This is a genomic window from Micromonospora sp. AMSO1212t, from assembly GCF_008868145.1.
Classification (GTDB): Bacteria; Actinomycetota; Actinomycetes; order Mycobacteriales; family Micromonosporaceae; genus Micromonospora; species Micromonospora tulbaghiae.
This window is the reverse complement of the sequence record NZ_WBKS01000002.1, coordinates 57,672-170,285: the sequence shown is the minus strand read 5'-3', so window position 1 is coordinate 170,285 and position 112,614 is coordinate 57,672. Positions and strand designations below refer to the sequence as shown.

General features: G+C 73.2%; 113 protein-coding genes and 1 pseudogene (2 of these 114 running past the window's edge). 60 read left to right on the top strand and 54 right to left on the bottom strand.

Annotated features, from left to right (window positions below; all coding sequences use genetic code 11):
• From F8279_RS01315 to F8279_RS01300, 4 genes are all read right to left on the bottom strand, one after another.
• On the bottom strand, window positions 1-626 hold the 5' portion of the coding sequence (locus tag F8279_RS01315) for a class I adenylate-forming enzyme family protein (protein WP_192580595.1). Its footprint begins 988 nt before the window's first position; only the first 626 of its 1,614 coding nucleotides appear in the window; it begins with the start codon at window positions 624-626; its stop codon lies off the left edge, out of view.
• 155 nt (window positions 627-781) lie between these two features.
• Window positions 782-1,546 (bottom strand): ABC transporter permease, encoded by a 765-nt coding sequence (locus F8279_RS01310; RefSeq protein WP_091418421.1) that lies wholly within the window; start codon window positions 1,544-1,546, stop codon window positions 782-784.
• Window positions 1,547-1,569: 23 nt separating this feature from the next.
• A complete protein-coding gene (locus F8279_RS01305; protein ID WP_151498841.1) occupies window positions 1,570-2,538 on the bottom strand; it encodes an ATP-binding cassette domain-containing protein in 969 nt (322 codons plus the stop codon).
• Window positions 2,539-2,623: 85 nt separating this feature from the next.
• Window positions 2,624-3,784 (bottom strand): glycosyltransferase, encoded by a 1,161-nt coding sequence (locus F8279_RS01300; protein WP_151498840.1) that lies wholly within the window; start codon window positions 3,782-3,784, stop codon window positions 2,624-2,626.
• A 71-nt stretch (window positions 3,785-3,855) separates the two neighbouring features.
• Between F8279_RS01300 and F8279_RS01295 the strand changes: the two genes are divergently transcribed.
• Complete coding sequence (locus tag F8279_RS01295) at window positions 3,856-4,794, top strand: 3-oxoacyl-[acyl-carrier-protein] synthase III C-terminal domain-containing protein (RefSeq protein WP_151498839.1); 939 nt, start codon at window positions 3,856-3,858, stop codon at window positions 4,792-4,794.
• A gap of 20 nt (window positions 4,795-4,814) precedes the next feature.
• A complete protein-coding gene (locus F8279_RS01290) occupies window positions 4,815-5,870 on the top strand; it encodes a 2-hydroxy-acid oxidase (RefSeq protein WP_151498838.1) in 1,056 nt (351 codons plus the stop codon).
• Here the strand turns inward: F8279_RS01290 and F8279_RS01285 are convergent.
• The 6 genes from F8279_RS01285 to F8279_RS01260 form a co-directional block, all read right to left on the bottom strand.
• Window positions 5,775-6,800, bottom strand: a complete 1,026-nt coding sequence (locus tag F8279_RS01285; RefSeq protein WP_225853069.1) for an aminotransferase class I/II-fold pyridoxal phosphate-dependent enzyme — start codon at window positions 6,798-6,800, stop codon at window positions 5,775-5,777. The two genes, F8279_RS01290 and F8279_RS01285, sit on opposite strands and share 96 nt — an antisense overlap.
• Window positions 6,800-8,074, bottom strand: coding sequence for an NAD(P)/FAD-dependent oxidoreductase (locus tag F8279_RS01280; protein WP_151498836.1), 1,275 nt, complete (start codon window positions 8,072-8,074; stop codon window positions 6,800-6,802). The genes F8279_RS01285 and F8279_RS01280 overlap by 1 nt, the downstream gene beginning before the upstream one ends.
• Window positions 8,071-9,771 carry a prenyltransferase/squalene oxidase repeat-containing protein gene (locus F8279_RS01275; RefSeq protein WP_151498835.1) on the bottom strand — a complete coding sequence of 567 codons (1,701 nt, stop codon included), beginning with the start codon at window positions 9,769-9,771 and terminating at the stop codon, window positions 8,071-8,073. The genes F8279_RS01280 and F8279_RS01275 overlap by 4 nt, the downstream gene beginning before the upstream one ends.
• Window positions 9,768-10,805: a UbiA family prenyltransferase gene (locus F8279_RS01270; protein WP_091417085.1), complete on the bottom strand. Its 1,038-nt coding sequence runs from the start codon at window positions 10,803-10,805 to the stop codon at window positions 9,768-9,770. The genes F8279_RS01275 and F8279_RS01270 overlap by 4 nt, the downstream gene beginning before the upstream one ends.
• On the bottom strand, window positions 10,802-11,821 hold the full coding sequence (locus F8279_RS01265) for a polyprenyl synthetase family protein (protein WP_151498834.1): 1,020 nt from the start codon (window positions 11,819-11,821) through the stop codon (window positions 10,802-10,804). The genes F8279_RS01270 and F8279_RS01265 overlap by 4 nt, the downstream gene beginning before the upstream one ends.
• A gap of 251 nt (window positions 11,822-12,072) precedes the next feature.
• Window positions 12,073-13,098 (bottom strand): methyltransferase, encoded by a 1,026-nt coding sequence (locus tag F8279_RS01260; protein ID WP_151498833.1) that lies wholly within the window; start codon window positions 13,096-13,098, stop codon window positions 12,073-12,075.
• Between the two features lie 161 nt (window positions 13,099-13,259).
• On the opposite strand from F8279_RS01260, the gene F8279_RS01255 reads away from it, so the two are divergent.
• On the top strand, window positions 13,260-14,123 hold the full coding sequence (locus tag F8279_RS01255; RefSeq protein ID WP_151498832.1) for a TauD/TfdA family dioxygenase: 864 nt from the start codon (window positions 13,260-13,262) through the stop codon (window positions 14,121-14,123).
• A gap of 7 nt (window positions 14,124-14,130) precedes the next feature.
• Here F8279_RS01255 and F8279_RS01250 read toward each other — a convergent pair whose 3' ends face one another.
• Window positions 14,131-15,342, bottom strand: coding sequence for a cytochrome P450 (locus F8279_RS01250; RefSeq protein ID WP_091417071.1), 1,212 nt, complete (start codon window positions 15,340-15,342; stop codon window positions 14,131-14,133).
• Window positions 15,343-15,499: 157 nt separating this feature from the next.
• Between F8279_RS01250 and F8279_RS01245 the strand changes: the two genes are divergently transcribed.
• Window positions 15,500-16,663: a nucleotide disphospho-sugar-binding domain-containing protein gene (locus F8279_RS01245; RefSeq protein WP_091417069.1), complete on the top strand. Its 1,164-nt coding sequence runs from the start codon at window positions 15,500-15,502 to the stop codon at window positions 16,661-16,663.
• A 10-nt stretch (window positions 16,664-16,673) separates the two neighbouring features.
• On the top strand, window positions 16,674-17,876 hold the full coding sequence (locus F8279_RS01240) for a cytochrome P450 (protein WP_091417064.1): 1,203 nt from the start codon (window positions 16,674-16,676) through the stop codon (window positions 17,874-17,876).
• Window positions 17,877-17,879: 3 nt separating this feature from the next.
• On the opposite strand, the gene F8279_RS01235 is transcribed toward F8279_RS01240, so the two are convergent.
• Window positions 17,880-19,289 (bottom strand): condensation domain-containing protein, encoded by a 1,410-nt coding sequence (locus F8279_RS01235; RefSeq protein ID WP_151498831.1) that lies wholly within the window; start codon window positions 19,287-19,289, stop codon window positions 17,880-17,882.
• Window positions 19,290-19,354: 65 nt separating this feature from the next.
• Between F8279_RS01235 and F8279_RS01230 the strand changes: the two genes are divergently transcribed.
• From F8279_RS01230 to F8279_RS01220, 3 genes are all read left to right on the top strand, one after another.
• Window positions 19,355-20,035 carry a 4'-phosphopantetheinyl transferase superfamily protein gene (locus F8279_RS01230; protein WP_151498830.1) on the top strand — a complete coding sequence of 227 codons (681 nt, stop codon included), beginning with the start codon at window positions 19,355-19,357 and terminating at the stop codon, window positions 20,033-20,035.
• Window positions 20,036-20,121: 86 nt separating this feature from the next.
• Window positions 20,122-20,403: a phosphopantetheine-binding protein gene (locus tag F8279_RS01225; protein WP_091417054.1), complete on the top strand. Its 282-nt coding sequence runs from the start codon at window positions 20,122-20,124 to the stop codon at window positions 20,401-20,403.
• 11 nt (window positions 20,404-20,414) lie between these two features.
• The gene (locus tag F8279_RS01220; protein ID WP_151498829.1) at window positions 20,415-21,728 is read left to right on the top strand and encodes a glycosyltransferase family 2 protein; all 1,314 of its coding nucleotides are present in this window, start codon (window positions 20,415-20,417) and stop codon (window positions 21,726-21,728) included.
• 100 nt (window positions 21,729-21,828) lie between these two features.
• On the opposite strand, the gene F8279_RS01215 is transcribed toward F8279_RS01220, so the two are convergent.
• The 4 genes from F8279_RS01215 to F8279_RS01200 all read right to left on the bottom strand — a co-directional run bounded on the left by F8279_RS01215 (window position 21,829) and on the right by F8279_RS01200 (window position 25,696).
• Window positions 21,829-23,061, bottom strand: coding sequence for a beta-ketoacyl synthase (locus F8279_RS01215; RefSeq protein ID WP_208576304.1), 1,233 nt, complete (start codon window positions 23,059-23,061; stop codon window positions 21,829-21,831).
• 71 nt (window positions 23,062-23,132) lie between these two features.
• The gene (locus tag F8279_RS01210) at window positions 23,133-23,393 is read right to left on the bottom strand and encodes an acyl carrier protein (RefSeq protein ID WP_091417045.1); all 261 of its coding nucleotides are present in this window, start codon (window positions 23,391-23,393) and stop codon (window positions 23,133-23,135) included.
• A 96-nt stretch (window positions 23,394-23,489) separates the two neighbouring features.
• A complete protein-coding gene (locus tag F8279_RS01205; protein WP_225853068.1) occupies window positions 23,490-24,737 on the bottom strand; it encodes a cytochrome P450 in 1,248 nt (415 codons plus the stop codon).
• Window positions 24,734-25,696, bottom strand: a complete 963-nt coding sequence (locus F8279_RS01200; RefSeq protein ID WP_091417037.1) for a PaaX family transcriptional regulator C-terminal domain-containing protein — start codon at window positions 25,694-25,696, stop codon at window positions 24,734-24,736. The genes F8279_RS01205 and F8279_RS01200 overlap by 4 nt, the downstream gene beginning before the upstream one ends.
• A gap of 237 nt (window positions 25,697-25,933) precedes the next feature.
• On the opposite strand from F8279_RS01200, the gene F8279_RS01195 reads away from it, so the two are divergent.
• From F8279_RS01195 to F8279_RS01075, 25 genes are all read left to right on the top strand, one after another.
• Entirely contained in the window at window positions 25,934-27,301 is a 1,368-nt protein-coding gene (locus F8279_RS01195) for a PHB depolymerase family esterase (RefSeq protein WP_091417034.1), read from the top strand.
• A gap of 145 nt (window positions 27,302-27,446) precedes the next feature.
• The gene (locus tag F8279_RS01190; protein ID WP_151498828.1) at window positions 27,447-27,827 is read left to right on the top strand and encodes a helix-turn-helix transcriptional regulator; all 381 of its coding nucleotides are present in this window, start codon (window positions 27,447-27,449) and stop codon (window positions 27,825-27,827) included.
• On the top strand, window positions 27,781-28,248 hold the full coding sequence (locus F8279_RS01185; protein WP_151498827.1) for an SRPBCC domain-containing protein: 468 nt from the start codon (window positions 27,781-27,783) through the stop codon (window positions 28,246-28,248). Before F8279_RS01190 ends, F8279_RS01185 begins: the two co-directional genes overlap by 47 nt.
• Entirely contained in the window at window positions 28,241-28,666 is a 426-nt protein-coding gene (locus F8279_RS01180; protein ID WP_091417028.1) for a DUF6069 family protein, read from the top strand. Before F8279_RS01185 ends, F8279_RS01180 begins: the two co-directional genes overlap by 8 nt.
• A 133-nt stretch (window positions 28,667-28,799) precedes the next feature.
• Window positions 28,800-29,930, top strand: coding sequence for an ABC transporter permease (locus tag F8279_RS01175; RefSeq protein WP_151498826.1), 1,131 nt, complete (start codon window positions 28,800-28,802; stop codon window positions 29,928-29,930).
• The gene (locus tag F8279_RS01170; RefSeq protein ID WP_091417023.1) at window positions 29,927-30,652 is read left to right on the top strand and encodes an ABC transporter ATP-binding protein; all 726 of its coding nucleotides are present in this window, start codon (window positions 29,927-29,929) and stop codon (window positions 30,650-30,652) included. The genes F8279_RS01175 and F8279_RS01170 overlap by 4 nt, the downstream gene beginning before the upstream one ends.
• Window positions 30,653-30,712: 60 nt before the next feature.
• Entirely contained in the window at window positions 30,713-31,297 is a 585-nt protein-coding gene (locus F8279_RS01165) for a TetR/AcrR family transcriptional regulator (protein WP_091417020.1), read from the top strand.
• Window positions 31,298-31,785: 488 nt separating this feature from the next.
• Window positions 31,786-33,813: an FAD-dependent oxidoreductase gene (locus F8279_RS01160; protein ID WP_151498825.1), complete on the top strand. Its 2,028-nt coding sequence runs from the start codon at window positions 31,786-31,788 to the stop codon at window positions 33,811-33,813.
• Window positions 33,814-33,876: 63 nt separating this feature from the next.
• A complete protein-coding gene (locus F8279_RS01155) occupies window positions 33,877-34,953 on the top strand; it encodes a class I SAM-dependent methyltransferase (protein ID WP_151498824.1) in 1,077 nt (358 codons plus the stop codon).
• A complete protein-coding gene (locus F8279_RS01150) occupies window positions 34,953-35,264 on the top strand; it encodes a hypothetical protein (RefSeq protein WP_091417013.1) in 312 nt (103 codons plus the stop codon). The genes F8279_RS01155 and F8279_RS01150 overlap by 1 nt, the downstream gene beginning before the upstream one ends.
• Complete coding sequence (locus tag F8279_RS01145) at window positions 35,264-35,650, top strand: nuclear transport factor 2 family protein (RefSeq protein WP_091417010.1); 387 nt, start codon at window positions 35,264-35,266, stop codon at window positions 35,648-35,650. The genes F8279_RS01150 and F8279_RS01145 overlap by 1 nt, the downstream gene beginning before the upstream one ends.
• Window positions 35,651-35,782: 132 nt before the next feature.
• Window positions 35,783-36,895 carry an ABC transporter substrate-binding protein gene (locus tag F8279_RS01140; RefSeq protein ID WP_151498823.1) on the top strand — a complete coding sequence of 371 codons (1,113 nt, stop codon included), beginning with the start codon at window positions 35,783-35,785 and terminating at the stop codon, window positions 36,893-36,895.
• A 25-nt stretch (window positions 36,896-36,920) separates the two neighbouring features.
• Window positions 36,921-37,751, top strand: coding sequence for an ABC transporter ATP-binding protein (locus tag F8279_RS01135; RefSeq protein ID WP_175438667.1), 831 nt, complete (start codon window positions 36,921-36,923; stop codon window positions 37,749-37,751).
• Window positions 37,752-37,763: 12 nt separating this feature from the next.
• Entirely contained in the window at window positions 37,764-38,633 is an 870-nt protein-coding gene (locus F8279_RS01130; protein WP_151498822.1) for an ABC transporter permease, read from the top strand.
• A 100-nt stretch (window positions 38,634-38,733) separates the two neighbouring features.
• Window positions 38,734-39,480: an SDR family NAD(P)-dependent oxidoreductase gene (locus F8279_RS01125; RefSeq protein WP_091417002.1), complete on the top strand. Its 747-nt coding sequence runs from the start codon at window positions 38,734-38,736 to the stop codon at window positions 39,478-39,480.
• 36 nt (window positions 39,481-39,516) lie between these two features.
• Window positions 39,517-40,881: a M20/M25/M40 family metallo-hydrolase gene (locus tag F8279_RS01120; protein ID WP_151498821.1), complete on the top strand. Its 1,365-nt coding sequence runs from the start codon at window positions 39,517-39,519 to the stop codon at window positions 40,879-40,881.
• Window positions 40,878-41,705, top strand: coding sequence for an alpha/beta fold hydrolase (locus tag F8279_RS01115; RefSeq protein WP_151498820.1), 828 nt, complete (start codon window positions 40,878-40,880; stop codon window positions 41,703-41,705). Before F8279_RS01120 ends, F8279_RS01115 begins: the two co-directional genes overlap by 4 nt.
• Window positions 41,702-42,166 (top strand): Ohr family peroxiredoxin, encoded by a 465-nt coding sequence (locus F8279_RS01110; RefSeq protein ID WP_151498819.1) that lies wholly within the window; start codon window positions 41,702-41,704, stop codon window positions 42,164-42,166. The genes F8279_RS01115 and F8279_RS01110 overlap by 4 nt, the downstream gene beginning before the upstream one ends.
• Window positions 42,153-43,142, top strand: coding sequence for an EamA family transporter (locus tag F8279_RS01105; protein WP_151498818.1), 990 nt, complete (start codon window positions 42,153-42,155; stop codon window positions 43,140-43,142). The genes F8279_RS01110 and F8279_RS01105 overlap by 14 nt, the downstream gene beginning before the upstream one ends.
• 45 nt (window positions 43,143-43,187) lie before the next feature.
• On the top strand, window positions 43,188-44,045 hold the full coding sequence (locus F8279_RS01100) for an IclR family transcriptional regulator (protein ID WP_151498817.1): 858 nt from the start codon (window positions 43,188-43,190) through the stop codon (window positions 44,043-44,045).
• Window positions 44,038-45,237, top strand: coding sequence for a CaiB/BaiF CoA-transferase family protein (locus F8279_RS01095; RefSeq protein ID WP_091418413.1), 1,200 nt, complete (start codon window positions 44,038-44,040; stop codon window positions 45,235-45,237). Before F8279_RS01100 ends, F8279_RS01095 begins: the two co-directional genes overlap by 8 nt.
• A gap of 31 nt (window positions 45,238-45,268) precedes the next feature.
• A complete protein-coding gene (locus F8279_RS01090; protein ID WP_151498816.1) occupies window positions 45,269-46,108 on the top strand; it encodes a cyclase family protein in 840 nt (279 codons plus the stop codon).
• Window positions 46,101-47,507: an MmgE/PrpD family protein gene (locus F8279_RS01085; RefSeq protein ID WP_151498815.1), complete on the top strand. Its 1,407-nt coding sequence runs from the start codon at window positions 46,101-46,103 to the stop codon at window positions 47,505-47,507. The genes F8279_RS01090 and F8279_RS01085 overlap by 8 nt, the downstream gene beginning before the upstream one ends.
• A 22-nt stretch (window positions 47,508-47,529) precedes the next feature.
• Entirely contained in the window at window positions 47,530-48,993 is a 1,464-nt protein-coding gene (locus F8279_RS01080) for a dihydroorotase family protein (RefSeq protein ID WP_151498814.1), read from the top strand.
• A gap of 12 nt (window positions 48,994-49,005) precedes the next feature.
• Complete coding sequence (locus tag F8279_RS01075; RefSeq protein WP_151498813.1) at window positions 49,006-49,863, top strand: CoA ester lyase; 858 nt, start codon at window positions 49,006-49,008, stop codon at window positions 49,861-49,863.
• Between the two features lie 58 nt (window positions 49,864-49,921).
• Here F8279_RS01075 and F8279_RS01070 read toward each other — a convergent pair whose 3' ends face one another.
• From F8279_RS01070 to F8279_RS01010, 13 genes are all read right to left on the bottom strand, one after another.
• On the bottom strand, window positions 49,922-50,557 hold the full coding sequence (locus tag F8279_RS01070) for a GntR family transcriptional regulator (RefSeq protein ID WP_013286904.1): 636 nt from the start codon (window positions 50,555-50,557) through the stop codon (window positions 49,922-49,924).
• Window positions 50,558-50,586: 29 nt separating this feature from the next.
• On the bottom strand, window positions 50,587-51,336 hold the full coding sequence (locus F8279_RS01065; RefSeq protein WP_151498812.1) for an SDR family NAD(P)-dependent oxidoreductase: 750 nt from the start codon (window positions 51,334-51,336) through the stop codon (window positions 50,587-50,589).
• Entirely contained in the window at window positions 51,333-52,490 is a 1,158-nt protein-coding gene (locus tag F8279_RS01060) for a CaiB/BaiF CoA-transferase family protein (protein ID WP_151498811.1), read from the bottom strand. Before F8279_RS01060 ends, F8279_RS01065 begins: the two co-directional genes overlap by 4 nt.
• Complete coding sequence (locus tag F8279_RS01055) at window positions 52,487-53,371, bottom strand: hydroxymethylglutaryl-CoA lyase (protein ID WP_151498810.1); 885 nt, start codon at window positions 53,369-53,371, stop codon at window positions 52,487-52,489. Before F8279_RS01055 ends, F8279_RS01060 begins: the two co-directional genes overlap by 4 nt.
• On the bottom strand, window positions 53,368-53,799 hold the full coding sequence (locus tag F8279_RS01050; protein WP_091416962.1) for a heme-binding protein: 432 nt from the start codon (window positions 53,797-53,799) through the stop codon (window positions 53,368-53,370). The genes F8279_RS01055 and F8279_RS01050 overlap by 4 nt, the downstream gene beginning before the upstream one ends.
• 10 nt (window positions 53,800-53,809) lie before the next feature.
• Window positions 53,810-55,018 (bottom strand): CaiB/BaiF CoA-transferase family protein, encoded by a 1,209-nt coding sequence (locus tag F8279_RS01045; protein ID WP_151498809.1) that lies wholly within the window; start codon window positions 55,016-55,018, stop codon window positions 53,810-53,812.
• Window positions 55,015-55,314 (bottom strand): NifU family protein, encoded by a 300-nt coding sequence (locus F8279_RS01040; protein WP_052166116.1) that lies wholly within the window; start codon window positions 55,312-55,314, stop codon window positions 55,015-55,017. Before F8279_RS01040 ends, F8279_RS01045 begins: the two co-directional genes overlap by 4 nt.
• Window positions 55,304-56,344 carry an amidohydrolase family protein gene (locus F8279_RS01035; protein WP_151498808.1) on the bottom strand — a complete coding sequence of 347 codons (1,041 nt, stop codon included), beginning with the start codon at window positions 56,342-56,344 and terminating at the stop codon, window positions 55,304-55,306. The genes F8279_RS01040 and F8279_RS01035 overlap by 11 nt, the downstream gene beginning before the upstream one ends.
• Entirely contained in the window at window positions 56,341-57,438 is a 1,098-nt protein-coding gene (locus F8279_RS01030) for an ABC transporter permease (protein ID WP_151498807.1), read from the bottom strand. Before F8279_RS01030 ends, F8279_RS01035 begins: the two co-directional genes overlap by 4 nt.
• A complete protein-coding gene (locus tag F8279_RS01025) occupies window positions 57,435-58,211 on the bottom strand; it encodes an ATP-binding cassette domain-containing protein (RefSeq protein ID WP_151498806.1) in 777 nt (258 codons plus the stop codon). Before F8279_RS01025 ends, F8279_RS01030 begins: the two co-directional genes overlap by 4 nt.
• Window positions 58,208-59,416, bottom strand: a complete 1,209-nt coding sequence (locus tag F8279_RS01020) for a substrate-binding domain-containing protein (protein WP_151498805.1) — start codon at window positions 59,414-59,416, stop codon at window positions 58,208-58,210. The genes F8279_RS01025 and F8279_RS01020 overlap by 4 nt, the downstream gene beginning before the upstream one ends.
• 270 nt (window positions 59,417-59,686) lie before the next feature.
• Window positions 59,687-60,064 carry a metal-sulfur cluster assembly factor gene (locus F8279_RS01015; RefSeq protein ID WP_151498804.1) on the bottom strand — a complete coding sequence of 126 codons (378 nt, stop codon included), beginning with the start codon at window positions 60,062-60,064 and terminating at the stop codon, window positions 59,687-59,689.
• Window positions 60,061-61,170, bottom strand: a complete 1,110-nt coding sequence (locus F8279_RS01010; protein ID WP_151498803.1) for an amidohydrolase family protein — start codon at window positions 61,168-61,170, stop codon at window positions 60,061-60,063. The genes F8279_RS01015 and F8279_RS01010 overlap by 4 nt, the downstream gene beginning before the upstream one ends.
• A 337-nt stretch (window positions 61,171-61,507) precedes the next feature.
• Between F8279_RS01010 and F8279_RS01005 the strand changes: the two genes are divergently transcribed.
• The 6 genes from F8279_RS01005 to F8279_RS00980 all read left to right on the top strand — a co-directional run bounded on the left by F8279_RS01005 (window position 61,508) and on the right by F8279_RS00980 (window position 67,220).
• Window positions 61,508-62,353, top strand: coding sequence for an ATP-binding cassette domain-containing protein (locus F8279_RS01005; protein WP_091416934.1), 846 nt, complete (start codon window positions 61,508-61,510; stop codon window positions 62,351-62,353).
• Window positions 62,354-62,397: 44 nt separating this feature from the next.
• Entirely contained in the window at window positions 62,398-63,507 is a 1,110-nt protein-coding gene (locus tag F8279_RS01000; RefSeq protein ID WP_151498802.1) for a substrate-binding domain-containing protein, read from the top strand.
• A gap of 61 nt (window positions 63,508-63,568) precedes the next feature.
• Complete coding sequence (locus F8279_RS00995) at window positions 63,569-64,495, top strand: ABC transporter permease (protein WP_192580593.1); 927 nt, start codon at window positions 63,569-63,571, stop codon at window positions 64,493-64,495.
• Window positions 64,492-65,511, top strand: a complete 1,020-nt coding sequence (locus F8279_RS00990) for an ABC transporter permease (protein WP_151498800.1) — start codon at window positions 64,492-64,494, stop codon at window positions 65,509-65,511. Before F8279_RS00995 ends, F8279_RS00990 begins: the two co-directional genes overlap by 4 nt.
• Window positions 65,512-65,557: 46 nt before the next feature.
• A complete protein-coding gene (locus F8279_RS00985) occupies window positions 65,558-66,763 on the top strand; it encodes a CaiB/BaiF CoA-transferase family protein (protein ID WP_091416921.1) in 1,206 nt (401 codons plus the stop codon).
• Between the two features lie 37 nt (window positions 66,764-66,800).
• Window positions 66,801-67,220 (top strand): heme-binding protein, encoded by a 420-nt coding sequence (locus F8279_RS00980; protein WP_091416916.1) that lies wholly within the window; start codon window positions 66,801-66,803, stop codon window positions 67,218-67,220.
• Window positions 67,221-67,273: 53 nt separating this feature from the next.
• On the opposite strand, the gene F8279_RS00975 is transcribed toward F8279_RS00980, so the two are convergent.
• Window positions 67,274-67,903 (bottom strand): enoyl-CoA hydratase/isomerase family protein, encoded by a 630-nt coding sequence (locus tag F8279_RS00975; RefSeq protein WP_091416912.1) that lies wholly within the window; start codon window positions 67,901-67,903, stop codon window positions 67,274-67,276.
• A 9-nt stretch (window positions 67,904-67,912) separates the two neighbouring features.
• The gene (locus F8279_RS00970) at window positions 67,913-68,680 is read right to left on the bottom strand and encodes an enoyl-CoA hydratase-related protein (RefSeq protein WP_091416908.1); all 768 of its coding nucleotides are present in this window, start codon (window positions 68,678-68,680) and stop codon (window positions 67,913-67,915) included.
• A gap of 215 nt (window positions 68,681-68,895) precedes the next feature.
• On the opposite strand from F8279_RS00970, the gene F8279_RS00965 reads away from it, so the two are divergent.
• The 11 genes from F8279_RS00965 to F8279_RS00915 are packed head-to-tail and all read left to right on the top strand — an operon-like array spanning window position 68,896 to window position 80,612.
• Window positions 68,896-70,050, top strand: coding sequence for an acyl-CoA dehydrogenase family protein (locus F8279_RS00965; RefSeq protein ID WP_091416904.1), 1,155 nt, complete (start codon window positions 68,896-68,898; stop codon window positions 70,048-70,050).
• Window positions 70,047-70,880, top strand: coding sequence for a cyclase family protein (locus F8279_RS00960; protein ID WP_091416900.1), 834 nt, complete (start codon window positions 70,047-70,049; stop codon window positions 70,878-70,880). The genes F8279_RS00965 and F8279_RS00960 overlap by 4 nt, the downstream gene beginning before the upstream one ends.
• Window positions 70,877-71,515: a TetR/AcrR family transcriptional regulator gene (locus F8279_RS00955; protein ID WP_091416896.1), complete on the top strand. Its 639-nt coding sequence runs from the start codon at window positions 70,877-70,879 to the stop codon at window positions 71,513-71,515. The genes F8279_RS00960 and F8279_RS00955 overlap by 4 nt, the downstream gene beginning before the upstream one ends.
• Complete coding sequence (locus F8279_RS00950) at window positions 71,512-72,846, top strand: phenylacetate--CoA ligase family protein (protein WP_151498799.1); 1,335 nt, start codon at window positions 71,512-71,514, stop codon at window positions 72,844-72,846. Before F8279_RS00955 ends, F8279_RS00950 begins: the two co-directional genes overlap by 4 nt.
• Complete coding sequence (locus tag F8279_RS00945) at window positions 72,846-74,012, top strand: thiolase family protein (RefSeq protein WP_151498798.1); 1,167 nt, start codon at window positions 72,846-72,848, stop codon at window positions 74,010-74,012. The genes F8279_RS00950 and F8279_RS00945 overlap by 1 nt, the downstream gene beginning before the upstream one ends.
• Window positions 74,009-75,412, top strand: a complete 1,404-nt coding sequence (locus F8279_RS00940) for a 3-hydroxyacyl-CoA dehydrogenase NAD-binding domain-containing protein (RefSeq protein WP_151498797.1) — start codon at window positions 74,009-74,011, stop codon at window positions 75,410-75,412. Before F8279_RS00945 ends, F8279_RS00940 begins: the two co-directional genes overlap by 4 nt.
• Window positions 75,409-76,239 (top strand): SDR family oxidoreductase, encoded by an 831-nt coding sequence (locus F8279_RS00935; RefSeq protein ID WP_151498796.1) that lies wholly within the window; start codon window positions 75,409-75,411, stop codon window positions 76,237-76,239. The genes F8279_RS00940 and F8279_RS00935 overlap by 4 nt, the downstream gene beginning before the upstream one ends.
• Window positions 76,236-77,030 carry a CoA transferase subunit A gene (locus F8279_RS00930; protein WP_151498795.1) on the top strand — a complete coding sequence of 265 codons (795 nt, stop codon included), beginning with the start codon at window positions 76,236-76,238 and terminating at the stop codon, window positions 77,028-77,030. Before F8279_RS00935 ends, F8279_RS00930 begins: the two co-directional genes overlap by 4 nt.
• Complete coding sequence (locus tag F8279_RS00925; RefSeq protein ID WP_151498794.1) at window positions 77,027-77,755, top strand: co-chaperone HscB; 729 nt, start codon at window positions 77,027-77,029, stop codon at window positions 77,753-77,755. Before F8279_RS00930 ends, F8279_RS00925 begins: the two co-directional genes overlap by 4 nt.
• A complete protein-coding gene (locus tag F8279_RS00920; protein ID WP_151498793.1) occupies window positions 77,752-79,866 on the top strand; it encodes an acyl-CoA dehydrogenase family protein in 2,115 nt (704 codons plus the stop codon). The genes F8279_RS00925 and F8279_RS00920 overlap by 4 nt, the downstream gene beginning before the upstream one ends.
• Window positions 79,863-80,612 (top strand): enoyl-CoA hydratase, encoded by a 750-nt coding sequence (locus tag F8279_RS00915; protein WP_151498792.1) that lies wholly within the window; start codon window positions 79,863-79,865, stop codon window positions 80,610-80,612. Before F8279_RS00920 ends, F8279_RS00915 begins: the two co-directional genes overlap by 4 nt.
• 69 nt (window positions 80,613-80,681) lie before the next feature.
• On the opposite strand, the gene F8279_RS00910 is transcribed toward F8279_RS00915, so the two are convergent.
• The 7 genes from F8279_RS00910 to F8279_RS00880 form a co-directional block, all read right to left on the bottom strand.
• Window positions 80,682-81,581: an ROK family protein gene (locus F8279_RS00910; protein WP_091416860.1), complete on the bottom strand. Its 900-nt coding sequence runs from the start codon at window positions 81,579-81,581 to the stop codon at window positions 80,682-80,684.
• Between the two features lie 95 nt (window positions 81,582-81,676).
• Window positions 81,677-83,131 (bottom strand): argininosuccinate lyase, encoded by a 1,455-nt coding sequence (locus F8279_RS00905; RefSeq protein WP_151498791.1) that lies wholly within the window; start codon window positions 83,129-83,131, stop codon window positions 81,677-81,679.
• Between the two features lie 47 nt (window positions 83,132-83,178).
• The gene (locus F8279_RS00900; RefSeq protein WP_091416857.1) at window positions 83,179-84,000 is read right to left on the bottom strand and encodes a creatininase family protein; all 822 of its coding nucleotides are present in this window, start codon (window positions 83,998-84,000) and stop codon (window positions 83,179-83,181) included.
• Window positions 83,988-85,736 (bottom strand): iron ABC transporter permease, encoded by a 1,749-nt coding sequence (locus tag F8279_RS00895; protein ID WP_151498790.1) that lies wholly within the window; start codon window positions 85,734-85,736, stop codon window positions 83,988-83,990. Before F8279_RS00895 ends, F8279_RS00900 begins: the two co-directional genes overlap by 13 nt.
• On the bottom strand, window positions 85,733-86,806 hold the full coding sequence (locus tag F8279_RS00890; RefSeq protein ID WP_091416847.1) for an ABC transporter ATP-binding protein: 1,074 nt from the start codon (window positions 86,804-86,806) through the stop codon (window positions 85,733-85,735). Before F8279_RS00890 ends, F8279_RS00895 begins: the two co-directional genes overlap by 4 nt.
• A gap of 61 nt (window positions 86,807-86,867) precedes the next feature.
• Entirely contained in the window at window positions 86,868-87,920 is a 1,053-nt protein-coding gene (locus tag F8279_RS00885; RefSeq protein WP_091416845.1) for an extracellular solute-binding protein, read from the bottom strand.
• A gap of 250 nt (window positions 87,921-88,170) precedes the next feature.
• Window positions 88,171-89,319 (bottom strand): ROK family transcriptional regulator, encoded by a 1,149-nt coding sequence (locus F8279_RS00880; protein WP_091416842.1) that lies wholly within the window; start codon window positions 89,317-89,319, stop codon window positions 88,171-88,173.
• Window positions 89,320-89,841: 522 nt separating this feature from the next.
• On the opposite strand from F8279_RS00880, the gene F8279_RS00875 reads away from it, so the two are divergent.
• On the top strand, window positions 89,842-92,562 hold the full coding sequence (locus F8279_RS00875) for a sugar-binding protein (RefSeq protein WP_091416839.1): 2,721 nt from the start codon (window positions 89,842-89,844) through the stop codon (window positions 92,560-92,562).
• 94 nt (window positions 92,563-92,656) lie between these two features.
• Here the strand turns inward: F8279_RS00875 and F8279_RS00870 are convergent, their stop codons facing one another.
• Window positions 92,657-93,235 (bottom strand): VanZ family protein, encoded by a 579-nt coding sequence (locus F8279_RS00870; protein ID WP_151498789.1) that lies wholly within the window; start codon window positions 93,233-93,235, stop codon window positions 92,657-92,659.
• Between the two features lie 590 nt (window positions 93,236-93,825).
• On the opposite strand from F8279_RS00870, the gene F8279_RS00865 reads away from it, so the two are divergent.
• Window positions 93,826-94,122, top strand: a complete 297-nt coding sequence (locus F8279_RS00865) for a DUF1540 domain-containing protein (RefSeq protein WP_091416833.1) — start codon at window positions 93,826-93,828, stop codon at window positions 94,120-94,122.
• A 151-nt stretch (window positions 94,123-94,273) separates the two neighbouring features.
• Window positions 94,274-95,056 (top strand): DUF2470 domain-containing protein, encoded by a 783-nt coding sequence (locus F8279_RS00860; RefSeq protein ID WP_151498788.1) that lies wholly within the window; start codon window positions 94,274-94,276, stop codon window positions 95,054-95,056.
• Here the strand turns inward: F8279_RS00860 and F8279_RS00855 are convergent.
• The 4 genes from F8279_RS00855 to F8279_RS30140 all read right to left on the bottom strand — a co-directional run bounded on the left by F8279_RS00855 (window position 95,053) and on the right by F8279_RS30140 (window position 98,364).
• The gene (locus tag F8279_RS00855) at window positions 95,053-96,276 is read right to left on the bottom strand and encodes an MFS transporter (RefSeq protein ID WP_151498787.1); all 1,224 of its coding nucleotides are present in this window, start codon (window positions 96,274-96,276) and stop codon (window positions 95,053-95,055) included. The genes F8279_RS00860 and F8279_RS00855 overlap by 4 nt on opposite strands.
• On the bottom strand, window positions 96,276-97,691 hold the full coding sequence (locus F8279_RS00850) for an FAD-dependent oxidoreductase (RefSeq protein WP_091416822.1): 1,416 nt from the start codon (window positions 97,689-97,691) through the stop codon (window positions 96,276-96,278). Before F8279_RS00850 ends, F8279_RS00855 begins: the two co-directional genes overlap by 1 nt.
• A gap of 97 nt (window positions 97,692-97,788) precedes the next feature.
• Window positions 97,789-98,118, bottom strand: coding sequence for a metalloregulator ArsR/SmtB family transcription factor (locus tag F8279_RS00845; protein WP_091416818.1), 330 nt, complete (start codon window positions 98,116-98,118; stop codon window positions 97,789-97,791).
• A gap of 84 nt (window positions 98,119-98,202) precedes the next feature.
• On the bottom strand, window positions 98,203-98,364 hold the full coding sequence (locus F8279_RS30140; protein WP_175438665.1) for a hypothetical protein: 162 nt from the start codon (window positions 98,362-98,364) through the stop codon (window positions 98,203-98,205).
• Window positions 98,365-98,441: 77 nt separating this feature from the next.
• On the opposite strand from F8279_RS30140, the gene F8279_RS00840 reads away from it, so the two are divergent.
• The 5 genes and pseudogenes from F8279_RS00840 to F8279_RS00820 all read left to right on the top strand — a co-directional run bounded on the left by F8279_RS00840 (window position 98,442) and on the right by F8279_RS00820 (window position 101,656).
• Window positions 98,442-98,825, top strand: coding sequence for a metalloregulator ArsR/SmtB family transcription factor (locus F8279_RS00840; protein WP_151498786.1), 384 nt, complete (start codon window positions 98,442-98,444; stop codon window positions 98,823-98,825).
• A gap of 79 nt (window positions 98,826-98,904) precedes the next feature.
• Window positions 98,905-99,630 carry a helix-turn-helix domain-containing protein gene (locus tag F8279_RS00835; RefSeq protein ID WP_151498785.1) on the top strand — a complete coding sequence of 242 codons (726 nt, stop codon included), beginning with the start codon at window positions 98,905-98,907 and terminating at the stop codon, window positions 99,628-99,630.
• Complete coding sequence (arsB, locus tag F8279_RS00830) at window positions 99,627-100,712, top strand: ACR3 family arsenite efflux transporter (protein WP_151498784.1); 1,086 nt, start codon at window positions 99,627-99,629, stop codon at window positions 100,710-100,712. The genes F8279_RS00835 and arsB overlap by 4 nt, the downstream gene beginning before the upstream one ends.
• A 58-nt stretch (window positions 100,713-100,770) precedes the next feature.
• Window positions 100,771-101,178: an arsenate reductase ArsC gene (locus F8279_RS00825; protein ID WP_151498783.1), complete on the top strand. Its 408-nt coding sequence runs from the start codon at window positions 100,771-100,773 to the stop codon at window positions 101,176-101,178.
• Window positions 101,179-101,279: 101 nt separating this feature from the next.
• Window positions 101,280-101,656 (top strand): annotated as a pseudogene (locus F8279_RS00820) (ArsR/SmtB family transcription factor).
• A 61-nt stretch (window positions 101,657-101,717) separates the two neighbouring features.
• On the opposite strand, the gene F8279_RS00815 reads toward F8279_RS00820, so the two are convergent.
• A complete protein-coding gene (locus F8279_RS00815; RefSeq protein WP_151498782.1) occupies window positions 101,718-103,025 on the bottom strand; it encodes an FAD-binding oxidoreductase in 1,308 nt (435 codons plus the stop codon).
• 46 nt (window positions 103,026-103,071) lie between these two features.
• Here F8279_RS00815 and F8279_RS00810 point away from each other — a divergent pair, with 46 nt between their 5' ends.
• Entirely contained in the window at window positions 103,072-104,514 is a 1,443-nt protein-coding gene (locus F8279_RS00810; protein WP_151498781.1) for a PLP-dependent aminotransferase family protein, read from the top strand.
• A 227-nt stretch (window positions 104,515-104,741) separates the two neighbouring features.
• Window positions 104,742-106,982: an MMPL family transporter gene (locus tag F8279_RS00805; protein WP_225853067.1), complete on the top strand. Its 2,241-nt coding sequence runs from the start codon at window positions 104,742-104,744 to the stop codon at window positions 106,980-106,982.
• A 56-nt stretch (window positions 106,983-107,038) separates the two neighbouring features.
• Here F8279_RS00805 and F8279_RS00800 read toward each other — a convergent pair whose 3' ends face one another.
• The 10 genes from F8279_RS00800 to F8279_RS00755 form a co-directional block, all read right to left on the bottom strand.
• Window positions 107,039-108,343, bottom strand: coding sequence for a methylaspartate mutase (locus F8279_RS00800; RefSeq protein ID WP_091416784.1), 1,305 nt, complete (start codon window positions 108,341-108,343; stop codon window positions 107,039-107,041).
• Entirely contained in the window at window positions 108,340-108,807 is a 468-nt protein-coding gene (locus tag F8279_RS00795; RefSeq protein ID WP_225853066.1) for a cobalamin B12-binding domain-containing protein, read from the bottom strand. The genes F8279_RS00800 and F8279_RS00795 overlap by 4 nt, the downstream gene beginning before the upstream one ends.
• Window positions 108,804-109,427, bottom strand: coding sequence for a DsbA family protein (locus tag F8279_RS00790; RefSeq protein ID WP_151498779.1), 624 nt, complete (start codon window positions 109,425-109,427; stop codon window positions 108,804-108,806). The genes F8279_RS00795 and F8279_RS00790 overlap by 4 nt, the downstream gene beginning before the upstream one ends.
• A 21-nt stretch (window positions 109,428-109,448) precedes the next feature.
• The gene (locus F8279_RS00785) at window positions 109,449-110,264 is read right to left on the bottom strand and encodes an alpha/beta fold hydrolase (protein WP_175438664.1); all 816 of its coding nucleotides are present in this window, start codon (window positions 110,262-110,264) and stop codon (window positions 109,449-109,451) included.
• 76 nt (window positions 110,265-110,340) lie between these two features.
• Window positions 110,341-110,598, bottom strand: a complete 258-nt coding sequence (locus tag F8279_RS00780; protein WP_225853065.1) for an acyl carrier protein — start codon at window positions 110,596-110,598, stop codon at window positions 110,341-110,343.
• Between the two features lie 27 nt (window positions 110,599-110,625).
• Window positions 110,626-111,108 (bottom strand): 3-hydroxyacyl-ACP dehydratase FabZ family protein, encoded by a 483-nt coding sequence (locus F8279_RS00775; RefSeq protein WP_151498778.1) that lies wholly within the window; start codon window positions 111,106-111,108, stop codon window positions 110,626-110,628.
• On the bottom strand, window positions 111,101-111,520 hold the full coding sequence (locus F8279_RS00770; protein WP_091416770.1) for a 3-hydroxyacyl-ACP dehydratase FabZ family protein: 420 nt from the start codon (window positions 111,518-111,520) through the stop codon (window positions 111,101-111,103). Before F8279_RS00770 ends, F8279_RS00775 begins: the two co-directional genes overlap by 8 nt.
• Before the next feature lie 84 nt (window positions 111,521-111,604).
• Window positions 111,605-112,345, bottom strand: coding sequence for a 3-oxoacyl-[acyl-carrier-protein] reductase (gene fabG, locus F8279_RS00765; protein ID WP_091416767.1), 741 nt, complete (start codon window positions 112,343-112,345; stop codon window positions 111,605-111,607).
• Complete coding sequence (locus tag F8279_RS00760; RefSeq protein ID WP_091416763.1) at window positions 112,345-112,587, bottom strand: MbtH family protein; 243 nt, start codon at window positions 112,585-112,587, stop codon at window positions 112,345-112,347. Before F8279_RS00760 ends, fabG begins: the two co-directional genes overlap by 1 nt.
• Window positions 112,584-112,614, bottom strand: the 3' end of a protein-coding gene (locus F8279_RS00755; protein ID WP_151498777.1) for a non-ribosomal peptide synthetase. The gene runs 14,981 nt beyond the window's last position; the window shows 31 of its 15,012 coding nt (coding positions 14,982-15,012); the start codon falls outside the window, past its right edge — the gene reads right to left on this strand; its stop codon occupies window positions 112,584-112,586. The genes F8279_RS00760 and F8279_RS00755 overlap by 4 nt, the downstream gene beginning before the upstream one ends.

The following is a 112,614-nucleotide window of genomic DNA, read 5'->3' as shown; positions in this document are numbered from 1 at the left end:
TGCGCGGCCGGCAGCGCGGACATCTCCCGCACCTCGCCGTACGGCCGGGACTCGGTGAGCCGGACCGCGCGAATGGCGGCGAACAGGCCGTGGTGCGAGTGGACGATCGCCGCCGGTACCCGGGTGGTGCCCGAGGAGTGGGTGATGACCACCGGGTCCTCGGGGTGGTGCCGGTGGTGCGGCGGCGCCTGCGCCGGGTCGCCTGTGCCGGTCTGCGCCGCGTCGCCGAGGATCTCCACGCCGAGGTCGTGCTCGGCCAGGGCGGCGTGGTCGGCGTCGACCAGTACCCCGGCTCCGCGCAGCCGCCTGATGAACTCGGCCGCCAGCGGGATCGGCATGTTGCCGTTCATCAGCGCCGGGATCGCGCCGAGCCAGGTCAGCGCCAGGAAGTTGAGGAACACGTCGGGCGCGGAGGTCACGTACACCGCGACCGGGTCGGCCCGGCGGACGCCGCGCGACCGGAACCAGGCGGCCCGGGCCGCGACCCGGTCGGTGAGCGTCGCCAGCGACAGCGGCGTCCAGGCGGGGATGCCGTCGACGTCGGCGTCGAACGTCACCCGGGGCGTCTCCATGTCGGCGCCGTGCTCGGCCAGCCGGAGCAGCACGTTGCCCGCGCCCAGCTCCATGTCGGCCGCCAGCGTCGCCCGGAAGTTGTCGGCACCCAACTCGTCGCCTCCTCAGCTGACACGCGTCACGGCCGCGCCCCGTACCGGCCGCCGAGCGGGGACACGATCAGGCTAGAGCGCCCGCCACGCTGAGACAATGGTCGATGTACGCGCGGTCATGAGACGTCGCGGTTGAACAGGTGCGACGACCAGAACAGACTGGCGGCGGCCAGCCCGGACATGATGAGCGCGCCCTGCCACACGACGGTCTGGGTGATCTGCCCGGCGAACAGCGCCCGCATGCCGTCGGTGGCCCAGGCGAACGGGTTCCACACCGCGACCCGCTGGATCCACATCGGCGCCAGCACGAGCGGGATGAGCACGCCGGCGAGCAGCGACACCGGCTGCCCGACGGTGTTCACCAGCACGCCGAGGCTGTTCTCGTTGCGCACCAGCAACGCGATGTCGTACGAGATCGAGGTGCTCAGCAGCACCATCACCGACAGCAGCGCGTACGACACCAGCAGGTTCGCCAGGTGCACGCGCAGGCCGAACGGCAGCGCCACCAGCGTGACGACGACCGCCTGCACCACGTTGAGGCACACGTGCATCAGCGCGCGGCCCAGCAGCAGGCCGGTACGGCTCACCGGCGTCACCCGGCACCTGTCGATGATGCCCGCGCGCAGCGCGCTGAGCAGCCCGTAACCGGCGAACAGGCCGCCGAACAGACCCATAGCCACGAACAGGCCCGGTACGTAGATGCGGTACGCGTCGGCGTACGACGAGGCGCCCCGGTCGACCATCACCACCTTGAGGAACGGCGCGAAGAGGATCAGGTAGGTGATCGGCTGGGCCAGGCTGAACGCGACCATCACCGGGTTGCGCACCATCAGGCCGACCTCCTGCTGGAAGATCAGCCAGGTGTCGCGGACGAGCTTCACGCCGTACTCCTCTCGGCGGCCGGTCACTCCGCGAGCGACCGGCCGGTCTTGGCCAGGAACACGTCGTCGAGGCTGGGCCGGCGGGCCTCGATCGCGCCGGGCTCGATGCCCCTGTCGTAGAGCGCCCGCATGATCTGCGGGATGGCCGTGGCGGCGCTGTCGACGTAGAGCCGCAGCGTGCCGTCGACCGGCTCGGCCGCGTGCACGTACGGCGCCTCGGCCAGCAGCTTCGTCGCGGCCGGCAGGTCCCCGGCGGCGCCGTCGGTGGCGGCGAAGTCGATCGCGACCACGTCGCCGGAGATCTCTCGTTTGAGGTCCGACGGCGTGCCCTCGGCCACGATCCGTCCGGCGTCGATGATCGAGATCCGGTCGCAGAGGCTGTCGGCCTCGTCCAGGTAGTGCGTGGTGAGGAAGATGGTCATGCCCTCCTCGCGCAGCCGCCGCACCTCCTGCCACATCCGGACCCGGCTGGGCGGGTCGAGCCCGGCGGTGGGCTCGTCCAGGAACATGACCCGCGGCGAGTGGATGACGCCGAGCGCGACGTCGAGGCGGCGGCGCTGCCCGCCCGAGTACGTCTTGATCTTGCGGTCGGCGAACTCGTCGAGCTGGAACGCGCGGATGGCCCCGACGGCCAGCTCCTGCGCCACGGACTTCGACAGCCCGTGCATCCGGGCCTGGAGCACCAGGTCCCGCCGGGCGGTGGAGTCGTCGTAGGTGCCGCTGGCCTGCGCCACGAAGCCGATCCGCCGCCGGACCTGCGCGGGTGAGCGCAGCAGGTCGACACCGGCGATGGTGGCCGCTCCCCCGCTGGGCCGGATCAGCGTGGCGAGCATCCGCAGCGTGGTGGACTTGCCCGCGCCGTTCGGGCCGAGGAAACCGACGATCTCGCCGCGCCGTACCGCGAAGTCGACGCCGCGTACCGCGTCGACTGTGGTGGCGCCCCGCCCGCGCCCGACCCGGAAGGACTTGCGAAGGCCGGTGGCCTCGATCATCGAGCCTCCTCGTGCGGCACGACGCCTGCGCGGGTGCGTCAGGTCAGGCTAGTTCGGCCCCGACGGTTGGACAACGGTCGATGCGTCAGGCGTCGGGAGCCGTCCGTGCCAACGCGGCGAGGTGCGACGCCGCCGCGCGGGCGCCGCCGGCCGCCGCGAACGACTCCCCCACCCGGCGCGCTCCCGTCCGGTACGCCGGTTCGTCGAGCACCGCGCTCAGCGCGGCGGTCAGCTCCGCCGGGGTCGCCGAGTGGAAGGAGACCTCCCGGCCGGCGCCGGCCCGGCGTACCTGACGCGCCACCTCCGGGTGGTCGTGCCGGATCGGCGCGACCACCACCGGCACGCCGTGGGCCAGCGCCTCGGAGACCGTGCCCAGCCCGCCGTGGGACACCAGCGCGTCCAGCCGGGGCATCAGCTCCAGCACCGGCACCCGGGGCACGACGAGCACGTGCGGCGGCGGGTCGGGCACCAGGCCGGCGCCCGCGGTGAGGATCACCTGGATCCGGTCGGCGAGCGGCACGGTCGCCGCCGTCATCCGCCGGTAGAAGTCGGCGGCCAGGTGCTCGGCCATCGTCCCGACCGTGACGAGCACATGCCGTCGGCCGGGATCCCACACCTCCCAGGCGAACGCGGGCGCGTTCGGCCGCCGTCCCAGCGCCGGCCCGGTGAGCACGCAGTGCGGCGGCAGCGGCACCGGGCCGGTCAGCGCCGTCGTGGTCAGGCCGATCACGAGGTACGGCGAGAAGCGCAGGTCGATCGTCTCGTCCACCGGCAGGTCGGTCATCGCCCACACCCGGGCGACCTGGGCGTCCACCCAGTCGGTGAACTCGGGCATCTCCTCGGTCGGCGGCGTCAGCTCCAGCATGCCGACGCAGAACGTCGCCCACGGCAGCCGGCGGCGGTGCGCGGCCAGCGCGCCCGCGAGCGCGTACTGGTCGGCCACCACCACGTCCGGCCGGTACCGCTCGACCGCCGCGTCGGCGGCGTCGCGGACGAAGCGGTTGGCGGGCAGCACGTGCCCCTCCCAGAGGCTGCGCACCGAGGCCGCCCCGGACGCGCCGTCGGGGCGGTAGTAGCGCTTGCCGGTGGGGAACAGCGTGGCGTCCGGGCCGACCAGCGGGTGCAGGTCGCTGCGCGGCCCGACCCAGGCCACCTCGTGCCCGGCCGCCTCCAGTTCCTGGGCGATGGCGACCGGGGCGTGCAGATGGGACTCCACCGGCAGCACGACGAACAGGAAGCGAGCCACGTCGATATGATCGCACGCGCGTTGACATCCATCGGCGTCACTGATCTGATCCGTGACGTGACGGTACGCGCATGACGGCGATCGACGCCGTCTCGGTGTTCCTGCCGCAGCGCCGGGTGCCGGTCGAGAGCCTGGCCGTGCCGCTGGGCCTCAGCGACATGCAGGTCCGCCTGTTCCGCCGCTTCCACGGCCTGACCGAGGTCCGCCGCGACCCCGGGCTGTCCCTGACCGACCTGCTGCTGCGCGCCGCGGCCGGCCTCACCGCGCTGTCCACGCTGCGGCGGCGGGTGCGGTTCGTGGTGTACGGGCGGGCGTTCCCGGTGGTCACCCCCTATCCGGTCAACCCGCTGCACGAGGTGTGCCGCACGCTCGGGCTGGGCCACGCGCTCGCGTTCACGCTCACCCAGCAGTCCTGCGCGAGCGCGTTGGCCGCGATCGACGTGGCCGGGCGGCTGCTCGCGTCCGAACCGGACACGCCGGACGGCCCACCGCTCGCGTTGGTGCTCACCGGGGAGAAGGCGTTCACCCGCGACGCCCAGTTCATCCCGGAGACGTCGGTGTTCAGCGAGGGCTCCTCGGCCTGCCTGCTCAGCGCCGGTGGCGGCCGCGACCGGCTGCTCGCGTACGCCTGCCACCAGCGGGGCGAGTTCGACGTCGCCGGCGGCGAGTCCCCGGCGCGGTTCCAGCGGGCGTACCGGCCGGCGCTGGCCGAGGTGATCGGCCGGGCGCTGGACCGGGCCGGGATCGGGCTGTCCGAGCTGCGGCTGGTGCTGCCGCACAACGTCAACCTGATGACCTGGAAGCGGCTGTGCCGGTTGATCGGGCTGCCGCTGGACCGGGTGCTGCTGGACAACGTGACCGACACCGGCCACGTGTTCTGCGCGGACGCGTTCGTCAACTACCGCACCGCCCGGGAGCGCGGCCTGCTCCGGCCCGGTGACCGGTACCTGGTCGCGGCGGTGGGCGCCGGGGACGGCGCGACGTTCGCCGCCATGGTGTTCGAGCACTGACCGGCGTACGGGAGGCCACCATGGACGACGGGCTGCGCCTGCTGCGGGCCGCGCGGCACACCGTCACCGGCCCGGCCGCGCTGCTCGGCGATCCCAGGCTGCGCGGCCGGGCCGCCGAGTACCTGACGGACCTGACCCGGCCGTACGGGCTGCGAGTGCCCGACGGTCTGTTCGACGCGCCGCCGGGAGCGCTCGGGCAGTCGTACGGGGAGATGGCCGCCGAGCTGATCCCGGCCGTCGTGCCGCCGGACGAGCCGGTGGACCTGCTGGTGCTGGCGTTCGCCGTGCACGACATGCTGCCCGGCCGGGCAACAGCCGCGTACCTCAGTCACGTCTGCCCGGGCACGCCGATGTCGTTCGCGCTCTGCGACCAGGGCTCGGCGGCGGCGTTCACCGGACTGCGGATCGCCCGCGAGTACGGGTGCCGCCGCGCCCTGCTGGTCACCGTCGAACAGGCGGTCCTGCCGTACGACGCGGTGGCGCCCCTACCGGCCCGCCACCGGGCCGTGGCCATGCTGTACGGCGCGCTCGCCGACGACAGCGCTCACCGCGGCGGTGACGCAGCCGGCGACACCGCACGGCCCGGCGACAACGACGCGACCGGCGGCGACAACGACGGTGAGGCCGGCGGTCCCGAGCGGATCGGGCTCGGCGACGGCGCCCGGGTGACCGCGCTGCGCCAGCACGCGGACGTCCGGGCGGATGACGTGGCCGCGCTCGCGGCGGCCGAGGTGCGCGAGCTGACGGCCGGACGTACCGATGTCGCGGTCGTGCTCGGCGCGGACCTGGCCGCCGCGTGGCCCGGCCACAGCGGTCACGCGGTCACCACCGGTCCGGCGAGGCAGCCGTCCACGGGCCTCTGGTGGGCGCTGCTGGACCGTCTCTCCGAGGACGCGGCACGGCCCCGGCCGGTGGTGGCGGCCGACTACGAGCCCGGCCTGGGCTACCTGAGCGTTGTCGCGCTGGAGCCGGCCGGACGGTCAGAGCCCGTCGGCGAGCGCGGCGCGCACGAACGCGCACAGCCGCTCGTTGGCCTCCGGGGAGCCGACGGTGATCCGGACCCCGGCGCCTGGTAGCGCCATCACCAGGATGCCCGCCTCCCGGGCCCGCTCGGCGAACGGCACGGCCCGCTCCCCCAGCGGTAGCCACACGAAGTTGGCCTCGCTGGGCGCCACCGTGAGCCCGAGGCCGCTCAACGCGTCGACCAGGCCGGTACGAGCCGCCACCAGTTCCGTGCACCGCCGGGACAGTTCCGCGCCCACCTCCGGCGTCAGGCTCGCCACCGCCGCCGCCTGGGCGAGAGCGCTCGGGAAGAACACCGCCCCGGTGAGCGCGGCGGCCCGGGTGAGCCGGGGCGGCACCACGGCGTACCCGACGCGCAGCGCGGCCAGCCCGTACGCCTTGGAGAACGTGCGCAGCACGCAGACGTTGTCGTACGCCCGGTACAGGTCCATCCCGTCCGGCGAGCGCGGGTCGGTGACGAACTCGCGGTACGCCTCGTCCACGATCACCGGGACGTCGGCCGGGATGCGGTCCAGGAACGCCTCGACGTCGTCGCGGCGCAGCGCCGCCCCGGTCGGGTTGTTGGGATTGCACAGCAGCACGCACCGGGTCCGGTCGGTGACCGCGTCCGCCATCGCGGGCAGGTCGTGGTCGTACCCGTCCATCGGAACCGGCACGGCGCGGGCGCCGGCGTTGCCGATGATCAGCGGGTAGCCCTCGAACGACAGGGCCGGGTGGACGACGTCCGGGCGCGGCCCGAGGGACTGCACGAGGTGCTGGCACAGCCCGGCCGAGCCGGGGCCGACGAGGATCGCCTCCGGGCCCACGCCGAGCCGCGCCGACAGCGCCGCCACGAGCGCCGACGACAGCCGGTCCGGGTAGCGCTGGAGCGTCGCGGCGGCGTCCTCGACCACCCGCCGCACCCCCGGTAACGGCGGGTAGGGCGTCTCGTTCATGGACAGGTCGGCCGGCGGTTGCGTCCCGACGGCGGTGGCAGGCGTCATCATCGCTCACTTTCCGACGGGACCGGCGGGGACGTGGTGTGCGCGTGCCGGTCGGCCAGCAGCCCGAGCTGGTACAGCCGGTCGACCGCGGAGAGCGGCCGGACGTCGGTGCCGGAAAGGTTCCCGGCGGTGAGCCCGAGCAGCCGGGGGTTGGCGGCGGTCCGCCGCATCATCCGCGCGCCGAGCAGCTTCGGCAGCCCGGACACGGCGGTGATCATGCGGGAGGCGTTGTGGCTGACGGTGGCGACGTGGTCCAGCCGGGGCCGGCGCGCCGCCTCGAAGGCCCGCAGCGCCCGGTCCACGGCGGCCGGTTCCGGCGCGCCACCCTCGGCGGCCAGGCAGGCCGCGAGCGTCTCGGCGTCACCGAGGGAGCTGTTGACGCCCTGCGCCGCCATCGGGTGCACCGCGTGGGCGGCCTCACCGGCGAGCGCGAGACCCGGTACGGCCAGTCGTGCGCTGCGCAGCCGGTAGACCGCGAGCAGCTGGCGCCGGTGCAGGTTCACGCGCACGGCCGGGCCCAGCCGGCTGATCGCCGGGACGTCGGCGAGCAGTCGTCCGCACCACGCGTCCAGGTCGACCCGTCCCCGGAACTCGTCCGGCGCGACCTGCACGTAGAGGCGGCACCGCCCGCCCGGCAGCGGGTAGACCAGGCAGAGTCCCCGGCCGGTGCGGTAGGCGGACACCTCGTCGGCCACCTCGGCACCGGCCATGTCGAAGGCGACCAGGCCGTGCGGGTACTCCCGGCGCTCCACGCCGATCCCGGCCGCCCGGCGCAGCGGCGAGGACATGCCGTCGGCCGCGACCACGAGCGGCGCCGGTATCTCGCGCTCGGCGCCGTCCACGACGGCCCGGACGCCGCCGACGCGGCCGTCGCTGTCGCGCCGGACACCGGTCACCCGCACGCCCCACCGGACCTCCACGGTGGCGGGTAGCCGGTCGGCCAGGACCGCGCGCAGGTCGCCGTAGTCGGCGCAGAGGATCTGCCGGTACGCGCCGGGCAGGCTCGCGTAGTCCAGGCAGAGCAACGGCTCGCCGTACGCGTCGCGGATGGCCAGCCGACCGACCGGGCGTGCGCCGGTGGACCGCAGGGCGTCCAGCGTGCCCCAGGAGTCGAGGATGCGTACCGTCTCGGGCTGGAGGATCTCGCCCTTGGCGATCGACGCGGGGGCGCGCTGCCGGTCGAGCACCAGGACCCGCAGCCCGAGTGCGCCGAGCGCGTAGGCGCAGGCCAGCCCGCCGGCGCCGGCGCCGGCCACCACGACGTCGGCGGTCATCGGGCCACCGCGCCCGGTGCGGCGCCGGATCGCGCGGCGGCGGCGCTGCGGTACTCACCGAGCGCCCGCAGCGCGAGCGCCTGGGTGATCACCGCGTTCGGGTACCGCATGTGGTGGCGGATGTAGTTGCAGACCCGGGCGGCGGGCCAGGCGCCGTCCGGCCCGGCGGCGGCCACCAGCCAGGCCACGCCCCGGTCGACCGCGTCGGCGGCGTCGGGATCGCCGACCGCGATCAGGCCCTGTACGGCCCAGGCCGTCTCCTCGACGGTGCCGTCGGTGCCGTCGCCCGGCCCCCACGAGCCGTCGGGCAGCTGGGTGTCGCGCAGCCACCGGGCCGCGCGGCGCACCACGTCGTGCCGGGCGTGCCCGACCCGGGACAGCGCGGCGACCACCACAGCGGTGCCGGAGGTGTGGTCGCGGTACCAGAGGTTCTCGAACGTGCCGTCGGGCGCGGCGCGCGTCAGCAGCCAGGCCGCCGCCCGGGCGACGGCCGGATGGTCGTCCGGGTGCCCGGCGTCGTGCAGCGCGAGGATCGCCTGGCTGGTGATGGCCGGGCAGGGGCCGTCGTTGGCGAGCTTGGTGTCGCGGACCCAGAGGCTCCACGAGCCGCGGCTGTCCTGGCGGCCGGCCAGCCACGCCAGTCCCTGGCGCAGCACCGGGTCGGCCCCGGCGCCGGGGAGGCCGGCGAGCGCGGAGAGGATCTCGGCCGACTCCAGCGTGACCGGCCAGCCGCGGGCGTTCGAGTAGCTCCACCCGCCCGGCGGCACGCCCAGCACCTCGAACGTCTCCGTCTTGCGGGCGGCGTGGAGGAAATCCCGGGTGGCGTGCAGCCGGGGATCGGCGGCGTAGCCGGCCGCGATCAACCCGGTCGCCGCGTACCCGGACCGGGTGAGGTCCAGGTTGGTGACCGCGTCCCAGGCCCCGTCGGGGCGTACCGCCCGGCGCAGCCAGCCGGTGACGGCGCGCGCGATGTCCGGCGCCTCGCCGCTGCGGGCCAGGCCGAGCAGGACGAGTGCGGCGGGCCACGGATCCTCGCTGAGCGCTCCGGTACGGCCCTCGTGGTCGTGGATGGACCGGAGCAGCCGTACCGCCGCCGGACGGGCCCGGCGCAGCGTGGCCCGGCGTAGCCGGCCGGCGGGCAGCATGTCGGACTGCATGAGCGCGAGCCCGACGAACGGCGCGGTACGGAACGACAGGCGCTGCCGGCGTACCCGGTCGAACAGGACGATCTCCAGCGGCAGCCGGCGCAGCGGGCCGGCCTCGGCGGTCATCCCGGCCATCGTGAGCAGTTGCCGGCAGAGCAGCGAGATGGCCGGATCGGTGATCGTGTCGACGCCGCCGAGCGTGGCCAGCCGGGCCCGGCCCGCCGCGACCGCGTCGGCGCTGCCGGAGGGCGCGCTCAGGGCCAGCGCCGCGACCGCCACGGCGGTGGGTACGACAGCGGTGCCGGCGCCCACGACGCCACCCCAGCCGCCGTCGTCGTGCTGTGCGCGGCGCAGCCAGGCGGCTCCGGCGTGGACCAGGTCGGCGCCACCGGACGGGTCCGCGGCGTGCAGCGCGGCGACCGCGCCGGCGGTGCCGAGCACCGAGGCGGGCGGGTCGTCACCGAAGGCGCCGTCGGGACGGCGGCGGCGGAACAGCGCCTCGGCGCCCGCGGCCACCGCCTTCCCGACGGCCTCGGCGGTCACAGCGGTCATGGCGCGTCCTCCAGAGGCAGTCGACTGTGGGCGGCGAGGGTCAGGCCCGCTACCGGCGGGCCGAGTTCGTGCCGGACGCGCATGCCGCGCTGCGCCAGCCAGGTCAGCAGCACCATCGGCAGCGCGAGCGCGAGCTGCACGGCGACGCCGAGGCCGAGCCCGACGGCCGCCGAGGCCAGCACGACCCGCTCGACGACCAGGACCGAGTGGGCGCGCAGCGCCACCAGGACGGGCATCCCGTCGCGGCGCGCCACCAGCGGGGCCAGCGCGACGACGCCGGTGACCAGGACGACGAGCACCGTGGCCAGGTACGCCGTGCGGGTGCCCGGCCCGGCCAGCAGTCCGGCGGTCACGGCGGCGCCGATCGTGACGGCGTAGAGCGCCACCACGGTCCGCACGGCCACCGGCACGCCCCGCCCCACCGGCAGCGTGCGGTAGCCGCCGGCGCGGTCGCCGTCGATGTCGCGCAGCGCGCCGACCAGGTTGGACATCGCATCGTGCGACCAGAACGCGACGACGAGCGCGAGCAGCACCGGCACCGCCCAGGGCCGGTGCGGCGCGAGGCCGGCGGCGAGCGCGCCGTAGCCGAGCGCGACCGCGCCGAGGGCGCCGCGGACCAGGTTGCCGGCGATCCCCCGGGCCTTGAACCACCTGCTGTACGCGACGATGCCGCATCCGGCCAGCAGCGCCGCCACTGTGGTGCCCCAGCCACCCAGCACGGCCAGGACACCGAGCGCGGCGAAGCAGGCGCTGCCGCACCACAGGGCCGTGCCCGCGCCCAGCCGGCTGGACGGGATCGGCCGGTGCGGCTTGCTGCCGGCGTCCAGGTCCCGGTCGAAGTAGTCGCCGAGATAGTGGCCGCCCAGCCAGCCGGCGGTCGGCGCGGCCCAGGCCGACAGCAGCAGCCACGGATCGCGCCGGCCACCGGCCACGGCGGCGCCGGCCAGGCCGACCAGCCCGACGTACCAGAGGGTGTAGGGCCGCCAGGTCTCCACGTGGGCCCGCAGTGCTCGCACGGCGCCGGCCGTGCTCACGCCATCTCGCTCGTCATCCAGGCCGCGATGCCGGTGAGCACGTCCGCGCTCGCGGACGGGGTGAGCACGGCCAGTTCCGCGCGGGCCCGCTCGGCGTGCTCCACCATCCGCCGCCGGGCGCCGTCGACAGCGCCCGCGTCGCGGAGCAGTGCGGTGACCCACTCGACGTCACCGGGGCCGGCGCCGCGCCGGTGCAGTACCGCCAGCAGCTCCACCCGGGCCGCGTCGCTGATCGCGTCGTACGCCAGCAGCAGCGGCAGGGTGGGCCGGCCGTTGTTGAGGTCGCTCGTCGCGGGTTTGCCGGTCTGTTCCGGGGTGGACAGGTAGGACAGCAGGTCGTCGCGGATCTGGAACGCGGTGCCGACGTGCTCGCCGTAGCGGGCCAGCGCGGCCGACACCCGCGGGTCGGCGCCGCCGAGCAGCGCGCCGATGTGGCACACGGCGCGGAACAACGAGCCGGTCTTGAGCCGGATCATCTCCGGATACCAGCGGGCGCCCGCGTCCAGGTCGCCGACGAGCCGCTCCTCCATCGCCTGGCCCCGGCACAGGTCCTGGCCCGCCTCGGCGAGCGCGGTCACGGCGGCGACGACCGACGCCGGGGGTACGGCCCGGCCGCCCTCCACGATCGCCTGGAAGGCGTGGAAGATGAGGTGGTCGCCGGCCACGATGGCGCCGGGGATGCCGTACGCGACCGGGACGGCCGGACGGCCACGGCGCAGCGTGTCGGCGTCGATGATGTCGTCGTGCACGAGCGTCGCGACGTGCAGGTACTCGGTGCCGAGCGCGGCCGCGAGGACGTCCCGGGGTGATCCACCCACCGCCTCGGCGGCGTGCAGCGTCATCATCGGACGGAGCATCTTGCCCGCCGGCAGCAGCGCGTAGCGCACGATCGCGTCGAGCCGGTCGGGCGTCTCCGGCCACCGCCGGCCGAGTTCGGCGCGCAGCAGCCGCCCCGATTCGCTGCGGGCCAGGTCGTCGATGAAGGACGGATATCGCGTGGAGCCAGCAACCGTCATGACGCGTCGACCCTTTCGCCAGGGATCGGCTAGTCGCCACGCGAGACGTTACCGCTCGGTCCTCCCGTGAACAACCATTGATAAATGCGCGTGGATATGGGTGGCCGCAAATGTCGTGACAGCATTCTTCAGCACATTGACCGATGCCCAGAGAAATCCGCCGTTTGACCCACGGCCGCCATGTCGATGCATATACGTCAATGTTCGGGCGCACGGGGCGGCATCGGACAGGTGCGACCCGCCCGGCCCGCTCAGCCGCCGGCGGCGAACTCCATGAGTGTCAGCCCGTCGGTGCCGTGGTAGGTGCGCCGGGGTGCCAGCCCCGCCGCGGCGGCCAGCGCGGCGAACTCGGGCAGCCCGCGCTCGCGGCCGCCGACGAGCACCAGCATCCGCAGGTCGTACGGCGACAGGTACGGCACGTGCGGCACCGTCGGCAGCACCTCGATGACGAGCACCCGGCCCGTGCTCCCGGCCGCCTCGGCACAGCGCCGCAGGATCGCGGTGGCGTGGGCGTCGCTCCAGTCGGTGAGCGCGCGGGAGACCACGTACACGTCGGCACCGGGCGGCAGCGGGCCGAAGAAGTCCCCGACCACGACCTCGGCCCGGTCGGCGAGGCCGCACCCGGCGAACGTCGCGGCGGCGGTGGCCACCGGCTCGTCGCGGTCGACGAGCGTGCCCCGCAGGTGCCGATGGGCGCCCAGCACCTCCCGCAGCAGCCCGCCCGCGCCCCCGGCCACGTCGACCACGCGCCCCACCTCGTGCCAGGGGTAGAGCGCCGCGACCTCCGGCGCGGTGAACCGCTGCTGGCTGAGCATCAGCGCGTCGAAGTAGGCCCGGTGGTCCGGGTTGGCGTCGAGGTCGGCCCAGAAGTCGCGCCCGTGCACCTCCCGGTAGCCGGGCCCGCCGGTGCGGATCGCATGGGGCAGGCCCGTCCAGGCCAGGTCCATCCGCGCGCCGAGACCGGCGAGGTCCAGGTAGGCGCCGTGGCCACCGCCGGCGCGGTCGCAGAGCAGCTCGCCGACATCGGTCAGGCCGAACACGTCCGGCGACACCTCGACGAACACGCCCCGGTGCACGAGGTAGCGCAGCAGGCGGCCCAGCGCGGAGACGTCCGCGCCGCAGGCGTCGGCCAGCTCGCCCAGGCCGGTGACGCCCGCGGCGATCCGGTCCGGCACGCGCAGCGTCACCGCCGTACGCACCGCGAACGGGGTGGCCAGGTCGGTGAGCCGGTCGAGCCGCTCCCCCGCGTCACCCTCGATCGGGGCATCGATCGACACCGGCGCCTCCTCCCGCGTCGCGGGCCGGCAGCGCCGCCCCCGCCGGTGCGAATGCTTCCAGGCCTACGGCGGGTGAGTCAACGACAACGGCTGGTTAGGACATTCATGAACGTGGAACAATGCGCGGACCAGCCGTGGCGCGCAGACCGGAGGGATCACCGATGACCACATCCATCGCGGCCGAGGTCCGGCTCGTCTCCGGCGCGCTGGGCGCCGAGGTCCACGGCATCGACCTGAACACGCTCACCGACGAGGGCTTCGCGCTGATCCACGACCTGCTGCTGAAGCACCAGGTGGTCTTCCTCGCCGGCCAGACCGGGCTGACGCCGCAGGCGCACGTCGCGTTCGGCCGCCGCTTCGGCGAGGTGGAGCTGCACCCGTACCTGCCCCGCCTGGAGGGGCACCCGGAGATCGTCGTGATCGACTCCGCCGACGGCGGCAAGGTCGACGTCTGGCACACCGACATGACGTTCCACCAGAGCCCGCCGATCGCCTCGATCCTGCACCTGATCCAGCTGCCCGAGGTCGGCGGCGACACCATGTGGACCAATCAGTGCCGGGTCTACGAGACGCTCTCCGCGCCGATGCGGGACCTGCTCGACGGACTGACCGCCATCCACGTCATCCGGATCGGCACCGAGTTCACCAGCCGCGCAGAACACCCGGTGGTCCGGGTGCACCCGGAGACCGGGCGCCGCTCGCTGTACGTCAACCGGCTGTTCACCTCGCACATCCCGCAGCTGACCCGCAACGAGAGCGACGCGCTGCTGGAGCACCTGTTCACCTTCTCCGAGAGTCCCCAGTTCACCTGCCGCTACCGCTGGCGGACCGGGGACGTCGCGGTGTGGGACAACCGGGTCACCCAGCACTACGCCGTCAACGACTACGACGGCCTGCGGCGCGGGCAGCGGATCACCGTGCTCGGCGACCACCCGGCCGGGGACGCGCCCCGGTGGGAGCACTACGTCCCGGCGCCCGGCCAGCGGTACTGGCCGGACCGGGTGAACGCGGTGGAGAGCTACTGACCGCCGGTCACCAGGTGACCGGGAAGGAGGCGATGCCGCCGTTCATCCGGTCGTGCCGCCACGGGATCTCCGCCGGCGGCACCGCCGGCGTCAGCCCCGGCATCCGGGTCAGCAGCGCGCCGAGCGACAACTCCACCTGCATCCGGCCCAGCGCCGTGCCGAGGCAGAAGTGCGGCCCGAACCCGAAGGTCAGGTGCGGCACGCCGGGCCGGCGGTCGATGTCGAAGACGTTCGGCTCGGGGAAGAACCGGGGGTCGCGGTTGCCGGCCCACGGGATCGCCATCACGCAGTCGCCGGCCCGCATCCCGACGCCGCCGAGGACCAGGTCCTCGCGGACCACCTGCACCCGGAACATGGCGCTCACCGACGTGTAGCGCAGGATCTCGTCGGTGGCCGCGGAGAGCTTGCCCGGCGCGGCGCGCAGCTTCGCCAGCTGCGCCGGGTGCCGGAACAGCGCGAGCAGGCCCGCGCTCGTGGAGTTGATCTCCAGCCCGCCGAGCAGCACGCCCATGGCCAGCTCGACCAGTTCGGCGTCGGCCAGTTCGTGCGCGTCGCCGCCGCGGACCCAGGCCGAGAGCAGGTCGTCGCCGGGCTCGTCCCGCTTGCGCGCCAGCTGCCCGGCCAGGTAGTCCCGCAGCTCCGCCTGCGCGGTGGCGGCGGCCGCCGAGCCGTACGCGGTGACCGAGTTCAGCCCCTCGATCCAGCCGTAGAACCGGGGCCGGTCGGCGGCCGGAACGCCGAGCACGTCGCAGACCACGAGCACCGGCAGCGGCGCCACCAGTCCGGCCACCACGTCGGCCGGGCGGGGACCGGCGAGCATGGCGTCGACCAGTTCGTCCACCAGCCGCTGCACCCGGGGGCGGAACGTCCCGATACGCCGGGCGGTGAACGCGCGACCCGCCACCCGCCGCACCACCGCGTGCGCCGGACCGTCCATGTTCAGCTCGCGGGGACCGCCGCCGTCCGGTGTGGTGGTCGCGCCCAGCGGGAGCCGGGAGAAGCGGGGGTCGGCCAGTACGGTGCAGCAGTGCTCGTAGCCGAGCACGAGCCAGGCGGCCCGCCCGTCGGGCAACCGGACCCGGCTGACCGGCTCGGTGACGACCATCTCCAGCAGCTCGGCGGGAAGGTCGCCGGTGAACGGTTCGAACGGATAGGAACGCAGCCCGGAATTGACTGTCACGGCGCCACCGGCCGGCTGATCGCGGTCCACGTCCGACATCGGCTAAGAGTCCAGCATCGGTTAGTCCGGCGTCAATATCCGCCGCATGCGTCCGCGACCTTCCGCGTACCGGTGCCGATCACCTAGCATCGGTTCTCCAGGGCTGCCGTTTCGCCGCGCGGATTGGTGGGATTTGACTGCGCCGCTGCGAATTCTGATGTCGACGTGGGGCTGGCGGTCGCATTTCTACAGCCTGGTCCCGCTCGGCTGGGCGTTGCAGGCTGCCGGCCACGAGGTGCGGGTGGCCAGTCACCCGTCGATGGCCGCCACGATCAGCGCGGCCGGGCTGGCCGCCGTACCCCTGGGCGAGGACGTCGACTTCGCCGAGGCGTTCGCCGGCCGGATCGGCGCGGTGGCCCCGCTCGGTGGTTCCGCGCCGGCCGGCGCCGTCGAGCCGGCGATCACCGCCGACGGCGGGGTGGTCCGGTTCGCCGACGCCGTCCTCGACGACCTGGTCGCCTTCGGCCGGACCTGGCGGCCGGACCTGGTTCTCTGGGAGCCGTTCAACCTCGCCGCGCCGGTGGCCGCCGCCGCGCTGGGCGTGCCGGGCGTGCTGAACCTGTGGGGGCCGGACTCCTCGACCACGCTGCGCCTGGACCCGGACTCGGTGGTCGGGCCGCTGGCCGCCCGGTTCGGACTCTCCGCCGCCGACGTGCCGCTGGACGGCGTCCTGACGCTCGATCCGGTGCCGCCGCCCATGCAGGTGCCGATGCGGCGTCCCGGCCGTCCGGTGCGGTTCGTGCCGTACAACGGTCCGGCCGTGGTGCCGGACTGGCTGCGCCGCCCGGCGGACCGGCCCCGGGTGTGCGTCACGGCGGGCACCATGATGGCCGGCGCCGGACTGCACGACCGGCTCGACCTGGGCGGGGTGATCCGGGCGGTGGCCGGGCTCGACGTGGAGGTCGTCGTGGTGGTCGAACCGCGCCAGCACGAGGGGCTGGGGCCGCTGCCGGCCCGGGTCCGCCTGGTCGACGGGCCACTGGCGGTACGGCTGGTGCTGCCGACCTGCGCCGCGCTGGTGCAGCAGGGCGGGGCCGGCACCACCATGACCGCGCTCGCGTACGGCGTGCCGCAGCTCGTCCTGCCGCAGGTCAGCGACCAGCACTTCAACGGCGAGCGGCTGGCCGCCACCGGCGCCGGCGCCTCGCTGACGGGAGAGCGGGCCACCGCCGCCGCGGTGCGGGACCTCGTCGGCGAACTGGCCGGCGACGGGCCCCGGCGGCGGGCCGCGGCCCTGATGCGTGACCGGGTCCACGCCATGCCCGCCCCCGCCGAACTGGTGCCGACGCTTGCCGCCCTGGCCCGGGGCGGCCCGATCTGAGGAGTCGCAGATGACGCAGGAGCCACCGGCCATCACCTACCCGCTCGCGCCGGCTCCGACGATCTACCACCCGTCGCCGGACTACACCCGGATGCGCGAGACGTGCCCGGTGGCCCGGGTCGAGCTGCCCGACGGGGCGTGCGCGTACCTGGCCACCCGGCACGCCGACGTGCGCCGGGTCTTCACCGACCAGCGGTTCAGCCGGGCCGCCGCGGCCGGCCCCAACCGCCCGACCCGGGAACTCGGCTCGCTCGCGGAGGACTCGCTGATCGGGATGGACCCGCCGCGGCACACCACGATGCGCCGGGCCGTCTCGCACGCGTTCACCGTCCGCCGGGTGGAGGAGCTGCGCCCGAGGGTGTCGGCGCTCGTCGACCGGATGATCGACGACCTGGAGGCGGCGGGTCCGCCGGCCGACGTGATCACGCATGTCTCCGGCCCTCTGCCGATCTCTGTGATCAGCACGCTGTTCGGTATCCCGGACCGGGAGCGGGAGCGGGTACGCCAGTGGTCGGACGCGCTCGTCGGCGACTGGGACGCCGACCCGGAGGCTCCCCGGGCCGCGCTGGAGGCGTTCCGCGAGCTGATCGACCAGCGGCGCCACGAGCCCGGCGACGACCTGATGAGCGCGCTCATCGCGGTCTGGGACGAACACGACGACCTGACCGAACGGGAGCTGGTCTCGGTCACCGCCGGGATCTTCGTAGGCGGGCACGAGACCACCACCAACCAGCTCAACCTGTTCCTGCTCGTGCTGGCCCGCCATCCCGAGCAGCTCGCCGCGCTGCGCGGCGACGATCCGGTGGCGGTCGCCCGGGCGGTCGAGGAGCTGTCCCGCTTCATCCAGCTCGGCGACAACGGGGTGCTGCTGCCCCGGGTCACGACCGAGGAGGTGGAGCTGGGCGGCGTACGACTGCCGGCCGGCGCCGCGGTGCTGCCGGCGATCGCGTCGGCCAACCGGGACGCCACCGTGTTCCCCGGTGCGGACACGCTCGACCTGAGCCGCGTCCACAACCCGCATCTGGCGTTCGGCGCCGGCCCGCACCACTGCCTGGGCGCGGCGCTGGCCCGGATGGAGTTGCAGGAGGCGCTGGGTGCGCTGCTGCGGCGGCTACCCGGGCTGCGGCTCGCGGTCGACGAGTCGGAGCTGCGGTTCCGGCCGGGCCTGGTGGTGCGCAGCCTGGAGTCGCTGCCGGTGACCTGGGACCGGTGACCGTCAGCCGCCCGCCGATCCGGGCGTGACCCGGGTCGGCGCGGCGGGGTCGAGGGCCGCCTCCACCGCCACCTCCTCCACGCCGCGCAGCAGCCGCTCCGCCTGCTCCTCGGTGAAGCAGCCGAAGTCGAAGATCACCTGAAGGTGGACCGTCTCCGGCTGGTCCTCGACGGTGATGAACATCTGCTCGGGCAGGTGGTCCAGCGGGCCGTCCCAGACCAGGAACGTCTCGTCCGCCCGGCGGCGGATCCGCTCGGCGGTCACCGGGTCGTCGTGGAGCCCTCCGTCGGCCGCCTGCCGGGTGGTCACCCGCCGGTCGTTGATCCGGCAGGTGATCCGGGCCGGGTACCCGCGTTCCGCGTCCAGCCGGTCCGATACCTCGGCGAGCTGGGCCGGGTCGTAGTAGGCGTACTTGCCGGCGGAGACCGCGGCCCGGCGGGCGCGTGCCACCACCTCGTCCACAGTGGTGTCCGCGGTGTCGACGCTCAGCACGCCGTTCTGGCTGAGCGGGGCGATGGCCTCGGCGAAACCCGGCCGGAACCGGTTGCCGACGATGAGCTTCGCGGTGAGCGGGCTGACCCCGGTGGCCCGCCCGATCGCGACTGCGATGACCGCGAGCAGCACGCGCGAGGTGTCCGTCCGGGTCCGCGCCGCGATGGCCCGCACCGCCAGGTACGCCGCGGGCGAGCTGAACCGGCCGTGCCAGTACCGGTGGCCCCGGCGCCCACCGGCGGCCGGCTCACCGAACGTCAGGGGCGGGACGTCCCGCAGGTGTCCGGCCCAGTGACGCACGGCCCGGTCGCTGACCCGGCGCAGCGGCGGTGTCTCCTCCCGCCGGCCCAGGTCGAGGATCTGCACGGTACGGGGGTCGGCGACCCGGCGGTCCGGCCGGCCGGCCAGGCCGAGGTCGGCCAGGATCAGGGACGTGGCGGTGCCGTCCACCACGAGGTGGTCGATGGTCAGCACCCGGTGCACCAGGGCGCCGCGGTGCCGGATCACCGCCATCTTCACCGACCAGTCCCGGTAGAGGTCGTAGTGGCTCAGCAGACGGGCGTGGCCCAGGTCGTAGGCGAACGCCGCCACGTCGGCCGGGTCCGCGTCGTCGGGTACGTCCACCACGTCCAGGACCGTCTCGCCGGCGGCGGACACGACCTGGCACGGGCTGCTCCCGTCGACGGCGCCGAGCCGCATCCGCAACGCCGGGTGCCGGGTCATCAGCGCGGCGAACTCGTCCGCCACCTGCTCGACCGTGACACCCGCCGGTACCGGGTGGGCGCCGCTGACGTTGTGCGTCCAGCCGGTCTCCCGCATGTCCTGCATGATGGCCTTCTGCCCCCAGGTCAGGGGCGCGGTGCCGGCGCCCGGCCCGGCGAACGCCACGGGAACCTGGGCCTGGACCGTCTGCGCGAACACCCGTTCATCAGAGCAACGCGTATCGGCGTGTGTCAACGTGAGCGCGCACGGTTACGCTGCTGTCCATGCGGGACGCCGTCCGGGTCTGGATCCTTGCGGCAGCGGTGCCGGCGGGCGAGCTGGCCCGGTACCGGGCGGTGCTCGACGCGGACGAGCGGGACCGGGCCGCGCGGTTCGGCACCGGGGTGCTGCGGGACCGGTTCACGGTGGCGCACGGCGCCCTGCGCGTCCTCGCCGGGCGGGCCACCGGCGCGCCACCGGCGGCGCTGACCTGGCGCCGCGGCCGGTACGGCAAACCGGCGCTGACCGCACCGTGGAGCGGCCTGCACACGAGCCTGTCGTACTCCGGCGATCTCGTCGCGGTCGCGCTCGGCGAGGGCCGTCCGGTCGGGGTGGACATCCAGCACGTCGCGCCGGGCGGGGATCCGGTGTCCGCGTCCGCGCGCTTCTTCGACCCGCGGGAGGCACGGCACGTCGCCGCCGGGCCGGACCAGGCCGGCCGGGCGCTGCGGTTCACCCGGCTGTGGGCCCGCAAGGAGGCGGCCGTCAAGGCGGCCGGGGGCCGGCTGTGGCCCAACCTCGGGATGCCGGTGCACCGGGGCGACGTGGTCGAGTGCGTCGAGCCGGCGGGACCGCACCGGCTCACCGACCTGCCCACGCCAGCCGGGTACGCGGTGGCGGTCGCGCTCGCCGGGGACCGGCCGTACGACGTCGACTGCCGCACCGACCTCGGTCACGACGAGTGACGATTGCCGTACCCGTTGACACCCGCCGATGTCCCCTGCTCTGATGGCTCCATGCCGACGCGCATGATCGACTCGCGGGACGCCCGGTGCTAGAGCACGACGCGCCGGCCGCCGCGCCGCCCCGTGACCAGGTCGTGGACCGCCTGACCGTGTTGCTGACCCGGATGCTCCGGCCGGACGCGCCGGTCACCGAGCAGACCCAGTTGATGGACGAGCTCGGCCTCAGCTCCTCCCTCGGCCTGGAGTTGCTGCTGGCGCTGGAGGACGAGCTGGAGATCCAGATCGACGTCGAGGAGCTGGACGAGGACCGGATGGCCACGCTCGGCGACCTGGCCGACTACATCACCGCCAACTCCACCCCGCGCTGAGCAGGCCGACCATGGACCGGCCGAGCCTGAGCGTCGTGGTGCCCGCGCACGAGAACGGATCGGCGCTCGACGCGACGCTGCGCTCGCTGACCCGGCAGACGCTGCCGCCCGGGGACTTCGAGGTGGTCGTCGGCGACGACGGCTCGGCCGTGGCGCTGGGCCCGGTGGTGGACGCGTACCGGGACCGGCTGCGGATCGACTACGTCCGCAGCGAGCGGAACCGGGGCCGCAGCGCCAACCGCAACGCGGCGGCGGCCCGCGCCCGCGCGGACACGCTGATGTTCCTGGACGCCGACACGGTGGCGCATCCTGGGCTGCTGCAACGGCACCGGGACTTCCACGCCGGACGGGCCGGCCGGCCGGGGGTACTGCTCGGCCAGCGGTACGACCTGGACTGGGCCGGCGCGGACGCGCTGCGCCGAGGCGAGCCGGTCGCCCCGGCGATGCTCGACGCCGAGCGCGGCGACCCGCGGCTGGAGGACATCGCCCTCCCTCAGAGGATGGACGACTTCCCGAGCGCGCCCTGGGTGCTGGGCCTGACCCACAACGCGTCGGTGGACCACGAGTCGTTCCGGCGGGTCGGCGGCTTCGACGAGGCGATGGTCAAGTGGGGCTTCGAGGACCTCGACTTCTTCTACCGGGTGTTCCACCTGCACGGCGCACCGCCGGAGCTGTTCCGGCTGGACGTCGACGCGCTCTCCTACCACCTGCCGCACTTCCGCAAGACGTCCAACGGGCTCGCCTCGATGGACAACATGAAGTACCTGCTGCGCAAGCACCTGCGCTACGACGTCGAGGTGCTGTACGGGCTCAACACGTTCGGCCGGCACCTGGGCCGGATCCGGCTCTACGGCCAGGCGATCGAGGCGTACCGGGCCGGTGGGCTGGGCCGGCCGGACGTGCTGCCCGCGTCGCTGCGCGACGAGCTGGCGGTGAGCGCCGCGCTGGTCGTGGGCAACGGCGTGTCCGCGCTGGCCCTGGGCGCCGGGTCGCACACGTTCGACCACGACGCGCCGGTCGGCGAGACGAACTCGCACCTGCTCGGCACCGTGCTCCAGCAGTTCAAGGCCGGCGCGCTGGACGTGATCGTCAACGTCGACATGTGGCGGTGCCTGCTGCCCGAGGACCTGCCCGCGTTCCTCACCCGTGGGCTGCTCAAGGCCGACCGGATCGAGCTGGTCGCGACCCGTACCGGCCCGGACCAGCGCGCCCTGCTGCCGGTGCCGCTGGTCGCCGACCTCGACTACGTGGCCGACATGCTGCGCCCGCACTTCGCCGTCGCCGTCGCCGCGTACGACGCCGCCACGGTGATCACGCTCCGCTGAGGCCCAGCCGGCCGGTCAGACGGGCCGGCCGGTCAAGCGAGCCGGCCGGTCAAGCGAGCCGGCCGGTCAAGCGAGCCGGCCGGTCAAGCGAGCCGGCCGGTCAGGCGGGCCGCGCCAGGACGAGGCTGACGTTGTGGCCGCCGAAGCCGAACGAGTTGGACAGCACCGCGTCCACGGCCGACGCCCGCGCCTTCTCGCGGATGTGGTCGACCTCGCCCGCCCGCTCCGGGTCGTCCAGGTTGTGCGTGGGTGGCAGCAGGCCGCGACGCAGCGCCTCGACCGCGACGGCCGCCTCGATCACGCCGGAGACGCCGAGCATGTGCCCGGTCACGCCCTTTGTCGAACTCAGCGGTGGCGGGCCGGCGCCGTAGACCTCGGCGAGCGCGGCCAGCTCGGCGGCGTCCCCGGCCCGGGTGCTGGTGCCGTGCGCGTTGACGTACCCGATGTCGCCCGGCACCAGCCCGGCGTCGCGGACGGCCATCCGCATGCACGCGGCCGCGCCGGCGCCGTCGGGGCGCGGCGTGGTCGGGTGGTGGGCGTCGTTCGTGGCGCCCCAGCCGAGCACGTCGGCGTGGCGGTGGGCGCCGCGCGCGACGGCGTGTGCGGCGCGTTCCAGCACGAACACCCCGGCGCCCTCGCCGAGGACGAGGCCGTTGCGGCGGCGGTCGAACGGGCGGCTCGCGACAACCGGGTCGGCCCAGCCGCGGGCGAGCGCCCGGGCGTTGCCGAACGCGTACGCGAAGGTCGGGAACAGCGGCGCCTCGGCGCATCCGGCGAGCACCACGTCCGCCTCCCCGGCGCGCAGGATGCGCAGCGCCTCACCGATCGACTGCGCCCCGGCCGCGCACGCCGTGCCGATGGACGAGGTGTAGCCGTGGACGCCGAACTTGATCGCGATGCGGGCCGCGCCCATGTTCGGCAGCGTCCCGGGCAGCATGTACGGGCTGACCCCGAACCGGCCCCGCGCGGCGCGGCCGAGCACCTGTTCCTCCAGCATGGACAGGCCGCCGACGCCGGAGACGATGACCGCCACCCGGTACCTGTCGACGTCCTGGCCGATCCGCAGTCCGGCGTCGGCGAGCGCGTCCTCGGCGGCGCGCAGCACCATCACGATCGACCGGTCCACGACGCGGGACTCCGGGCCGGGCAGCACGCTCGCCGGGTCGATCGCGGGGGCGAACGCGGCGACGTCGACCACGCCGTGCAGCGGATGGTCGGCGGGCGGGCGGGAGAGCCCGGACCGGCCGTCGCAGACCGCGTCGAACACCTCGGCGGCGGTGGAGCCGACCGGGCTGACCAGCCCGATCCCTGTGACGGTGACCGGTTCGCGCATGCTCACCGGCCCCGGTGTGCCGGGCGGGCCGCCGGGACGCGGCGCGGCCGGGTGCCGTGCCCCGGCATCGGTCAGTGCGCCGAGGCCGGTGCGATGCGCGCCGCCACCGCCCGGCTGAACTCGCCGACGGTCATCATCGCGAGTTCCTCCGCCTCGTCGTCGTCGAAGGCGACTCCGAACCGGTCCTCCACGCGCACCGCCAGCTCGGCCAGGCCGAGGGAGTCCACGTCGAGCCCGGCGGGACCGAAGACCGTGTCGTCGTCGACGTCCGAGACGTCGTACTTCATCTCGGTGAGTGCGGCGAGGAGGAACGCGCGGATCTCGTCGGTCATGTCCGGTGTTTCCCTTCCACGGTGTCCTGGCGGCGCGCTCGACCTGCTCGACGGAACCTGTGAGGCGCGGAGCGGACACTCCGCGTAGTATCGACCTTACTCGATCGGGTTGGTTTGGCAAGGTGCCCGGTCGGCCAGCCGGACCGGCAATCGGTCGTACCCGCGCAGCATCAGCGCGCGGCGCGGCCCGGGCTCGGCGGCCAGCGCCGGGAAGCGGCCCAGCAGGCGGGGCAGGACCAGCCGCCCCTCGGCCCGGGCCAGCGTCGCCCCGAAGCAGTAGTGCGGCCCGGCGCTGAACGCCAGGTGCCGGTTGTCGGTGCGGGACGGGTCGAACCGGTCCGGGTCGGGAAAGCGGCGCGGATCCCGGTTCGCGGCGCCGGTCAGCACCACCACCGTCCGGCCGGCCGCCACCGGCAGGCCGGCGACCTCGGTGTCCGCGGCGGCGTACCGGACCGCGAAGTGCACCGGCGGCTCGTACCGCAGGATCTCCTCGACGTACGACGCCGCGAGCGACGGATCGGCGCGCAGCGCGTCTCGCGCGTCCGGCCGCTCGGTGAGCAGCACCAGGCCGTTGCCGAGCAGGTTCGCGGTGGTCCGGAACCCGGCGTTGTACATGATGATCAGGTTGGCCAGCAGCTCGTCGGCGGTCAGCCGGCCGGGCTCGGCGTCCAGGCCGCGCAGCAGCGCCGAGACGAAGTCGTCGCGCGGCCGCTCCCGGCGCGCGGCGACCAGGTCGGTGAAGTACGCGGTCAGCTCCGCCGCCGCGACGTTGGCGGCCCGGACCTCGCGCATGGACCGGCGGCCGATCTCCAGCACCGCGTCGAACGCGCGGACCCGGGACGGGAACCACTCCCGGTCCGCCTCCGGCACGCCGAGCAGCTCGCCGATGACGTCGCTGGGCAGCCGGAGCGCGAAGCGGGCCATGAAGTCGACCGGACGGCCGTCCGCGCCGTCGGCGGCGAGCCCGTCGAGCAGGCCGTCGGCGATGCGCCCGATGGCCGGTTCCAGCGCGGCGACCCGGCGCGGGGTGAGCGCCTGGGAGAACAGGTGCCGGACCCGGAGGTGGTCGCCCTCGGCGGCGTTGAGCATCGACGACTGGAGGATCCGGATCACCTGGTGTTCGCGCCAGCGCACACCGGCCCGGTCCAGGTAGTCGGCGCCGAGCACCCGGAAGACCGGGTCGCGCAGCACCCGGTTGACCGCGTCGTACCCGTGCACGACGAGCGCGTGCGGGTCGGCCGGCCGCAGCGCGACCGCCTCCCCCGCCTCGTGCAGCCGGGCGTAGAACGGGTACGGGTCGCGCCGCACCTCGTCACCGAGCAGCTCGTCGAGGGAGATGGTCACGCGCAGGGCCCCTCCTCGCGTACGCCGGCGAGCATGTCGGCGGTGGTGTGCGCCCGGATGCCGGGCGGCACCGGGTCGGCGAACCGCGCGACGACCGCCCGGACGTGGGTCTCGGCGGCCTCGGCCAGGCCGTCGTAGACGGCCGCGAACAGGTCCCGGGCCGCCCGGCGCGGCCATCCGGCGGGCAGCAGTTCCAGCGGCAGCCGCGGGTCGAGCGTGGGGAACCGCCGGTACGTGTCCATCACCTCGGTCCGCGCCCGCACGGCGGCGGCGCCGTCGACGGATCCGAGCCGCGACACCAGCGGCGTCCACCGGCGCAGGAACGCCTCGTAGTGTCCACTGATCGCATCGACGTCCCAGGCGTCCACGGGGGCGCGCTGGCCGATCGCACCCAGCGCGTCCTGCCGTCCCCGGAACACCGTGACCGCGCCGAGGGCGAGCTGGGCGAGCCGGGCCCGCGCGGGCCCGGCCAGCTCGTACGGCGAGATCCACAGCCCGTCGTAGAGCGGCGCGAAGCCGAGCCAGCGCAACTGGCCGCGCAGCGCCCGGCGCTGGGTGCCATGGTCCTGCGGCAGTGAGAAGGCGACGATGGTCCAGCACCCGTCCCACGCCTGCGTCTCGGCGGTGGAGGCGGTGATCCAGTTCCCGCCGGCGGACAGGTCGGCGGCGGCGGCGCGACTGAGCCGGTAGAAGCTGTTGCGGCCCTGCCGGGCGCCCTCCAGCACACCGCGGCGGGCCAGCCGGCTGATCGCGGTACGGGCGCCCGCACTGGTCACGCCGGCCTCGCCGAGCAGCGCGACGATCGCCGCGGACGGCAGCGCGGCGCGGGTACGCAGCGTGTAGTCGGTCAGGAGCGTCACCGCGACGCTCTGCGGAGAGGTGCCGGCCTGCCGCCGGGGCAGCCGCGGCGCCGGCCCCTCGTCCGGGTAGATCTCCTCGATGTCGAACGGGCTTGCCACACGCGCTCCGGGCTCGGCTCAGGGACGGTGCACCGACTGTAGACGAACGCCGCCGCAGCTCATCGGAGCACATCGATTGACACTTCGGCGTCCGGCCGGAACACTATGTGCCATACGACGGAGCCGGGCCGGGCGAGCCACGTCAGTGGGTGAGGCGCGACACCGCGGCGGCCCGGGTCGCCGGCGCGGCGCGCACCCGCCCGTCCCCGCCCACACAGGGCGATCGAAGGAGTCTCCGTGAGAATCAGAGCCAAGATGGTGGTGGCCCTGGCCGCGTCGCTGGCGGCGGCCGGCCTGGTGATCCCCACCGTCCAACCCGCGTACGCGGCGTCGCTGACCGAGGTGACCAGCTTCGGCGACAACCCGGGCCGGATGCGGATGCACGTCTACGTTCCGGACGCCCGCCCGGCCCGGCCGGCCACTGTGGTGGCCATGCACGGCTGCGGCGGTTCCGGCCCCGGCTTCTACTCCGGCAGCGAGTTCGCCGGGCTGGCCGACCGGTACGGGTTCATCGTGATCTATCCCAGCGCGACCCAGCAGGCCGGTTTCGGCAACTGCTTCGACACCTGGTCCGACGCGGCCAAGCGGCGCGGCGGCGGCAGCGACCCGGTGTCGCTCATCTCGATGGTCCGCTACGTCCAGCAGCAGTACGGCGCCGACCCGGACCGGGTCTACGCCACCGGCAGCTCGTCCGGCGGCATGATGACCAACCACATGCTGGCGCTCTACCCGGACGTCTTCAAGGCCGGCGCAGCGTTCATGGGCGTGCCGTTCAACTGCTTCGCCGGCGCCGCCGACTATCCGCCCGGGTCCAGCCAGTGCACCGGCGGGAACATGAACCGCACCCCGCAGCAGTGGGGTGACGCGGTCCGCCAGGCGTACCCCGGCTACACCGGGCCCCGTCCCCGGGTGCAGTTGTGGCACGGCACCAACGACACGCTGGTGCCGTACTCGCTGCTCCAGGAGACGATCGAGCAGTGGACGAACGTGTTCGGCCTCAGCCAGAACCCCACGTCCACCGACACGCCGCAGTCCGGCTGGAACCGGCGGCGCTACGCCGACGCCAACGGCACGGTCCAGGTCGAGGCGTACAGCATCCAGGGCGCCGGGCACAGCCTGCCGTCGGCGGGCATGGCCGCGGCCGCGGTGGCGTTCTTCGGCCTGACCAGCACTCCCGGTCCGACCACGCCGCCGCCCGGTCCGACCACGCCCCCGCCGGGCCCGACCACGCCGCCGCCCGGTCCGACCACACCCCCGCCGGGCCCGACCACCCCGCCGCCCGGCACCGGCGCCTGCTCGGTGAGCATCGAGCTGAACGCCTGGAACAACGGGCTGACCGAGAACATCACCGTCACCAACACCGGCACCGCCGCGGTGAACGGCTGGTCGCTGGCGTTCACGCTGCCCGGCGGCCAGACCATCACCTCGGGTTGGAACGCGTCCTACTCCCCCGCCTCGGGTCAGGTGACCGCGCGCAACGTCGCGTACAACGCGGTAATCCCGGCCCGCGGCTCGACCACCATCGGCTTCCAGGCCACGCACACGGGTAACACCGCCCGGCCCGGCTCGTTCAGCCTCAACGGCTCACCCTGCACGATCGCCTGACCGGCACCCCGCACTCCGGCGTTTCTTCCCACGGCGCCGGGGACGGCCCCGCGACCCGAGAGGTCGCGGGGCCGTTTCGCGCGTACGCCACGCCCACCGCGGCAAAACGTTGAACCGAACGGTTCAGTGTCGTACGGTGAACCTCGTGGTTCAGCAAGAGACGCTCGACCGGGTGTTCGCCGGCCTGGCCGATCCGACGCGACGCGACATCCTGATCCGGCTCGGCGCGGGGCCGGCCACCATCAGCGAGCTGACCGAGCCCACCGGGATGAGTCTCACCGGCGTGCGCAAGCACGTGCGCGCGCTGGAGGACGCGGGCCTCGTGGTGACGCGCAAGGTCGGCCGGTCCCGGCAGTGCCGGCTCAGCGAGGCGCCGCTGGACCAGGCCATGGCCTGGATCGCCTTCTACCGACGGCTCTGGGCACGTCGCCTCGACGGCATCGACGCCTACCTCACACTCACCACGAAGGACCGCGACCATGACACTCCACATGCGAGTGACACGACACCTTCCGGGCACCCCTGACGAGGCGTTCGACGCCTACACCGACGCGGGCAAACAGAAGATCTGGTTCGGCATCCTCGACGAGGAGCCCGGCATCGTGGAGATCGACGTCGACCTGCGGGTCGGCGGGAGACAGACCGCCGTCTGGGGCCCCTCCCCCGACATGCTGTTCCGTGAGACGCAGACGTTCCTGGAGATCGACCGCCCGCACCGGCTGGTCACCGAGTCGACCGGCGCCGGCCCGGACGGCGCGACCCTGACCACGCGCATCGAGGTCACCTTCGAGGCGAGGGACGGCGGCACGCTGATGACTGTGGTGCAGAGCGGCTTCCCGACCCCGCAGCTGCGCGACTTCTTCGTCGGCGAGGTCTGGGCCGGGGCGTTCGCCCGCATCGAGGCCTACCTGATCCGAGAGCACGCAGAGGAGACCTCCCGTGGCTGACCTGTCCCGCACCGCCGTCGTCGCGCTCGCCACCGCCGTCGCGGTGGTCGTCAACCTGGTCGTGTACGCCATCGGCCGCGCCGCCGGCGGCAGCTTCCTGTTCACCGCCGACGGCCGGCGGGTGGAGGTCGACGCGGTGACCGTCGCGGGCTTCAGCGCGCTGCCGCTGGCGCTCGGGCTCACCGCCGTCGCCCTGCTGGCCTCCCGGTTCGCCTGGGTGGTCCGGGCCGCGCTGACCATCGGCCCGGCGCTCGCGGTGCTCACCATCGCCACCATGACACTGCCCGCCGACCTGGACACCACCAGCACGATCACGCTGGCGGTGTGCCACCTCACGCTCGCCCCGATCATCGTCGTCGCGGTGACCGCTCTCGGGCGGCGCGCGCGCCGCGCCACCGCCGGCCCGGTCGCCGCCTGACAACGGGTGCGGCCGGCCGTGCCGGCCGGCCGTCACGGATTGTGGTCGGGTAGACAGCCGCCGCCACCTTTTTGCCGACACCGCGTTGTTAACATGGCGACATGGTGTCGACAAGTTTGAGAGGTGGCGGCTGATGTTCCTGGCCATTCGCGAGCTGGGGTTCGCGCGGCTGCGATTCGCCCTGATGGGGGCCGTGATCGCGCTGATCTCGGTGCTGATGGTGATGCTGTCCGGCCTGTCCGTCGGGCTGGTCCGCGACGGCGTCTCCGGCCTGCAGAACCTGCCGGTCACCTCGTTCGCCTTCGCCCACGGCGTGCAGCACGACTCGGCGTTCTCGCGCAGCGTGGTGGACGCCTCGGCGGTGGACACCTGGCGCGACCAGCCGGGCGTGGCGGAGGCGACCCCGTTCGGCAACACGCTGATCAACGGGCGCACCGACGGGGGCACCGAGGTCGACCTGGCGCTGTTCGGCGTCGAGACCGACTCGTTCCTGTCGCCCGCCGTCAGCGAGGGCGACCGGCTCGGCCCGGCGGACGGGATCGTGGTGAGTCCCACCGCCATCGACGCGGGCCTGCGCGTCGGTGACACCGTGACGGTGGACCGGCTGGGCACGCGGCTGCGCGTCGTCGGCGTCACCGAGCAGCAGGACACCTTCGGCCACGTCGATGTGGCGTACGTGCCGCTGGCGACGTGGCAGGCGGTCAAGTCCGGCACCCCGGCCGGCGCGCAGGTGCCGGCGCAGGCGACCCAGGAGATCACCGCCGTCGCGGTCCGTGCGGCCGACGGCGACTCGGTGGACCTGGCCGCGGGCGACAAGGCCGCGGGCACGGAGAGCCTGACGCTCGACGAGTCCTACGGCGCCTCGCCGGGCTACACCGCGGAGACCACCACGCTCCAGCTGATCCAGGGCTTCCTCTACGCGATCTCGGCGCTCGTGGCCGGCGCGTTCTTCGCGGTCTGGGCGATCCAGCGCCGGCAGGAGGTCGCCGTGCTGCGGGCACTGGGCGCCTCGACCCGCTGGATGCTGCGCGACGCCCTCACCCAGGCACTGATCCTGCTGGCCCTCGCCATCGCCGTCGGCATGGGTATCGGCCTCGGCCTCGGCGCGCTGATCTCCGGCGGCAACGTCCCGTTCGCGCTGCACCCGCAGAGCATCGCCGCCGCCGCGGCCGGACTGCTCGTGCTCGGCCTGGTCGGCGCGGCAGCCGCCGTCGTCCGCCTCACCTCCATCGACCCGGCTACCGCCCTGGGAGGCAACCGATGAGCAGCCGGACCACACCGTCCCCGTCGGCTCCGGGCACCACCCCGGCCGACCTCGGCCTGGTCATGCGCGGCGTGCACCTGCGGCACGGCGACGGCGCGGAGACCGTGCACGCGCTCGACGACGTCGACCTGACCGTCGCGCCGGGCGAGCTGGCCGCGATCGTGGGGCCCTCCGGCGCGGGCAAGTCCAGTCTGCTCGCCGTCGCCGGCGGGCTGGCCCGCCCCGACGAGGGCACCGTCACAGTGGCCGGGCACGACATGACCGTGTCCAGCCGCCGGGCGCGCACCGAACTGCGCCGCCGGCACGTGGGGTTCGTGTTCCAGTCGGGCAACCTGCTGCCCGCGCTGACCGCCGCCGACCAGCTGCGCCTGCCACTGCGGCTGGGCGGACGCCGGGACCGGTCCGGACGCGACCCGCTGCAGATGCTCGCGCACGTCGGCCTGGCCGGGAAGGCCGACCGCCGGCCGCACCAGCTCTCCGGCGGCGAGCGCCAGCGCGTCGGCATCGCCCGGGCGCTGATGACCGAGCCCTCGGTGCTGCTGGTGGACGAGCCGACAGCGGCGCTGGACCGGGCCCGCAGCCACGACATCGTCCAGCTGCTCGCCCAGGAGGCGCGGGAGCGTTCGGTGGCCGTCGTGATGGTCACTCACGATCACGACGTGCTGCAATACTGTGACACCATCTACGAGATGATCGACGGCAAGCTCGCCACGAGCAGCTGATCGACGAGCAGGGAGCGACGCGGACCGGACACGGGCGGCGGGAGACACGGGGAGGTCGGTGTGCCGAAGATCCAAGCCTCGACCGTCGCGGAACACCGGGCCGCGCAGCGGGCGGCGTTGCTCGACGCCGCCCGCACCCTGCTCTCCGAGCACCCGGAAGAGATTCCGAGCCTGGCCGACGTCGCCCGGCACGCCGGGCTGGCCCGGTCCAGCGCGTACTCGTACTTCAAGTCCCGCACCGACATGTTCGACGTGCTGGTCGCCGACACCTTCCCCCGGTGGTCGGCCTTCGTCGAGAAGCAGATGGCCGAGGCCCGCACGCCGGGGGCGAGGATCCTGGCGTACGTCGAGGCCAACCTGCAACTGGTTGCCCGGGGCGACCACGCGCTGGCCCGGGCACTGGCGTCGGTGGGCAACAGCGAGGTGCTGGCGACCTCCAGCCGGCTGCTGCACGACAGCCTCGAGGCGCCGCTGCGCGCCGCCCTCACCGAGCACGGGGCGAGCGACCCGGACCGGATGGCGGAGCTCGTCCAGTCGGTCGTCTACGCCCTCAGCCGCATGATCGAGAACGGTCTCGACCTTCCGGCGGCCAGGGGCCTCGCCCGCGAGCTGCTCACGCCGTACCTGCGCTCGGACGCCGGCTGACCGTCCGCCCCTGAACTCCGGCGCGGCGCTACGGCGTCCGGCCGTCACCACACCTGCTGAACAACGTCGGCCCGGGTCGTCGCCGGCAGCCGCACCACGGGTGCGCGCCCGGTCGACGACCCGGGCCGACGCGCGTCCGGAGCCGGCGCCCGGAGACGCACCGGCGTTCCCGGAGGACGCCCGCCGACACGGTCCGGCGCAGCCGTCCGAACGATCGGTACGGGCCGCCGACCGGGGATCGGCGGCCGGCACTGCCGTCCGATCAGGAGCATCCGAACGACCGACCGCAGCATCGACGGTCATCATCGGTCACCGTTCCGCCTGGTGGAACAGCAGCTCAAAGGCGGTGCGGCGGGCTAAGTTACTGATCGGTAGCCCGTTGACGGCATGTGAACCCGGCCCTACCGTTCCACTCAATCGAACGCCGTACGGTTCAACCGAACGCCCTCGGCCTCGCCGAGTGCGGCCCGAAACAGGAAGTCCGAGGCATGCCTGACGACAAGCTTCTCGCTCTTCTCTCCCCCACCCGGCTGGGTCGTCTCACATTGCGGAACCGGGTCTTCGTCCCCGGCCACACCACTAACTTCGGACTGAACAACGCGCCCACCCGCCGCCACGTCGCCTACCACGCGGAGCGGGCGCGCGGTGGCGCCGGCCTGATCATCACCGAGGCGATCCGTGTGCACCCCACGAGCGCGGGCCGCAGCATCAGCCTCGGCAGCTTCGACGACTCGTCGATCCCGGCGTACGCGGCGGTGACCGAGGCCGTGCACGAGCACGGCGCCCGCATGTTCGCCCAGATCATGCACGCCGGGCGGCAGGCCAACGGCGACGCGACCCGCACCGCCGCCTGGTCCTCGTCGCCGGTGCCGTGGGCGGCCGGCTCGCACGTCCCGCACGCGATGGGGCGCCGGGACATCGCCGTCGTCGTCGCCGCGTTCGCCGCCGCCGCGCGCCGGATGCGCGAGGCCGGCTTCGACGGGCTCGAAGTGCACGCCGGCCATGGCCACCTCCTCCAGCAGTTCCTCTCCCCGCACACGAACACCCGCGACGACGCGTACGGCGGCAGCCTCGACAACCGGATGCGCCTGACCCGCGAGGTGCTGACCGCGGTGCTGGCCGCCGCCCCCGAACTGCCCGTCGGGCTGCGGGTCAGCGCCGACGAGTTCCTGCCCGGCGGCCTCGACCCGGCCGCGGTGCTGGAGATCGTCGGCAAGCTGCGCGCCGAGTTCCCCCTCGCCTACGTGCACGTCAGCCACTCCGCCTACCACGGCAGCTGGTCGCTGGCGACGCAGATGGCGGACATGAGCTTCGGCCACGCCCCGTTCCGGCACCACGCGGCGCTGTTCAAGCAGGAGTTCCCGGACCTGCCGGTGCTCGCGGTGTGCCGGCTGGACAGCCTGCCGGAGGCGGCCGAACTCGTCGCCGCCGGCGAGGCCGACCTGGTCGGCCTGGCCCGCCCGCACATCGCCGACCCGCACCTGGTCCGCAAGGCCGAGCAGGGCCGCCAGCACGAGGTACGCGCCTGCCTGGCCTGCAACCAGGGCTGCATCGGCCGGCTGGAGACCAGCCTGCCGATCTCGTGCGTGGTCAACCCGGAGGTCGGCGCCGAGCGGGAGTGGGCCGACGCCTGGCCGGAGCTGCCCGGGCCGTCCGGCGCGCGGAACGTCCTGGTCGTCGGCGGTGGGCCGGCCGGGCTGGAGGCCGCCCTCTCCGCGCACCGGGCCGGGCACCGGGTGACCGTCGTGGAGGCACGGGACCACCTGGGCGGACAGGTGGAGATGGCCGCGCGCGTACCCGGACGGGAGCGGCTCGGGCTGCTCACCCGTGACCTGGCCCGCGACGTGGCGGCCGCCGGCATCCCGGTCCGGCTCGGCCACCGCGCCGGCGTCGACGACGTGCTGACCGGCGGCTACCAGGACGTCGTCCTCGCCACCGGCTCCCGTCCCGCCCGCCGGGAGCTGCCCGGCGGCCCGCCGGTGATCGACATCTGGCAGGCCGTCGACAACCTGGCCGACCCCGGCTACCGGCCGGCCGGTGCCGTCGTCGTGCTGGACGACGAGGGCACCTGGTCGGCGGCGTCGGTCGCGGAGGCGCTCGCCCGCCGGGGCGCCCGCGTCCACCTCGTCTCCCCCACCGCCACGGTGAGCGCCAAGATCACCACGTACTCGCGGCTGGCGCTGCTCAAGCGCTTCGCGGACCTGGGGATCGCGGTCCACCCGATGCGGACCGCCCGCGCCGCGGGCGCCACGGCGGTGGCCCTCGGCGGCCCGCTCGCCGGCGGCGACACGATCGTCGAGGACGTCACCACGGTCGTCGACGGCGGTTCGGCGCAGGCCGCGGACGAGTTGTACCGGCAGCTCGACGCGCTGCCCGACGGCCCCCACGTCCACGTCGTCGGCGACGCGAACGCCCCCCGCACCGCCTTCGAGGCCGTCTACGAGGGACGCATGGCCGGCGCGTTCCTCGGCGCCTACGACACCGCGTCCGCCCAGCGCGTGCGGTACGCCCACTGACCCGTCCACCCCGGTAGCGGTGCACCGCGGACCGGACCTCCCCCACCTGCAGAGGAGACAAGCATGCTGGACATCGAGGAGCGCCTCACCCTGGATGAGCGTTCCGCCGTGGACTTCGTCCTCGGCCTGCGCAAGCGCTGGGCGGACACCGTCTACCCGGCGCTGCGCGAGGAGTACGGCGCCACCGGGGCGTCGGCCACGACGATCGCCGACGCCGGTCAGGTGCTGCGTGGTCTTCCGCTCTACCCGTGGTTCAGCCACCTGGAGCGGGTGCAGCAGAAGATGCTCTGGAAGGTCGCCGGCGACGCGGTGCTCAGCCGCCGCGAGGAGCTGACCGACCAGCTCACCTCGCTGCCCGAGCAGCCGAAGGGCTCGCTGGAGCTGAACCCCGACCTGGAACTGCCCGACTGGTACACCGACTACGACATCCACATCCAGCCCGGCAGCTTCTTCTCCGACGACATGTCCGCCTACGTGTACGAGTTCGGCGCGCGCATCGTCATGCTGCGCGACAACGACGGCTACAAGTTCCACACGCTGTTCGCCAGGACCGCGCTGCCCGAACTGCCCGCGGCGACCCGGATCGTCGACATCGGGTGCGGTTTCGGCAAGAGCACCCGCCCGCTGCCGGCCAAGTACCCGACCGCGCAGGTGATCGGCGTGGACCTGGCCGCGCCCGGTCTGCGCCTGGCCCACGCCGAGGCCGAGGCGACCGGACTCACGATCGACTACCGGCAGGCCGACGGCCGGGCCACTGGCATCGAGTCGGACAGCTGCGACGTGGTCACCGGCACGATGGTCCTGCACGAGATGCCGGCCGCCGCGATCCGGGAAACGATCGTGGAGGCGGCGCGCCTGCTCAAGCCGGGCGGCTCGCTGCGCTTCCTGGAGTTCATGCTGACCGGCGACCCGGTGCGCGACGCCACCGTCTACGAGCACGCCGAGCGCAACAACGAGCCGTTCTTCCACGACCTGTTCGGCTCGGACCTGATCGAGGTCTGCACCGAGGCCGGTCTGACCGACGTGTCGTGGACCCCGTTCGACGAGCGCCGCAACGGCGTCCAGCCGCAGGGCTGGGGCGACCGTCCCGAGTGGCACTTCCCCTGGGCCGTACTGGCCGCGACCAAGCCGGAGGCGTGATGAGCACCGAGTTCGACTACTTCGGAGACCCCAAGGTCGGCAAGCTGCTCGACCTGGTGCTGCAGCTCTCCACCGAGCTGCACGTGACCCGCCAGCGGGTACGCGTCGTCGAGGCGCTGCTGACCCGCTCCGGCGCGCTCACCGCGGGCGCCGTCGACGAGTTCGTCTCCACCGAGGAGGAGCAGCAGGTCCTCGACCGCGAGCGGGACGCGCTGCTGGCCCGCCTGATGCGCATCCTCACCGAGCACGGCCCCGCGGAGCACCCGCTGCGGGACCAGTGGGAGGCGGCCCTGAGCGAGAAGACGGGCTGATGACCACACCGGACGCGCCCGGCCTGATCGACAGGTACCTACAGCTGTGCGAGGACCGCGAGCTCGACGAAGCAGGCCGCTTTCTCGCGGAGCGGGCCCGGTTGGTCTTCCCGGGCGGCCGGGAGTACTCGTCGCTGCGGGAGATGGCGGCCGCGTCGACCGGAACCTACCGGTGGGTGCGCAAGCACCGGGACCGCTACCTGGTGGGTGACGCCGACGGGCGGGTCACTGTGACCTCGCTCGGGCGGCTGTACGGGGAATGGCTCGACGGCACTCCGTTCGAGGACATCCGCTACGCGGACGTGTTCGTGCTCGACGGCGGACTGATCGTCGAGCAGCACGTCTACAACGATCTGGCCCTGGTCGCGCAGCAGCGCGACGCCTGACCGGCACTGGTCGCGCAGCAGCGCGACGCCTGCCGGACAACGGTCGCGCGGCAGCGCGACGGCTGATTCCCCCACCTCCGCCGCCCCGGCGGCGGAGGTGGTCTCCCCCGACTCATGACGAGGTGTGTGCATATGAAACGAAAGTGGGCTCTGCTCCCGGCGGCGCTGGCCGCCGCGCTGGTCCTGTCCGCGTGCGGCGGCGGCTCCGACGACGACGGCGCCGGCGGCGAGGGCAAGGAGGCGAAGCTGACCATGGCCATCGCCTCCGCCGTGATCGGCCCGAAGGAGGAGGTGGCCGTCTACGCGGTCGCCAAGGAACTCGGCTACTTCGCCGAGGAGAAGCTGACCGTCGAGACGATCAACGCCGACGGCTCGGTCGCCGCCCTCCAGGCGGTCGCGTCCGGCAGCGGCGACATCACCCCCGCCGACGCCGGCTCGGCGCTCGGCGCGGTGGAGAAGAACGTGCCGATCAAGGCGATCGGCGGCCTGGTGCAGAACTGGCCGTGGGTGATGGCTGTGAAGCCGGACTCCCCGATCACCGGCGGCGCCGACCTGCGCGGCAAGAAGATCGGCGTGATCAGCCTGGCCTCCGGCTCGGCCCCTTACGCCCGCGCCTACGTCAAGGCCGCCGGCCTGGACCCGGCCAAGGACGTCGAGCTGCTGCCGGTGGGCGTCGGCGCGCAGGCCGCCGCCGCGCTCAAGGACGGCAAGGTCGACATGCTGGCGCTCTACACCCAGGCGTACGCGGTCATCGAGAACGCCGGCACCGAGCTGAAGTACCTGACCAACCCGGACGTGTTCAGCGGCATCCGGTCGCTGACCTTCAGCGTCGGCGCCCGTGACTTCGACGCCAAGAAGGACTCGTACGAGCGGTTCCTGCGCGCGGCGTACAAGGCGATGCTCTTCTCGGCGAAGAACCCCGAGGCCGCCATGAAGATCGGCTACAAGGTCTTCCCGCAGATCCTCGCCGGCAAGTCCGCCGACGAGCGCCTCAAGGCGGACACCGAGAGCCTGACCGCCTGGCTGAAGACGGCCACCCCGGCCAGCGGCGACCCGGAGCAGTTCGGTGACTGGGGCGCGATCAGCGACGACGAGTGGGCGAAGACCCAGGCGTACACCAAGGAGGCCGGGCAGATCACCGGCGAGGTCGACCTCAAGAAGCTGTGGGACCCGAGCCTGCTCTCCGGCGCGAACGACTTCGACAAGGCCGCGGTGCTGAGCAAGGCCGCGAACTACACCGCCTAGGCAGCGGACAGCGGAAGGGATTTCGATGGCCATCAAGGCGACGGCCCGCCGGGCGCAGACGCAGGCTCCGGCATCGGTGTCGGAAGACTCCTGGATCGAGATCGACGGGCTGGACAAGGAGTACCGGCCCCGGAAGTCGGCACCGACCCAGGCGCTGAGCGACATCAACCTGACGGTACGTCGCGGCGAGTTCATCTCGGTCGTGGGACCGTCCGGGTGCGGCAAGACCACTTTGCTGAAGATCCTCGCCGGGCTCAGCCCGAAGTCCGGCGGCGCGGTACGGATCGCCGGGCGGGACGTGACGAAGCCCCTTCCCGAGGTCGGGATGGTGTTCCAGGCACCGACGCTGCTGCCGTGGCGCACCATCTTCGACAACGTGATGGTGCCGGCGGAGATCCAGCGACTGGATCCCCGCCGGCACCGGGAACGCGCGCAGCAGTTGCTCGAGATGGTCGGTCTCAACGGCTTCGAGCAGAAGTACCCGCACGAGCTCAGCGGCGGCATGCAGCAGCGCGCCGGCATCTGCCGGGCGCTCGTGCACGACCCGGCGGTACTGCTGATGGACGAGCCGTTCGGCGCGCTCGACGCGATGACCCGCGAGTACATGAACGTGGAGCTGCTGCGCATCTGGCAGGAGAGCAACCAGACGATCGTGCTGGTCACGCACTCCATCCCGGAGGCGGTGTTCCTCTCCGACCGGGTGGTCGTGCTCAGCCCCCGGCCGGGCCGCATCGCGGAGGTCCTGGACATCGACCTGGAGCGGCCGCGTGACCTCGGCGTCATGTCGTCCGACCGGGCCGGGGTCTACGTGGAGCGGATCCGCCGACACTTCAACGCCGCCGGCGTTATCGACTGACGAGGGACAGCCATGGCAACAAGCAACCTGGTCCGCGAGCCGGCCCAGCCACCGGCGCCGTCCGCCCGGCCCGCCCGGCCCGCCCGGCCCGCCCGGCGCAAGTTCGACCTCCGCGAGAAGCCCCAGCTCTGGCTGGTCCCGACGGTCTTCGTCGTGGTCGTGCTGGCCTGGGAGTACGGCGTCCAGCTCATCGGCGTCGACGAGTACGTCCTGCCGCTGCCGTCGAGCGTGGTCGAGTCGCTGTGGCAGCAGCTCGGCGACGACCAGTTCTGGGGTCACTTCTGGGTGACCACCCAGGAGGCGCTGCTCGGGTTCGTGATCGGTGTCGGGGCCGCGCTGCTGCTCGGCACGTTCATCTCCCAGATCAAGATCGTCGAAGCCACCCTGATGCCGTACATCGTGGCCTTCCAGACCGTGCCGAAGGTCGCCCTGGCCCCGCTGTTCGTGGTCTGGTTCGGTTTCGGCCTGACCAGCAAGGTGGTCATGGCCGCGGTGATCTCGTTCTTCCCGATGCTGGTCAACGTCATCGAGGGTCTGCGTGCCGCCGACGCCGACAAGATCCAGATGCTGACGGTGTTCGGCGCGAGCAAGACCCAGATCTTCCGGATGGTCCGGCTGCCCAGCGCGCTGCCGTTCATCTTCGCCGGCCTGGACATCGGCATCGTCTTCGCCATCCTCGGCGCGGTCGTCGGCGAGTTCATCGGCGCCAAGGAGGGCCTGGGCTACCTGCTGCTGCAGACCAACTACAACTTCGACATCGCCGGCATGTTCGCCGTCCTGGTGGTCCTGTCGGTGATGGGTCTGGTGGCGCACTTCGTGATCCGGCTGCTCCAGAAGCGCCTGGCCTTCTGGGCCGAGGACACGAAGGTGATCGGCGCGTGACGGCAGCTGACGGGACCGTCGTCACGCGTGCGGAGCACCGGCCGGGCGTGGTTCACGCCCGCCCGGCCGGTGGCCGAACGGGAAAGGCAGGACACGAGACATGAACACCGACCCGAACCGGTTCGACGGACGGGTGGCCCTGGTGACCGGGGCGGCCCGCGGCATCGGCGCCCGCATCGCCGCGACCCTCGCTCAGCGCGGCGCGACGGTGGCGCAGGCCGACCTGCTCGACGACTGGGCGGAGGCCGAGCTGACCGGCGGCGCGCACACCCGGCACCGGGTGGACGTCCGGTCGGCCGCCTCCTGCACCGCCCTGGTGGCCGAGGTCCTGGACTCCCACGGCCGCCTCGACCTGCTCGTCAACAACGCCGGGATCGTCCGGCGCGGACCGGCTGCGACGATGTCCGAGGAGGACTTCACCGCCGTCCTGGACGTCAACCTGACCGGCACGTTCCGGATGTGCCAGGCCGCGTACCCGGCCCTGCGGCAGACCCGCGGCGCGGTGGTGAACATCGGCTCCACGAACGGGCACATCGCGGTGCTGAACACGCTCGGCTACTGCGTCAGCAAGGCCGGCGTGATGCACATGGCGCGCGTGCTGGCCCTGGAGTGGGCGCCGGACCGGATCCGGGTCAACGCCGTCGGACCCACGATCGTGCCCACCGACATGACCTCCGACGTACGCGGCGACGAGGCGTACCTGGCCGACAAGATGGCGAGCATCCCGCTGGGCCGGATGGCGCAGCCGCAGGACGTCGCCAACGCGGTCGCCTACCTGCTCAGTGACGCCGCCGCCATGACCACCGGGCAGACGATCTTCGTCGACGGCGGCGTCACCATCCACTGACTTTCCCCCTCTCCGACCCCTTCTGTGAGGACCACCATGCCCAAACCGGATACCGCGGCCGCTCTCGCGGCCGTCGACGCGCACTTCGACGAGTTCGTCGAGGAGCTCCAGCAGCTGTGCCGCATCCGCAGCCGCCGGCAGGAGCCGGAGCAGATGGAGGCCACCGCCGAGTTCATCGCCGGGTCGGTCCGCCGCTGGGGCGGCGAAGCCGAGATCATCCCGTGGGAGCAGTCGTACCCGTACGTGCTGGCCGAGGTGCCCGGCGAGGGCGACAAGGCGCTGCTGCACTTCACCCACTACGACGTGGAGGTCGAGCCGGCCGGTGACGACGCCGACTGGATCAGCCCGCCGTACGCCGCGGAGATCCACGACGGCCGGCTGTACGCCCGGGGCGTGGCCGACGACAAGGGCGTCGTCATGTCCCGCATCCACGCGGCGGCGGCCTGGAAGCTGGCCGGGCTGACCCCGCCGGTGACCAACCGGATCATCTTCGAGGGCAAGAAGTGGCTGCACAGCCCGGGCCTGGGCTCGTTCGTGCAGGCGCACGCCGACCGGCTCGCCAGCGACGCGGCGCTGTGGGAGAACTCCTGGCTCGACGGCGAGGACCGGCTGCTGCTCAAGCTCGCCGAGAAGGGCGTGCTCTACCTGCGGCTCACCGCGCAGACTCTGCCGCGTGACCTGACCAGCCAGAACACCGCGCTGCTGCCGGCCGCCACGGCCCGGCTGGCCGCCGCCCTGGCGCAGCTGCAGCGGCCCGACGGCACCGTGACGATCCCCGGTTTCGCCGACGACGCGCGGCCGCCGACCGACGAGGAGCGGGCGCTGCTGGAGAAGGTGGCGTTCGACGGGGACTTCCTGCGCAAGCGGGCCCAGGTCGACCGGTTCACCGGTGACCTCGACGACCAGGCCGCCGCGGTGGCCATCCGGACCGTGCCGACGCTCACCGTCGCGGGTTTCGCCGGCGGCGACATGCGCGACGACGTGACGCTCGGCATCCCGTCCACCGCCTCGGCGAAGCTGGAGATCCGGCTGGTGCCGGGCCAGGACCCGGACCGGGTGCTCGGCTGCATCCGCGACCACCTGGCGGCGACCGGCTTCGGTGACCTGCGCATCGAGGTGATGGCGACCAGCCGGCCCAACCTCACCGACCACCGCGACCCGTTCGTCGCGCTCGTCGCCGACACGGCCCGCCGGGTGTACGGGACCGAGCCGGTGATCGAGCCGTACACGCAGTGGATCGGCAACCAGGGCGTGATCGCCGACCGGCCGATCGTCGGCGTCGGCGTGTCCCGGGCCGACTCCGGTGTGGACGGCCCGAACGAGAACATCCGGCTGGACGACTACAAGGCCGGCATCAAGCACGTCATCGAGGTCATGGCGGCGCTGGCGGTGGCCGAGTGACCCGGGCCCGCGGCGTGGCCCGCCGCGCCTACGTCGACGTGCCGTGGGGGCAGGTGCACTACCGGCACGGCGGCGACGCCGACGCCCCGGTGCTGCTGATCCTGCACCAGTCCCCGCTCTCCTCGGCCACCTACGACACGGTGATCGAGCCGCTGGCCCGCCGCGGCCTGCGGGTGATCGCCCCGGACACGCCGGGGTTCGGCATGTCCGACGCGCCGCCGCGCCCGTGGTCCATCCCGGAGTACGCGGCCGGGGTGTGGCAGTTCGCCGACGCCCTCGGACTGTCCCGGGTGCACCTGCTCGGCCAGCACACCGGCGCGATCGTCGGCGCGGAGGCGCTGATGTCGGCGCCGGAGCGGGTGCACCGGCTGATCCTCCAGGGCATCCCGCTCTACGACGAGCAGGAGCGGGCGGAGAAGAAGCGGTCGTACGCGCCCGGCTACGTGCCGGCCCGCGACGGCGCCCACCTGAAGGTGATCTGGGACCGGGTGTACGGCCTGTACCCGCGCCTGACCCCGGAGGAGGCGGACCGCCAGGTCACCGAGTACCTGCTGACCGGCCCGGACTACGCCACCGCGTACCGGGCGGTGTTCGACCACCACGTCGACACCGCGGCCCTGGACGCGCTGCCCATCGTGCTGCTGCACGGCGCCGACGACCTGCTGGACCGGATGACGCCGCAGGTGCGGGCCGCGCTGCCCGGCGCCGAGCTGGTCACCATCCCCGGTGGCACCGACTTCGTGGCCGACGAGCAGCCGGAGGCGTTCGCCGACGCGGTCGCCGCGCAGGTGCACGCCGACCTCGGGCGGGAGGTGGCGGCATGAGCGCCGGCACCCCGGTCACCGAGGCGAAGGTCGTACCGGCGAACACGCTCTACACCGCGACCGTCGAGGTCTCCGGCGGCCGGGGCGGCCGCGCCCGGTCGCTGACCGGGTCGCTGCGGGTCGACCTGACCCGTCCCGCGCAGCGGGGTCCGGACGCGCCCGGCACCGACCCGGAGGAGCTGTTCGCGGCCGGGTACGCGGCCTGCTTCGACAGCGCGCTCACGGTGGCCGCCCGGCAGGCCGGCATCCGGCCCGGTCCGACCACTGTCACCGCCTCGGTCTCCCTCGGGCAGACGCAGGACGGCCGGTACGCGATCGCCGTGGTGCTGGACGTGTCCGCGCCGCAGTGCCCGCAGGCGGAGCTGGAACGCGCGGTGGAGCTGGCCGACCGGATGTGCCCCTACTCGAACGCCCTGCGGGGCAACACCGCGGTGGCGATCCGGGTCGATGGCCACCGCTGACCTGACCCGGCCCGCAGCGGTCCGCCACCCGGCGGATCCGCCGCGGCCCGCCGGCCCGATGGCCCTGGCCGTCGGGCTCGGCGCGGTCTACCTGATCTGGGGCTCGACCTACCTGGGCAACCGGGTGGCCCTGGACAGCATCCCGCCGCTGGTCGCCACCTCGGCCCGGTTCCTGGCCGCCGCGCTGCTGCTGTTCGCGGTGGCGGCGCTGCGCCGGGGACCGGCCGGGCTGCTGCTGCCCCGGCGGCAGTGGGGCGGGGTGGGCGCCAGCGGGCTGCTGATGGTCGGTGCGGGCAGCGCGCTGCTCGCACTGGGCCAGCAGTACGTGCCGACAGGGCTGACGTCGCTGCTGGTGGCGGGCATGCCGCTGTGGGTGCTGGTGTTGCGGCTGGCGGTCGGTCCACGGCCGTCGGCGCTCGCGGCCGTGGGCGTGCTGGGCGGGGTGGCCGGGCTGGCGCTGCTGTTCTCGGTGCCGACGCAGGGGTGGCACCTGGGCGGGATGCTGCTGGTGGTGGTCTCCACGATGGTGTGGGCGCTGGGCTCGACGCTGTCGCAGCGGCTGCACATGCCGGCCGACCACCTGGTCGGCACCGGCTGGCAGATGCTCGTCGGTGGCGTCGCGGTGGCGGTGGCCAGCGTGGTCAGCGGTGAGCTGGGGCGGTTCCGCCCGGGCGACGTGACGGGCCGGTCCTGGCTGGCGTGGACCTACCTGATGCTGGTGTGCACAGTGGTCGGGTTCAGCGTCTACACGTGGCTGCTGCGCAACGCGCCGATCCAGCTCGCGTCCACCTACGCGTACGTCAACCCGGTGGTGGCGGTTCTGCTCGGCATGATGGTGCTGGATGAATCGTTGTCCGGACGACAGGTGCTCGCCGGTGCCGTGGTGCTCGCCTCGGTGGCGCTCGTCATCGCGCGGGAGCGACCCCGGCAGGCCGGCGGCCTCCCGCCCGGGAAGACCCCCGTCGCACCAGCCTGACGCCCGGCGACCCCGCCCACGTACGTCGACACTGGAGGAACAGAGATGATCACGACAACGGTCGTCGAGAGCAGCGCCGGCCGGACCCGCTCCGGTCTGGGACGCGCCCTCGACATCGTCAACATCATCGCCGAACGGGCACCGGAGACCCTCGGCGTGTCGACGATCGCGCGGGAACTGGGCCTGCCGAAGGCGGTCGCCCACCGGATCCTCAAGGAGCTGGTGGCCGACAACTTCCTCACCTTCAACGAGGAGACCAAGCGGTACCGCCTCGGCACCGGCGCGCTGGCGGTGGGCCTGGCCGCGCTGCGCGCGCTGGACGTGCCGGACATCGCGCGCCGGTACCTGGTCCGGCTGGTCCGCGACAGCGGCGAGACCGCCACGCTGTCGGTGCGGCAGGGCTGGTCGCGCGTCTACATCGACCAGGTGCTCTCGCCGCACGAGGTCCGGATGTCGGTGTCCCTGGGCACCAGCCACGCGCTGCACTCCGGGTCGTCGTCGAAGGCGATCCTGGCGGCGCTGCCGGACGCCGAGGTGGACGACTACCTCGGCCATCACCCGCTGGACGCGGTCACCCCGGCCACCATCACCTCCACCGCGAAGCTGCGGGCCGAGCTGGCCCGGGTCCGCCGCCAGGGGTACGCGGTGAGCATGGGTGAACGGCAGAACGGCGCCGGCAGTGTCGCCGCTGTGGTGCGCTACGCGACCGGGCAGGTGTTCGGCTCGATCTCGCTGTGCGGGCCGCAGAACCGGTTCACCCCGGAGGTGTGCGCCGCGCACGGTGCGCTGGTCGCCGCGGCGGCGGCGGAGATCTCCGCCGAACTGGGTTTCCGGCCGCCGGCGCAGCGTGCCGCCGGCCGGACGGGTCAGGAACAGAACTGGGGAGGTGGAACAGGTGAGTGACGGACCGCTGACGGGCCTGCGGGTGCTGGACGTCTCGACGATCCTCGCCGGACCGCTGTGCTGTCAGATTCTCGGCGACTACGGCGCCGACGTGATCAAGATCGAGCACCCGACCATGGGTGACAGCATGCGCGGCCACGGCAAGGCCAAGGACGGCCATCCCCTGTGGTGGAAGGAGATCTCCCGCAACAAGCGGCTGGTCGGGCTGAACCTGTCCGCGCCGGAGGGCGCGGCGCTGCTGCTACGGCTGGCCGAGCGGGCCGACGTGCTGGTGGAGAACTTCCGGCCGGGCACGCTGGAGCGCTGGGGCGTCGGGCCGGAGGAGCTGCACCGGGTCAACCCCGGTCTGGTGATCGCCCGGATCACCGGCTTCGGGCAGACCGGCCCGTACGCCTCCCGGGCCGGGTTCGGCACCCTGGCCGAGGCGATGAGCGGCTTCGCCCACCTGACCGGCACCGCCGACGGCCCGCCCACGCTGCCCGCGTTCGGGCTGGCCGACAGCATCTGCGGCATCGCCACCTCGTCGGCCGTGATGATGGCGCTGTGGCACCGGGAGCGCTCCGGCGGCCGGGGCCAGGTCGTCGACATGAGCCTGCTGGAGCCGATCATGACCGCTGTCGGTCCCGGCCCCACCGTCTTCGACCAGCTCGGCGTGGTGGAGCAGCGGCAGGGCAACCGCTCGACGAACAACGCGCCGCGCAACACGTACCAGACCAAGGACGGCTCGTGGGTGGCGATCTCCACCAGCGCCCAGGCCATCGCCGAACGGGTGCTGCGGCTGGTGGGCCACCCCGAGGTGATCGACGAGCCGTGGTTCCGTACCGGCGTCGGGCGGGTGGCGCATGCGGACCTGCTCGACGAGTACGTGGGCTCGTGGATCGCCGAGCGGACCCGCGACGAGGTGGCCGCCGCGTTCGCCGAGGCCGGCGCCGCTGTCGCTCCGGTCTACAGCGCCAAGGACATCGTCGAGGACCCGCACGTCCAGGCCACCGAGATGATCACCACGGTCGACGACCCGGACCTGGGCCCGATGCGGATGCACAACGTCATGTGGCGGATGTCGGAGACGCCGGGCCGGATCCGGTTCACCGGCCGCTCCCCCGGCGCCGACACCGACGCCCTGCTCGTCGAGGAACTCGGCTGCGACCCGGCCGAGATCGCCGACCTGAAAGCCCGTGGCGTCGTCGCCTGACGACGCCGACAGCCGAAACGCGAGGAACCCCGTGGGCACCACTGCCAGAACCGCCGACCGCCTGCTCGACGCCGTGCAGGCCGGCGTCACGATCTACGACCTGGGCCGGCGGCTGACCGTCGGCATGCCGCAGTCACCGAACCACCCGGCGTTCGGGCTCACCCTGCCGCGCCGCCACGGCGACATGGTGCGGGCCGACGGCGGCTCCGCCGCCAACGACCTGCTGGTGATGGGCACGCACGTCGGCACGCACGTCGACGCGCTGGCGCACGTCTCCCAGGACGGCCGGCTGCACGGCGGCGCCGACGCCGCCGCGGCGCAGGTCGGCGGCCGGTTCGACGAGCTGGGCGTGCACACGGTCGCGCCGATGGTGCGCCGCGGCGTGCTGCTGGACGTACCGGCTGCGCTGGGCGTCCAGAGCTGCGAGCCCGGCTACGAGATCACCCCCGCCGACCTGGACGCCGCGGTGTCCCGGCAGGGCACGCCGGTGGGCGCGGGCGACGTGGTGCTCATCCGCAGCGGGTGGGGCCGGCTGTTCGACCACGAGGACCGCAATCAGTACATCGGCAAGGACTCCGGCGTACCGGGGGTCGGCGCGGACGGCGCGACCTGGCTGGCGCAACGTCAGGTGCACGCCGCCGGCGCGGACACCATCGCGTTCGAGTGCCTGCCGCCGGGCAAGGGCCACAGCTCGCTGCCGGCGCACCGGATCCTCCTCGTCGAGCACGGCGTCTACCTGATCGAGACGATGGCGCTGGAGGAGCTGGCCCGCGACGAGGTGCACGAGTTCACCTTCGTCATGGCGCCGCTGCCGCTGTACGGCGCCACCGGCTCCCCGGTGCGCCCGCTGGCGGTGATCAGCCGTGGCTGAGCCGACCCTGGGCCGCCACCTGGCCGCCTTCGCCGCCGACACCGCCGCCGAGACGCTGCCCGACGAGGTGGTCGCGAGCGTCCGGGCCCGCGTCCTGGACGTGCTCGGGCTCTGCGTGGCGGCCCGGCCACTGCCGACCAGCCAGGCGGCCCTGGACTACGTCGCCGAGCAGGGCGGCCGGGGCCAGGCCACCGCCGTCGGACTGGACGAGAAGGTCCCGGCGGCGCTGGCCGCGTTCGCCAACGGCGTGCTGGCGCACTCGCTCGACTACGACGACACCCACCTGCCGTCGGTGCTGCACCCCAGCGCGTCGGTGGTGCCGGCCGCGCTCGCCGCCGCCGAGGCGTCCGGGGCGTCCGGGCGGGAGACCGTCGCGGCCATCGCCGTCGGCCTGGAGGTGTGCGTCCGGCTGGGCATGGCCGGCTACGACCCGGCGGCCGGCAACTCCGTCTTCTTCGAGCACGGACAGCACGCCACCTCGATCTGCGGCACGCTCGGCGGCGCGGTCGCGGCGGCCCGGCTGCTGAAGCTGGACGCCGGCGGCGCGCTCGACGCGCTCGGGGTGTCCGCATCGATGGCGGCCGGGCTGATCGAGTCCAACCGCAACGGCGGCACCGTCAAGCGGATCCACTGCGGCTGGGCGGCGCACGCGGCGGTCAGCGCCGCGCAGCTGGCCCGGCACGGCGTGACCGGACCGCCGACCGTGCTGGAGGGACGCTTCGGCTTCTTCCAGGCGTTCCTGCGCGGCGAGTTCGACGGCGACGAGATCGTCCGCGGGCTCGGCACGGACTGGGCGGTGCCGGGCATCTTCTTCAAGCCGTACCCGGCGAACCACTTCACCCACGCCGCGATCGACGCGGCGATCGCGCTGCGCGAGCGCGGGTTGCCGCTGGACGAGATCGAGTCGATCACGCTCGGCGTGCCGACGCCGACGGTGCGCACCATCGGCCAGCCCATCGAGCGCAAGCGTGCGCCGCAGACCGGTTACGAGGCGCAGTTCAGCGGCCCGTACGCGGTGGTCGCCGGCCTGATCGGCGGCGGCGGTCTCGGCGTGGACCTCGCCGACTTCACCGACGCCCTGGCGCACGACCCGCAGCGGCGGGCGCTGATGGCGCTGGTCGACGTGGTGGGCGACGAGCGGTGCGACGCGATCTTCCCGCACCAGTTCCCGGCGGTGCTGCGGGTGGTCACCCGCGACGGGCGGGAGTGGGTGCAGGAGGTGCTCGCCAACCGGGGCGGGCCGCAGCGTCCGCTCAGTGACGCCGAACTGGCGGTCAAGTTCCGCACGAACGCCGCCGCCCTGCCGGAGGCGACCGCCGACCGCATCGCCGAGGAGGTCCACCGGCTGGACCGGGCCCCCGACGTCCACGGCCTGATGGGCCTGATCAACCGCCGCTGAACCGAGCACGAGGAGCAACACCATGAGCACGTACGACCTGCTGTTGACGAACGTCCGCGTGGTCCGGCACGACCGGCCCGAGCCCGAGCTGATGGACATCGCGGTCACCGACGGGCGGATCAGCCGCGTCGCCCCGCAGATCGACCGGGCGGAGGCCGCCCAGGTCGTCGACGGCGGCGGCCGGCTCGCCTTCCCCGGTGTGGTCGACGCGCACCAGCACTGGGGCATCTACAACCCGCTGAGCGAGGACGCCGTCTCGGAGAGCCGCGCGTCGGTGCAGGGTGGCGTCACCACGGCGCTGAACTACATGCGCACCGGGCAGTACTACCTCAACCGGGGCGGCCGGTACGCCGACTTCTTCCCCGAGGTGCTGGCCGCGACCGAGGGCCGCTCCTACATCGACTACGGCTTCCACCTGGCGCCGATGTCGCGGGAGCACATCGGCGAGGTGCCGTCGCTGGTGGAGGAGCACGGGGTCACCTCGTTCAAGATCTTCATGTTCTACGGCAGCCACGGCCTGCACGGCCGCTCCGCCGACCAGAACTCCTTCCTGATGATCCCGGAGGGCGAGCGGTACGACTACGCCCACTTCGAGTTCGTGATGCGGGGCGTCCAGGCGGCCCGGGAGCGCTTCCCCGAGCTGGCCGACGAGATCTCGCTGTCGCTGCACTGCGAGACCGCCGAGATCATGAGCGCGTACACCAAGCAGGTCGAGCAGGACGGCACGCTGCGCGGGCTGGAGGCGTACCACGCGTCCCGGCCGCCGCACTCCGAGGGACTGGCCGTGTCGATCGCGTCGTACCTGGCGCACGAGACCGGTCTGCCGAAGATCAACCTGCTGCACCTGACCTCGGAGAAGGCGGTCGACGCGGCGCTGCGGATGGCGCGGGCGTTCCCGCACATCGACTTCCGCCGCGAGGTGACAATCGGCCACCTGGTGGCCGACATCGACACCGCGCACGGCCTGGGCGGCAAGGTCAACCCGCCGCTGCGCCCGCGCGCCGACGTCGAGGCGCTCTGGGGATACGTCCTGGACGGCAAGATCGACTGGGTGGTCAGCGACCACGCCTGCTGCAAGGACGAGGTCAAGTTCGGTGAGCCGCGCGACGACATCTTCGTCGCCAAGTCCGGCTTCGGCGGCGCCGAGTACCTGCTGCCCGGCCTGGTCACCGAGGGCAACCGGCGCGGCCTGTCGTACCAGCGGGTGGCGGAGCTGACCTCGTGGAACCCGGCGCAGCGCTTCGGCCTGCGCAACAAGGGCGCGCTGGTGCAGGGGTACGACGCCGACATCTGCCTGGTCGACCCCAACTCGACCTGGACGGTGCGCGCCGAGGACTCCGAGTCGACCCAGGAGTACACGCCGTTCGAGGGCTTCGAGCTGACCGCCCGGGTCACCGACACCTTCGTCCGCGGGCAGCACGTGCTCGTCGACGGCAAGGTGACCGGCGAGCCGGCCGGCCGCTACCTCGCCCGCCCGCAGCGGTAGGGGGAACGACAGATGGCGGTGGCGCGCAGTTACCTGTACGTGCCGGGCGACCGGGCGGACCTGCTGGACAAGGCGGCCGGGCGGGGCGCGGACGCGCTCGTGCTCGACCTGGAGGACGCGGTCACACCCGCTCGCAAGGCGCAGGCCCGGGAAACGGTCGCCGGGTACCTGGGCGCCGCCGCGCCGTCCGGCCCCGCGCTGTGGGTGCGGATCAACAGCGACCAGGTCGAGGCGGACGTCGAGGTGCTCTCCCCCGCGGCGGCCGGGGTCTGGGTGCCGAAGGCCGAGCCGGAGCTGCTCGCCGAGGTCGACGCCGCGCTGACCCGGGTGCAGCGGCGGCTCGGCCCGGACGCCCCGGCGTTCCGGGTGGTCGCGCTGATCGAGACCGCCCGGGGTGTGCTCACCGCGCCGCAGGTGGCCACCGCGCCGCGCGTGCTGCGGCTCGGCCTCGGTGAGGCGGACCTCGCCGGTGAGCTGGGGTTGCAGCCGGGGCCGGACCGGGCGGAGTTCGCCCCGATCCGCTCCCAGGTCGTCGTCGCGTCGGCGGCCGCGGGCATCGCCCCCGCGGTGGGGCCGGTGGAGACGACGCTGCGCGACCCGGAACGGCTGGAGCGGACCACCCGGGCGCTGCTGCGGCAGGGCTTCCGGGCGCGCAGCGCCATCCACCCCGGGCAGGTCGCGACAATCAACGAGGTGTTCACCCCCACCGCGGAGGAGGTGGCCTCCGCCCGGGCCGTGCTGGCGGCGCTGGAGCAGGCCGAACGCGGCGGCTCCGGGGTGGCCACCGACGCCGACGGCCGCCTGCTGGACCGGGCGGTGGTGCGTGCCGCCACCGAGGTGGTACGCCGCGCCGAGGCGTCCACCGGCTGACCCGTGACGCCGGGCCGGTGACCGTCGGCAGGTGCGACGCGTCCCGGTCCGGCACGGGTCAGGGCGTACCGAGGGTGGCGCGGGCGGCCAGGATGTGCGCCCGCATCACCGAGCCGGCCCAGGCCCGGTCGCGCGCCTCGAACGCGTCGATCAGCTCCCGGTGGTGCGACATGCTGCGCGCCATCGCCGCCTCGTCGTACCGGCGGAACGTGCGGTTCACCAGCGGCGTCTGCACCACCGCCCCGAGCAGCGCGCTCAACCGGCGGTTCCGCCCGGCGCCCAGGATGATCTCGTGGAACTGCGCGTTGCAGACCGCGATCCGGTCCGCCCGGTCCCGGCGCTGGCCGGCCGCGTAGCCCTCCATCTCGGCGCACAGCTCGCGCAGCCGGGCGATCTCCTCCGGCGTGATCCGGGTCGCGGCCAGCTCGGCGCCGTACCCCTCCAGCAGGGCGCGCAGCTCGAAGATCTCCTCCAGGTCCTGCTCCCGCCAGGCCGGCACGGTGGCGCCCCGGTTGGCCTCCCAGTCCACCAGGCCCTCGGCGTGCAGCCGGCGCAGCGCCTCCCGTACCGGGGTGCGGCTCACCCCCACCGCGGCGGCGAGATCCTCCTCGGAGAGCTTCTTCCCCGGCTCGTACGCCCCGCCGAGGATGCGCGTCTTGATCGACTCGTACGCCGACTGCGTGGCCCGGCCCATGCGTCCCCCTCTGTTCACCGATGGTGAACCTACATCGACGCGGTGGAACCACCGTTGACGGCGTACTCCGAGCCGGTCACCTGCCGGGCCCGGTCCCCGGCGAGGAACAGCACCACCTCGGCCACGTCCTCCGGCTCGTTCATCCGGCCCAGCGGCAGCCTGCGCAGCTCGTGCACCACGTGGTCGGCGGCGGCGGTGACGTCGATGCCCAGCCGGAGCGCGACCGACTCCAGGTAGGCGTCCATGGTCGCGGTACGGGTCGGGCCGGGCGCGACGGTGTTCACCCGCACACCCCGCGAGCCGTACTCCAGGGCCAGGCCCTTGGCGAGGCTGAGCAGCGCGGCCTTGCTGACCGCGTAGTCGATCATGTGCGGCTTCGGGTGCCGCGCGGCCTCGGAGCCGATGTTCACGACGCTGCCGCCGCCCCGCTCGACCATGAGCGGCACGAGCGCGCGGCACAGGCGCACGCAGGACATCACGTTGACGTCCCAGGTGCGCTGCCAGGCCGCGTCGTCGATGTCGGTGAACGCGTCCCGGTACGGCGCGAGCGCCACGTTGTTGACGAGCACGTCCGCGCCGCCGTACCGGCTGGTCACCTCCCGCACGACGGCGGCGACGCCGGCCGGGGTGCCCAGGTCGGCGGTGACCGTGGCCCCCGCGCAGGCGGACACGTCCAGGTCGGCGGAGATCACCTCGGCGCCCTCGCCGGCCAGCCGGCGGGCGACGGCGAGCCCGATCCCCGATCCGGCGCCGGTGACGACGGCGACCATGCCCCTCATCCGCTGCTCCCCTCGGTACCGCCGCCGGCGAGCACCTCGTCGTTGTGCTCGCCGAGCGTCGGCGCGAGCCGGCCGGCCCGCAGCGGCGAGGCCGACATGACGATCGGCGAGGCGATGCTGCGCAGCCGGCCGGCCACCGGATGCTCGACGATCGACACCAGGCCGGACCCGTCCCGCTCCTCCTCGCGCAGGATCTCCTCGTAGCCGGCCAGCGGCGCGCACGGCACGTCGATCGCCGACAGCTCAGCCAGCCACTCGGCTGTGGTACGCCGGCGCAGCACCTCGGCGACCACCCGGTAGAGCCCGTCGGCGTTGGCGATCCGCTTGCCGACCGTGTCGTAGTCGGGATGGCGCAGCAGATCGGCGCGCCCGACCAGGGTGAGGAACCGTTCCCACTGCCGGCCCGTGTAGATCAGGACGCACAGGTGCCCGTCGGCGGTGGCGTACGGACGGCGGTTCGGCGCGGCGGTACGCGGGTAGAGCGGCGGCCCGGTCGGCGGGTCGAACGTCCAGCCGTCGAGCTGTTCGAGCAGCCCGAAGGCGACCATCGTGTCGAACATCGGCACCTCGACCCGCTGCCCCTCGCCGGTGGCGTCCCGGTGCCGCAGCGCGGCGAGCACGGCGGTGGACGCGGTCAGCCCGGTGATCTTGTCGGCGAGCGGCGTGACCACGTACCCGGGCTGCTCCTGGTTGACGCTCTGGAGCCGGGCGATCCCCGAGGCGCCCTGGATCACGTCGTCGTAGGCCGGCCGGTCGGCGTGCCGGCTGGTGCCCCGGAAGCCCGGGATCGCGCAGTAGACGATCGCCGGGTGCAGCGCGCGCACGTCGTCGTAGGTGAGCGCGAGCCGGGCCGCGGCGGCCGGGCGCATGTTGTGCACCAGCACGTCCACGGCCGGCACGAGCCGGTCGAACGCGGCCCGGTCGGCGGGCGCCTTGAGGTCCAGCAGGACGCTCTTCTTGCCCCGGTTCATGTTGAGGAACACCGCCGCCATCCCCGGGGTACGGGCGGCGCCGAGCTGGCGGGCGATGTCGCCGCCCGGCGGCTCCACCTTGATCACCTCGGCGCCCAGGTCGGCCAGCATCAGCGTGCAGTACGGACCGGAGAACGTGCTGGTCAGGTCGAGCACCCGCAGCCCGGACAGCGGCCCGGTCACGGGAACCCGCCGGCCCGGCTGAGCATGCCCGGCAGCTCGGCGCCGAACACCTCGCCCAGCCACCTGGCGTTGCCGATCGCCGCGTCCAGCGACACCCCGGTGGGTGTCCCGGAGCGTTCCAGCGCGTACACCACGTCCTCGGTGGCCACGTTGCCGGTGGCGGCCGGCGCGAACGGGCAGCCGCCGATGCCGCCGACGCTGGCGTCGATCGCCCGTGCGCCGGACCCTACGGCGGCCAGGACGTTCGCCAGCCCCAGGTTGCGGGTGTTGTGGAAGTGCCCGCGCAGGCTCGCGCCGGTGCGCCCGCGCACGGCGGTGAAGAGCCGCTCCACCTGGGACGGCACGGCCACGCCGATGGTGTCGGCGAGCGCCACCTCGTCCGGCGCCACCGGGGCCAGGTCGTCGACGACGCGCAGCACGCGCTCCGGCGGCGTCTCGCCCTCGAACGGGCAGCCGAACGCGGCCCCGACCGTGACCGACGTACGCAGCCCCTGCTCGCGGGCCCGGGGCAGCAGCCGCCGCACCTCCGCCACCGCCTCGGCGGTAGAGGTGCCCTGGTTGCGCCGGCAGAACGTGTCGGTGGCGACCACGACGAAGTTGACCTCGGTGACGCCGGCGGCGACCGCCCGGTCCAGGCCGCGCCCGTTCATCACCAGGCCGATCGAGGCCAGGCCCGGCTCGTCGCGGACCAGCGCCGTCAACGCGTCGGCGTCGGCGAGCTTCGGCACCTTCGCCGGGTTGACGAAGCTCGTCACCTCGACGCGCCGGCTGCCCGCCGCGACGGCCCGGCGCACCAGTTCGGCCTTCTGCCCGGTGGTCAGCTCCGCCGGGTGGTTCTGCAGTCCGTCGCGGGGGCCGACCTCGACGATCTCGACGTTCAAGACAGCGCCTTCAGTCCGGCCTGCGCGACCTCCATGTCCTGCGTGTAGTGGCCGCCGCTGACCCCGATGCCGCCGACCAGCACGTCGTCGACCTTCACCGGATAGCCGCCGCCGAAGGTCACCAGCCGGTCGATGGCCGGCGGCGCGCCCATCGCCAGCGGGCCGTCGTCCTTGATGAAGTCGTACCAGCCGTCGCTGCTGAGCCCGAAGCCGACAGCCGTGTACGCCTTGTCCTGCGCCAGCTGGACGCTCACCAGCGGCGCGCCGTCCATCCGCTCGTACGCCTTGAGCACGCCGCTCTCGTCGCACACCGCGACGGTGACCGCGAAGCCCATCTCCTCCGCTCGGGCGACGGCGGCGGCCACCATCGCCCGCGCGGCCTCCGCGGAGACCGAGCGCTTCTTCACCACGTACGGGTTCTTCGCCATGACTGCCTCCTCAGATCGCGCCGGCGGCGCGCAGTTCGGTGATCCGGTCGTCGGCCAGGCGCAGCACCTGGCGCAGAACCTCGTCGGTGTGCTCACCCAGCCGGGGGCCCACCGAACGCAGCCGGCCCGGGGTGCGGGACAGCCGGGGCGCGACGTTCTGCATCGGGAACGCGCCCATCTCCGGGTGGTCGAGTTCGACGATCGCCTCGCGCGCGGCGAAGTGCTCGTCGGCGAGCATCTCCCGGGCGGTGTAGACCGACCCGGCCGGTACGCCGCCCAGATGCAGCAGCCGCAGCAGCGCGGCCGGTTCGAACGTGATGGTCCACGCCGCGATCAGGTCGTCCAGTTCGGCCTGGTGCGCGCCGCGGGCGGCGTGGGTGGCGTACCGGGGGTCGTCGGCCAGTTCCGGGCGGCCCATCACCGCCGCCAGGCGGCGGAACACCGTGTCCTGGTTCGCGGCGATCAGCACTGTGGCGCCGTCGTGCGTCGGGTACGCGTTGCTCGGCGCCACGTTGGGCAGGATCGAGCCGGTCCGCTCCCTGATGTAGCCGGTCAGCGCGTACTCCGGCACCAGCGACTCCATCAGGGCCAGCACCGACTCGTAGATCGCGCTGTCCACCACCTGCCCCTGGCCGGTGCTGCTCGCCACCCGCAACGCCATCATGGCGCCGAGCGCGGCGAACGTGCCGGCCAGCGAGTCGCCGAGGCTGACGCCGATGCGGCTCGGCGGCGTGGACGGGTCGCCGGTGACGTGCCGGATCCCGCCCATCGCCTCGCCGATCGAGCCGTAGCCGGCGCGGGACGCGTACGGGCCGTCCTGCCCGAACGCGGTGACCCGCACGACGACCAGCCGCGGGTTGATCCGGTGCAGCTCCTCCGGCGCGAGCCCCCAGCGTTCCAGCGTGCCCGGGCGGAAGTTCTCCACGAACACGTCGGCGCCGGCGAGCAGGTCGCGCATGAGCTGCTGCCCCTCGGGCATCCGCAGGTTGCAGGTGACCGACTTCTTGTTGCGGGCCACCACCGGGAACCACAGCGACTTGCCGTGCGGCTTCTCCCGCCCCCACTGCCGCATCGGGTCGCCGCCGTCCGGCTGTTCGACCTTGATCACCTCGGCGCCGAAGTCGCCGAGCAGTTGCGCGCAGAACGGCCCGGCCAGCAGCACGCCGGCCTCCACCACCCGTACGCCGGTCAGCGGCCCGTCGGGAAAGCTGCCGGTCATCCGGCCGGCTCCGACAGTCCGAACATCTTCTCGATGCGCGCCTCGGCGAACCGGGAGACCGCGCCCGCCCGGGTCACCGACCGGACGCCCTCGATCTTCAGCAGCGCCGGGCGGACCAGCGAGCCCATGGTGACCGGCGCCGACGGGCAGGCCGCGCAGCGGCCGTGGAACGTCACCCGGGCGTCGCCGTCGGCGTCCACGTCGACGGTGACGCCGCCGCCGTGCGCCTCGACGAGCTGGCGTACCTTGCCGTCGAGCGCGCGGTCGGCGGCTTTCGCCGTCTTGTCAGCGCCCATCCTTGCGGCCCTTCTTCGCGGACTTCTTGCCGCTCTTGCCGTACAGCTCCTTCTTCTTGGCCTTCACGTCGATGCCGAGCACCCGGGCGAAGTTCAGGCCGAAGATCTTCTCCTTGATCTCGTCGGTCAGCTCCGGGTAGCCGTAGCCGTCCTGGAGGTCCTCCGGCATCTGCATCTCGGCGAACAGGTCGATGTACGCCTGCACCTTCGGCCAGACGAACGCCTCGGAGCCCCACAGCAGCCGGTCCGGGCCGACGTGCAGCAGGCACTTGCCGATGGCGTGCAGCGCGGCCCGGGGCGCGACCGGGTACTGGTTGATCCAGGCGGTGAGCGCGAGGTGGATGTTCTCGTACCGGGCGGCGATGTTGATCGTCTCGTTGATGAACGGTTCACCGAGGTGGTGCACGATGAACGTCATCTCGGGGAAGTCCTGCGCCGCGCGTTCCAGGTCGTACGGGGCCAGGTCGGCGATGTGCTGGGTGTTGAACGCCAGCCCCTTGTGGAACTGCACGTTCGTCACGCCGTGTTCGAGCGCGGTCTCCCACAGCGGGTACGCGACCTGCCGGTCGTCGATCTTCCAGGACAGGCCGCCGGAGTGCGCCTGGTAGAACTTGAAGCTGGTGGCGCCCCACTCCTCGATCTGCCGGATCATCTCGGTCACCGCGCCGTAGCGGCCGTGGGTGATCGGGTCGACGCCGCCGCAGAACAGCACCCGGTCCGGGTACGCCTCCTTGAGCTTGTAGTTGTTCTCCGCCGGCGAGAAGCCCAGCTTCCAGCCGCCGTGGCTGGGCACCGTCTGGGCCATCGCCATGTCGGTGTCGGACTCCTCGAACATCAGCCGGTACGCGTCCTCGACCGACAGCTCGCGGCCGGAGATGTCGTCGTACGGGTAGCCCGGGGCGGAGTACTTGCGGGCGTACTCGACGAGCGCGTTCGTCGACTTCTTGCCGCCGTGGTTGAAGTCGATGTTCTCGTCGGTGAGCTTGTACATGTGGATGGCGTTGTCGAGGACGAAGAAGCCGTTCTTCATGGGGTGGGGCGTCCCTTCGGGGTGGTGTCGTGCTCCAGGCGTTCGACGTGCCGGACGGCGAGCTGGCGTCGGCGCCGCACCGACCACGCGGCGACCGAGACGCCGGCGATGACGGCGAGGCCGTTGAAGACGCGCTCGATCCAGGTCGCGGCGCCGAGGTGTTGCAGGCCGGCGATGGTGAAGGTGATGAAGTACGCGGCGATCACCGTGCCGAGGATGTTGACCCGGCCGGGTCGCAGCGCGGCGGCGCCGAGGAAGGCGGCGGCGAAGGCGGGCAACAGGAACTGCTCGCCGACGGTGGGCTGGGCCGAACCGATCCGCGAGGCCAGCAGCACCCCGGCGAGCGAGGCGAGCACTGCCGCGCCGACGAACGCCCGGACGGTGTAGCTGCGCACGTCGATGCCGGCCCGGGCGGCACCGCGCAGGTTGCCGTCCATCGCGTAGAGCCGCTGCCCGAAGGGCGTCCACACGACGATGAACTCCAGCACCAGCACCAGCACCACGAGGTAGATCAGCGGCAGCGGGACGCCGCCCAGGTCGCCGCGGGCGATCTCGGTGAACGCCGGCGGCACGTTCTGGTACAGCACCCGGCCGCCGGTGACCATGTAGAGCAACCCCATCAGCAGGCTGCCCACCGCGAGCGTGGCGATGATGGAACTCATGCCGAACCTCAGCACCAGCAAGCTGTTGAGCAGGCCGACCGCGACACCGACGGCGAGCACGGCGACCAGGGCCAGCCAGATCGGCACGCCCTGCACCGCGATCAGCCAGATGCTCACGCCCTGCGCCAGGCCCAGCATCGGGCCGACCGACGCGTCCAGGTAGTGCGCCAGCAACGGCAGCGTGGCGGCCATCGCCACGATCACCGTCACGGTCTGGTTGACCAGGATCAGCCGGAAGTTGGTGGTGGTGAAGTACGTGTCCGGGGTGAGCACGGAGAAGACCGCGATCACCAGGACGAGCATGCCGAGCAGCCCGAACCGGCTCACCCCTTCGACCGCCCGCTCCCCGGCCCCGGCGCGGGACCGGTCGGCGCTCTGCTTGACGACCGTACGGCCGCGGCCCGGGGGCGTCTTCGTCGTGGCGGCGGTCATCGGACCGCCTCCCCCGCCGTGGCGAGCGTGCCGGCGACGATCAGCTGCACACACCGTTCGACGTCGAGCCCTTCGGTGGGGCCGTGGTAGACGTTGCGGCCGCCCTTCATCACCAGCAGCCGGTCGGCCATCGACAGGATCTCCGGGATCCGGTGGCTGATCACGATGACCGCGTAGCCCCGGTCGCGCAGCCGGCGGATCAGGGCGTTGACGCCGTCGGACTCGGTGGTGCCGAGCGCCGCGGTCGGCTCGTCCATCACCATCACGCGCGGCTCGTTCTCGGTGACCAGCGCGCGGGCGATGGCGACCATCTGCCGTTGCCCGCCGGAGAGCCCTTCGACCAGCACGTTCATGTCGTGCAGGTCGATGCCCAGTTCCTCCAGCACCGCCCGGGTGCGTTCGCGCATCGCCCGCTTGCGCAGCACGGGCAGGCCGCGTACGCCGCCGGTCCACTCGCGACCGAGGAAGACGTTCTCGACGATGCTCAGGTTGTCGGAGAGCCCGAGATCCTGGTAGATCATCTCGATCCCGGCGGCGCGGGCCGCGCCGATGGTGTGCGGCGTCAGGTCCCGGCCGGCCACCCGCAGGCGGCCGGAGTCCGGTGCCAACGCGCCGCTGACCATGCTCATCAGCGTCGACTTGCCGGCGCCGTTGTCCCCGACGACGCCGAGGATCTCGCCCGGGCGCACGTCGAAGGAGACGTCGGTGACGGCGCGTACCCGCCCGTAGGACTTGCTGACGCCCACCGCCTCCAGCACCGGGGCGGCACTCATCGGGCCTCGCTCCACATCTTCTCGTAGCGCTCGGCGTAGTTCACGTAGCTGTTCCAGTCGACAGCGCCGTCCTTGGGGGCGTTCGTCTTGTCGAAGACGGTCGCCGGGATGCCCTGCTCGGCGTCGGGCAGCGCGGGCTGACCGGCGGCCAGCCGGCCCACCTGGTCGATGGCGGCGTAGGCGTTCCAGCCGCGGATGGCGCCGAAGTCGGCGAGCTGGTCACCGGCGGCCACGCTGCCCAGACGCTCCGGCTCGGCGTTCTTCGACAGCACCTTGATGTCGTTGCGACCGGCGGCCCGGATGGCGGCGATGACGGACTCCACGCCGTTGCCGTACGGGGTGAGGATGTACTGCAGCTTGTCGCCGTGCTTCTGGATCAGCGAGGTGGTGATGTTCTGCATCTCGATCGGGTCGACCGCCTGCGCCAGCGTGCGCTCGCGGACCTCCAGCAGCTCGCAGCCGGTGCAGCCGGCGAGCACGCGCTTGCTGGCGTTGAGCGCCTCGACCAGGTGCGGGTAGCCGACGTCCCAGAGGAAGACGACCTTGGCCTTGCCGTTGGAGTCGGCGACGGCCTTCGCCGTGGCCAGCACTGCCTGGAACGTCTCCCGGCTGGACACGTGCGCGTCGTAGCCGACCGCGCCGCCCTCGGCGACGGCGGAGACGCCCACCACCGGGATCTTCGCCTTCTGCAGCTCGGCGATGCCGTCGGCGACCTGGTTCTCCGGGATGGCTACGGTGATGACGGCGGTGGGCTTGTTGGCGGCGGCGGTGGCCAGTGCCTTCTGGTAGCCCTCCGGGGTGCCCTGGCCGTCCAGGATCTCGGCGCTCCAGCCGAGCTTCTCGGCGATGGCGGTGGCCCGCTTGCCGACTTCCTCGCACGAGGTGCCGATCTTGCAGACGATGATGTTGAGCTTGCCGTTCGCCGGGGGCTTCACCGACGTCGTCGGCCCGGACCACTCCTCGTAGACCTTGATCTTGTCGAGGGTGATGTCGGCTTCCTTGCCCTCGAAGTAGAGCATTCCGCCGGTGCCGGCGGCGATCAGCTTGCGGGCCGTCTCGGTGTACTCGTCGTTGACCACGGCGGGCGTGTCGGAGGCCGCGCTGTCCTCACCCGATCCGCAGGCGGCGGTGGTGAGCAGGAGGGCGGTCACCCCGAACGCGGCGGCGGCGGCGCGGAGCCGGCGGGCTCCGGAAGTGTGTGTCACGGTGCTACTCCCTCGGTGGGTGGCAGGCGTCGAAGAGAAGCGAGTCGATGAGTCGGCGCAGGGAGGGGCGAAAACGAACCCGGCGCGTGACGGGCGCTTCGGGTTGCATGCAATCGCAGTCCAACACGATCAACATCGACAGTCAATAGTTCACAGTGCCGAAACATAAGCCCTGTTCGGGAGCGTTTCGCCAGCCCACGAGGGAGGCGCATTCGCCCCGGCCGGGCGGAGAAATTGTATTTTTCCGACCTGAAGCTTTCGGGGTACGCGTCAGCGGACGGGTGCCGCGGAACGCCCGATGCGCAGGACCGCCCGGCCGTGCTCGGTCATCATCGCCTCGGACCAGTCGGTGCTGTCGCCCCACTCGACCTCGACGTCGTCGACCTCCGGCGCCACCCGCCCGATCTCCCGGCGCACGCTCTGCTCGAAGAACGGCGTGTACATGCAGAACGGGCCGGTGGTGATCAGGTCGAGCGTCACCCGCAGCCGGCCGTCCGGCTCGCGGCGCGCCCGCACGTCGCGTACCAGCCCCATGTCGACGATGCCCACGCGCCGGCCGACGCCCAGCCCGCAGGGGTCGTAGACGGTGTTGCACGCGCTCAGCAGACGTGCCCGCAGGTCGGCCGCGGCCGGATCCACGCCGCTCACGCGGCCAGCCGTTCCCGGTGGCGCGCCCACGGCCGGGGCGCGTGCGCGAGATAGTCCTGGCGCCGCCGGGCCGGCTCGTCGTCGGCCACCGCCGCGCGCACCTTCTCCTCGTCCAGGCCGTGCAGGCGCAGGGCGTTGCCGCCCATCAGCTTGGCGAGCACGTCCGGGGTGAACTCCGGGAAGCCCCAGCCGTCGACCAGGTCCCGGGGCATCTCGAAGTCCATCAGCGCGTCGATGATCGGCTGCGGGTGCGCGGACGGCACGCCGGTGGCGAACATGATGCGATCCGTGCCGCCGTGCATCATGAGCATGCCGACGATCTCGGCGAACCGGCGCGGCTTGCGCACGATCATGTTGGAAACCGACTCGATCGTCGCCCAGATGTTCGGGTGCGTACGCAGTTGCAGCGCGCAGTCCTCCAGGAACGCCCAGCCGCTGTGCACCACCTCGAACGTCAGGCCCGGGAAGGCGATCGCCGCGCAGGTCACGTCGTCGACGTGGTTGAGCACCCGTGGCCCGGCCCCGGCGGGCACCGCCTTGTGCGCGCCGATGTGCGTGACGCCGAGGTCGAGCGCCTTCTGCAGGAACGGGAACGCCAGCTCCCGGTCGTCCAGCAGCATCAGCTTCGAGGAGTTCACCTCCGGGTCGATCAGCCCGTTGGTCGGATAGAACTTGAAGCCGTCGATGTCGTCCTCTTCGGCGCGCTGCTGCATCAGGTCCATCTCGGCGGGGCCGCGCAGCGGATCCACCGGCGCGAACAGCAGCACCCGGTCCGGGTACCGCCGCTTGAGTTCGCGGCCCAGCTCGTACGGCGAGGCGCCGCCGTCGAAGAACCCGTCGATCTCCACGCCGTGGTAGATCATCACGTCGACGGCGCTCTCCACGAACACGATGTCCGCCAGTTCCTCGGCGGTCCAGCCGGCGGTGAACTCGTCCCGCGTCATCAGGTATCCGGGCGCCGGCGACTCGACCGAGGTGTGGCCGATGCGGTACAGCGCGTTCACCATGCCGTCGTACGCGGCCTGGGAGCAGTGCGGCGCCCGGTTTCCGGGCCGGAAGTCGTACCCGTGGACGACACCGTCCACCACGACCATCCCATTGATCATGTCAACTCCGTTCTCCTGTCGACGGGAGCGCGACGAGCGGTGGACGGGCGCGGCCGGTCACCCGCGCCGGCCGCCCGTCGCGGCAGTGCGCGGTATGTGATCGCGGCCACCATCGGCCCGAGAATGTACACAACATAGGGGCGCAGTCCGGAGCGGTCAAGACGATCTCATCGTCGACGCAGAGGGCCGACGTGCGCCGCGATCGGCATCCTCACCTCGTGTTTTTCCCGATTTTCTAGACACGTCGGGTCGAATGACACCCGGCGACGAGCACGGCACGGACTGCCTCGCCGCAAATCCTTGACAGTGATTGCATACATTGCTTGACTCTCTCGCCATGACAGAGCAGGCAGCGGCAGTCCCTCGTCCCGGGGACGTCGAGCGCCGCCGGGACGAGGTCCCACCTCCCACCACCACACCGGTCCTCCAGGCGCGCGGCATCGCTCGCAGCTTCGGCGCCGTACGGGCACTGCGCGACGCGTCGCTGACCCTGCGGCGGGGCGAGGTCATGGCGCTGATGGGCGACAACGGCGCCGGCAAGTCGACGCTGGTGAAGACGCTCGCCGGCGTGGTCACGCCGGATCGCGGCGAGATCCTGGTCGACGGCGCGCCCCGCCGGTTCGCCGGTCCCGCCGACGCGCTCGACGCCGGCATCGAGACCGTCTACCAGGACCTGTCGCTGATCGACTCGATGAGCGCGGCGGAGAACGTCTTCCTGGGCCGGGAGCCGCTGGGCCGCGGCCCGATGTCCCGGCTGCTGCGCCTGGTGGACCGCCGGGCGATGGCGGAGCGGACGCAGAAGGCCGTCGACCGCATCGGCGCCCGGCTGCCCTCGCTGTCCTCGCACGTGTCCTCGATGTCCGGCGGACAGCGCCAGGCGCTCGCCGTCGCGCGGGCCACCATGTGGGGCCGCAACATCGTGATGCTCGACGAGCCGACGGCGGCGCTGGGCGTCACCGAGTCCGGACACGTCCTGGAGATCATCACCGCGCTCAAACAGCAGGACATCGCCGTCCTGATGATCTCGCACAACCTCGAACACGTCTTCCGCGTCGCCGACCGGGTCACGGTCATGCGACAGGGACGCACTGTCGGCGAGCTCACCACCGCCGAGGCGTCCTCCGGCGACATCGTCGCGCTGATCACCGGTGCGGCGCCAGCCGCGGCGGCGACCGAGTCCTGACACCGGCCACACCGGCCGAAGCAAACCCGAGAGAAGGGATCAGAGTGAGACGCAGATCGTTCGCGAGCGCCGCGCTCGTCGTCGCGCTGGGCATGACGGCGGCGGCCTGTTCCACCGAGGGAGCGGCCCCGGCGGCCCCCTCGGAGGGCAAGGCGCTGGAGGCCAAGGACGTCCGGATCGGGTTCGCCAACTTCGCCGAGCCGGCCAGCCCCGTGCTCGGGGCCATCGACGTCGGCATGCGCAAGGAGGCCGAGAAGCGCGGATGGGAGATTCTCGTCCTCAACAACGACCGGGACGGGCCGACCGCGGTGGCGAACGCCGAGACCATGGTCTCCCGCGGCGTCACCCACGTCGTGGAGTTCCAGGGTGACGGCAAGGTCGCGCCGCAGATCATGGACATCTTCAACAAGGCCGGGATACCGGTCATCGCGATCGACATCGCCCACCCGGGCGCGCACTTCTTCGGGATCAACAACATCGAGTCGGGGCGGCTCTCCGGCCGGGCCGGCGGGACGTACGCGAAGGAGAAGTGGGACTGCAAGCCGGACCTCGTCACCGTGCTGGAGAACGAGGAGTCGGGTGACGTGGCGCTGCTGCGCACCGAGGGCATCCTCAAGGGACTCAAGGAGGTGTGCCCGGACATCGACGGCGTCATCACCCGGCGCAACTCGCCGACCACGCCGGACGGTTCCCAGGGCGTCGCGCGCGACATCCTGGTCTCCAAGCCCGACGCGAAGAAGATCCTGGCGCTCGGCGGCAACGACAACATGATCATCGGCACCATCAACGCCGCGGAGCAGCTCAGCCGCGCCGGTGACATCTACGGCTACGGCCTCGGCGCCGACCTCATGCTGTTCGGTGTCGACACGCCGGGTCTCGGCGGCTCGACCGCGTTCTGGTACGAGGGCTACGCCAAGCAGATCTACACGATCCTCGACCGGATGGTCGCCGGCGAGAAGATCCCCGTGGTCGACTCGCCGAAGGACCCGAACGCGCTGTTCAACCCGGTCTGCGCGTTCCCGAAGGACGCCGTGTCGTCCATTCCCCCGCTCAAGGAGCGGATCGACGCGCTCTACGCCAAGGACGCCCCGGCCAAGTCTGCCGCCGAGCAGTACTGTCCCGCGGGCACCGAGACGTACGGGCTCGGCAAGTGAGCACCTGACCATGTCCGTGTCTGCCCCGCAGGCAGCCGTCCGGCGGAGCACGGTGCTTCCCGTGCTCCGCCGCCACGGCGCCACCCTCGCCCTGGCCGCGCTCTGGGTCGCGCTGGTGCTGGCCACCGCCGTGAAGTCGCCGGCCTTCCTGTCCCACCAGACCGTCATCGCGGTGGCCTTCAACATGGCGTTCATCGGCGTCCTGGTCGTCGGCGTCAGCCTGGTGATGCTCAGCGGCGCCGAGTTCGACCTGTCCGTCGGCGTGACGGCTGTCGCCGCCGCGCTGATCGCCGCCCAGTTGCTGACCGACGGCGCGTCGTTCGCCGTGGTGCTGGTGGCGGTGCTGGTGTTCGGCACGCTCATCGGCACCGTGAACGCGGCGCTGATCGTGCGCGTGCGCATCCACCCCATCGTCGCCACCCTCGGCACCATGTTCCTGGTCAGCGGCACCACCCGGCTGTTCATCGAGTTCGTGCCGATCCCGCGCGACAGCTTCCTGCGCCGGCACGTCGCCGGCGACCTGTTCGGCGTACCCCGGGTCTTCTGGGTCATGGTGGTGCTGCTGGCGGTCGTCGCGTTCGTGGCCGGCCGCACCCGCCTGGGCCGGCACCTCGTCGCGGTCGGCGGCAACCGGCAGGCCGCGCTCGTACGCGGCCTGCGGCCGGACCGCATCCAAGCCGGCGCCCTGGTGTTCTGCGGTCTGGTCGCCGGCCTCGCCGGGCTGGTCCTCGCGTCCCAGGGCGACATCGTCCAGTCCACGCTGACCCCGGGTACCGAGTTCCGGGTGATCTCGATCCTGCTGCTCGGCGGGATGGCGCTCACCGGCGGCCGGGGCAGCTTCCTCGGCGTCGCCGCCGCGCTGCTGCTGCTCAACACGCTGCCCACGGCCATCGTCACCTGGGGCGTCTCGTCCAGCTGGCAGCCGGTCGTCGAGGGAGTCGTGCTCGCGGTCGCGCTCGCCGTCAACAGCGTCAGGAGCGCACCATGACGACCTCGGGTACCCGGCCCGGATGGACGGCCCTGCTCAGCCGCCCGTCCACCACGAGCGTGCTGCTGTTCGTGGTCGCCGTGACCGCCGCGCTGAGCTTCGCGCCGGACTTCGCGACCCGCGCCAACATCTCCAGCATGCTCGGCGACCTGCTCGCCCCGGCGATCGTCCTGCTCGCGGCCAGCCTGGCCATGACCGGCGGCGTCGCCGACCTGAGCGTCGGCTCGGTCCTCGGCCTCGGCGCGGTCGTCTACGCCACCGCCTACACCGCCTCCGGCTCGTGGCAGGCCGGCGTGCTCGCCGCGCTCGGCGTCGGGCTGCTGGCCGGGCTCACCAACGGCGGCCTGGCGCTGGTGTTCGGCGTCTGGCCGCTGATCGCCACGCTGGGCATGCTCGTCGCCGCCCGTGGCCTGGCGAAGGTGATCAGCGACGGCAGCTCGGTGGCGGCGTACACCCCGGAGCTCAGCACCGCGCTGAAGACCACGGTCGGGCCGCTGCCGGTACCGGTCTTGGTGGTGCTGGGGCTCGCGCTGGTGTGCAGCGCGCTGGTCCGCCGGTCCCGCTGGGGCACCCACCTGCGCGCCACCGGCGGCGACGAGGTCGTCGCCACCCGCGCCGGCATCCGGGCCGGCCGGGTCCGGCTGGCGCTGTTCGTGCTGACCAGCACCGCCGCGGCGGTCGCCGGCTGCATCCAAGTGATGCGCACCGGCGCCTCGGCCGTCACCCTCGGCGAGGGCACCGAGCTGTACGTCTACGGCGCGCTGCTGATCGCCGGGTTCCGCCTCGCCGGCGGCGGGCACGGGAGCCCGATGACGGCGTTCCTGAGCCTGCTCTCGCTGAGCATCGTGCTGAACATCTTCCGGCTGCGCGGCATGCCGCTGCCGCTGGGCGACATCCTGCTCGGCGTCACGCTGCTGGGCGCGGTGTCGCTCGGCTGGATCCGCCAGCGCACGCAGCGGCACTCCCCCGAGCCGGAACCCGAGCCGGAGGCCCGGCCGCACGCCGTGCCGGCCTGACCTCCACCCGCACCACCGGAACGACCGACGAGAGAACAGGGACGACATGAACGACTATGCCCGCGGCCCGCTGTCCGGCTTGCGCGTGATCGAAGCCGGGGTCCTGCTGGCCGGGCCGTTCTGCGGCCAGATCCTCGGCGACCTGGGCGCCGACGTGATCAAAGTGGAGGAGCCGGGGCGGGGCGACCCGATGCGCGAGTGGGGACGCGAGCGCCCGTACGGCAAGTCGCTGTGGTTCCCGGTGCTCGGCCGCAACAAGCGTTCGGTCACCCTCAACCTGCGCGTCCCCGACGGGCAGGAGGTGCTGCGCCGGCTCGCCGCCGAGGCCGACGTGCTGGTGGAGAACTTCCGACCCGGCACGCTGGAGCGCTGGGGCGTCGGCCCGGACGTCCTGTGGGAGATCAACCCACGGCTGGTGATCGTGCGGGTGTCGGCGTACGGGCAGTCCGGACCGTACGCCGAACGCGCCGGGTACGGCTCGATCGGCGAGGCGATGGGCGGCATCCGCTACACCACTGGTGATCCCGACTCGCTGCCCAGCCGGGTCGGCATCAGCATCGGCGACTCGCTCGCGGGCACGTTCGCCGCGGTGGGCGCGATGGGCGCGCTGCGGGTGGCCGAGGCGACCGGCCGGGGCCAGATCGTCGACAGCGCGATCTACGAGTCGGTGCTCGCGCTGATGGAGTCGCTGGTGCCGGAGTACGCGCTCGGCGGCTACATCAGGGAACGCACCGGCTCGATCCTGCCGAACATCGCGCCGAGCAACGTCTACGTCGCCTCCGACGGCGGCATGGTGGTGATCGCGGCCAACCAGGACACCGTCTTCCGGCGGCTGGCCGAGGCGATGGCGCAGCCGGAGCTGGCCGTCGACCCGCGGTTCGCCGGCCACACCGACCGCGGCCGGCACCAGCGCGAGCTGGACGAGCTGATCGCCAAGTGGTGCGCCGGGTACGGCGGGGACGAGCTGCTGGAACTGCTGCACCGCCACGGTGTGCCGGCCGGGCGGATCTACACCGCCAAGGAGATGCTCACCGACCCGCACTTCGCCGCCCGGGACGCGATCGTCCGGCTGGAGCACCCGGACCTGGGCGAGTTCCCGATGCAGAACGTCGTGCCGAAGCTGACCGCGACGCCCGGCGGGATCCGCGGCGTCGGGCCCGAGCTGGGCCAGCACACCGACGAGGTGCTCCGCGACGTCGCCGGACTCGACGACGACGAGATCTCCCGCCTGCGCGCCGCCGGCGTGGTCTGAGCGCCTGCCCCACCCCACCACCACGAAAGGAAGTCCCATGTCCCACTACACCAAGACGTCCGTCACGATCGACGCGGCCCAGCGGATCCTCGCCGCCGCCGTCGCCAAGGCGGAGCAGATGGCTCTGCCCTGTGTCATCGCCGTCGTCGACGAGAGCGGCGTGCTGAAGGCGTTCGCCCGGATGGACGGCGCCGCGCTGCTGTCGGTGCAGGTCGCGCAGGACAAGGCGTACACGGCGGCGGGCTTCGGCATGCCCACCGACGGCTGGTACGACTTCATCAAGGACGACGCGCCGCTGGCCACCGGCGCGCCCGCCGGCATCGACCGGCTCGTCGTCTTCGGCGGCGGCTACCCGATCACCGCCGACGGCGCGGTGATCGGCGGCATCGGGGTCAGCGGCGGGCATTACACGCAGGACATGGAGGTGGCGCGCGCCGGCCTGGACGCCGTGGCCTGATGCTCCGGCACGGGGCCCGGGGGACCGCCGGGGCGGCGGTCCCCCGCCCCGGCTCACTCGACGCCGGCCAGCCAGGACTCGTAGTCCAGCGCGGCGGTCAGCTCCGGCCGGTCCCGGCCGCGCAGCGCGCGGGCCAGCGCGGACGCCGTGCCGGGGGCGACAGTGGCAACCCGCGCGGCCAGCGCAGCCCCGGCGTCCGGGTCGGCCGACACCGAGCCGACCAGTCCGTGCCGCAGCGCCTCCTCGGCGTCGAGCGTGGCCCCGGTCCAGGCCAGGTGTGCCAGCACGCCGGTGCCGGCGACACCGGCGAGGAACCGTCCGGCGCCGCCGGCCAGGAACGCCGCGGGCGAGCCCGTGCCGAACGTCGCGGTGGGCGCGGCGACGCGCAGGTCCGCCGCGAGCGCCAGGCCGAACCCGAGACCGCGTACCGCGCCGTCGACGTGGACGATCACCGGGCCCGGCGCGGCGTGTACCCGCAGCACCAGTTCGTGCAGCTGTCCGCGTACCACCGGCTGGGCGAGGTCGTCGGGCTCGTGCCGCCAGGCGTCGCCCTGGACGCGGATCAGCAGCGGCTCCCCCGGCGCACGGGCGTGCCGCTTGAGCGCGTCGAGCAGTGCGGAGCGGGCGGCCGGACCGAGCCGCTCGCCGGCGCCCGGGTCGGTGGCCTCGTGTACCTGCGTCACGTCGTTCTCCTATCGGCCGGTGAAGCGGGCCGGACGCTTCTCCAGGAACGCGTCGATGCCCTCGATGTGGTCGTCGGTGGACAGCAGCGTCAGCAGCAGCGAACGCTCGTGGGCGAGGCCGGCGGTCAGGCCGACCTCCTCGGCGGTACGCAGCGCCTGCTTGCCGAGGCGGGCCGCGACCGGGCTGCGGGCGGCGATCGAGGACGCCAGCGCGATCCCCGCCTCGACCACCCGTTCGGCGGGCACCACCTGGCTGACCAGACCCATTCGCTGCGCGGTCCAGGCGTCCACCAGCCGGCCGCCCAGCACCAGCTCGGCGGCCCGGAAGCGGCCGGCGACACGGGCCCAGCGCTGGGTGCCGCCGGCGCCCGGGATGATGCCGAGGTTGATCTCCGGCTGGCCGAACACGGCGGAGTCGGCCGCGACCACCGCGTCGCACGTCATCGCCAGCTCGCACCCGCCACCCAGGACGTATCCGGCGACCGCGGCGACGGCCGGCTTGCCGAAGCGGGCGAACCGGTTCCAGCACTCCAGCCGCTCGGAGAGCAGGTAGTCGGCCGGGGACGTACGGCGCAGCTCGCGGATGTCCGCGCCGGAGGCGAACAGCCGCGGGCCGCCGGTCAGCACCAGCACCCGTACCTCCGGGTCGGCCTCGGCCCGGTCCATCGCCGCGGCGAGCGCGCACAGGACGTCGGCGCTGAGCGCGTTGCGTGTCTGCGGCCGGTCGATCGTGGCGACCGCCACCGCGTCGTGTACCGCGTAACCGACGGGTTCCACGGATCACCTCCCTGTCGTCCGGACCAGGCGAACATACTCGCCGGTATGTCGTCAAGATCCGAGTACCCGGCGCGGAAAGCGAGATTCACAAGGAAGAACAGCATCCGGGATTTGCTTGACACCGATCATGAACACCGCCTAGACATCTCGACATACGCAACGGTATGGCGCGGCGCGCAACGACCCGCCCGCGCCGGAGAACCGGGAGGCACCACGTGTCCGTGATCTGGGAGCCACGCCTGGACGACGAGGGACGCCACTGGCGCGACCTCGCCCGGGACGTGGCGGCGCGCCACTTCGCGCCGCTGGCCGAGGAACTCGACCGGGAGCAGCGCTACCCGTGGGAGAGCGTGCGGGTGCTCGTCGAGCAGGGGCTGGCCGGGCTGCTCGTGGAACGCGAGCACGGCGGGCAGGGCACGTCGTTCGTGACCGCCTGCGCGGTCATCGAGGAGGTCTCCCGCGCCTGCCCGTCGACCGGCGCGATCCTCACCGCGTACGCGCTCGGCGCCACCCCGCTGATGCTGGCCGGCACCCCCGGGCAGCGCGAGCGCTACCTGGGCGGGCTGGCCCGGGGCGAGGCGATCAGCTTCGCGCTGACCGAGGAGGGCGCCGGCAGCGACGCCGCCCGCATCCGCACCACAGCCGAACGCGAGGGCGCGGGCTGGCGGCTGCGCGGTGAGAAGATCTACATCGGCAACGGCGGCGCGTCGCGGTACTACGTGGTCTTCGCGCTCACCGACCCGCAGGCCGGCACCCGCGGCATCACCGCGTTCCTGGTGGACAAGGACGCCGACGGCGTGGTCATCGACCGGTACGAGGACAAGATGGGCATCCGCGGGACGCTCACCAGCAACCTCAAGCTGGACACCTGGGTGCCCGACGGCGACGTGCTCGGCGACCTCAACCGGGGCATGCGGCTGGCCATGCAGACGCTGTCGGCCGGGCGGATCAGCGTGGCCGCCCAGTCGCTGGGTGTCGCGCTCGCCGGCTTCGACGTCGCGTCCCGGGAGGCGGCCCGGCGGGAGACCTTCGGCCGGCCCATCATCGACAACCAGGGCATCTCGTTCCCGCTGGCGGACGTGGCCACCGGCATCACCGCCGCCCGGATGATCACCTTCGAGGCCGCCCGCACGCACCAGGAGGGCGGCGACGTCGGCGTCCTCGGGGCGATGGCCAAGCTGTACGCCAGCGAGGTCGCGCACCGGGCGGTCGACACGGCCGTGCAGGTGTTCGGCGGCGACGGCTTCTGCAAGCCCTGCCCCGCCGAACGGCTCTACCGGGACCAGCGGATCCTGGAGATCTACGAGGGCACCTCGGAGATCCAGCGGCTGGTGCTGGGCCGGGCGATCAAGGCGTCGGTGGCGGCATGAGCGCGTCCTGGCAGCTGAGCGTCGACTGGCCCGCGTCCGGCTCCACCCGGGTGTTCGACCTGGCACAGCAGATGTACACCGGCATCCCCCACCACCCGAACCACCCGCCGTACAGCTTCACACTGACCAAGCGGCACGGCGAGATCATGTACCCGGACGGCGTCTCCGCCGCCGCCGAGATGATCACCACGGGCGGGCACGTGGGCACCCACGTCGACGGGCTCGCCCACGTCTCCCGACTCGGCCGGGTGTACGGCGGCGTGGACGTCACGGCGAGCCAGTCGTACGCCGACGGGGTGCCGGACGTGTCGGTGCACGAACTGCCGCCGGTGCTGGCCCCCGGTCACCTGGTGGACGCGACTGTCGCGCTCGGCCGGCCGCTGACCCCCGCCGACGGCGTCGGCGCGGAACTGTTCGAGCGCTGGTTCGCCGACCGGCCCCGCCCCCGCCCCGGTGACGTGGTGCTGGTGCGTACCGGCTGGGACGAGAAGTGGACCGACAATGCCGCGTACCTCGGTGTCGCCACCGGAGCGCCAGGCGTCGACGTCAGCGGGGCGCGCTGGCTCACCGACCACGGCGTCGTGGCGGCCGGCGCGGACACCATCGCGTTCGAGCACATGCCCAGCCCCGCGCTGGCCGTGCACTGCCACCTGCTGGTCGACCACGGCGTGCCGATCATGGAGGCGATGAACCTCGCGCCGCTGGCCGCCGAGCGGGTCTGGGACTTCTTTTTCATCGCCGCCCCGCTGTCCATCCGGGGCGGCACCGGGTCGCCGATCCGCCCGCTCGCCGTCGTACCCGACACCACCGCACCGGAGACCACCGTATGACCGCCGACGACGACACCGCCGCGCATCTGCCCGCCCCCGGCCGGCGGGACATCCTGGAGGCGGCCGCCACCGCGTTCACCCGCAACGGGTACGCGGCCACCACGATCGACGACATCGCCCGCGAGATGGGCGCCACCAAGGGCCGCGTCTACCACTACTACCGGGCCAAGGCGGACGTCTTCCTGGACATCGTCACCGCCGGCATGCAGGAGCTCATCGACGGCATCGAGCCGATCGCCGGCAACGGCGGCCTCGACCCGGCCACCCGGCTCTGGCGGATGGCGCACCACCACGCCGGGCTGATGATGACCCGCAACTCGTTCCAGCGGGTGGCGATGCGCGCGGTCGAGATGCGCCGCCTCGGCGAGGCGCCCGCCCAGCAGCAGGCCCTGGAGACCGTGATCGCCATGCGCGACCGGTACGAGCAGATCTTCGCCGACGTCATCGACGAGGGCCGCGAGGCCGGGGAGTTCCGCGAGGTGGACAGCCGGCTGGCCACCAAGCCGCTGCTCGGCGCGCTGAACTGGATCAGCCTCTGGTACGACCCGCAGCGCGGCGACTACAACACCCGCCAGCGACTCGCCGACGAGTACGCCGACTTCATCGTCGGCGGGCTGCGCCGGAGCCCGCGATGACCGGGCCGCTCTCCGAGCGCCACTGGCACGAGGCCGAGACGTGGCCCCGCGAGCGGCTGGCCGCGTACCAGCTCACCCGTCTGAGGGCGCAGCTGTCCTACGTGTACGCCGCCAGCGACTTCTACCGGACCCGGTGGGACGCGCTCGGCTTCCACCCGGGCGACGTCCGCGAACTCGCCGACCTGCGCCGTCTGCCGCTGGTCGGCAAGGCCGACTACGTGGCCGACCTGGCCGCCCACCCGCCGTGGGGCAGCGCCGTCGCCGCGCCGGTCGCCGACCGCCGCCGGGTGCACTTCTCCTCCGGCACCACCTCGAACCCGACACCGGTGCTGTGGACCGCGCACGACCTGGACCGCTGGGCCGACCTCTACGCGCGGGCCGCGTACAGCCAGGGCGTCCGGGACACCGACGTGTACCAGTGCCTGTTCAGCTACGCCTGGTTCGTCGGCGGGCTCGGCGCGACCGCCGGCTACCAGCGCATCGGCGTGACGCTGCTGCCCGCCGGGTCCGGCGACACCCAACGCCAGATCGACACCATCTTCCGGTACGGCACCACAGCCGTCGGCGGCACACCGTCGTTCATGCTGCACCTGGCCGAGACCGCGGAACGCGCCGGCACCCCGCTGCGCGACTCGCCGGTGCGGCGGATCCAGGTCGGCGGCGAACCGGGCGCCGGGGTACCGGCCACCCGCGCGCACATCGAGCAGCGCTGGGGCGCGAAGTGCTTCGACGGGTACGGCAGCCTGGAGTTCCAGCCGATCGCCTGGGAGTGCGAGGAACAGGCCGGCGGCCACCTGGCCGAGGACTTCGCGTACGCGGAGGTGCTCGACCCGTACACCAACGAGCCGGTGCCCGACGGCACGCCCGGCCTGCTGGTGCTGACCCACCTGGACAAGCGGGCGACGCCGCTGGTGCGCTGGGCCACCGGCGACGTGGTGGTCCGCGACAGCGCCGCCTGCCCGTGCGGGCGCACGCTCGCCCGCCTGCCCGGCGGCGTCGTCGGCCGGGCCGACGACATGCTCGTGGTACGCGGGGTGAACCTGTTCCCGTCCGCCGTCGAGCAGGTGGTCCGCGCCACCCCCGGCACGTGCGGCGAATACCTCATCGTCCTCGACGAGGACGTCACCGACCCGGCGACCGGCTACCTCACCGGCATCAAGCTGCGCGTCGAAGTGACCGGCGACGACCAGCGGGTCGCCCGCGAGCTGGCGCACGCCGTGCGCGCCGAACTGACCGTGCGCGCGGTGGTGGAGACCGTCGCCGAGGGCACGCTGCCGCGCAGCACCCACAAGAGCAAGCGCGTCGTACGCGCCGACCGAGAGGCTCCGTGATGGACAGGCAAGCGTTCCTGGTCGGCGCCGTGCGTACCCCGCACGGCCGGTACGGCGGCGCGCTGCGCGACGTGCGGGTGGTACGCCTGGGCGGGCTGGCCGGCGCCGAGGCGCTGGCGCGGGCCGGCGTGCCCGCCGAGGCGGTGGACGAGACGGTGGTGGCGAACTGCCGCCAGGCGGGCAACGGCCCGAACCCGGGACGGCAGATCTCACTCGCGGCGGGTGTGCCGGTGCCCGCACCCGCGCAGACGATCAACATGGCCTGCGCCTCCGGCCTCAAGGCGGTGCAGCTCGCGCACCGGTCGGTGCTGTCCGGCGAGGCCGACGTGGCGCTGGCGGTGGCCGCCGAGAGCATGAGCACGATGCCCTACCTGGCGCCGTACACGCTGCGCTGGGACGGCGTGCGCCGCGGCGACGTCCTGCTCCAGGACGGCTGGCGCGACGGCGGCACCGACCCGATCTGCGGCATGAGCATGGGTGAGACGGCGGAGAAGGTGGCCCGCGAGTTCGGCGTGTCCCGCGCCGACCAGGACTCCTGGTCGGCGCGCAGCCACCAGCGGCTGGCCCGGGCCTGGGAGTCCGGCGCGACGGCGCAGGAGGTCCTGCCGCTCGACGAGCTGGACCGCGACGAGACGGTACGCCCCGACACCACACCGGAACGGCTCGCCCGGCTCCGTCCGTCGTTCACCGACGACGGCACCGTCACGGCCGGCAACGCCAGCCAGATGGCCGACGGCGCGGCGGCGCTCGTGGTGGCGAGCGGCGAGGCGGTACGGCGGCACGGGCTGACCCCGCTGGGCCGGATCGTCGGGTTCGCGGCCGTCGGCGTCGACCCGACCATGATGGGCGTCGGACCGGCCGAGGCCATTCCCCTGGCCCTGCGCCGGGCCGGGCTGACCGTCGGCGACGTGGATCTGTTCGAGATCAACGAGGCGTTCGCCGCGCAGATCGTGCAGAACGTCCGCGCGCTGGGCCTGGACGAGGAACGGGTCAACGTCAACGGCGGCGGCATCGCCCTCGGCCACCCGACCGGCCAGAGCGGCGCCCGGCTCGTCGTCTCGCTGCTGCACGAACTGGCCCGCCGCGACGGCCGGTACGGCGTGGCGAGCCTCTGCGTGGGCGGCGGGCAGGGCATCGCCGCGGTGATCGAGCGGGTGACCCGGTGATCGCCGTCGTGGTCGGCCTGGGCCCGATGGGCCGGGGCATCGCGCAGGTCCTCGCCGCGGCGGGGCACACCGTACGGGTCGTCGACGCCACCGCCGAGCTGGGCCGCGCCGGCCTGGAGCGGATCCGCGCCGACGGCGCGACCGGCGACCTCGGCGCCGCCGCCGACGTCGAGACCGCGCTCGCCGGCGCGGACGTGCTGATCGAGGCGATCGTGGAGGACATGGCCGCCAAGCGCGACCTGCTCGCCCGGGCCGCCGCCGCCGGCGGGCCGGACCTGCTCGTCGCCTCCAACACGTCGTCGCTGAGCGTCAACGAGATGGGCCGCGCGTTCGGCGCCCCGGAACGCCTGCTCGGGCTGCACTTCTTCAACCCGCCCACCCGGATGCGCCTGGTGGAGGTGATCGTCGGCGCGGCCACCGGCGAGGCGACCGTACGGCGGGCGCTGGCGCTCGTGGACTCGCTCGGCAAGACCGCGGTGGTGTGCCGGGACTCGCCGAACTTCATCGTCAACCGGGTCTGCCGGCCGCTGTACTACGAGGCGCAACTCCTCCTCGCGCAGGGCGTCGAGGCGGCGGTGGTGGACGCGGTCGCCCGGGGCGCTCTCGGGCACCCGATGGGACCGCTGCAACTGCTGGACTTCACCGGACTGCACACCCACCTGGCGTCCTCGGAGACCGCGCTGCGCGAGTTCGGCGACCCCCGCTACCGGCCCATCCCCCAGGTACGCGGCCTGGTCCGGGCCGGCCTGACCGGCAAGGCCGCCGGCCGCGGCTTCTACGACTACGCCACCGAGCCGCCGCGCGACGCCAACGCCCGGGTCGTCCGGCGGCCCGGACCACCGAACGGTCCGGCGGCCCGCGTGGTCGCCCTCGGCGCGCCGACCCCGCAGCGGGTGGCGGAGCTGGCCCGGCTGGCGGCGCGCCAGAACGTGGTGCTGGACAGCTCGGACGCCGGCTGGGCCGAGGTGCTGCCCGCCGACGTCGGCTGGATCCGGCTGCACCGGCGCGCCGACGACGCCGTGTTCGCCGAGGTAATCGAGGACCCGGTCGCGGGCATCGCCGTCCCCGGCTTCGTCGACCGGCTGCTCGACCACCTCGGCGCGCCGTCGGTGCGGGTGCCGGCGCTGCCCGGCCTGGTCGGCGACCGGCTCGCTTACTGCCTGGTGAACGAGGCCGCCGCGGTGGTCGAGGAGGGCACCGCCACCGCCGACGACGTGGACGCGGCGCTGCGCCTGGCGATGAACCACCCGCGCGGGCCGTTCGAGACGCTGCGGTCCGCCGGGGCGGCGACCGTGTACGAGGCGCTGCGGTCGATGGCCGACGCGTTCGGCGACCCCCGCTACCGCCCGGCGCAACTGCTGCGACGGCAGGCGATCGGCGAGGCGAGGGCCGCCCGGTGACGCGGGCAGCGGACACCGGCGTGGGCGTGCTCCGCGCGGGTGTGCTCGCCGGACGGCACGCGGTGGTGACCGGCGCCGGCAGCGGCATCGGCCGGGCGGTCGCCGTGCGCCTGGTCGAGCTGGGCGCCCACGTGACCGGGCTGGGCCGGCACGCGGACACGCTCGCCGCCACCGGCGAGGCGATCACCGGCGAGGCGGCCACCGGGGACGGGCGCTACACGTACGCGGTCTGCGACGTCCGCGACCACGACCGGGCCGCCGCCACCATCGCCGAGGTGGGCGACGCGCACGGCATCGACCTGCTGGTGAACAACGCCGGCGGGCAGTTCTTCGCCCCCGCCACGCGGATCTCGGCGCGCGGCTGGGCGGCAGTCGTCGACCTGAACCTGACCAGCGTCTTCCACCTCACCACCGCCGCGTACCCGTACCTGCGGCGTACCCGCGGGGCGGTGGTGAACATGTCCCTGTCCGGTGTGGAACGCGGCGGGCAGGGCATGGCGCACGCCGTCGCGGCCCGCGCCGGCGTGCTGGGGCTGACCCGCACGCTGGCGCTGGAGTGGGCCGCCGACGGCATCCGGCTCAACTGCCTCGGACCGGGCACGGTGCTCACCGCCGCGCTCGACGCCGAGGCGGACCGGCACGTACGGGACAACCTGGTGGACCGGGGCACGCCGCTGCGCCGCCCGACCCGCGTCGAGGAGGTCGCCGAGCTGGTGGCGTTCCTGGGCGGCCCGGCCGCCGCCATGATGACCGGCCAGCTCATCCAGGCCGACGGCGGCGCGCACCTGGGCCCGGGGCTGCACATGCTGGCGGAGGCGTACCGGTGAGCCGCGCACTCGCCGACGTCGTGGCCGAGCACGTACGCCCCGGCCGGCGGGTCTACCTGGGCAACTTCGGCGCGCAGTTGTTCGCCGTGGGCCACGAGATGATCCGGCAGCGGATCCGGGACGTGGACGTGGTGATCGCCTCCGGCGGGCTGTTGATGGATCAGTTGCTGGGCGCCGGGGTGCTGCGGTCGGCCACGTACGGCCACTGCTGGAGCCCGGTCGGCCCGGCGCCCGCCTGGAACTTCCGGCGCGCCGCGCAGGACGGCGACACGCGCGTCACGCTGCACGAGCTGAGCCTCGGGCTGCTCACCGCCGCGCTGACGGCCGGCGCCTGGCGGGTGCCGTTCATGCCGGTGCCGGACCTGCCCGGCACCGGCTACCTGGACGAGGACTGGAGCCGGGGCCGGCTGTCCCGGGTGGACTCGGCGTTCGGGGCGGCCCGGGTGGTCCGCGCGGAGCGGCCCGACGTGGCGTTCGTCCACGTGGACCTGGCCGACGCCGACGGCAACGGGGTGATCCGCGGCCCGCTGGGTGAGGTGCTCGTCGCCGCCCAGGCGGCCCGCCGCACCGTGCTCGTCGCCGAGCAGGTCACCGACGCCGAGACGGTACGCGCCGCCGGGATCAGCATTCCCGGGCTGCTCGTCGACGCGGTGGTCGAGTCCCCCGGCGCGGTACGCCCGGACGGCGCGGTCGGCCGGTACCCACGCGACGTGCAGGCGTACCAGCGGTACGCGCGCTGCTCTGCCACGGCTGACGGCTTCCGGCGATGGCTGGCCGAGGAGGTGCTGTGACCACCGCGGACTTCCTGGTCCGGGCGGCGCGGGAGTTCCGGCGCGGCGGCTGGGTGTTCACCGGCTTCCACTGGCCGGTGCTCGCCGGCCAGTGCGCGTACGCGCTGTCCGGCGCACCGTTCAGCCAGGTCTTCGAGGCCGGCGCCAGCGCGCACCGGCCCGGCGCCGACGTGCCGACCAGCACCACCGACTATCCGGCGTACGCGGGCGGGTTCGGCTGGCTGGGCGGCACCGCCGACGTGCTGCTGGCGATGGGCCACCGGTTCGACCGGGTGGTGCTCGACGCCGGCAACGTCGACCTGCGCGGCGGGATCAACTCGTCGTACCTCGGCCCCCGGGAACGGCCCACGGTGCGGCTGCCCGGTGGCGGGGGCGCCGCCGACATCGCGGCGGCGGCGCGGGAACTGGTGCTGCTGCACGGCGCGACGGATCCGCGCCGGATCGTGCGGGCGGTCGAGCACGTGACCGCCGCGCCGGCGCCGGACGCGCTGGTGCGGCTGCACACCCGGTGGGGCGTGGTCCGGCTCGGCGCCGATCCCCGGCTGGAGGAGGTCACCCCGGACGGCGAGGTGCTGCGCGCCCACCTGGCCACGCTCGGCGTACCGGTCGAGGACGCGGTGCCCCGGCCGCCGGTCAGCACCGCCGAACGCGCCGCGGCCGTCGGCGTGCTGCGGCGGGCCGCCGTACGCGGCTACTCAGTGGCGAAGGGAACGGACAGAGGATGACTGACGACGATCTCGGTGAGCTGCGCCGGCAGGTGCGGGACCTGGTCGGCGAGTGGCACGACGGCGACCGGTTCCGGCCGGTGTGCGACGCGTGGCTGCGCTCGTACGACACGGAGTTCAGCCGCGCGCTGGCGGACCGGGGCTGGATCGGCCTGACCTGGCCGCGCGAGTACGGCGGGCAGGCCCGCTCGAACCGGGCCCGGCTGGTGGTCACCGAGGAGCTGCTGCGCGCCGGAGCGCCGGTGGCCGCGCACTGGATCGCGGACCGGCAGATCGGCCCGGCCGTCCTGCGGTACGGCTCCCCCGCGCTGCGCGAGCGGTACCTGCCGCTGATCGCCGCCGGTGCGGTGACGTTCTGCCTCGGCATGAGCGAGACCGAGTCCGGCAGCGACCTCGCCTCGGTGCGTACCACCGCCCGCCCGGACGGCGACGGCTGGCTGCTCACCGGCGGCAAGATCTGGACCAGCCACGCGCACCGGTCGACGCACGCCTACGTGCTGTGCCGCACCGGCACCGGCGGCGACCGCCACGAGGGCCTGACCGAGCTGATCGTGGACATGTCCGCGCCCGGCGTGACCGTCCGGCCGATCGTCGACCTGCGCGGCGAGCACCACTTCAACGAGGTCGTCTTCGACGACGTGCACGTGCCCGGCGACCATGTGCTGGGCACCGCCGGCAACGGCTGGACGCAGGTCACCGAGCAGTTGTCCTTCGAGCGCGGCGGGATGGAGCGGGTGCTGAGCACGTACCCGCTGCTGGCCGCCACCGTCGACGCGTGCGCCGACCGGCGGGACGCGGACGCCGCGCTGGGTGAGGCGCTGGCCCGGCTGGCCGGGCTGCGCGGCCTGGCCTGGCGCATCGCCGGTGAGCTGGACGCCGGGCAGGCCCCGGTGCACGCCGCGGCGGTGCTGAAGGACCTGGGCACCGAGTTCGAGGCCGACGTCAACGAGATCGCCCGTACCGTGCTCGACGTCGAGCCCGACCCCGACGGCGACGGGCCGGCCGGGCTGCTCGCCCAGGGGCTGCTGGCCGCGCCGGGTTTCTCGATTCGCGGCGGCACCACGGAGGTGCTGCGCACCATCATCGCCAAGGGCGCCGCCCGGTCGCCCCGGCGCGGCGGCGACGAGCTGCGGGAGCTGACCGACGACGTGCTCGGCGGGCACGGCGGCGACCCGGAGGGCCTGCCCACGCTCTGGTCCACATTGCACGGGCTGGGCTGGACCGGCGTGTCGGTGCCGGAGAGCGCGGGCGGCTCGGGCGGCACGCTCACCGACCTGGCCGCGCTCGTACGCGGGCTGGGCCGCCACGGCGTCTCCCTGCCGCTGGCCGAGACCGTCCTGGCCGCCCGGCAGTTCGCCGCCGCCGGTCGCGGCCTGCCCGACGGCGTCGCCACGGTGGTCACCGGCGACGGGATCGCGGTGACCGGCGGCCGGCTGCGCGGCACCGCCGCCCGCGTGCCGTGGGCCGCCGCCGCGCGCACGCTGCTGGTGTACGCGGGCGACGAGGCGTTCGCCGTACCCGCCGACCACCCCGGCGTCCGGGTCGCCCCCGGCCGCAACCTGGCCGCCGAGCCACGCGACGACGTGACGGTCGACGTGCCGGTCACCGACGGCATGCGGCTCACCGGTGCCGCGCCCGCCGGGACGGTACGCGCCGAGGCGGCGCTGCTGACCGCCGCCGCGCTGACCGGCGCCCTGGAGACCGCTGTGGAGCACACCCGGCAGCACGTGACGACACGGGAGCAGTTCGGCCGGCCGCTGCTGGCGTTCCAGGCGGTCGGGCAGACGCTGGCCCGGATGACCGCCCACACGCTGCTGGCCGGCACCGCGCTGGACGCCGCGCTGGCCGGGCCGGACCCGCTGCGGGTCGCCGCCGCGCGGGTGCTCACCGGCCGGGCCGCGACGCTCGTGGCGCGGGGCGCGCACCAACTGCACGGGGCGATGGGCGTCACCCGCGAGCACCCGCTGCACCTGTCCACCCGCAGGCTCTGGACCTGGCGGGACGAGAACGGCACCCAGCAGTTCTGGGCCCGGACACTGGGCGCGGCGCTGGTGCCGCGCGGCAGCGCCGGCGTCTGGTCCTGGCTGACCGATGAGGAGACCGATTCATGAGCAAGGTGCAACTCGACAACGCCGACGGGCGCTGGACGCTCACGCTCAACGACCCGGACCGGCGCAACGCCATCGACGCGGAGATGCGCGACGCGCTCGGCGACGCGATCAGCGAGGTGGTGACCGACCGGCACGCGCGCACGCTCGTGGTCACCGGCGCGGGTACGGCGTTCTGCGCGGGCGCCGACCTGCCCGCCATGTTCGGCGAGCCCGGCCGGAGCGTCGCGGAGATCCGCGCCGACCTGCACCGCGTCTACGACAGCTTCCTGCGGGTACGGGCGCTGCCGATCCCGACGATCGCGGCGGTGCAGGGACCGGCGGTGGGCGCCGGGCTGAACCTGGCGCTGGCGTGCGACACCCGGATCGTCGGGCCGAAGGCGAAGCTGATCGCCTCGTTCACGAAGCTCGGCCTGCACCCGGGCGGGGGCTGCACCTGGTTCCTCACCCGGGCGCTCGGCCCGGAACGCGCCCTGCAACTGCTGCTCGACGGCGGAAGCGTGGACGGACCCGAGGCGGTACGCGTCGGGCTCGCCGCGACGCTCGCCGACGACCCGCTGGCGGCGGCACACGAGCGCGCCGGGCGGTGGGCGGCGCTGGACCCGGCGCTGGCCCGGGACATCAAGACGTCGGTGCGCACCGCCGAGACGGCCGGTTTCGCCGCCGCTCTGGAGTTCGAGTCGTGGGCGCAGGCGTCCTCGGCGACCGGGCCGGCGATCCAGGAGGCGGTAGCCGCGTTCCGCAGGTGATCCGGTCGCTGCCGGACCGGGCGGGGCGCGCTGTGCGCCCCGCCCGGCGGCGTTGCGCCGCCGTTCCGGTCAGACCACGGCGGGCTGGGCCTCGGTGGCCATGACGAGCGCACCGAGCAACGCGGCGTCCTGCGCGAAGTCCGACAGCACGATCTCCGGCGGGTACGGCAGCGTGTGGGTGAGCCGTTCGGTCAGCAGCTCCCGCACCAGGTCGTTGCCGGCGACGCTGCCGACCAGCACGATCCGCTGCGGGTCGAGCAGCAGGCAGCACGTGACCAGCTGGCGGGCCAGTTCGTCGACGCGCAGCCGGAGCTGATCGCGTACCGGGCCGGGCTGCTCCGCGGCCGCGCACAGGCCGGCCGCCCGGCCGTCCACCCCGAGCCGCTGCGCCAGCTCGTCCAGGGCCCGGCCGGAGAACGTCGCCTCCAGCATCGGTTCCAGGCGGGGCGGCCAGCTGAGGTCGGTCAGTCCGTAGGCGATCTCGCCGGCCGCGCCGTGACGGCCCGGCAGCACCTCGCCGTTGACCGTGACCGCCGCGGCGACCCCCGTGCCCAGCCCGACGACGAGTCCGGGATCGGCGTCGCGCAGCGCCCCGAGCCGCAGCTCGGCGTAGGCGGCGGCCTTCAGGTCGTTCGTCACCCGCACGTGCGCGAGGTTCAGGTGGGCGCGGACCGCGTCGGCGAGCCGCAGCTGCTCCCAGCCGGGCACGTTCGGCGCCAGTTCGATGCCGTGGTCGTGGACGACGCCGGGCGAGGCGATGCCGGCCGCGACGATCGTGCCGCCGGTCTGCTCGGCGAGTTCGCACGCCCGGTCCAGTGCCCGGGTGAGGGCCTGCTGCGCGCCCTGCTCGGCGATCGTGGGCAGGCGCTCGGAGGCGAGCAGCCGGCCGTCGGTGTCGCCCACGCCGATCGCCATCTTGGTGCCGCCGAAGTCGATGCCGAGCAGGCGTGGATTTGCCGGTCGTTCCATGGTGATGTCAGATCGCCCTTCGGGCCGTCGGTCCAGATCACGTGGTCGCCGCGACACGACGTCCGCGACCACGGCCAGCTGCGTCTGCCGCCCCGTCACGGGCCTACCCTCGCTGCGACCGCCTCGGCGAGAGCCGCGTCGGCACGGGTCAGCCGCTCGCGCAACGTCTGCGCCCGCTCCTGCACCGCGTCGAGCATTGTAGACAGTCGTCCGACCTGGTCCCGGACGGCCGCCTCGCCGGGGCCGTCGGCCTGGGCGCGGCGCAGCACGAGTTCGGGGCGGACCGCGGCGGCCAGCAGGTCCCGTACCGCGGCGTCGTCGAGCGTCAGACCGAGGTCGGCGGCGGTCGACCGGACCAGCTCCTCGGTCCAGGTCGCCGGCGCGCCGCCGCGGACCAGCAGGCCGAGCAGCGAGTGGGCGCCCCGGAACGGCACGCCGTGGCGGGCCAGCGCGTCGGCCGCCGCTGTGGTGGTGGCGCCGGAGGCGACGATCTCCTCGCCGGACGGCGGGCGCTGCGGGTCCAGCTTCTCGATCAGGCCGCCGAGCAGGGAGAAGAACCGGTACGCCCGGTCGTCGCCCTCCCACAGCCGGGCCTGCACGTCGGTGGTGGCGTTGTTCGAGTCCTCCCACCAGGCGGCGCCGACGTTGTTGAGCACGCTCGCCGCGTCGGCCGCGGCGGCGCCGGCCATCGAGACGAGGTGTTCCAGCACCACCGGGTTGCGCTTCTGCGGCATGATGCTGCTGCCCTGGGTGAACTCGCCGGGCGTGACCACCCAGCCCCAGCTCAGCCAGTCCATCAGGGTGCGGGTGAGCCGGGCGCCGGTGGCGAGCGCCTGCGCGTTGAGCGTGGCGACCCGGACCAGGTGGTCGGCCCCGGCCACCGCCTCGTACGAGTTGACGATGAGCTGGTCGAAGCCGAGCAGGTCGGCCAGCCGCCGGGGCGAGATGTCCAGGTCGGTGCCGGCGAAGGCGCAGGAGCCCAGCGGCGAGCGGTTCATCTCGTCCAGCAGGTCGGCGTACGCGGCGGCCTCACCGGCGAGCGCCTCGGCGTAACCGGCGAAGACGTGCCCGATGCTGGTCGGCTGGGCCGGGCGGCGGTGCGTGTAGCCGGTGACCACCACGTCGGCGTGCCGGTCGGCGCGGTCCAGCACGGTCCGGCCGGTGGCCAGCAGCGCGTCGAGCACCTGGAGCAGCTGGTCGCGCAGCACCATCCGGAACACGCCGGCGTCGAGGTCGTTGCGGCTGCGCGCGAGCTGCACGCTCAGTTGCGACACCTCGATGCCGGCCGCGGCGGCGAGACGCTTCTCCAGCGTGTAGTAGACGTCCTCGACGCTGCCGTCGTACTCCAGCTCCTCGGGCCGGTCACCGGTGAGGGCGACCAGGCCGCGCAGCATCGTCGCGGCGGCCTCGTCGGAGATCAGTCCCTGCTCGGCGAGCATGACGACGTGGGCCTTGCTGGCCGTGACCATCGCCGGGTAGAGGTGGGCGACGTGGTGGTCGAACACGACGCGGAGATGGTGCTGTTGGTAGACGGTCAGTGACGGGCTCATGGTGGCCTCCCGAGGTGGTGCGTTGTCGTGCGGCATGCCGCGCGTGGTCATCCGGTCGTCTGGTCCGGCCCGTCGGCGCCGGGCGGCCCGGGCAGCGGCGCGGCGAGCCACGCCCCGACCAGCTCGCGCAGGCGTGCGCCGGCGGTGACGCGGATCCGGCCGCCGGCCTCCTCGCCGGCCAGCGAGATGTGGCCCGACCAGCCCTGCCAGGGGTCCGGCCGCGACTCCACCAGCACGTACGGGTACGGGGTGGGCAGCTTCGGCTTCGGCGGCAGGTCCGGCGCCGCGTCCAGGCGCACCGCGGCCGGATCGAAGGCGAGCACCGCGGAACTCTCGTACGCGCCGCCGTGCCCGCGCGCGGGCAGCTCCCCGAACATCCCGGCCGTCTCGTCCGGGCCGACGAGCTGGAACCAGTTCACCAGCATCATGCTGGCCCGGTGCCGCCCGGACACCCACTCCATCGCGGCGCGGACGGTGGACATGTTGGCGTCGTGCCCGTTGACCACGAGCACCCGGGTGAAGCCCGCCTCGACGATGCCGGCGAGCACGTCGGCGAGGTAGCCGACGGCGATCTCCGGCCGCAGCGCCACGGTGCCCGGCCACTGCCGGGTCTGGCCCGGGCAGGCGGCGTACGGCGTGGCCGGGAAGAGCACCGCGCGGGCGGACCCGGTGGCCAGTTCCCCGGCGAAGCCCTCGGCCAGGATCAGGTCGGTACCGATCGGCAGGTGCGGACCGTGCCACTCGACCGCGCCGACCGGCAGCACCGCCAGGTCGGCCGCCTCGGTCACGGCGGCGAACGCGTGCCCGGGTACCCGGGTGACCGGGAGCAGCCCTCCCCCGGTCCGCCACCGCTCGATCAGTTCGTCCACTGCTCGGCCCTCCGGGTCGCGGTCCGGCTGCTCTCCAGCCGCCCGGAGAACCACATCACCACGAAGATGAGCAGCACCTGGAGCATGCCGTAGGCGGCCGCGGTGCCCAGCTCGAAGCTGTACATCCGGTTGTTGATGGCGACCGAGATCGGCACCGTCGACGAGGTGTAGATGAGCACCGAGGCGACGAACTCGCCGACGCCGTGCACGAACGCCAGCAGCGCGCCGGCGAGCACGCCGGGCAGCATCAGCCGCACGGTGATCGTGTAGAACGCGCGCAGCCAGGAGGCGCCCAGGTTGCGCGCGGCGTCCTCCAGCGACGGGTCGATCAGCGCCAGGGTCGCGGAGCTGGACCGGAACACGATCGGCAGGAACCGGACGAAGTAGGCCAGCGGCAGGATCCAGAACGTGCCGACCAGCACCTGCCCGAAGCTGAACGCGTTGCCGGTGCTGAACGCCGAGATCAGGTTGATCGCCACGACCGTGCCGGGCAGCGCCCAGGCGATCATCACGGCCACGTCGAGCAGGCCGCGTCCGACGAACGTGAGCCGCCGCACGGCGTACGCGATGAGCACGCCGATCACCACGCAGCCCACGACCGCGATGAGGCTCATCTGCACCGAGTTGAGGATCGGCTGGAACGCCTTGGGGTCGGTGAAGATCGTGACGAAGTTCTCGAACGTGTACGTCGGCGGCAGCACCTCGGTGGTCCAGGACCGGTCCGCGGAGAACGCGACGAGCGCGATCGCGCCGACCGGGGCCAGCAGGACCAGCGTGGCCAGCACCGAGGCGAGCGGGGCGAGCCAGCGGCCGATCGGGTTGGTGATCTCCCGCCGGACCGCCGAGACGCCCTTGGACTGCGACTGGTAGTTGCGCCGCCCCTCGTACCAGCGCATGGCCAGCAGGAAGATGATCGAGACGATGCCGAGCACCGAGGCGTACGCCGAGGCCATCGGCAGGTCGCCGTTGGTGCGGTTGATGTAGATCTGCATAGTCATGGTCTGGCTGACGTTGAACAGCAGAGGCGCGGTGTAGGACGCCAGCGACGTCATGAAGACCAGCAGCGAGGCCGAGATCAGCGCCGGGGTGAGCATCGGCAGCAGGACCGTGCGCCACACGCGTACCCGGCCCGCGCCGAGGTTGTACGCCGCCTCCTCGACCGAGGGGTCCATCCCGGCCAGCGCCGCGGAGGCGGCCAGGTAGAAGAACGGGTACATGGTGAACGTGTGCACCACCAGCACGCCGGCGATGCCGTCGAAGGCCAGGACCGGCTTGTCGGCGCCGAGCAGCGCCTGAAGGCCACGCGGCACGATGCCGATGTTGCTGTAGAGCAGCTGGAAGGAGACGGCCCCGATCAGCGGCGGCAGGGCCGCCGGCACCAGGATGAACGCCTCGATGAGCCGCCGGCCGCGGAAGTGGAAGCGCTTGAGCAGGAACGCCATCGCCACGCCGACGACGCCGCAGAGCAGCACGCTCGCCGCCGAGATGAACAGCGAGGTGAACAGCGACTCGCGGGCCACCCCGGAGGAGGAAAGGAACTGGAGGTAGTTGTCGGTGCCGTTGGCGCTGACGCTCTCCCGGAAGGTGGCGAACATCGGCTGGACGACGAAGCCCCAGAGCACCAGGACCAGCGGCAGCACCAGCAGGTAGGGGAACCATCGGGAGTTCGCTCCGCCGGCCAGGCGCCGGCCGAGAGCCGCCGCCCAGCCGGGGGCGGTCGGGGTCGCAGCGGTCACGGCTTGACCACCCAGAGCCGCTCCGGTACGAGCCGCAGGCCCACGACGTCGCCGAGCGCCATACCGGCGGGCGCGTCGACCAGCGCGGCCATCACCTCGTCGCCGTCCACGTCGACCGTGACGTGGGTGGCCATGCCGGTGAACTCGACGTGGCTGACCCGGCCCCGCAGGGACGCCGTGTCGTCGTCGCCGCCGAGCGCGATGTGCTCGGGGCGCGCGGAGACCAGTGCGGTGTCGCCCTCGGCCAGCCCGTGTCCGGCGGGAGCGCCGACCTCGATCGAGGCGCCGCCGGGCAGGCGTACCTGGACGCGCTGCTCCCCCGCGCCGGTCACCGGCAGGCTCAGCACGTTGCTGCGTCCGATGAACCGGGCCACGAACGCGTTCGCGGGCTGGTAGTAGACCTCGTGCGGGGTGCCGACCTGCTGGACCCGGCCGGACTCCATGACCGCGATCCGGTCCGACATCGCCATCGCCTCGGCCTGGTCGTGCGTGACGTAGATCGAGGTGGTGCCGCTCTCCCGCTGGATGCGCCGGATCTCGGCGCGGGTCTCCTCGCGCAGCTTCGCGTCGAGGTTCGACAGCGGCTCGTCGAGCAGCATGGTGCGCGGGCGGATCACCAGGGCCCGCGCCAGCGCGACGCGCTGCTGCTGGCCACCGGAGAGCGCGTCGATGCGCCGGTCGCCGTACCCGGCGAGGTGCACCTGGGCGAGCGCCTCCTCCACCCGGCGGGCCTGGTCGGCGCGGGAGACCCGGCGGACCTTGAGCCCGTAGGCGACGTTCTGTGCCACCGTCATGTGCGGGAACAGCGCGTAGTTCTGGAACACCATGCCGGTGTCCCGCTTGTTCGGCGTCCAGTGCGTGACGTCGTCGTCGCCGAAGTGGATGTGACCGGAGGTCGGGAAGTAGAAGCCGGCCACCATGCGCAGCGTCGTCGTCTTGCCACAACCGCTCGGTCCGAGCAGCGTGAAGAACTCGCCGGCTCCGATGGTGACGGTGACGTCATCGACCGCCGCGGAGTCGCTCGACTTGGCGAAGCGCTTACTGACCGCCGTCAGTCGGACATCGATCATTTCGTGGGTCCTTCCAGGACGAAGCCGGGCCGTGCCGGAGCACGGCCCGGTTCCGAGCGTCTTAGCCCTTGCCCTTGATCTGGGCGTTCCAGTGGGTGATCCAGGCGGTCTCGTTCTTGCCGATCACGTTCCAGTCGACGTCCATCGGCTTGAGGTCGAGCTTGGTCAGCCACTCGGGCTTCTCGGCGATGTCGACAGCGGGGATCTGGAAGTAGTCCTTGGCCAGGCTGGCCCGCAGCGAGTCGTCGAACAGGAACTCGAGGAACTTCTTCGCACCCTCGCTGTTGCCGCCCTTGACCGCGGCCACGCCGTCGACGAGCACCGGCGCGCCGGAGGCCGGCATCACGTAGCCGAAGGGCATCTTCTCGTTGGCCTGGAGCAGGATGTCCTGGAGGTTCCAGGCGCTCACCACGCCCTGCTCACGCGACATCTTCAGGTAGAGGTCGCTGGGGTTGGCGGCGTACTCGACGGTGTTGGCGTCGAGCTTGCGCAGCCAGTCGTAGCCGGGCTGCGGGTTGGACCCGTCGGCCGTGTAGCGCTGGATCATCGAGGCGTAGATCGAGCGCATGGTGCCGGAGGCGGCCACGTCCCGGATGATGATCTTGTCTTTCCACTTCGGGTCGACCAGGTCGTCCCAGTCCTTCGGCGCGGTCTCCGGGGTCAGCGCCTTGTTGTTGTACATGATGACCTCGGGCAGCAGGATCTCGCCGAACCAGCGGCCCTCGGCGTCCTTGTACCGCGCGTCGATCTTCGAGGCGAACGACGGCTGCCAGGACTCCAGCAGGCCCTCGGACGCGCCGGCGGCGAGACCCTGCTGGGTGCCGCCCCACCAGACCGACGCCTGCGGGTTGGCCTTCTCGGCGCGGACCCGCTCGAGCACCTCCTGGGCGCCCATGTTGAGCACCTCGACCTTGCCCTTGTACTCGGGGTTCTTGGTCGTGAACTGCTCGACCACGTAGTCGGTGACCGACTTGTCGCGGGCGCTGTAGATGACGACCTTCTCGGCCGACGCGGAGCCGGAGGAGCCGGTGTCCTTGTCGTCGTCGCTGCTGCCGCACGCGCTGACGGCCAGCAGCGCGCTGAACGCGACGGCCAGGGCCAAACGACGTTTCATTGGTACCTCCACTTTGCGGGGGAACTATCGGAAGCGGGAAAAGACGGTGTGCGATCCCGACCAGGGGCGCCGGCGGGTTCGCCGGTTCCCCGGGACGGAGTCGAAGGTCCGCGGGTCGCACGCCCGGACCGGGGCGCGTCGTACCGCGCCGCGACCGGCCGTCCCGTGTGGAGACGCGGTCGCCGCGACGGTGGCGGTGACGGTGGGTGGGTGTCGGGGTCGGGTCGGGGTCGTCGAGGTCAGGTGGTGGTCAGGGAAGCGAGGGCCGGGGCACGGCGGCCGAGAGCGCGTAGCTGATCGCTCCGTGCAGCACGGCCTGGTCGCCGAGGGTGGCCCGGCGCACCTCGGTGGGTGCCGGGGTCCGGGCGGAGACGAGGGTCTGGAGCTGGTCGAGCGCCGGGTCGTCGAGTTCCGCGGCGGCGCCGCTGAGCAGCACCAGCCCCGGATCGACCACGCAGGCGCAGGAGAGGATGAGCCCGGCCCAGGCGCCGAGGACCTCGTCGAGGTAGTCGCGGGCGGGCGCCGAGGTCGCGGCGAGCCGGCTCAGCTCCCGTACCGGCGACTCGGGCCGGCGGCCCGGGTTGAGCGCGACCACCCGCTCCGCGATGGCGTTGACCGACCACCGGGCCTCGAACTCGCCGACGCCGCTGTAGCGGCGCTCGGTCGCGCCGCCCAGCGGCAGGAAGCCGACCTCGCCCGCGGCTCCGCTGGCGCCGCGGCGGACCTTGCCGTCGAGCACGAGGCCGGCGCCGATGCCGTCGGCCACGTGGATCAGCAGCAGGTTCGCCACGTCCGCGCCGGCGCCGGCGACGCACTCGCCGGCGGCCATGAGGTTGACGTCGTTGTCGACGACCACTGGTACGCCGAGCCGCCGTTGCACCGATTCGCCGATCGGCCACGCCTCGACCAGCCCGACCGACGGCGCGAGGCGTACCGCACCGTTGCTGGACACCCCGGGCACCGCGATCGCGACGCCGCGAAGCGACGGCAGGTTGTCGCCGACCAGGTCGAGGACGAACTCGCAGACGGTCTCCACCACGTTCGCGCCGAGCCGCGCGACGCGGTGCGCGATGACCGCGCCCTCGCTGTCGGCGATCTCGCAGCTGATCCGGGGCGGCTCCAGCGACACCGCCGCGACGAGCTCGGCGCGGGGGTTGAACTCGAGCATCTCCCGTGGCCGGCCGGTGGTTGGCGCGCCGGGGCCGCGTTCGATGAGGTAGCCCTCGGCGACGAGTTCCCGCACGAGCGCGGTCACAGTGGCCGCCGAGAGGCCGGTCATCTCGGCCAGGTCCACGCGGGACAGCCGCCGGGCCTGCCGGGCGGCCAAGATCACCGAGAGACGCTTGATCTCACGGGACCGCTCACGGCTGACCGGGCTGGTCGGGGCTTTGTCAGACACACTTTCTTCCTAGTGAGAAAAAATTCTGGCGTCAAGTAACGAGATGATCTCGGTCCGCGGACCAGGGAAAATTCTCCGGCCGACAAGCCGGTCGGGCCGGGGCCAGCCCGACATGACAGGCAAAAACGAGCCCTCCGGTCCACATTGGGGCCACAAACCCGGACATAGCCTGTCCACAGGCCATGGTCGACCTCCCGATGATCGTCCTGAGCAGGGCCGATCGTTTATTCGGATAAGGAAGAAAGTCGTCCGGAGCTATTGACGACGGCTTCGCAAGATCCCTAGGTTACGGCCCGAAGGCCTTCCGGTGGACCGACGTCGCCACCGTGCGTACCGCTCACGCCGTGACGGTTCGCGAGCACCACCATCCCGTTGTCGAGCACCACGACCCCGAGGACCCCCCGGTCCTCAGTGGACAGCTGTCTGCATCACGGCCCGGCACGAGCCGCGTGTCAGCCGGCCCGTGCCGGGCCGACCATCCCCAGCCGCAGCACTCTCGCTTCGAGACGAAGAGGTATGCCCATGAGATGGCGCACCAGCGCAGCGATCGCCATGTGCGGTCTGCTGTCGTTGGGCCTGGCCACTCCGGCCCAGGCCAACCCCCAGCAAGCAGCACCGAAGCCCCAGGCCAAGAAGTCCGACAAGCCGGTCGACCTGGACATCATGTTCATCGGCGCCCACCCGGACGACGAGGCCGGCCAGCTCGGCATGCTCGGATACTGGAACGAGTATCACGGCATGAAGGCCGGCGTCATCACCACCACCCGCGGTGAGGGCGGTGGCAACGCCACCGGTCTCGAGGAGGGCCCGGAGCTCGGCATCCTGCGGGAGGCCGAGGAGCGCAAGGCCGTCGGCTGGGCCGGCGTCGAGCACATCTACAACCTGGACGCGCTGGACTTCTGGTACACCGCCAGCGCTCCCCTGACCGAGGAGGTCTGGGGCCACCAGGAGACGCTGTCCCGGATCGTGCGGGTCCTGCGGACCACCAAGCCCGAGGTCATCCTCACGATGAACCCCTCGGCGACCCAGGGCAACCACGGCAACCACCAGAAGGCGGCCATGCTGGCCGTGGAGGCCTTCTACGCGGCGGCCGACCCGAAGGCGTTCCCGGAGCAGATCAAGAAGGAAGGGCTCAAGCCCTGGCGGGTCTCCCGCATCTTCCAGACCGGTGGCAGCGGCACCACCGGCACCAACGGCCCCGCCTGCGAGACCACGTTCACGCCGGCCGAGGCCAGCAACGTCATCTTCGGCACCTGGCAGGGGTACGAGTCGGCGCGGCACGACGGCAACCGGTGGAACACGGTCCAGACCTGGGCCCGCCGGGAGTACGTGTCGCAGGGCTGGGGCAACAGCTCCTTCCCGACGACCAACCCGGACGCCATCGGCTGCAACCGGCTGACGCTGATCGACACCCGCACGCCGTACCCGGACCCGAACGTGGGCGCCGGCACCGGTGCGCTGCAGGGTGCCACCCTGCGTGCTCCGGGCGGCCTGCCGCTCGGCACCGAGATCCACGTGCGTCCGCGCAACTGGGAGGCCGTCGGCGGCCAGCCCATCAAGGTGGACACCGTCCTCTACGCCGAGAAGGCCGTACCGGGGGCCAAGGTCACCCTGAACGTCCCGGCCGGCTGGAGCGTCAGCGGCAACGGCAACGTCGGCACGCTGACCCCGGGCAAGGAGGTCGTGAAGACCTTCACCGTCACGCCGCCCGCGCAGGTCGAGGTGGGCACCCGCTTCAAGCTCGACGCCACGCTCACCAGCAAGAAGGACGGCAGCGGCACCAGCAGCGCCCGGGTTCAGGGCACCGCTCCGGTGCGCGGCACCCTGGAGCCGCTGGAGGAGATCGCCGACTTCCGCGCCTGGACCGTGCGCAACAAGACCCAGCAGCTCGACGCGCTCATCGAGTCCCTGCTGAACATCCCCAGCGGCGGCACCCGTAGCGTCAAGGTCAACCTGACCAACCACGGCACCCGGGTCGAGTCCGGCGCGGTCAAGCTGAACGTCCCCGCCGGCTTCTCGGTGGCCGAGCAGCAGGTGCCGTACAGCGGCCTCCGGCCGGGCGCCAGCACCTCGGTGACGTTCACCGTCACCAACACCGACACGTCGCTGCCGACGGCCAACCGGGCCCCGGACAACGGCGCCTACCGGGTGCAGATCGAGACCAGCTACACCGGTGGCAGCGCGAGCGAGCCGGGTGCGTTCAACCTGGTGCCGACCACCACGATCCCGAAGGCCGCCACCGCGCCGACGGTGGACGGCCACGGTCACGACCACGAGTACACCGGCGAGGTCATCGACATCTCGACCCGCTGGGAGGGCACCGCCGCCCCGGCGTCGGACATCTCCGGCACCGCCCAGCTCACCCACACCGACGACGCCCTGTACGCCATCTTCAACATCACCGACGACGTGCTCGGCACCGTCCTGCCGCCGGAGGACTGCAAGCGTCCGCGGCGTAACGACAACATCGAGTTCGGCATCGACCCGCGCGGCAACTCGGCGAACACCTCCACGGTGTTCAACATGGCGCTCTTCCCGGCCACGAACGACCCGGCCAACGGGAACCCGCCGTGCTTCGCCCGGGAGCGGGACAACCACCAGGGCGGCCCGGAGACCGCGCCGGGTGTGGAGATCGCCTCCGTGGTGACCAGCAACCCGTACACGGGTTACCGGATCGAGGTCAAGATTCCGTTCAGCGTGCTGCCGGACACCATCGACCCGAGCCGGATGGGCCTGAACATCCTGGTCAACGACTCGGACACGCAGGACCTCAGCTCGCAGACCCGGGTCGGCTGGTCGACCTGGAGCGGCGTGCGGGCCGACCCGTGGCGCTGGGGCAACGCGCTCCTGCCGGACCTCCCGGCGAAGCCGTCGGCGCCGAAGGCTCCGATCATGCCCGACACCGCGGCGCTGAGCGTGGAGTCGCCGCAGACCCTGCTGCAGTCCGTCTCGGACGGGGTCGCACCGGGTGGTTACGCCAAGCTGGCGGACAACACCGTGAAGATCAAGAAGGTCACCCGCAGCGCGAGCAAGGTGTCCGTGCAGCTGCAGGTGAAGAAGGCCGGCACCGCCCGGGCCTTCCTCTGGGACGGCACCCGGGTCGTGGCGGAGGCCGAGGCCGAGCTGCGCAAGGACGGCACCCTCGTCCTGCCGCTGAGCGGGTCGCTTCCGGCCGGCACCTCGCTGCTCGTCTCGTACGAGCACGGCGGCGCCACCACCGCTCTGGCGAAGAAGATCTGCTGAGCGGAGACTGATCGCGTCGACCTGACGCACGCGATGGGCCGGGCCGGCAGGCCCGGCCCATCGTGCCGTCCGCGCAACCCGGGCCGCGCCCCGCTCAGCGAACCGGCGCCGGACCGGTGGCGGCCGGTGACACCTCGGCCGGCTCGCGCCACCAGCGGCGCGACGCCAGCGCGGCCAGCCCGGCGCCGGCGGTGTTGAGCAGGACGTCGTCCACGGAGGACACCCGGTCCAGCCGCAGGACGTACTGCGCGATCTCGACCACGGCCGAGCAGCCGGCCGCGAGCGCCAGGATCCGCGGCACCGACGCCAGCGCCGCGAACCGCAGCGGGGCGAAGAACCCGAGCGCTGCGAACACCAGCAGGTTGCCGACGATCTGGACCGTCACCGTCAGCGGCCCGCTCGCGAGGACGGTGAGCAGGTCCCGCAGCGGCACCAGGCTCACCCGGCCGGGGACCACGCCGGCGCCGTCCCCCGGCAGCATGATCATCCAGACCCACGGCACGGTCCCGTAGACGATGCCCACCTCGGCCAGCGACCTCCGCCACGCCGGCCGCGTGCCGCCGCGCCTGCCGGCCAGGAGCCACACCACGAGCGCGGCCGCCGGCAACGCGGCCACCGTGAGCAGCACGAGCCCGTTGATCGTGCCGAACCAGCCGTGCCATCCCTCGATCACGCCGCCTCCGCCCGGATACGCCGGGCCCGCACCGGGCCCACGGTCCGCTCAGGGTGCCACGGCCGCGCCGACCGGTGACACCGGCCCGGATGCCGTCGCGTACGCGGCGCCCGCGCCCACCGTCTCCGGATTCGCATTCCGCCGCCGGGCCGGTCGCGAATCCCCGTCGATCGCCGATTTCCCGGCCGGCATTTAGGCGCGGGCCGCAATGGTGCCGGCCGTTTCGCGACACACGGTCGTCACGCGCTCACCCATTCCACCGCGACCGCCGGGTATCCGGCCGGTGGGCAGCAAGCATAACCGCAGATGAGCCGCGGTCCGGCCGGTGGAAATCACGCATCCACTTTCGCGCCGGCAGCGGGTAAAGAAAGACTCACCTAACCAAGGCAAGCCTTATCTTCGTCGTTCGGGATTCCGCGCGGAAACAGCGACTAACGGCCGCGAAACCCGCATTCCGTTGTTAAGGTGAGCATGATCCGCACTGGCGGCCGACGGGTTTGAGGACCGGCCGCACGGCAAATACCAGATGGCATTCGAGCACCACGAGGCCGGCCGTTCGCGTCCGCCGGCCCGCATGACTTGGAGGCACCATGAAGACCCTGTTGCAGTCTCCGCCGGTACGTGAATGCGCCGCCACCGCGTGCAGCTTCAACGACAGCGGCTGTCACGCCCCCGCGATCACCGTGGCGGCGACCGCCGACGCGGCCTCCTGCGCGACCTTCGTCGAGTCGTCGCTCAGCGGCGGGATGAAGGAGGTCACCGGCGCGGTGGGCGCGTGCGCGCGGGCCGAGTGCGTGTACAACACCAACCTCGCCTGCACCGCCGAGTCGATCACGGTCGGTCCGGGCGCCACGGTCAGCGACTGCCTCACCTACCAGCCCGCCTGACAAACCGGACAGCACGCCCGCACGGGTCACGACGGTCACCGTCGTGACCCGTGCCGCGTCTTCGGCACTCGACCCGCCGTTGCACAGGTAAGCCTTACCTACTACCGTCTGACCTGGGCCGACTTCACCCTTCCCGGCCGAGGAGACAGACATGGTGTTGCACCCCGCGGGGCGTCCGGCCCCGGCGGCCGGTGTCGTCCCGGTCGCCGCAGGGCCGTCGGCGGGCGGTACGGGCACCCCCACGCCCCGCGACGCCGTCGCCGCCCGGTGCGTACTGACCGCCGCCTCCTCACTGCGGCTAACGCTCGGCGACACCACCGCCGACCTCCTCTCCGCCCACGCCGTCCTTCCTGACGGCACGGTCGTCCTCGCTGTCGACGCGATGAGCCGCACCGGCGGCCTGCTGGTCGCCGCGCGCGGCCACACCGGTGCGGTACGCCTCGACGTGACCCACCTCGCCCCGGTCGCCGTGCGCTCCCGGGTACGCGCCCGGCTGCGGATCCTCGGCACCGCCCGCCGGTTCGACCCGGCCGCCCTCGACTCCTGCGATCCGGCCACCGTGATGTCGCTGCTCGACCTGCCCCCGGTGGCGCTGTGGGCGATCGCGCCGGACGAGGTCGTCCTCGACCGGACCGCCGATCCCGTCTCGGTGGACCTCGGCGCGTACCGCGCGGCCCGGCCGGATCCGATCGCCGTCGACGAGGCCGCCCACCTCGCGCACCTGACGCGCTGCCACCGCGACGTCCTCGACCGGCTCGGCACGCTCGTCGACCCCGCCGCTTCGGCGCGCGTCGTCCCGGTCGCGCTGGACGCCGAGGGCATCGTGCTGCGCGCGCAGCGGCCGGACGGCCACACCGACACCCGGCTGCCCTTCGCCCGCCCGGTCACCGCCGGCGCCGGCCTGGCCGAGGCGCTGCGGACGCTGCTCGCCTAGGGCCTGCCGCTCCCGACGGAGCGCATCGCGGCGGCGGCGAGAAGGCAGGCCGTGGTGACCGCGGCGAGCAGGAGGTGGTAGCCGCCGTACGCCAGAAGCACGGCGGCAAGAAGGGGTGCGGCGGCTTTGGCGGTGGTGACGGGGGCGGTGAGTCGCCCGGCGATGGTGGCGTAGGCGGCGGTTCCGTAGCGGTCGGCGAGGATCGCGGGGGTGGCGAGGCTGGCGATGCCGAAGCCGAGGCCGAATCCTGTGACGGTGACGACGGCGCCCACCCGGCTTCCCGCGGTGAACGGCATGGCGAGGACCGCGGCGGCCTGGACGGCGAAGACCGTGGCGACGACGGCGGTGATCGGGAGGCGGCGACGGGCGCCGGTGAGGACGAGTCGTCCGGCGACCGACAGGACGCCGAGGAGACCGGCGACGGCGGCGGCGAAGGTCGCGGGGTGGCCGCGGCTGGTCAGGTAGCCGACGAGGTGGACGCCGATGGTGCCGGTCGCGGCGCCGTGGGCGACGAGGGCTGCGGCGAGGATCCAGAACCGCCTGTCGCGCATCGCGGCGCGGGCCGCCGCTTGTCGCGGGACGACAGGTGACGCCGCGAGGGTGGCGGGGGCGAGGTGCGGCGGTGTGCGGACGGCGAGGGCGTGCAGGGGGATGGTCACCGTGCCGTGGACGGCGGCAAGAACGAGGAGCGCGCCGCGCCAGCCGAGGTGGGCGGCCAGTACGCCGGTGAGCGGCATGAAGATGGTGCTGGCGAACCCCGCCACGACGGTGATCGCGAGCAGCGCGGCGGGGCGTCTGTCGGGGGCGAACCAGGAGATGACGACGGCGAAAGCGGGTTCGTAGAGGACCATCGCACCGGCGATGCCGATGCCGACCATGACGACGTAGAGCTGCCCGACCGTTCGGACCTGGGACCAGGCGATCAGGAGGGCGGCGGCGGCGATCGAGCCGGCAGTCATGAGGGTTCGTCCGCCGTGCCGGTCGAGCCACCTGCCGACGGGGATGGCCATCAGCGCGCCGGCGAGGACGCTGGCGGTGAGCGCGCCGGTGACGGCGGTGGTGGAGGCGCCGAGGCCGGCGGCCATGGGGCCGAGGAGGACCGCGTAGGCGTAGTAGAGGGTGCCGTACCCGATAGTGCTGGTGACGGCGAGGGCCGCGACGACGCGCCACCCGTGACGCCCGCCGGCCGTGAGGCCGGCGGGCGCCGTCGTGGTGGTCATCAGCTGGTGCAGCAGCCGCCGGTCTGGCCTCCCGCCGGGGTGTCGAGGCTGACCAGGTTGAGCGGTGCGGAGAGCAGGCCCCCGGAGATTCCGGTCGTCAGCCCCTGTGCGGCCGGCTGGGCGGCCGGGTCGGGGCCGCAGCAGCCGTCGGTGCCGGTGGAGTCGGCGGGGTTGCTGTTGCAGACGCCGGTTTCGGGCAGGTCGAGCTGGACGTCGCGGGCGGCGTCCCAGTCGCCGGCAAGAGCGGCGACGACGGAGCGGACCTGCTCGTAGCCGGTGGCCATGAGGAACGTCGGCGCGCGGCCGTAGCTCTTCATGCCGACGGCGTAGTAGCCGACCTCCGGATGTGCGAGTTCGGCGGCGCCGTGCGGGGGAACGGTGCCGCAGGAGTGCTCGTTCGGGTCGATCAGCGGGGCGAGGGCGCGGGTGGCGCCCATGACCGGGTCGAGGTCCAGGCGCAGCTCGGCCGCGATCGAGTGGTCGGGGCGGAATCCGGTGGCGGCGACGATCCGGTCGACGACCATCTGCTCATCGCTACCGTCGGCGTGACGCACGACCACGGCGACCCGGCCCTCGGCCGGGGTGAGGGCGTGCACGGAGAAGCCGGTGAGCAGCCGGATGCGGCCGGCGTCGACGTGGTCGCGCAGCCGGGCGCCGAGCGCGCCGCGGGCGGGCAGGGCGTCGGCGTCTCCGCCGCCGTAGGTGCGGGCCGGGCTGGCCGAGCGGATCGCCCAGATCACCTCGGTGCCGGGCTCGGCGGTGGCCAGCTCGGCCAGTGAGAGCAGGGTGTTCGCGGCGGAGTGGCCGGCGCCGACGACGAGGGTGCGCCGGCCGGCGAAGCGACGCCGGTCGGCGCCGAGCACGTCGGGCAGTGCGTGTTCGAGGAACGCCGCCGCGTCCTTCTCGCCCCGGGCGGGCAGGCCGGAGGCGCCGAGGACGTTGGGGGTGCCCCAGGTGCCGGAGGCGTCGATGACGGCGCGGGCCAGCAGTTCGTCGCCGTCGGCGAGGCGAATCAGGAACGGCGTCTGTCCGCGGCCGGCGGTGCGCAGCCGGTCCAGGCCGAGCCGGCTGATCGCCTCCACCCGCGCGCCGTAGCGCAGGTGGGGCTTGAGCTGCGGCAGGTCCGCGAGGGGCTGGAGGTAGTCGGTGACCAGCTCGGCGCCGGTGGGCAGGGCGTCCTCGGCCGGGGCGATCCAGCCGGTGTCGTCGAGTAGCCGGCGGGCGGCCGGGTCGGCGTTGTACCGCCACGGGGAGAACACCCGCACGTGCCCCCACTGCCGCACCGCCGCGCCGGCGGTGTCGCCGGCCTCCAGGACGAGGAAGGGCAGGTCACGCTCGCGCAGGTGGGCGGCGGCGGCCAGACCCACCGGGCCCGCGCCGATCACCACGACGGGCAACTCGTCCAGGACACTCATCGGGAACTCCTCTGTATTGAGAATTGTCGAATCAAGGAGGTGCGGTGGTGCCGCGCGGACGGCACGGACCGGGATCAGGTGACGGCGCGGCCGGCCGTCAGCAGGCTCCGACCGGATCGGGAGCCGGGCGGCCCATGACGACGTCGGCGGCGGACGGGAAGCATCCGACACAGGCGTCGTTGATGCGGTAGTGGCGTGCGGTGCCGACCGGCTCGACGAGCACGAACCGCACCTCGGTGAGGATCTTCAGGTGCTGGGAGACGGTGGACTGGGCGAGCCCGACGGCGGCGACGATCTCCCCCACGCTCATCGGCCGGGCGTGGCGGGCCAGGTACTCCACGAGCTGCACCCGCGTCGGGTCCGCGAGTGCCCGGAACCACGAGGCGTAGGTCTGCGCGGTGCCGCGGTCGAGGAGGTCGCCCACCATCACTCCCTCTATCGTCCATCGCCGATTAACGATCGGAGCGTAGCAGGAGCGGGAACGGGTGCCCCGCAGGGCGGTGGCCCCTTCTCAGCGGGGAGCGGTCAGCGCGTAGGCGGCGGTGCGGGCGCGGTCGTGGAGGCGGTCGATCCGCTGCGCGGGAGTGGACACCCGGGCACAGGAGTCGCAGAACCGGACTCCCGCCAGGACTGACGGCCGACGACGCGGGAAGCCGAACATGGCGAGCCTCATTTCCTCGGGGCACCCTGTCTAGATGCCTGTCTAAACAGAGATTTGCACGCTGATTAGATAGATGTCAACCTAGAGGCATGCCGAAGCACCAGGCGCCGATCCCACTCGTCGACCTCAACGCCGACGCGCCGTGCTGCCCCCCGCTGGCGCAGCGCCGGGTCCCGGCCGAGACGGCCGCGGTGCTGGCACCCGCGTTCAAGGCCCTCGGCGATCCGGTACGGCTGCAGCTGATGTCGATGATCGCCTCCGCCGACGGCGGCGAGGCCTGCGTGTGCGACCTGACGCCGGCGTTCGACCTGACCGGGCCGACGATCTCCCACCACCTCAAGACCCTGCGCGAGGCGGGCCTGGTGGACGCCGAGCGGCGCGGCACCTGGGTCTACTACCGGGCGCGGCCCCAGATCCTGCGCCAGCTCGCCGGCCTGCTGTCGATCGAGCCGACCGCCGCGACGCAGCGGTAGACCGCCGCGCGGCGCCCTGCGCTTCGATCCGCTCGATGCCGGCTTGACGCTCCCGGATTACTCAGCAATGATTGAGTCAATGGACATTGAGCATTATTCCCTGGTCGAGCGTGCGCGGATCCACGCCGCGCTGGGCGATCCGGCCCGCCTGGCCATCGTGGACGCGCTCACCCTGGGCGACGCCTCCCCCGGGGAGATCGCCCACGCCCTGGACATGCCGACGAACCTGGTCGCCCACCACGTCAAGGTCCTCACCGACGCCGGCCTCGTCGTCCGGGGCCGGTCGGAGGGCGACCGGCGGCGCACCTACCTGCGACTCCGACCGGCCGCCCTCTCCGCTCTCGCGCCGCCGCCGCTGGCGGCTGCGCATCGGGTCGTCTTCGTCTGCACCCACAACTCCGCCCGCTCGCAACTGGCCGCGGCGCTGTGGAAGCGACGCACCAACGGCGACGCCGCGTCCGCCGGCACCAGGCCGGCGCCCCGGGTCCATCCACGCGCGGTCGCCGTGGCCCACCGCCACGCCCTCGACCTCGACCCGGCCGGCACCGCACACGTCGACGACATCGTCCGGGACGACGACCTGGTCATCGCGGTCTGCGACAACGCCCACGAGGAGCTCACCGGGCCGGTCCGCCCCCGCCTGCACTGGTCCGTGCCGGACCCGGCCCGCGTCGACACCGACGAAGCGTTCGAGGCGGCCTACGCCGACCTCGCCGACCGCGTCGACCGCGTCGCCCCGCACACCGCGGCGACCTCACCCGACGCGCACGCGCCGGCGCCGACGACCCACGGGAGACGCCCATGAGCACCGCCACCAGAGCCGACCACGCCCCACCGGTGGTGGCCCGCCTGTCGCGCCTCGACCGGTTCCTGCCGGTCTGGATCGGCCTGGCCATGGTCGCCGGCCTGCTGCTCGGCCGGATCGTTCCCGGACTGGACGACGCTCTCGACGCCCTCGAGGTCGGTGGCATCTCCCTGCCCATCGCTCTCGGCCTGCTGATCATGATGTATCCGGTACTGGCCAAGGTCCGCTACGACCGCCTCGACACGGTCACCGGTGACCGGCGTCTCCTGGTCTCGTCGCTGATCCTCAACTGGATCGTCGGTCCCGCCGTCATGTTCGCCCTGGCCTGGGTGTTCCTGGCCGACCAGCCGGAGTACCGCACCGGTCTGATCATCGTCGGTCTGGCCCGCTGCATCGCGATGGTCATCATCTGGAACGACCTGGCCTGCGGCGACCGGGAGGCAGCGGCGGTCCTCGTCGCCGTCAACTCGGTGTTCCAGGTCCTCGCCTTCGGCCTGCTCGGCTGGTTCTACCTGTCGGTACTGCCCGGCTGGCTGGGTCTGGACGGCGCCGCGCTGGAGGTCTCCGGCTGGGACATCGCCGGCAACGTGCTCGTCTTCCTCGGCATCCCACTGCTCGCCGGCTACCTCTCCCGCCGCCTCGGCGAACGCGCCAAGGGCCGCGACTGGTACGAGCAGCGATTCCTGCCCAGGATCGGACCCGTCGCCCTGTACGGACTGCTGTTCACCATCGTCGTCCTGTTCGCTCTGCAGGGCGAGGCCATCACCGGCCGACCGGTCGACGTGGCCCGCATCGCCCTGCCGCTGCTGGCCTACTTCGCCCTCATGTGGGCCGGCTCCTACCTGCTCGGCCGGGCCGTCGGCCTGAACTACGAACGCACCACCACCCTGGCGTTCACCGCGGCGGGCAACAACTTCGAACTGGCCATCGCGGTCGCGATCGGCACCTTCGGGATCGCCTCCGGCCAGGCCCTGGCCGGCGTCGTCGGCCCACTGATCGAGGTCCCGGTCCTCGTCGGCCTGGTCTACGTGTCGCTGTGGGCCCGCGCCCGCCTGTTCCCCGCGCCGGGAACCCGGCCATGAGACGCCTCGACTGCGCCGCGGCACGCCGCGCGGCGACCACCGGAAGCAGGGAGACCCGATGAGCGACAAGCCCAGCGTCCTGTTCGTCTGCGTGCACAACGCCGGCCGTTCCCAGATGGCCGCCGGGTGGCTGCGCCACCTCGCCGGCGACACCGTCGAGGTCCGCTCCGCCGGCAGCGCACCCGCCGGCGAGGTCAACCCTGCCGCCGTCGCGGCCATGCGGGAGGCCGGCATCGACATCACCGACCAGACCCCCAAGCTCCTGCGGTACGAGACGGCGGAGTCCTCGGACGTCATCGTCACCATGGGCTGCGGTGACGCCTGCCCCGTCTTCCCGGGCAAGCGGTACGAGGACTGGAAGCTCGAAGACCCCGCAGGCAAGGGTCTCGACGCGGTACGCCCCATCCGGGACGAGATCCGCACCCGGGTGGAACGGCTGCTCGCCGAACTGCGCCGCAGCGCCTGACATCCGCCCTGACTGTTCCGCGGCCGGACGGCGGTCGGCAGCTCCCGGCGTGCAACTGACGGTGATCCGCTCCTGGTCGCACGGGCCGGCGGCCGCCGTTGGTGCAACGATGCAAGCGTGGAACTGCGAAAACCTCCACCCCTGCCATCTCGCCGCTTGCCGGCGAGCCGATCAAGCGTGCCGATGCCGAACGGCTCACGGGAGTCCGAAGGCGTTCGCCGACCCGGCCCGGTTGCGCCTGCTCAGCCTGATCCAGTCCGCTCCGGAGGGCGAGGCGTCCGTCAGCGACCTCACCGCGCCGCTCGGTCTCTCCCAGCCGACCGTCAGCCATCACCTTCGGATCCTCACCGGGGCCGGCCTGCTCAAGCGTGAGAGGCGGGGTGTGTGGGCGTACTACCGCCTGGTGCCGTCCGCGATCTCGGCGATCGCCGAGTCGTTGACGCCGCCTCGTAAACGGCCGACGAAGAAGGTCCGCTGAGCGGGGGACTGCCGGGCTGCCGCGCGTGCCCGCCGGCCTGACCGGGCCGCGCCCCGGAACGTCAGCCGGCCACCGGGAAGTTGGATCGGACGAGCCCGTCCGGGTCGTGGCGGCGCTTGACCGCCCGGAGCCGGTCGAGGACGGCAGGGGTGAACGCGTCGGCCACCGTCTCGTCCCGGTTGAGGAACGTCACCGGCTTGCGCCCGCTGACCGGCAGGGCGCCGGCTAGGTCCCGCTGCCGCGCCGTGACGGCCGCCGGGTCGGTGGGGACGCCGAACAGATAGAGCGCGTACGGCTCGGTGAGCGGGCCGTGCGGGCTGTCCGAGGCCCGTGCGAGGGCACCGCCCAGGTGCCGGAGCTGCACGCTCAGCAACGGGGCGATCGGGTCGGCCAGCAACGCCTCGGCCGCGTCGTCATCGAGGCGGGTCAGCAGCTCGGCCCGGGAGACACCCGGGCTGGGGTCGGTGGGTTCGGCGGTGATGCCGCCGAGTTCGGTGACCGGCATGATCCGCCTGCTGTCGGAGACCGGCGGGGGCAACACGTCCAGCGGCGCGAGCAGGTCCCGCGCCCCGCTCTCCTCGCCGAGGTAGGTGACGTCGAGGGCCACCGTCGGATCGGCGCCGGGGAAGTGCAGCAGGTCCATCCACACGGTCAGCTCGTCGGGCGCGGTGGCGGTGATCCGCCGGAACGCACCCAGCACGTCCCGGGCGTGCGCCGCCGCCCACAGCATCCGCCCGCCGAACAGGCACGGCGCGGGATGCAGCGCGAGTTCGAGCGCGGTGACGATCGCGAAGTCACCGCCACCGCCGCGCAGCGCCCAGAACAGGTCGGGGTCGGTCTCGGCGGTGACGCGCCGGTGCCGCGCCTCGGCGTCCACGACGTCGAACGTCGTGACGGCGTCGGACACCCAGCCGTACGCGCGGCCGAACCAGCTCAACCCGCCGCCGAGCGCCACCCCGGTCACGCTGACCACCGGGGAACTGCCGGGCAGACCGGTGAGCCCGTACGGCGCCGCGGCGGCCTGGAGCCGGCCGGACGGCACACCCGCGCCGATCCGGGCCCGGCGGGTGTCCGGGTCGATCTCCACGGTGTCCAGCCGGCCCGTGCGCAGCACTATCGCCCCGTCGGCACGGCCGGTGGCGCCGTGCCCGTTGGGCTGCACGGCGATGCTCAGTCCGGCCGAGCGGGCGTACCGGACGAGCGCGACGACGTCGTTTGCGTCGGCGGCCTCGACCACCGCCGCCGGTGACTGCTCGACGGCCAGGTTCCAGGCCCGGCCGGCCACGTCGAACCCGGCGTCCCCCGGCAGCAGGACCCGGCCCCGGACGGCGGAGCGCAGCGGGTGCGGGGCGTTCGTGATCGTGTCCATGAACCCACCGTAGGGCCGGAAAAGGCCCGGACTAGGGTGCATTCGCATGGTGGATTCGTGGGCCAATCCGGCGCAGCGGCTCGGCAGTGACCTGCACCTGGAACTGTCCCGGGCCGGCGGCCGCCGGTCCGCACTCACCTCCGCCCTGCGGGAGGCCGTCCGGGACGGGCGACTGCCCGCCGGCGCCCTCCTGCCGCCGTACCGTTCCCTCGCCGCCGACCTCGGCCTGGCCCGCAACACAGTCGCCGCCGCGTACGCCGAACTGGTGGCCGAGGGATGGCTGGTCGCCCGCCAGGGCGCGGGTACGCGGGTGGCGCCGCGCACCGAGCCCGTCCGAGCCGCCCGCGTGCCGAGGCAGACGCCCACACGTCCGGCCCCGGCCGTGCACCAGCTGCGGCAGGGGCAACCGGACGCCGCCTCCTTCCCCCGCGCCGCCTGGCTGGCGTCCGCACGCCGCGCCCTGAACGCCGCGCCGAACGAGGCGTTCGGGCCAGGTGATCCGCAGGGCCGCCCGGAGCTGCGCCGGGCACTGGCCGGGTACCTTGCGCGGGCACGGGGTGTCCGCGCCACCCCGGAGCGGATCGTGGTGTGCTCCGGGTTCGCGCACGCGCTGCGCCTGCTCTTCGGCGGCCGGGTCCTGCGCGGCCCGCTGGCCGTGGAGTCCTACGGCCTCCCGTTCCACCGCGCGGTCCTGGCGGCGGCAGGCGTCCGTACCGTCGCGCTCACGATCGACGCGGACGGCGCCCGCACCGACGAGCTGACCCGCCTCGCCGGGGTACGGACGGCGCTGCTCACGCCCGCGCACCAGTTCCCCACCGGCGGGCCCCTGCATCCCCGGCGGCGTCTCGCGGCGGTGCGGTGGGCGGAGGCCCGCGACGCGCTGGTCCTGGAGGACGACTACGACGGCGAGTTCCGGTACGACCGGGAGCCCGTCGGTGCCGTCCAGGGCCTGGACCCGGAGCGGGTCGTCTACCTCGGCTCGGTGAGCAAGAGCCTCTCCCCCGCGCTGCGTCTGGGCTGGATGGTGCTGCCCGAGCGGCTCGTGGGCCCGGTGCTGGCCGCCAAGGGCGAACGGGAGGCGTGGGCGGGTGTGACGGACCAGCTCACGCTCGCCGACTTCCTCGACTCCGGCCGGTACGACAGGCACGTCCGCCGGATGCGGCAGCGTTATCGCGCGCGCCGCGACCGCCTCGTCGCCACGCTCGCCGCCCACGCCCCGCACGTCACCCCGACCGGTGTCGCCGCCGGACTGCACGCCGTGCTGCGCCTGCCGCCGGGAACCGAGCGCCAGGTGGTCGCGGCCGCGGCCCGGCAGTCGATCGCGCTCGACGGGCTGGCCGGCTTCCGCCACCCGGCCTCGACGATGCCCGCCCTCGACGGCCTCGTGGTCGGCTACGCCACCCCCTCCGAGTACGGATACGGGCCCGCGCTGGAGGCACTGTGCCGGATCCTGCCGGCGGCCGCGCTTGCGCGCACGCCGCCCGGCTGACGTACCGCCCGCCCTCGGCCGGTCGCCCCCGTCCTCGATCGGGTGGTGCGCCGCCGCCCAGGCACGAGGGCGGCATCGAGGCTGCTTCGAGGTCCCGCTGATTCAGTCGTGGTGAAGGCTCGACGACGAGCCGCGAACCGATCGACGGCCGCGCCGGCAGGCACGGCACCGTCCAGGATGGCGGAGGACCGACATTGACCACGGTAGGAGCCCGGCGGAAAAGAAGTGTGGCGGCGCGCCTGGGCGGGTGGAGCGCGCGTCACCGGTGGTGGGCGATCCTGATCTGGCTGTCCTTCGTGGTGCTCGCCACGGTGGTCGGCAACGCGGTGGGCACCACGCCGATGCAGAGCTACGAGGGCCAGAACGGTGACTCGCGCCGAGCCCAGCAGATCATCGACGAGGCGGGCTTTCCCGACGTGGCCCGCGAGATGGTGCTCGTACAGGCCCGTGACCGCGGCGTCACCGTGGACAGCCCGGAGTTCCGCCAGACGGTGCAGGAGATCCGCAGCGCCGTCGAGGCCACCGGTCAGGCCACGCGTGTGACAACCCCGTACGACGGGACGGCACCGGCCCCGCGCACCGCGGACGGCACGACCGCGCTGGTGCTGTTCGACATGACCGGGGCCGGTGACAGCGCCGACGAGCGGGTCCAGCCGGTCCTGGACGCGGTCGCGGACGTACAGGACCGTCACCCCGGGCTGCGGGTGGAGCAGGCGGGCGCCGCCAGCGCACAGCGGCTGGCCGGGGAGGCGGTCAACGACGACTTCCGGCGAGCGGAGGCCCTGTCACTGCCGATCACCGCGATCATCCTGCTGATCGCCTTCGGCACCCTGCTGCCCACGCTCATCCCGCTCGGCGTGTCCATGACGGCGTTCTTCGCCGCCACCGGCCTGCTGGCCCTGGCCAGCAAGGTGCTGCACGTCGCCGACACCACCACCAACCTGATGCTGCTGATCGGGCTGGCCGTGGGCGTCGACTACTCCCTGTTCTACGTCCGGCGGGAACGGGAGGAGCGAGCCCGCGGCCGGTCCAGGGAACACGCGCTGGAGATCGCCGCGGCCACCTCCGGCCGGGCCGTGCTCATCTCCGGCGTCACGGTGATCGTCGCGATGGCCGGCATGTTCCTCACCGATCACGGCGTGTTCATGGGCTTCGCCCAGGGAACGATCCTGGTCGTGCTCACGGCCATGGTGGCCTCGGTGACCGTGTTGCCCGCGACGCTCGCGGTGTTCGGCGACGCGGTTGACGCCCGGGTGATCCACGGCATCGTCCGGGTGGCGACCCGGGGACGGGTCACCTGGCCCCGCCGCCTCGGCGGCCGTGCCGGAGGCGGCCGGGCGTGGAACGCCGTCCTCACCGCGGTACTGCGCCGTCCATGGACCGCCACCCTCGTCACCGCCGGCGTGCTCGTGGCGCTGGCGGCGCCCGTCATCGGCATCCGGCTCGGCCAGCCCGGCATCGACGACCTCCAGGGCGACTATCCGATCGCGGCTACGTTCAAGGCGATCGACAGGGCCTTCCCGGGTGGCAACGAGCCGGCCACTGTCGCGGTCCGGGCGAATGACGTGTCCAGCCCGGAGATGCGGGACGCCATCGAGCGCCTCAAGGGGCAGGCCCTGTCCACCGGTGTGGCGCACGAACCCGTGAGCGTGCAGGTCAACCCGGCCGGAACAGTGGCCACGGTCCAGCTCAGCATCGGCTACGGCGACCAGGGCCGCGCGGCGGTGGCGGCCCTGCGGGAACGGATCATTCCCGAGACGGTGGGCGCGCAGCCCGGGGCGCGCGCGTACGTCACCGGCAACATGGCCGCCACCGTCGACTTCAACCGGCAGATGGCCCGCACCGCACCACTGGTGCTGGCGTTCGTGCTGGTGTTCGCGTTCCTCCTGCTGCTGGCCAGCTTCCGCTCGATCACCCTGGCGATCCAGGCGATCGTGCTGAACCTGCTCTCGGTGGCCGCCGCCTACGGGGTACTGGTGCTGGTGTTCCAGCACGGCCACGGCGCGGACCTGCTCGGTTTCACGCCGGGCCCCATCGTCAACTGGCTGCCGCTGTTCCTGTTCGTCATCCTGTTCGGGTTGTCCATGGACTACCAGGTCTTCATCCTCAGCCGGATCCGCGAGGCGTACGACAGCGGGATGACCACCGAGCAGGCGGTCAGCGCCGGGATCCGGTCCTCCGCCGGGGTCATCACCAGCGCGGCCCTGATCATGGTGGCGGTGTTCGCGGTGTTCGCGACCATGTCGCTGCTGAGCTTCAAGCAGATGGGCGTTGGGCTGGCGGTGGCCATCCTCATCGACGCCACAGTGGTGCGCGCGGTCCTGCTGCCGGCCACGATGAAGCTGCTCGGCGCCCGCGCCTGGTACCTGCCCAACTGGCTGTCCTGGTTGCCCACGCTTCCGCACGGTGAGGTCACCGAGGAGGCCGACGATCCGGCGGTGCGGCCCGATCCGGTGGCGGTGAGCTGATCAGCGCCACCGGGGCCGTCGTACCGGACACACGTCCGGTACGACGGCCCCGACCGTCAGCCCGCCAGCTCCCGGACGCCGTCGCGCCCGACCGCCGACGCCGCCTCCTCGTCGTAGCGGGCGGCCACGTGCGACAGCGCGGTGAGCAGCCGCTCACTTGTCATCTCCCCGCCGCCGCCGCGCCGGTCCACGCGTACCGGCATGCGGCCCGGCCGGGCCCAGACCAGCCGGCCCCGGTCGGTGAGATAGCCCCGGGCCTGGCCGGCGTTGTCCGGGTGCAGGCAGTACGGGATGTCGAGCACGCCCCGCTCGAAGGCCCGGCAGAGCGCGAGACCCACGTCCGGGTCGAGTTCCAGCACCGCTTCGACAAGCGTGCGCGCCTCGGCGTAGATGCCGGTGTCGGCGACGCTCGGCCGTGCCGGCGGCTCGGCCGCGGCCACCCGGGCGGCGTGCACGAGCGCCGCGACGTTCTCCTCGACGGTGGGGATGCGGTGCGCCTCGGCCGGGGTCTTGACGATCAACCGCGCCGCTCCACCTCGTACGGCGAGACGCGCGGCCGCCCCGAGCAGCCGCAGCGCACCCGGCCGCGTGCGCGGATACACCCCCATGTAGGTGTACAGCACCACATGGGTGTCCAGTCCGGGCAGCAGCTCGCCGGTCAGCCGGTGCAGCGCCGCCAGCGCCTCCTCGTCCTGTTCGGCGCACGTCTGCTGGGCGTAGCTGAGTGACAGGCTCCGCAGCCCGTGCTGCCGGAAGAACATGCCCTCGAGCACCGTCACGGCCACCAGCAGGCTGGGCGGGCAGAGTTGCCCGAGCAGACAGCCGCCGAAGCTCTCCAGGTGCGGCTCCACACCGGCGTCGCGCATCCGGGCGAAGCGGGCGCAGCAGCGCGCCCAGCTGCGCACCGCCTCGCGCAGCGGCACCCGGCTGTACGGCAGGCAGTAGGAGACCGGGCCGCCCTCGGTGGCGTCCACGCCGGTGCGCAACAGCGCGGCGAAGATGTCCTCGGGCAGCGCCGAGCCGTGCCGGACCTGCACCGGTACGCCGTGCCGGCGCGCACCGTCGAGCACCCGGCGGGTCACGTCCGGCGGGTGCGCCACGATCGGGTACCCGTTGAGCGGCGCGCCCTCGGCCAGGGCGCGTTCGGCCGCCTCGTGGTCACCCAGCCGGGTGTAGCTGTCGAGGGTCAGGGTGGCCACCGTCGTGGCCGGCGCCCGGGCCACAGCGTCCAGTCCGGCCCGCATCGTGGCGGGGTCGCCGAAGCCCATCCGGGGCTGCACGACGAGCGCGCCGCGGGCCCGCGCGGCGGCGACGGCCGCGGCGAACGGGCCCGGCGCCACGACCGCACCGGCCTCGTTCATCCGGGCCGCCCGGTGGTCGTCAGTTCGGCCCGACCGAGGTACTCCAGGAACCGGTCCCGGTCCGCGCCGTCGTGGAACACGGCGGTGTAGCCGGCCGCGAAGAGCTCGGCGACCTGCGCCGGGCCCAGCTTCCCGTCGACGCCGAGCTTGCCGCCGATGACCAGGGGCAGGCCGGCCAGCTCCGGGTCGGCACGCAGGACGGCGGCGAGCCGCTTGCCGTCGGTGCAGCCGTGCCCGTTGACGCTGGAGACGACCGCCAGGTCCGGCCGGTGGGTGCGGCACGCGGTGGCGAACAGCTCCGCCGGCACACAGGCACCGAGGTTGATCACCCGATGGCCGGCCTCCTCCAGCAGCAGCTGGAGGTAGACCAGGTTCCACGTGTGCGCGTCCGAGGAGACCGTGCCGAGCACGACGGTGCGGCCACCGCGCGCGGGAGGCCGCTCGACGACCGGCGACAGGGTCACCCACGTACCCCCGCGGCCAGCGCGGCGTCGAGGAACCCGTCGATCCGCTCCAGGCCCCAGAACCGGTGCCGCCCGACGACGAAGTACGGAACCGCGAAGATGTCGTCCTGGTAGGCGCCGGCCAGCGCCGCCACGGCCTCGGCCCGCGTCGCCGGATCGCAGGCCGCGGCGTTCGCCCCGGCCGGGTCGACGCCCGCCTCGATCGCCGCGGCGGCCACCACCGCCGGGTCGCTGATGTTCTCGCCGCGTTCCCAGCGGGCCGAGACCATCGCCTGATAGAACTGCCACCCGCGCTGGTGCTCCCGGGCGTAGAGCCAGGCCATGTGCGGGATGGACCAGTCGACGTCCACCTCCGTCGGCCACACCATCCGGTATCCGAACCGCTGGGCCAGCCGCTCGGCGCCGACCAGCAGGTAGGTGTGCTTGGCTCGGCTGACCGGCGTGTCCAGGAAGCTCGCGTCCGCCTCGGCCAGCGCGGTCCGCATGGTGTCGTCGGGCACCCAGTGCGGCACGAAGGTGACCACGTCCGGGGCATCCGGCCAGCGTTCGGTGAGCTGCCGCACGGCCAGCCAGCTACGCGGGCTGCGGAACGAGAAGTAGAGCCGGGGAGGCTTGCGCATGTCGGGTGTCGCTCCTCGTGATCAGACCAGGGTGGGTACGGGCAGCGTCGCGAGGAACCGCCGGACCTCGCCGGCGACCTCGGTCACCTGCTCCAGATGGCAGAAGTGACCGCCGTCGGGTCGGGTGTGGGCGGTGGCCGACGGCATGGCCCGTAGCAGCGCGTCGGCGCGGGGTCCGGCGAGGGCCGGGTCGAGCGCTCCGCTGACCACCAGCGTGGGCTCGCGGACCGCGCTCAGGTCGAGGTCGGCGGTGGTGACGAACTGGCGGAGCAGCGCCACGAAGCCCAGCGGGCCCACCCGGTCGAGTGCCTTGGCGACGACCGTGCCGACCAGGTCCGTCGGGAGTGTCCGCCCCCGCTCTCCCATCCGGCGGCGCACCCCCTCGCCGATCACGCCGCGGAACCGGGCCAGCTCGCGCTCGAAGAGCTGCCAGGTGACCGGGTCGTCGGAGGGCCGGAAGTACGGGGCGAGCAGGACCGCGCCGGCCACCGGTGGCCGGTCCGTCGCGGCGAGCAGTTCCAGCACCCCGTTCGCACCGAACGAGTGCCCGACGAGCACGGCGGGCGGCTGGGGCAGCAACTCCAGTGCGCGCCGTAGCAGCACGGACGGTCCGGTGCGGTGCACCCAGCCGTAGTCGGCACCGGCCCGCCAGGGCAGGTCCAGGGCGTAGGGAGTCCACCGCGAGCCGGCGGTCAGCTCGTTCGCGAACGGCCGCCAGGTCTGCCAGGAGTCCTCGAGGCCGTGCACGAACACGAGCGCGGGTCCGCCGCCCGCACCGCGGTGCACGGCGAGGCGTTCGCCGTCGTATTCGGTCTCGCCGACGGGGTACCAGGTCACGGCGCACCTCCGGGCGGCCGTCCGCCGCGGGGCCGACATGCGGCGGCGCCCGCGGCGGGACAGGGGTCGAGTCGGATCAGTCCTGCCAGCCGGCGTACTGCTTGACGACGTCGTGCACCGCCCGGAGGTTCTCCATCCGGGGCAGTTCGGTCTGCGGGATCTCGATCTTGTACATCTTCTCCAGACGCGCGAGGATCTCGATGGCGCGCAGCGAGTCCGCGTCGTGGTCGTCGACGAAGTGGCTGGTCTCGGTGATCTCCTCGGGCTCGACCTCGAGCACCTCGGCGACGACCTCGCGCAGCTCGTTCATCCGGTCACTCATGACCTGGGTCATCTGTCTTCCCTTCGTGTGTCGGTTGGCTCAGCCGGTCGGTCCGGCGGCCAGTTCGGATTCCGGCCGGGCGACCGCGAGCATCGAGCCGACGACGGCGATGCGCCGGTCACCGACCCAGGTCTCGCCGCGCATGACCGCGCTGTTCGGTTTCAGCGACTCCACCACCACCTCGTGGCGCATGACGTCGCCCGGGTACGCCGCGCCGGCGAACCGGAAGTCGCGGGCCGCGCCGAAGACCAGGGTGCCCCGGGGTTCGTCGCCGCCGGCCCGCGCGGAGAGCACCCAGAGCGCCGCCCCGGCCTGCCCGAGCGACTCCACGATCAGCGCCGGCGGGAACGCGTACGCGCTCGCCGGCAGGCCGTCGGTGAGGCCGGCGAAGCAGGGCTCGGTGCCGGTGACGGCCTTGACCGCGACGATGCGCCGGCCCGGCTCGACCTCCAGGACCCGGTCGATCTGCAGGATCGGGTGCCGGTGCGGCAGGATCGCGGTGAGCTCGGCGTACTCAAGCATCGGCCGGCTCCTGCGACAGGACCAGCAGCTCCAGGCTCACCTTCGCGGTGACCTCGCCGTCGTGGCGACGGCAGTCGGCGTCCACCCGCACCCGCTGCCCGCCGTCCGGGTCCTCCCGCAGACGGCACGCTGCCGTCAGGACGTCCCCCGGCAGCAGGGGCGCCCGGAACCGGACCGACCGCACCGCGGCCAGCTCGACCCGCACCCCCGGGCCCCGGCCGGCCTCGACGGCCCGCCGGGCCGCCTGGTGCACGGTCTCCACCGTGAACACGCCCGGGTAGATGGGGAAACCGGGGTAGTGACCCACCAGGTACGGGTCGTCGGCCACGATCCGCTTGACCGCGGTCACCCCGTCGGCGTGCACCTGCACCTCGTCGACCGCGTCCAGTGGCACGGCGAAACTGCGGCTCATGGCTCTCCTTCGCGATCCGCTACGGGTATTCCATCCGCGCCGGCTCGAGACCGGCTCAGGGCCGACTCAGGGCCGGCTCGGGCCTCAGAGCACGATTCCGCCGTCGACCTGGAGCACCTGGCCGGTGATGTAGGCGGCGCGGTCGGAGGCCAGGAAGGACACCAGGTCCGCCACGTCGGCCGGCTGTCCGAGCCGGCGCAGCGGGATCATGCCGGTGGCCTTCGCCCTGGCCTTCTCGGTCAGCCCGGCGGTCATGTCCGTCTCGATGAACCCGGGCGCCACCACGTTCACCCGGATGCCGTACGGGCCCAGCTCCTTGGCCATCGCCCGGCTCAGCGAGTTGATCCCGCCCTTGCTGGCCGAGTAGTTGGCCTGGGCGGCGTTGCCGTACACGCCGGCGACCGACGACACGTTGACCACCGTGCCGAGCTTGCGCTTCATGAAGCCGAACGCGACGCTGCGGCAGAAGTTGAACGTGCCGGTGAGGTTGGTGCCGAGCACCGCCTGCCAGTCGTCGAACGGCATCAGCACGAGCGGACTGTCCCGGATGATGCCGGCGCTGTTGACAAGCGTCCGTACCGGCCCGAGCTCCGCCTCGGCGGCGGCGACGAACTCGCTCACCGCGTCCGGGTCGGCCACGTCGCAGGCGGCGTGGAAGCACCGCACCCCCCGCTGCTTGATCCCGTCGGCGGTCTCCGCTGCCGCGTCGCCGCCCGCGCGGTAGCAGAACGCCACGTCGTACCCGTCCTCGGCCAGCCGCAGCGCGACGGCGCGGCCGATGCCGCGGGAGCCTCCGGTGACGAGCGCGGTGCGTTGCTCCACCACTACTCCCCCGGCTCCGCGCGCTCGGCGCCGTCCGCGGCCATCGCCGCGACCAGGCTCTTCGGCCGCATGTCCGTCCACTCGCGCTCGACGTGATCGAGGCAGGCCTGCCGACTGTCCTCGCCGAAGCTGACCTGCCATCCCTCCGGCACCGGCACGAACGACGGCCACAGCGAGTGCTGCCCCTCGTCGTTCACCAGCACCAGATACCGCCCCTCTTCGTTCTCGAACGGGTTGCTGCTCATCTGTCCCCCTCGGGGTCGGCGCCGGCG

Coding starts and splice junctions, on each gene's coding strand:
- F8279_RS01220 (WP_151498829.1), top strand. CDS start 20,415: ATGGACCGGCCGAGCCTGAGCGTCGTGGTGCCCGCGCACGAGAACGGA.
- arsB (WP_151498784.1), top strand. CDS start 99,627: ATGAGCACCGCCACCAGAGCCGACCACGCCCCACCGGTGGTGGCCCGC.
- F8279_RS01025 (WP_151498806.1), bottom strand. CDS start 58,211: ATGAGTGCCGCCCCGGTGCTGGAGGCGGTGGGCGTCAGCAAGTCCTAC.
- F8279_RS01130 (WP_151498822.1), top strand. CDS start 37,764: ATGGCAACAAGCAACCTGGTCCGCGAGCCGGCCCAGCCACCGGCGCCG.
- F8279_RS01140 (WP_151498823.1), top strand. CDS start 35,783: ATGAAACGAAAGTGGGCTCTGCTCCCGGCGGCGCTGGCCGCCGCGCTG.
- F8279_RS00905 (WP_151498791.1), bottom strand. CDS start 83,131: ATGAGCCCGTCACTGACCGTCTACCAACAGCACCATCTCCGCGTCGTG.
- F8279_RS01005 (WP_091416934.1), top strand. CDS start 61,508: ATGACAGAGCAGGCAGCGGCAGTCCCTCGTCCCGGGGACGTCGAGCGC.
- F8279_RS01040 (WP_052166116.1), bottom strand. CDS start 55,314: ATGGGCGCTGACAAGACGGCGAAAGCCGCCGACCGCGCGCTCGACGGC.
- F8279_RS01155 (WP_151498824.1), top strand. CDS start 33,877: ATGCTGGACATCGAGGAGCGCCTCACCCTGGATGAGCGTTCCGCCGTG.
- F8279_RS01125 (WP_091417002.1), top strand. CDS start 38,734: ATGAACACCGACCCGAACCGGTTCGACGGACGGGTGGCCCTGGTGACC.
- F8279_RS01160 (WP_151498825.1), top strand. CDS start 31,786: ATGCCTGACGACAAGCTTCTCGCTCTTCTCTCCCCCACCCGGCTGGGT.
- F8279_RS00955 (WP_091416896.1), top strand. CDS start 70,877: ATGACCGCCGACGACGACACCGCCGCGCATCTGCCCGCCCCCGGCCGG.
- F8279_RS01210 (WP_091417045.1), bottom strand. CDS start 23,393: ATGACCGACGAGATCCGCGCGTTCCTCCTCGCCGCACTCACCGAGATG.
- F8279_RS00920 (WP_151498793.1), top strand. CDS start 77,752: ATGACTGACGACGATCTCGGTGAGCTGCGCCGGCAGGTGCGGGACCTG.
- F8279_RS01145 (WP_091417010.1), top strand. CDS start 35,264: ATGACCACACCGGACGCGCCCGGCCTGATCGACAGGTACCTACAGCTG.
- F8279_RS01100 (WP_151498817.1), top strand. CDS start 43,188: ATGATCACGACAACGGTCGTCGAGAGCAGCGCCGGCCGGACCCGCTCC.
- F8279_RS00840 (WP_151498786.1), top strand. CDS start 98,442: ATGCCGAAGCACCAGGCGCCGATCCCACTCGTCGACCTCAACGCCGAC.
- F8279_RS00990 (WP_151498800.1), top strand. CDS start 64,492: ATGACGACCTCGGGTACCCGGCCCGGATGGACGGCCCTGCTCAGCCGC.
- F8279_RS01150 (WP_091417013.1), top strand. CDS start 34,953: ATGAGCACCGAGTTCGACTACTTCGGAGACCCCAAGGTCGGCAAGCTG.
- F8279_RS01010 (WP_151498803.1), bottom strand. CDS start 61,170: ATGATCAATGGGATGGTCGTGGTGGACGGTGTCGTCCACGGGTACGAC.
- F8279_RS01295 (WP_151498839.1), top strand. CDS start 3,856: ATGACGGCGATCGACGCCGTCTCGGTGTTCCTGCCGCAGCGCCGGGTG.
- F8279_RS01305 (WP_151498841.1), bottom strand. CDS start 2,538: ATGATCGAGGCCACCGGCCTTCGCAAGTCCTTCCGGGTCGGGCGCGGG.
- F8279_RS00770 (WP_091416770.1), bottom strand. CDS start 111,520: ATGAGCCGCAGTTTCGCCGTGCCACTGGACGCGGTCGACGAGGTGCAG.
- F8279_RS01290 (WP_151498838.1), top strand. CDS start 4,815: ATGGACGACGGGCTGCGCCTGCTGCGGGCCGCGCGGCACACCGTCACC.
- F8279_RS00950 (WP_151498799.1), top strand. CDS start 71,512: ATGACCGGGCCGCTCTCCGAGCGCCACTGGCACGAGGCCGAGACGTGG.
- F8279_RS00890 (WP_091416847.1), bottom strand. CDS start 86,806: ATGATCGATGTCCGACTGACGGCGGTCAGTAAGCGCTTCGCCAAGTCG.
- F8279_RS01120 (WP_151498821.1), top strand. CDS start 39,517: ATGCCCAAACCGGATACCGCGGCCGCTCTCGCGGCCGTCGACGCGCAC.
- F8279_RS01110 (WP_151498819.1), top strand. CDS start 41,702: ATGAGCGCCGGCACCCCGGTCACCGAGGCGAAGGTCGTACCGGCGAAC.
- F8279_RS01075 (WP_151498813.1), top strand. CDS start 49,006: ATGGCGGTGGCGCGCAGTTACCTGTACGTGCCGGGCGACCGGGCGGAC.
- F8279_RS00850 (WP_091416822.1), bottom strand. CDS start 97,691: ATGAGTGTCCTGGACGAGTTGCCCGTCGTGGTGATCGGCGCGGGCCCG.
- F8279_RS00800 (WP_091416784.1), bottom strand. CDS start 108,343: ATGAACGAGGCCGGTGCGGTCGTGGCGCCGGGCCCGTTCGCCGCGGCC.
- F8279_RS00885 (WP_091416845.1), bottom strand. CDS start 87,920: ATGAAACGTCGTTTGGCCCTGGCCGTCGCGTTCAGCGCGCTGCTGGCC.
- F8279_RS01135 (WP_175438667.1), top strand. CDS start 36,921: ATGGCCATCAAGGCGACGGCCCGCCGGGCGCAGACGCAGGCTCCGGCA.
- F8279_RS00775 (WP_151498778.1), bottom strand. CDS start 111,108: ATGCTTGAGTACGCCGAGCTCACCGCGATCCTGCCGCACCGGCACCCG.
- F8279_RS01185 (WP_151498827.1), top strand. CDS start 27,781: ATGACACTCCACATGCGAGTGACACGACACCTTCCGGGCACCCCTGAC.
- F8279_RS01045 (WP_151498809.1), bottom strand. CDS start 55,018: ATGACCGGCAGCTTTCCCGACGGGCCGCTGACCGGCGTACGGGTGGTG.
- F8279_RS00980 (WP_091416916.1), top strand. CDS start 66,801: ATGTCCCACTACACCAAGACGTCCGTCACGATCGACGCGGCCCAGCGG.
- F8279_RS00790 (WP_151498779.1), bottom strand. CDS start 109,427: ATGCGCAAGCCTCCCCGGCTCTACTTCTCGTTCCGCAGCCCGCGTAGC.
- F8279_RS01035 (WP_151498808.1), bottom strand. CDS start 56,344: ATGAAGAACGGCTTCTTCGTCCTCGACAACGCCATCCACATGTACAAG.
- F8279_RS01275 (WP_151498835.1), bottom strand. CDS start 9,771: ATGACCGCTGTGACCGCCGAGGCCGTCGGGAAGGCGGTGGCCGCGGGC.
- F8279_RS00945 (WP_151498798.1), top strand. CDS start 72,846: ATGGACAGGCAAGCGTTCCTGGTCGGCGCCGTGCGTACCCCGCACGGC.
- F8279_RS01065 (WP_151498812.1), bottom strand. CDS start 51,336: ATGAGGGGCATGGTCGCCGTCGTCACCGGCGCCGGATCGGGGATCGGG.
- F8279_RS00835 (WP_151498785.1), top strand. CDS start 98,905: ATGGACATTGAGCATTATTCCCTGGTCGAGCGTGCGCGGATCCACGCC.
- F8279_RS00865 (WP_091416833.1), top strand. CDS start 93,826: ATGAAGACCCTGTTGCAGTCTCCGCCGGTACGTGAATGCGCCGCCACC.
- F8279_RS00815 (WP_151498782.1), bottom strand. CDS start 103,025: ATGGACACGATCACGAACGCCCCGCACCCGCTGCGCTCCGCCGTCCGG.
- F8279_RS01030 (WP_151498807.1), bottom strand. CDS start 57,438: ATGACCGCCGCCACGACGAAGACGCCCCCGGGCCGCGGCCGTACGGTC.
- F8279_RS00780 (WP_225853065.1), bottom strand. CDS start 110,598: ATGACCCAGGTCATGAGTGACCGGATGAACGAGCTGCGCGAGGTCGTC.
- F8279_RS01245 (WP_091417069.1), top strand. CDS start 15,500: ATGTCGACGTGGGGCTGGCGGTCGCATTTCTACAGCCTGGTCCCGCTC.
- F8279_RS01070 (WP_013286904.1), bottom strand. CDS start 50,557: ATGGGCCGGGCCACGCAGTCGGCGTACGAGTCGATCAAGACGCGCATC.
- F8279_RS01240 (WP_091417064.1), top strand. CDS start 16,674: ATGACGCAGGAGCCACCGGCCATCACCTACCCGCTCGCGCCGGCTCCG.
- F8279_RS00845 (WP_091416818.1), bottom strand. CDS start 98,118: ATGGTGGGCGACCTCCTCGACCGCGGCACCGCGCAGACCTACGCCTCG.
- F8279_RS01170 (WP_091417023.1), top strand. CDS start 29,927: ATGAGCAGCCGGACCACACCGTCCCCGTCGGCTCCGGGCACCACCCCG.
- F8279_RS01215 (WP_208576304.1), bottom strand. CDS start 23,061: ATGCGCGAACCGGTCACCGTCACAGGGATCGGGCTGGTCAGCCCGGTC.
- F8279_RS01105 (WP_151498818.1), top strand. CDS start 42,153: ATGGCCACCGCTGACCTGACCCGGCCCGCAGCGGTCCGCCACCCGGCG.
- F8279_RS00910 (WP_091416860.1), bottom strand. CDS start 81,581: ATGGAACGACCGGCAAATCCACGCCTGCTCGGCATCGACTTCGGCGGC.
- F8279_RS00915 (WP_151498792.1), top strand. CDS start 79,863: ATGAGCAAGGTGCAACTCGACAACGCCGACGGGCGCTGGACGCTCACG.
- F8279_RS01080 (WP_151498814.1), top strand. CDS start 47,530: ATGAGCACGTACGACCTGCTGTTGACGAACGTCCGCGTGGTCCGGCAC.
- F8279_RS00985 (WP_091416921.1), top strand. CDS start 65,558: ATGAACGACTATGCCCGCGGCCCGCTGTCCGGCTTGCGCGTGATCGAA.
- F8279_RS01280 (WP_151498836.1), bottom strand. CDS start 8,074: ATGACCGCCGACGTCGTGGTGGCCGGCGCCGGCGCCGGCGGGCTGGCC.
- F8279_RS00875 (WP_091416839.1), top strand. CDS start 89,842: ATGAGATGGCGCACCAGCGCAGCGATCGCCATGTGCGGTCTGCTGTCG.
- F8279_RS01230 (WP_151498830.1), top strand. CDS start 19,355: ATGCGGGACGCCGTCCGGGTCTGGATCCTTGCGGCAGCGGTGCCGGCG.
- F8279_RS01050 (WP_091416962.1), bottom strand. CDS start 53,799: ATGGCGAAGAACCCGTACGTGGTGAAGAAGCGCTCGGTCTCCGCGGAG.
- F8279_RS30140 (WP_175438665.1), bottom strand. CDS start 98,364: ATGAGGCTCGCCATGTTCGGCTTCCCGCGTCGTCGGCCGTCAGTCCTG.
- F8279_RS01285 (WP_225853069.1), bottom strand. CDS start 6,800: ATGACGCCTGCCACCGCCGTCGGGACGCAACCGCCGGCCGACCTGTCC.
- F8279_RS00810 (WP_151498781.1), top strand. CDS start 103,072: ATGGTGGATTCGTGGGCCAATCCGGCGCAGCGGCTCGGCAGTGACCTG.
- F8279_RS01250 (WP_091417071.1), bottom strand. CDS start 15,342: ATGTCGGACGTGGACCGCGATCAGCCGGCCGGTGGCGCCGTGACAGTC.
- F8279_RS00855 (WP_151498787.1), bottom strand. CDS start 96,276: ATGACCACCACGACGGCGCCCGCCGGCCTCACGGCCGGCGGGCGTCAC.
- F8279_RS01265 (WP_151498834.1), bottom strand. CDS start 11,821: ATGACGGTTGCTGGCTCCACGCGATATCCGTCCTTCATCGACGACCTG.
- F8279_RS00825 (WP_151498783.1), top strand. CDS start 100,771: ATGAGCGACAAGCCCAGCGTCCTGTTCGTCTGCGTGCACAACGCCGGC.
- F8279_RS01175 (WP_151498826.1), top strand. CDS start 28,800: ATGTTCCTGGCCATTCGCGAGCTGGGGTTCGCGCGGCTGCGATTCGCC.
- F8279_RS00860 (WP_151498788.1), top strand. CDS start 94,274: ATGGTGTTGCACCCCGCGGGGCGTCCGGCCCCGGCGGCCGGTGTCGTC.
- F8279_RS00760 (WP_091416763.1), bottom strand. CDS start 112,587: ATGAGCAGCAACCCGTTCGAGAACGAAGAGGGGCGGTATCTGGTGCTG.
- F8279_RS00960 (WP_091416900.1), top strand. CDS start 70,047: ATGAGCGCGTCCTGGCAGCTGAGCGTCGACTGGCCCGCGTCCGGCTCC.
- F8279_RS01255 (WP_151498832.1), top strand. CDS start 13,260: ATGACCACATCCATCGCGGCCGAGGTCCGGCTCGTCTCCGGCGCGCTG.